The 113123-nt window shown below is 69.2% G+C and carries 100 protein-coding genes, 4 tRNA genes, 3 rRNA genes and 2 pseudogenes (2 of these 109 only partly in view); 44 read left to right on the top strand and 65 right to left on the bottom strand.

Annotated features, from left to right (window positions below):
- The 7 genes from JGR68_RS03725 to JGR68_RS03695 all read right to left on the bottom strand — a co-directional run.
- Positions 1 to 197, bottom strand: the 5' end (the start) of a protein-coding gene (locus JGR68_RS03725) for a DUF885 family protein (RefSeq protein WP_199360684.1). Its footprint begins 1636 nt before the window's first position; the window shows 197 of its 1833 coding nt (coding positions 1–197); it begins with the start codon at positions 195 to 197; the stop codon falls past the left edge of the window.
- Positions 198 to 339: 142 nt separating this feature from the next.
- Positions 340 to 1410: an ROK family protein gene (locus JGR68_RS03720; protein WP_199360682.1), complete on the bottom strand. Its 1071-nt coding sequence runs from the start codon at positions 1408 to 1410 to the stop codon at positions 340 to 342.
- A gap of 53 nt (positions 1411 to 1463) precedes the next feature.
- Complete coding sequence (gene pdeM, locus JGR68_RS03715; protein ID WP_199360680.1) at positions 1464 to 2129, bottom strand: ligase-associated DNA damage response endonuclease PdeM; 666 nt, start codon at positions 2127 to 2129, stop codon at positions 1464 to 1466.
- On the bottom strand, positions 2113 to 4587 hold the full coding sequence (locus JGR68_RS03710) for a ligase-associated DNA damage response DEXH box helicase (RefSeq protein ID WP_199360678.1): 2475 nt from the start codon (positions 4585 to 4587) through the stop codon (positions 2113 to 2115). The genes pdeM and JGR68_RS03710 overlap by 17 nt, the downstream gene beginning before the upstream one ends.
- A gap of 50 nt (positions 4588 to 4637) precedes the next feature.
- Complete coding sequence (locus JGR68_RS03705; protein ID WP_199360676.1) at positions 4638 to 6272, bottom strand: ATP-dependent DNA ligase; 1635 nt, start codon at positions 6270 to 6272, stop codon at positions 4638 to 4640.
- 40 nt (positions 6273 to 6312) lie between these two features.
- A complete protein-coding gene (locus JGR68_RS03700; RefSeq protein ID WP_199360673.1) occupies positions 6313 to 7308 on the bottom strand; it encodes a ligase-associated DNA damage response exonuclease in 996 nt (331 codons plus the stop codon).
- 9 nt (positions 7309 to 7317) lie between these two features.
- Positions 7318 to 7803 (bottom strand): pyridoxamine 5'-phosphate oxidase family protein, encoded by a 486-nt coding sequence (locus JGR68_RS03695; RefSeq protein WP_199360671.1) that lies wholly within the window; start codon positions 7801 to 7803, stop codon positions 7318 to 7320.
- Positions 7804 to 7940: 137 nt separating this feature from the next.
- On the opposite strand from JGR68_RS03695, the gene JGR68_RS03690 reads away from it, so the two are divergent.
- On the top strand, positions 7941 to 8213 hold the full coding sequence (locus JGR68_RS03690; protein WP_199360669.1) for a hypothetical protein: 273 nt from the start codon (positions 7941 to 7943) through the stop codon (positions 8211 to 8213).
- 549 nt (positions 8214 to 8762) lie between these two features.
- Here the strand turns inward: JGR68_RS03690 and rrf are convergent.
- The 7 genes from rrf to JGR68_RS03655 all read right to left on the bottom strand — a co-directional run bounded on the left by rrf (position 8763) and on the right by JGR68_RS03655 (position 17766).
- Positions 8763 to 8876 (bottom strand): 5S ribosomal RNA (gene rrf, locus JGR68_RS03685).
- Between the two features lie 175 nt (positions 8877 to 9051).
- A 23S ribosomal RNA gene (locus JGR68_RS03680) occupies positions 9052 to 11930 on the bottom strand.
- Positions 11931 to 12163: 233 nt separating this feature from the next.
- Positions 12164 to 12240: transfer RNA gene (locus JGR68_RS03675), tRNA-Ile, on the bottom strand.
- A gap of 16 nt (positions 12241 to 12256) precedes the next feature.
- Positions 12257 to 12332, bottom strand: a tRNA-Ala gene (locus tag JGR68_RS03670).
- 96 nt (positions 12333 to 12428) lie between these two features.
- Positions 12429 to 13971, bottom strand: a 16S ribosomal RNA gene (locus JGR68_RS03665).
- Together the 16S, 23S and 5S rRNA genes with 2 tRNA genes alongside form the textbook arrangement of a ribosomal RNA operon.
- A 265-nt stretch (positions 13972 to 14236) precedes the next feature.
- Complete coding sequence (locus JGR68_RS03660; protein ID WP_199360667.1) at positions 14237 to 15274, bottom strand: ribonuclease H-like domain-containing protein; 1038 nt, start codon at positions 15272 to 15274, stop codon at positions 14237 to 14239.
- Positions 15271 to 17766: a DEAD/DEAH box helicase gene (locus tag JGR68_RS03655; protein ID WP_199360665.1), complete on the bottom strand. Its 2496-nt coding sequence runs from the start codon at positions 17764 to 17766 to the stop codon at positions 15271 to 15273. Before JGR68_RS03655 ends, JGR68_RS03660 begins: the two co-directional genes overlap by 4 nt.
- Positions 17767 to 17958: 192 nt before the next feature.
- On the opposite strand from JGR68_RS03655, the gene JGR68_RS03650 reads away from it, so the two are divergent.
- Entirely contained in the window at positions 17959 to 18228 is a 270-nt protein-coding gene (locus tag JGR68_RS03650) for a hypothetical protein (RefSeq protein ID WP_199360663.1), read from the top strand.
- An 81-nt stretch (positions 18229 to 18309) separates the two neighbouring features.
- Entirely contained in the window at positions 18310 to 19689 is a 1380-nt protein-coding gene (gene dbpA, locus JGR68_RS03645; RefSeq protein WP_199360908.1) for an ATP-dependent RNA helicase DbpA, read from the top strand.
- On the opposite strand, the gene JGR68_RS03640 is transcribed toward dbpA, so the two are convergent.
- The 5 genes from JGR68_RS03640 to JGR68_RS14100 form a co-directional block, all read right to left on the bottom strand.
- Positions 19686 to 20663 (bottom strand): hypothetical protein, encoded by a 978-nt coding sequence (locus tag JGR68_RS03640; protein WP_199360660.1) that lies wholly within the window; start codon positions 20661 to 20663, stop codon positions 19686 to 19688. The genes dbpA and JGR68_RS03640 overlap by 4 nt on opposite strands.
- On the bottom strand, positions 20660 to 22177 hold the full coding sequence (locus tag JGR68_RS03635) for an amino acid permease (RefSeq protein ID WP_199360658.1): 1518 nt from the start codon (positions 22175 to 22177) through the stop codon (positions 20660 to 20662). Before JGR68_RS03635 ends, JGR68_RS03640 begins: the two co-directional genes overlap by 4 nt.
- A gap of 120 nt (positions 22178 to 22297) precedes the next feature.
- On the bottom strand, positions 22298 to 22522 hold the full coding sequence (locus JGR68_RS13990; RefSeq protein ID WP_234446581.1) for a helix-turn-helix transcriptional regulator: 225 nt from the start codon (positions 22520 to 22522) through the stop codon (positions 22298 to 22300).
- A 5-nt stretch (positions 22523 to 22527) separates the two neighbouring features.
- Positions 22528 to 23157 carry a hypothetical protein gene (locus JGR68_RS13985; protein WP_234446580.1) on the bottom strand — a complete coding sequence of 210 codons (630 nt, stop codon included), beginning with the start codon at positions 23155 to 23157 and terminating at the stop codon, positions 22528 to 22530.
- Between the two features lie 102 nt (positions 23158 to 23259).
- Positions 23260 to 23394 (bottom strand): hypothetical protein, encoded by a 135-nt coding sequence (locus JGR68_RS14100; RefSeq protein ID WP_255527406.1) that lies wholly within the window; start codon positions 23392 to 23394, stop codon positions 23260 to 23262.
- A 331-nt stretch (positions 23395 to 23725) separates the two neighbouring features.
- Here JGR68_RS14100 and JGR68_RS03625 point away from each other — a divergent pair, with 331 nt between their 5' ends.
- Positions 23726 to 24235, top strand: a complete 510-nt coding sequence (locus tag JGR68_RS03625) for a DnrO protein (protein WP_199360656.1) — start codon at positions 23726 to 23728, stop codon at positions 24233 to 24235.
- A 58-nt stretch (positions 24236 to 24293) separates the two neighbouring features.
- Here the strand turns inward: JGR68_RS03625 and JGR68_RS03620 are convergent, their stop codons facing one another.
- The 4 genes from JGR68_RS03620 to JGR68_RS03605 form a co-directional block, all read right to left on the bottom strand.
- On the bottom strand, positions 24294 to 24536 hold the full coding sequence (locus JGR68_RS03620) for a hypothetical protein (RefSeq protein ID WP_199360654.1): 243 nt from the start codon (positions 24534 to 24536) through the stop codon (positions 24294 to 24296).
- A 94-nt stretch (positions 24537 to 24630) separates the two neighbouring features.
- Positions 24631 to 26295, bottom strand: coding sequence for a urocanate hydratase (gene hutU, locus JGR68_RS03615; protein WP_199360652.1), 1665 nt, complete (start codon positions 26293 to 26295; stop codon positions 24631 to 24633).
- 150 nt (positions 26296 to 26445) lie between these two features.
- Complete coding sequence (locus JGR68_RS03610) at positions 26446 to 26757, bottom strand: hypothetical protein (protein WP_199360650.1); 312 nt, start codon at positions 26755 to 26757, stop codon at positions 26446 to 26448.
- A gap of 95 nt (positions 26758 to 26852) precedes the next feature.
- Positions 26853 to 28541 carry a type IV secretory system conjugative DNA transfer family protein gene (locus JGR68_RS03605; RefSeq protein ID WP_199360647.1) on the bottom strand — a complete coding sequence of 563 codons (1689 nt, stop codon included), beginning with the start codon at positions 28539 to 28541 and terminating at the stop codon, positions 26853 to 26855.
- A gap of 84 nt (positions 28542 to 28625) precedes the next feature.
- On the opposite strand from JGR68_RS03605, the gene JGR68_RS03600 reads away from it, so the two are divergent.
- Positions 28626 to 29147, top strand: a complete 522-nt coding sequence (locus JGR68_RS03600) for a hypothetical protein (RefSeq protein WP_199360645.1) — start codon at positions 28626 to 28628, stop codon at positions 29145 to 29147.
- A gap of 42 nt (positions 29148 to 29189) precedes the next feature.
- Here the strand turns inward: JGR68_RS03600 and JGR68_RS03595 are convergent, their stop codons facing one another.
- Together JGR68_RS03595 and JGR68_RS03590 are read right to left on the bottom strand one after the other, a co-directional pair.
- Positions 29190 to 30047 (bottom strand): PA4780 family RIO1-like protein kinase, encoded by an 858-nt coding sequence (locus JGR68_RS03595; protein ID WP_199360644.1) that lies wholly within the window; start codon positions 30045 to 30047, stop codon positions 29190 to 29192.
- 91 nt (positions 30048 to 30138) lie between these two features.
- Positions 30139 to 30312: a DUF1328 family protein gene (locus JGR68_RS03590; protein WP_199360642.1), complete on the bottom strand. Its 174-nt coding sequence runs from the start codon at positions 30310 to 30312 to the stop codon at positions 30139 to 30141.
- A gap of 142 nt (positions 30313 to 30454) precedes the next feature.
- On the opposite strand from JGR68_RS03590, the gene JGR68_RS03585 reads away from it, so the two are divergent.
- The 3 genes from JGR68_RS03585 to JGR68_RS03575 all read left to right on the top strand — a co-directional run bounded on the left by JGR68_RS03585 (position 30455) and on the right by JGR68_RS03575 (position 33734).
- Positions 30455 to 32464, top strand: coding sequence for an alpha/beta fold hydrolase (locus JGR68_RS03585; RefSeq protein WP_234446579.1), 2010 nt, complete (start codon positions 30455 to 30457; stop codon positions 32462 to 32464).
- Entirely contained in the window at positions 32461 to 33105 is a 645-nt protein-coding gene (locus JGR68_RS03580; protein ID WP_199360638.1) for a DNA-3-methyladenine glycosylase, read from the top strand. Before JGR68_RS03585 ends, JGR68_RS03580 begins: the two co-directional genes overlap by 4 nt.
- Before the next feature lie 164 nt (positions 33106 to 33269).
- Positions 33270 to 33734, top strand: a complete 465-nt coding sequence (locus JGR68_RS03575) for a hypothetical protein (RefSeq protein ID WP_199360636.1) — start codon at positions 33270 to 33272, stop codon at positions 33732 to 33734.
- Between the two features lie 95 nt (positions 33735 to 33829).
- On the opposite strand, the gene JGR68_RS03570 is transcribed toward JGR68_RS03575, so the two are convergent.
- Both JGR68_RS03570 and uvrB read right to left on the bottom strand, forming a co-directional pair.
- Positions 33830 to 33904 (bottom strand) — tRNA-Val (locus JGR68_RS03570).
- A 44-nt stretch (positions 33905 to 33948) separates the two neighbouring features.
- Positions 33949 to 35985: an excinuclease ABC subunit UvrB gene (gene uvrB, locus JGR68_RS03565; protein ID WP_199360634.1), complete on the bottom strand. Its 2037-nt coding sequence runs from the start codon at positions 35983 to 35985 to the stop codon at positions 33949 to 33951.
- 174 nt (positions 35986 to 36159) lie between these two features.
- Here uvrB and JGR68_RS03560 point away from each other — a divergent pair, with 174 nt between their 5' ends.
- From JGR68_RS03560 to JGR68_RS03540, 5 genes and pseudogenes are all read left to right on the top strand, one after another.
- Positions 36160 to 36699 carry a GspH/FimT family pseudopilin gene (locus tag JGR68_RS03560; protein ID WP_199360903.1) on the top strand — a complete coding sequence of 180 codons (540 nt, stop codon included), beginning with the start codon at positions 36160 to 36162 and terminating at the stop codon, positions 36697 to 36699.
- Positions 36700 to 36758: 59 nt separating this feature from the next.
- A tRNA-Asn gene (locus tag JGR68_RS03555) sits at positions 36759 to 36835 on the top strand.
- A 161-nt stretch (positions 36836 to 36996) separates the two neighbouring features.
- A pseudogene (locus JGR68_RS03550) lies at positions 36997 to 38346 on the top strand (trehalose-6-phosphate synthase); the annotation flags it as partial.
- 105 nt (positions 38347 to 38451) lie between these two features.
- Positions 38452 to 38871 carry a hypothetical protein gene (locus JGR68_RS03545; RefSeq protein WP_199360630.1) on the top strand — a complete coding sequence of 140 codons (420 nt, stop codon included), beginning with the start codon at positions 38452 to 38454 and terminating at the stop codon, positions 38869 to 38871.
- Positions 38872 to 39134: 263 nt separating this feature from the next.
- Positions 39135 to 39353: a hypothetical protein gene (locus JGR68_RS03540; RefSeq protein WP_199360628.1), complete on the top strand. Its 219-nt coding sequence runs from the start codon at positions 39135 to 39137 to the stop codon at positions 39351 to 39353.
- 196 nt (positions 39354 to 39549) lie between these two features.
- On the opposite strand, the gene JGR68_RS03535 is transcribed toward JGR68_RS03540, so the two are convergent.
- Positions 39550 to 40140, bottom strand: a complete 591-nt coding sequence (locus JGR68_RS03535; protein WP_200672720.1) for a hypothetical protein — start codon at positions 40138 to 40140, stop codon at positions 39550 to 39552.
- Between the two features lie 143 nt (positions 40141 to 40283).
- Here JGR68_RS03535 and JGR68_RS03530 point away from each other — a divergent pair, with 143 nt between their 5' ends.
- Complete coding sequence (locus tag JGR68_RS03530) at positions 40284 to 41975, top strand: AarF/UbiB family protein (RefSeq protein ID WP_199360623.1); 1692 nt, start codon at positions 40284 to 40286, stop codon at positions 41973 to 41975.
- A gap of 49 nt (positions 41976 to 42024) precedes the next feature.
- On the opposite strand, the gene JGR68_RS03525 is transcribed toward JGR68_RS03530, so the two are convergent.
- The 6 genes from JGR68_RS03525 to JGR68_RS03500 are packed head-to-tail and all read right to left on the bottom strand — an operon-like array spanning position 42025 to position 48549.
- The gene (locus tag JGR68_RS03525; protein WP_199360621.1) at positions 42025 to 42456 is read right to left on the bottom strand and encodes a type IV pilin protein; all 432 of its coding nucleotides are present in this window, start codon (positions 42454 to 42456) and stop codon (positions 42025 to 42027) included.
- A gap of 3 nt (positions 42457 to 42459) precedes the next feature.
- Positions 42460 to 45954: a PilC/PilY family type IV pilus protein gene (locus JGR68_RS03520; protein ID WP_199360619.1), complete on the bottom strand. Its 3495-nt coding sequence runs from the start codon at positions 45952 to 45954 to the stop codon at positions 42460 to 42462.
- Between the two features lie 22 nt (positions 45955 to 45976).
- Positions 45977 to 46516 carry a PilX N-terminal domain-containing pilus assembly protein gene (locus tag JGR68_RS03515; RefSeq protein WP_199360617.1) on the bottom strand — a complete coding sequence of 180 codons (540 nt, stop codon included), beginning with the start codon at positions 46514 to 46516 and terminating at the stop codon, positions 45977 to 45979.
- A 1-nt stretch (position 46517) separates the two neighbouring features.
- Positions 46518 to 47522, bottom strand: coding sequence for a PilW family protein (locus JGR68_RS03510; protein ID WP_199360615.1), 1005 nt, complete (start codon positions 47520 to 47522; stop codon positions 46518 to 46520).
- Complete coding sequence (gene pilV / locus JGR68_RS03505; protein ID WP_234446578.1) at positions 47519 to 48019, bottom strand: type IV pilus modification protein PilV; 501 nt, start codon at positions 48017 to 48019, stop codon at positions 47519 to 47521. Before pilV ends, JGR68_RS03510 begins: the two co-directional genes overlap by 4 nt.
- A complete protein-coding gene (locus JGR68_RS03500) occupies positions 48010 to 48549 on the bottom strand; it encodes a GspH/FimT family pseudopilin (protein ID WP_199360613.1) in 540 nt (179 codons plus the stop codon). Before JGR68_RS03500 ends, pilV begins: the two co-directional genes overlap by 10 nt.
- A gap of 138 nt (positions 48550 to 48687) precedes the next feature.
- Between JGR68_RS03500 and JGR68_RS03495 the strand changes: the two genes are divergently transcribed.
- Positions 48688 to 49725 carry a histidine kinase gene (locus JGR68_RS03495; RefSeq protein ID WP_199360611.1) on the top strand — a complete coding sequence of 346 codons (1038 nt, stop codon included), beginning with the start codon at positions 48688 to 48690 and terminating at the stop codon, positions 49723 to 49725.
- Here the strand turns inward: JGR68_RS03495 and ppnN are convergent, their stop codons facing one another.
- The 5 genes from ppnN to grxD all read right to left on the bottom strand — a co-directional run bounded on the left by ppnN (position 49726) and on the right by grxD (position 56275).
- A complete protein-coding gene (gene ppnN / locus JGR68_RS03490; RefSeq protein WP_199360609.1) occupies positions 49726 to 51114 on the bottom strand; it encodes a nucleotide 5'-monophosphate nucleosidase PpnN in 1389 nt (462 codons plus the stop codon).
- A 122-nt stretch (positions 51115 to 51236) separates the two neighbouring features.
- Positions 51237 to 54452: a carboxypeptidase regulatory-like domain-containing protein gene (locus JGR68_RS03485; protein ID WP_199360607.1), complete on the bottom strand. Its 3216-nt coding sequence runs from the start codon at positions 54450 to 54452 to the stop codon at positions 51237 to 51239.
- Between the two features lie 154 nt (positions 54453 to 54606).
- Positions 54607 to 55206 carry a YhgN family NAAT transporter gene (locus JGR68_RS03480; RefSeq protein WP_199360604.1) on the bottom strand — a complete coding sequence of 200 codons (600 nt, stop codon included), beginning with the start codon at positions 55204 to 55206 and terminating at the stop codon, positions 54607 to 54609.
- On the bottom strand, positions 55203 to 55952 hold the full coding sequence (locus tag JGR68_RS03475; RefSeq protein ID WP_234446576.1) for an SDR family NAD(P)-dependent oxidoreductase: 750 nt from the start codon (positions 55950 to 55952) through the stop codon (positions 55203 to 55205). The genes JGR68_RS03480 and JGR68_RS03475 overlap by 4 nt, the downstream gene beginning before the upstream one ends.
- Positions 55949 to 56275, bottom strand: a complete 327-nt coding sequence (gene grxD, locus JGR68_RS03470) for a Grx4 family monothiol glutaredoxin (RefSeq protein ID WP_199360602.1) — start codon at positions 56273 to 56275, stop codon at positions 55949 to 55951. The genes JGR68_RS03475 and grxD overlap by 4 nt, the downstream gene beginning before the upstream one ends.
- 73 nt (positions 56276 to 56348) lie before the next feature.
- On the opposite strand from grxD, the gene JGR68_RS03465 reads away from it, so the two are divergent.
- Complete coding sequence (locus JGR68_RS03465) at positions 56349 to 56936, top strand: Fe-Mn family superoxide dismutase (protein ID WP_199360600.1); 588 nt, start codon at positions 56349 to 56351, stop codon at positions 56934 to 56936.
- Between the two features lie 103 nt (positions 56937 to 57039).
- On the opposite strand, the gene JGR68_RS03460 is transcribed toward JGR68_RS03465, so the two are convergent.
- Positions 57040 to 58203 (bottom strand): 5-(carboxyamino)imidazole ribonucleotide synthase, encoded by a 1164-nt coding sequence (locus JGR68_RS03460; RefSeq protein WP_199360598.1) that lies wholly within the window; start codon positions 58201 to 58203, stop codon positions 57040 to 57042.
- Entirely contained in the window at positions 58200 to 58706 is a 507-nt protein-coding gene (purE, locus tag JGR68_RS03455; protein WP_199360596.1) for a 5-(carboxyamino)imidazole ribonucleotide mutase, read from the bottom strand. The genes JGR68_RS03460 and purE overlap by 4 nt, the downstream gene beginning before the upstream one ends.
- Before the next feature lie 58 nt (positions 58707 to 58764).
- On the opposite strand from purE, the gene JGR68_RS03450 reads away from it, so the two are divergent.
- Both JGR68_RS03450 and nadC read left to right on the top strand, forming a co-directional pair.
- Positions 58765 to 59034, top strand: a complete 270-nt coding sequence (locus JGR68_RS03450; protein WP_199360594.1) for a Trm112 family protein — start codon at positions 58765 to 58767, stop codon at positions 59032 to 59034.
- Positions 59031 to 59897 (top strand): carboxylating nicotinate-nucleotide diphosphorylase, encoded by an 867-nt coding sequence (gene nadC, locus JGR68_RS03445; RefSeq protein WP_199360592.1) that lies wholly within the window; start codon positions 59031 to 59033, stop codon positions 59895 to 59897. Before JGR68_RS03450 ends, nadC begins: the two co-directional genes overlap by 4 nt.
- On the opposite strand, the gene JGR68_RS03440 is transcribed toward nadC, so the two are convergent.
- Positions 59894 to 60400 (bottom strand): FHA domain-containing protein, encoded by a 507-nt coding sequence (locus JGR68_RS03440; RefSeq protein ID WP_200672718.1) that lies wholly within the window; start codon positions 60398 to 60400, stop codon positions 59894 to 59896. The genes nadC and JGR68_RS03440 overlap by 4 nt on opposite strands.
- An 81-nt stretch (positions 60401 to 60481) precedes the next feature.
- Here JGR68_RS03440 and JGR68_RS03435 point away from each other — a divergent pair, with 81 nt between their 5' ends.
- Complete coding sequence (locus JGR68_RS03435; protein ID WP_199360588.1) at positions 60482 to 60814, top strand: DUF3301 domain-containing protein; 333 nt, start codon at positions 60482 to 60484, stop codon at positions 60812 to 60814.
- A 9-nt stretch (positions 60815 to 60823) separates the two neighbouring features.
- On the opposite strand, the gene JGR68_RS03430 is transcribed toward JGR68_RS03435, so the two are convergent.
- The 6 genes from JGR68_RS03430 to JGR68_RS03405 form a co-directional block, all read right to left on the bottom strand.
- On the bottom strand, positions 60824 to 61351 hold the full coding sequence (locus JGR68_RS03430; RefSeq protein ID WP_199360586.1) for a ClpXP protease specificity-enhancing factor: 528 nt from the start codon (positions 61349 to 61351) through the stop codon (positions 60824 to 60826).
- A 28-nt stretch (positions 61352 to 61379) separates the two neighbouring features.
- Positions 61380 to 62015 carry a glutathione S-transferase N-terminal domain-containing protein gene (locus tag JGR68_RS03425; RefSeq protein WP_199360584.1) on the bottom strand — a complete coding sequence of 212 codons (636 nt, stop codon included), beginning with the start codon at positions 62013 to 62015 and terminating at the stop codon, positions 61380 to 61382.
- Positions 62016 to 62106: 91 nt separating this feature from the next.
- The gene (locus JGR68_RS03420; RefSeq protein WP_199360581.1) at positions 62107 to 62859 is read right to left on the bottom strand and encodes a cytochrome c1; all 753 of its coding nucleotides are present in this window, start codon (positions 62857 to 62859) and stop codon (positions 62107 to 62109) included.
- Positions 62852 to 64111, bottom strand: coding sequence for a cytochrome bc complex cytochrome b subunit (locus JGR68_RS03415; protein ID WP_199360579.1), 1260 nt, complete (start codon positions 64109 to 64111; stop codon positions 62852 to 62854). Before JGR68_RS03415 ends, JGR68_RS03420 begins: the two co-directional genes overlap by 8 nt.
- A gap of 3 nt (positions 64112 to 64114) precedes the next feature.
- Positions 64115 to 64750, bottom strand: coding sequence for a ubiquinol-cytochrome c reductase iron-sulfur subunit (petA, locus tag JGR68_RS03410; RefSeq protein ID WP_199360576.1), 636 nt, complete (start codon positions 64748 to 64750; stop codon positions 64115 to 64117).
- A gap of 140 nt (positions 64751 to 64890) precedes the next feature.
- Entirely contained in the window at positions 64891 to 65826 is a 936-nt protein-coding gene (locus tag JGR68_RS03405) for a lytic transglycosylase domain-containing protein (RefSeq protein ID WP_199360896.1), read from the bottom strand.
- Positions 65827 to 66106: 280 nt separating this feature from the next.
- Between JGR68_RS03405 and miaB the strand changes: the two are divergent.
- The 4 genes and pseudogenes from miaB to ybeY all read left to right on the top strand — a co-directional run.
- Positions 66107 to 67501 (top strand): annotated as a pseudogene (miaB, locus tag JGR68_RS03400) (tRNA (N6-isopentenyl adenosine(37)-C2)-methylthiotransferase MiaB); the annotation flags it as partial.
- 11 nt (positions 67502 to 67512) lie between these two features.
- Complete coding sequence (locus JGR68_RS03395) at positions 67513 to 67752, top strand: hypothetical protein (RefSeq protein WP_200672717.1); 240 nt, start codon at positions 67513 to 67515, stop codon at positions 67750 to 67752.
- Between the two features lie 66 nt (positions 67753 to 67818).
- Positions 67819 to 68835: a PhoH family protein gene (locus tag JGR68_RS03390; RefSeq protein WP_199360570.1), complete on the top strand. Its 1017-nt coding sequence runs from the start codon at positions 67819 to 67821 to the stop codon at positions 68833 to 68835.
- A 10-nt stretch (positions 68836 to 68845) separates the two neighbouring features.
- Positions 68846 to 69328 (top strand): rRNA maturation RNase YbeY, encoded by a 483-nt coding sequence (ybeY, locus tag JGR68_RS03385; protein WP_199360568.1) that lies wholly within the window; start codon positions 68846 to 68848, stop codon positions 69326 to 69328.
- A gap of 25 nt (positions 69329 to 69353) precedes the next feature.
- On the opposite strand, the gene JGR68_RS03380 is transcribed toward ybeY, so the two are convergent.
- Positions 69354 to 69866: a hypothetical protein gene (locus JGR68_RS03380; RefSeq protein WP_199360566.1), complete on the bottom strand. Its 513-nt coding sequence runs from the start codon at positions 69864 to 69866 to the stop codon at positions 69354 to 69356.
- Positions 69867 to 70106: 240 nt separating this feature from the next.
- Here JGR68_RS03380 and JGR68_RS03375 point away from each other — a divergent pair, with 240 nt between their 5' ends.
- The 5 genes from JGR68_RS03375 to JGR68_RS03355 all read left to right on the top strand — a co-directional run bounded on the left by JGR68_RS03375 (position 70107) and on the right by JGR68_RS03355 (position 75622).
- A complete protein-coding gene (locus JGR68_RS03375) occupies positions 70107 to 70973 on the top strand; it encodes a transporter associated domain-containing protein (protein WP_199360564.1) in 867 nt (288 codons plus the stop codon).
- A 21-nt stretch (positions 70974 to 70994) separates the two neighbouring features.
- On the top strand, positions 70995 to 72194 hold the full coding sequence (locus JGR68_RS03370) for a DUF4105 domain-containing protein (protein WP_234446575.1): 1200 nt from the start codon (positions 70995 to 70997) through the stop codon (positions 72192 to 72194).
- Positions 72195 to 72198: 4 nt separating this feature from the next.
- Positions 72199 to 73203 (top strand): magnesium and cobalt transport protein CorA, encoded by a 1005-nt coding sequence (locus JGR68_RS03365; RefSeq protein WP_199360562.1) that lies wholly within the window; start codon positions 72199 to 72201, stop codon positions 73201 to 73203.
- A gap of 119 nt (positions 73204 to 73322) precedes the next feature.
- Complete coding sequence (locus JGR68_RS03360) at positions 73323 to 75398, top strand: carbon starvation CstA family protein (protein ID WP_199360560.1); 2076 nt, start codon at positions 73323 to 73325, stop codon at positions 75396 to 75398.
- Positions 75398 to 75622: a CstA-like transporter-associated (seleno)protein gene (locus JGR68_RS03355; RefSeq protein ID WP_191730170.1), complete on the top strand. Its 225-nt coding sequence runs from the start codon at positions 75398 to 75400 to the stop codon at positions 75620 to 75622. The genes JGR68_RS03360 and JGR68_RS03355 overlap by 1 nt, the downstream gene beginning before the upstream one ends.
- A gap of 58 nt (positions 75623 to 75680) precedes the next feature.
- Here the strand turns inward: JGR68_RS03355 and JGR68_RS03350 are convergent, their stop codons facing one another.
- The 9 genes from JGR68_RS03350 to ssb form a co-directional block, all read right to left on the bottom strand.
- The gene (locus JGR68_RS03350; protein ID WP_199360558.1) at positions 75681 to 77000 is read right to left on the bottom strand and encodes a DUF819 family protein; all 1320 of its coding nucleotides are present in this window, start codon (positions 76998 to 77000) and stop codon (positions 75681 to 75683) included.
- A gap of 85 nt (positions 77001 to 77085) precedes the next feature.
- Positions 77086 to 79149 (bottom strand): S9 family peptidase, encoded by a 2064-nt coding sequence (locus JGR68_RS03345; protein ID WP_199360557.1) that lies wholly within the window; start codon positions 79147 to 79149, stop codon positions 77086 to 77088.
- Positions 79150 to 79232: 83 nt separating this feature from the next.
- Positions 79233 to 81200: an oligopeptide transporter, OPT family gene (locus JGR68_RS03340; protein WP_199360555.1), complete on the bottom strand. Its 1968-nt coding sequence runs from the start codon at positions 81198 to 81200 to the stop codon at positions 79233 to 79235.
- A gap of 94 nt (positions 81201 to 81294) precedes the next feature.
- On the bottom strand, positions 81295 to 83265 hold the full coding sequence (locus tag JGR68_RS03335) for a S9 family peptidase (protein WP_199360553.1): 1971 nt from the start codon (positions 83263 to 83265) through the stop codon (positions 81295 to 81297).
- A 96-nt stretch (positions 83266 to 83361) separates the two neighbouring features.
- The gene (rfbD, locus tag JGR68_RS03330) at positions 83362 to 84261 is read right to left on the bottom strand and encodes a dTDP-4-dehydrorhamnose reductase (protein ID WP_199360551.1); all 900 of its coding nucleotides are present in this window, start codon (positions 84259 to 84261) and stop codon (positions 83362 to 83364) included.
- A complete protein-coding gene (gene rfbC / locus JGR68_RS03325; RefSeq protein ID WP_199360548.1) occupies positions 84258 to 84815 on the bottom strand; it encodes a dTDP-4-dehydrorhamnose 3,5-epimerase in 558 nt (185 codons plus the stop codon). Before rfbC ends, rfbD begins: the two co-directional genes overlap by 4 nt.
- Positions 84812 to 85699 carry a glucose-1-phosphate thymidylyltransferase RfbA gene (gene rfbA, locus JGR68_RS03320; protein WP_199360545.1) on the bottom strand — a complete coding sequence of 296 codons (888 nt, stop codon included), beginning with the start codon at positions 85697 to 85699 and terminating at the stop codon, positions 84812 to 84814. The genes rfbC and rfbA overlap by 4 nt, the downstream gene beginning before the upstream one ends.
- Complete coding sequence (rfbB, locus tag JGR68_RS03315; protein WP_199360543.1) at positions 85696 to 86751, bottom strand: dTDP-glucose 4,6-dehydratase; 1056 nt, start codon at positions 86749 to 86751, stop codon at positions 85696 to 85698. Before rfbB ends, rfbA begins: the two co-directional genes overlap by 4 nt.
- A 38-nt stretch (positions 86752 to 86789) precedes the next feature.
- Entirely contained in the window at positions 86790 to 87362 is a 573-nt protein-coding gene (gene ssb, locus JGR68_RS03310; RefSeq protein WP_199360540.1) for a single-stranded DNA-binding protein, read from the bottom strand.
- Between the two features lie 170 nt (positions 87363 to 87532).
- Between ssb and JGR68_RS03305 the strand changes: the two genes are divergently transcribed.
- A complete protein-coding gene (locus JGR68_RS03305; RefSeq protein ID WP_199360538.1) occupies positions 87533 to 88540 on the top strand; it encodes a polyprenyl synthetase family protein in 1008 nt (335 codons plus the stop codon).
- Between the two features lie 144 nt (positions 88541 to 88684).
- Here the strand turns inward: JGR68_RS03305 and murD are convergent, their stop codons facing one another.
- Genes murD through JGR68_RS03290 form a run of 3 tightly spaced genes read right to left on the bottom strand, consistent with a single transcriptional unit; the run spans position 88685 to position 94120 of the window.
- Positions 88685 to 90172 (bottom strand): UDP-N-acetylmuramoyl-L-alanine--D-glutamate ligase, encoded by a 1488-nt coding sequence (murD, locus tag JGR68_RS03300; protein ID WP_199360536.1) that lies wholly within the window; start codon positions 90170 to 90172, stop codon positions 88685 to 88687.
- The gene (gene murL, locus JGR68_RS03295; protein ID WP_199360534.1) at positions 90153 to 91523 is read right to left on the bottom strand and encodes a UDP-N-acetyl-alpha-D-muramoyl-L-alanyl-L-glutamate epimerase; all 1371 of its coding nucleotides are present in this window, start codon (positions 91521 to 91523) and stop codon (positions 90153 to 90155) included. Before murL ends, murD begins: the two co-directional genes overlap by 20 nt.
- The gene (locus JGR68_RS03290) at positions 91520 to 94120 is read right to left on the bottom strand and encodes a bifunctional aspartate kinase/diaminopimelate decarboxylase (protein WP_199360892.1); all 2601 of its coding nucleotides are present in this window, start codon (positions 94118 to 94120) and stop codon (positions 91520 to 91522) included. Before JGR68_RS03290 ends, murL begins: the two co-directional genes overlap by 4 nt.
- A 110-nt stretch (positions 94121 to 94230) precedes the next feature.
- Between JGR68_RS03290 and JGR68_RS03285 the strand changes: the two genes are divergently transcribed.
- The gene (locus JGR68_RS03285) at positions 94231 to 95106 is read left to right on the top strand and encodes a PhzF family phenazine biosynthesis protein (RefSeq protein WP_199360532.1); all 876 of its coding nucleotides are present in this window, start codon (positions 94231 to 94233) and stop codon (positions 95104 to 95106) included.
- A 205-nt stretch (positions 95107 to 95311) separates the two neighbouring features.
- Here the strand turns inward: JGR68_RS03285 and JGR68_RS03280 are convergent, their stop codons facing one another.
- The 3 genes from JGR68_RS03280 to JGR68_RS03270 all read right to left on the bottom strand — a co-directional run bounded on the left by JGR68_RS03280 (position 95312) and on the right by JGR68_RS03270 (position 98350).
- Entirely contained in the window at positions 95312 to 97009 is a 1698-nt protein-coding gene (locus tag JGR68_RS03280; RefSeq protein ID WP_234446574.1) for an amidohydrolase family protein, read from the bottom strand.
- A gap of 87 nt (positions 97010 to 97096) precedes the next feature.
- A complete protein-coding gene (locus tag JGR68_RS03275; protein WP_199360530.1) occupies positions 97097 to 97789 on the bottom strand; it encodes a glycine zipper 2TM domain-containing protein in 693 nt (230 codons plus the stop codon).
- Between the two features lie 129 nt (positions 97790 to 97918).
- Positions 97919 to 98350, bottom strand: coding sequence for an OsmC family protein (locus JGR68_RS03270; protein ID WP_199360528.1), 432 nt, complete (start codon positions 98348 to 98350; stop codon positions 97919 to 97921).
- 215 nt (positions 98351 to 98565) lie between these two features.
- On the opposite strand from JGR68_RS03270, the gene fusA reads away from it, so the two are divergent.
- The 6 genes from fusA to JGR68_RS03240 all read left to right on the top strand — a co-directional run bounded on the left by fusA (position 98566) and on the right by JGR68_RS03240 (position 103875).
- On the top strand, positions 98566 to 100629 hold the full coding sequence (gene fusA, locus JGR68_RS03265; RefSeq protein WP_199360526.1) for an elongation factor G: 2064 nt from the start codon (positions 98566 to 98568) through the stop codon (positions 100627 to 100629).
- A gap of 142 nt (positions 100630 to 100771) precedes the next feature.
- Positions 100772 to 101167, top strand: a complete 396-nt coding sequence (locus JGR68_RS03260; RefSeq protein WP_199360523.1) for an HU family DNA-binding protein — start codon at positions 100772 to 100774, stop codon at positions 101165 to 101167.
- A gap of 150 nt (positions 101168 to 101317) precedes the next feature.
- Positions 101318 to 101962 carry a tellurite resistance TerB family protein gene (locus JGR68_RS03255; protein WP_199360521.1) on the top strand — a complete coding sequence of 215 codons (645 nt, stop codon included), beginning with the start codon at positions 101318 to 101320 and terminating at the stop codon, positions 101960 to 101962.
- Positions 101963 to 101964: 2 nt separating this feature from the next.
- A complete protein-coding gene (locus tag JGR68_RS03250; protein ID WP_199360519.1) occupies positions 101965 to 102540 on the top strand; it encodes a M23 family metallopeptidase in 576 nt (191 codons plus the stop codon).
- Between the two features lie 64 nt (positions 102541 to 102604).
- Entirely contained in the window at positions 102605 to 103036 is a 432-nt protein-coding gene (locus JGR68_RS03245; protein ID WP_199360516.1) for a hypothetical protein, read from the top strand.
- A 68-nt stretch (positions 103037 to 103104) separates the two neighbouring features.
- A complete protein-coding gene (locus JGR68_RS03240; protein ID WP_199360514.1) occupies positions 103105 to 103875 on the top strand; it encodes a hypothetical protein in 771 nt (256 codons plus the stop codon).
- 24 nt (positions 103876 to 103899) lie between these two features.
- Here the strand turns inward: JGR68_RS03240 and JGR68_RS03235 are convergent, their stop codons facing one another.
- On the bottom strand, positions 103900 to 104397 hold the full coding sequence (locus tag JGR68_RS03235) for an SET domain-containing protein (protein ID WP_199360512.1): 498 nt from the start codon (positions 104395 to 104397) through the stop codon (positions 103900 to 103902).
- 169 nt (positions 104398 to 104566) lie between these two features.
- On the opposite strand from JGR68_RS03235, the gene JGR68_RS03230 reads away from it, so the two are divergent.
- The 8 genes from JGR68_RS03230 to JGR68_RS03195 form a co-directional block, all read left to right on the top strand.
- Positions 104567 to 105031, top strand: coding sequence for an SUF system Fe-S cluster assembly regulator (locus JGR68_RS03230; protein WP_199360510.1), 465 nt, complete (start codon positions 104567 to 104569; stop codon positions 105029 to 105031).
- Positions 105032 to 105048: 17 nt separating this feature from the next.
- Positions 105049 to 106536, top strand: coding sequence for a Fe-S cluster assembly protein SufB (sufB, locus tag JGR68_RS03225; RefSeq protein ID WP_199360507.1), 1488 nt, complete (start codon positions 105049 to 105051; stop codon positions 106534 to 106536).
- A 97-nt stretch (positions 106537 to 106633) separates the two neighbouring features.
- Positions 106634 to 107404 carry a Fe-S cluster assembly ATPase SufC gene (gene sufC / locus JGR68_RS03220; protein ID WP_199360505.1) on the top strand — a complete coding sequence of 257 codons (771 nt, stop codon included), beginning with the start codon at positions 106634 to 106636 and terminating at the stop codon, positions 107402 to 107404.
- The gene (gene sufD / locus JGR68_RS03215; protein WP_199360503.1) at positions 107401 to 108672 is read left to right on the top strand and encodes a Fe-S cluster assembly protein SufD; all 1272 of its coding nucleotides are present in this window, start codon (positions 107401 to 107403) and stop codon (positions 108670 to 108672) included. The genes sufC and sufD overlap by 4 nt, the downstream gene beginning before the upstream one ends.
- Positions 108669 to 109922, top strand: a complete 1254-nt coding sequence (locus tag JGR68_RS03210) for a cysteine desulfurase (RefSeq protein ID WP_199360501.1) — start codon at positions 108669 to 108671, stop codon at positions 109920 to 109922. The genes sufD and JGR68_RS03210 overlap by 4 nt, the downstream gene beginning before the upstream one ends.
- A 28-nt stretch (positions 109923 to 109950) precedes the next feature.
- A complete protein-coding gene (locus tag JGR68_RS03205) occupies positions 109951 to 110475 on the top strand; it encodes a GNAT family N-acetyltransferase (RefSeq protein WP_199360499.1) in 525 nt (174 codons plus the stop codon).
- A complete protein-coding gene (locus JGR68_RS03200; RefSeq protein ID WP_199360496.1) occupies positions 110472 to 110804 on the top strand; it encodes a non-heme iron oxygenase ferredoxin subunit in 333 nt (110 codons plus the stop codon). The genes JGR68_RS03205 and JGR68_RS03200 overlap by 4 nt, the downstream gene beginning before the upstream one ends.
- A gap of 173 nt (positions 110805 to 110977) precedes the next feature.
- On the top strand, positions 110978 to 113123 hold the 5' portion of the coding sequence (locus tag JGR68_RS03195; protein ID WP_199360494.1) for a TonB-dependent receptor. It continues 239 nt past the right edge of the window; only the first 2146 of its 2385 coding nucleotides appear in the window; its start codon is at positions 110978 to 110980; the stop codon falls past the right edge of the window.

Genomic DNA, 113123 nt, shown 5'->3' with positions numbered 1-113123 from the left:
TCTTCGAACAGCGCATGCAGCCTTGCGGCGTCCCCGGCATCGGCATCCGCTGCGTTCGCTGCCGGGGACGCGGCCGGATCCACGACCCTGCCATCGACCACGGCCTGGGTGGCGAGAGCCGGGCTGCACAGGACACATGCCAACAACAGGCCCGGCAGCAGCGCCAATCGGCGTGGGGAAAGGCAGGCGGTCGGCATCTTCAGGGGCTCCTGGCAGGTTCGTTCGCGGCGCGGTATCCAGCGCCGGCGTCATGGCGTGTTCGTGGCCATCCGATCTTCGCCGAACCATGCGCGCCCGGCCACCTGCCGATGGTCAGGCGACGCGCCCGCCGACGTGGCCTCAGCCGATGTTCGAGTACGACGCGTTGCCCAGCCCGGTGCCGATGGTGAGCACGCCCCAGCGCCGCGCGTGGCGCATGCGCGGACGCTCGCTCAGCCCCTGCACCACGGCGTCGTTGTGCAGCAGTACGCGCGGCGCCCGCCCGCGGACCGGCTGCAGCCAGTCGCCCAGCGCTTCGGCCAGGAAGAAGTCCTCGGCGGCCCAGTCACCGGGCAGGTTCTGCACGCCATGCAGCAGGTGGCCGCGCGCATCCACTTCGCCCGGACAGGCGATGCCGACGAAGGGCGCGAGATCGATGCCGCGGGTGCGCGCCTGCGTTGCCAGGCCGTTGAGCATGGCGCCGAGGCGGCGCATCGCCCCGTCGCGCGTCGGCGCGTCGTCGGCGTGGCGCCACTGCGTGTGTTCGAGCACCCGCGCCTTGCCACCCGTCCGGTCCTCGCCCAGGCGCGGCTCCACGATGCCGCAGCGGATGTTGGTTCCGCCGATGTCCACCGCGAGGAAGGCCTCGCGACGCAGCGCGGCGGCGGGCGCCAGCTGCACCCATCCCAGCAGGCCGCCCTCGTCGCTGTCCTGGGCGAGCACGCGCAGGCGCACGCCGCTGCGCGCGAGCTTCAACAGGCGCGCGGCACGGCGGATGGCCAGCTGCCCGGTGGCATGGTCCGGGAATCCACCGCCCAGCACGATGTCGCGCACGCCTGCCCATTCGGGCTGGGCGATGAAGCTGCGCACCACCGCGACCAGCGCGCGCGCGTACTCCTCCACCGCCAGGTGCACGACATGGGCGGCATCGGGATCGCCCCCGACCAGCACCATGTCGATCGCGTCCTTGCCGAGCTCGCTGGTCGGCGTGCGTCCGAAGGGATCGCGCGCGCAGGTGCTGTGCGCGCGGCGCGCCTGGTCGAGGAGTTCGCGGAAGGCGGTCTGGCTGGCGCGGTCGCCGAGGAAGCCACCTTCGGGATGGCGCAGCGGCAGGTTCCAGCTGTCGATACGCACGCCGGTGCCGCGCCGTGAGGCGTGTCCGCTGCGGTGGGCGGGGCGCGCGGGGCCTGGGCGGGCTGGACGTCGGGTCATGCGGCACTCCTCGGATCTGTCTGTGGACACGCCAGCAGCGTGTGGTGCCCCGGTCAAGGCGCGTCGCGCCGCCAGGGCGCGTCTGCGTTGCCGGCCAGCTCGCCGTGGGCACAGGCAATCCAGGCCTGCGTGTGCCGCAGCAGGTACCCGCCGGTGAACGCGGAAAATGCCGGCAGGATCGTCTGCCCGGGTTCGAGCACCAGCGCGGGGTGGCGCCCCGGCAGGCCGGGCAGCCGCGCGACCGGGTGCAGGTGCCCGCATACGACATGGCCGCCGATACCGTCCGCGGTCTCCAGCGGGAGGTGGCGGAAGCGGAACGGGCCGTCGCGCACGTCGTCGGGAAGATGGACGATGCCGGCCGCGTCGGCCACCAGGGCGCGGTCGTGGTTCCCGGCCACGACGCTGGCTACGCAGCCGGGATGTGCGGCCAGCAGCGCGCGCCATTCGGCCTCGACGCGCGGGTGGCGGCGGCCGTGCAGGAAGTCGCCCAGCACCCACAGTTGGCGCGCACCGGTCTGCACGAGCAGCGCGTGCAGACGGTCGAGGTCGTGCCGGGTCCCGCCGCTGGGCACCGCGATTCCCGCCGCGCGCATGATGTCGCCCTTGCCCAGGTGCAGGTCGGCGATAAGCAGCCGCTCGCGCGCGGGCCAGTACAGGGCGCGGTCGGCGAGCAGGCGCATCGGCTCGCCGGCCAGCCGCAGCTCAGCCGCGTGCGACATGGCGTCCCTCCAGCTGTGCGGCGGCCCGCTTCACCCGGGTGCGCCAGTCCTCGGTGCTGAGCTGGCCGCGCATAGACTCCGCCCACAGCGGGAAGGCCAGCGGCGTCAGGCCGCGTGGCCTGCGCAGCACCAGGCTGCGGGCGCTGCAGCGTTCCAGCGCGGCGCGCAGGCGCGCGACTTCGAGCTGTTCCTCCAACACTTCGCGTTCGGCCTGCGCCAGCAGCACGTGGCCGGGGTCGTGCCGGCTGAGCACGTCGAACAGCAGGCTGCTCGAGGCCTGCAGCTGGCGCAGAGAGCGGATCGCCCGGCCCGGGAGCGAGGGCGGCAGCAGGCCGGCCACGCGCGCGATCTCGCGGAACTGGCGGCGCGCGAGCTCGGCCAGGTTGAGGCTCGCCCGCAGGTCGTCGACCACGCCGTGGACGCCAAGCATGCGGCCCAGCAGCGCTTCGTCCGGCCAGGCTTCGGCCTGCGCGCTCAGCACCAGGCCGTAGTCGTTGACCGACCAGGTAAAGGTGTTGGGCACGTCGCGCGCCCAGCGCAGCGCCAGCAGCGGCGCCAGGCCTTCGTGCACGGCACGCCCGGCGAAGGGAAACAGGAACAGGTGCCAGCCTTCGCGGGTCTTGACCGCTTCGGCCAGCAGGCTGTCGGGCGTGGGCAGGCTCGAGAGTCTCGCCTGCAGCGCCAGCAGCGGCGCCAGTGCGCGCATCTCCGGGCTGCGCGGCGGCTGCGCCAGCACCGCCTCGACTTCGGCCGCCAGCTCGCTCGACAGCGGCATGCGCCCGCCCTGCCAGCGCGGCACGCTGCCATCGTTCTTCTTCGCCAGGCGCACGAAGGCGGTCATGTCGCGCAGCTGCACCAGCTCGAGCGTGCGCCCGGCGAACTGGAACCGGTCGCGCGGCCGCAGGCGCGAGACGAAGGCTTCCTCCACCGCTCCCAGCCGCGCGCCCTTGGCGAAACGCACCTGCACGCTGCCGTCGCTGGTGATGGTGCCGATCGACAGGCGGTGGCGGAACGCGACCTTGCGATCGAGGACGCGCCATCGGCCGTCCTCGTCGCGCACCACGCGGCGGTAGTCGGGGTAGTGCTCGAGCGCGCTGCCGCCGCGGACGATGAAGTCGAGCACGGCCTGCCAGGCCCCGTCGGACAGATGCGCGAAGGCATGGGTTCCGCGCACCTCCGCGAGCAGCAGGTCGGCGTCGAAGCCGCCGCCCAGCGCGAGGGTGACGCAATGCTGCGCCAGCACGTCGAGCGACAGGCGCGGCGGCGGCCGCGCCTCGATGCGCCCGGCGTCGATCGCGATCCGCGCGGCCGCGTACTCGGCCAGCTCCAGCGCATGCGTGGGCACGCAGACGACGTGGCCGGCCTCGCCGGGACGATGCCGCGCGCGACCGCCGCGCTGCACCAGCCGCGCCATGCCCTTCGGGCTGCCGACCTGCAGCACCTGGTCGACCGCGGGAAAATCGACGCCCAGGTCGAGGCTGGAGGTTGCGACCACGCAGCGCACGCTGCCGTCGCGCAGTCCGGCTTCGGCCTCGGCGCGCAGCGCGGCGTCGAGCGAGCCATGGTGCAGCGCGAGGGTCGACGGATCATCCAGCCAGACCGACTGCAGCGCCCGATGCCACAGCTCGGCCTGCGAACGCGTGTTGGTGAACAGCAGGCTGCTGCGTGCGCGCTGCAGGACCGTGGCCACGCGTTCGAGCTGCGACAGGCCGAGGTGGCCTGCCCAGGGAAAGCGCTCGCCCTCCTCGGGGATGAGGGTTTCCAGCGTCAGCCGCCGCGGCCTGGGTGCAGCCAGGATGGGTGCGTCCGGCTGCTGCGGCAGCAGCACGTCGCGGGCCTCGGCGAGGTTGCCCAGCGTGGCCGAGAGCCCCCAGGTCCGCGCGGCCGGCGCGACGGCGCGCAGTCGCGCCAGGCACAGCTGCAGCAGCACGCCGCGCTTGTTGCCCAGGAGTTCGTGCCACTCGTCGACGACCACCGCGCGCACGCCGGCGAACAGCGCGTCCGCATCGGGATAGGACAGCGCCAGCGCGAACGATTCCGGCGTGGTGACCAGCACGTCGGCCTGGCCCTGCCGCGCCAGGCGCCGGTCGCGCGCGCTGGCGTCGCCGGTGCGCATCGCGACCGTCCACGGCACGTCGAGCGCGGCGATCGGTTCGCGGATCGCGCGCACGGTGTCGACGGCGAGCGCGCGCAGCGGCGTGATCCAGAGCAGCCGCAGGCGCGGCGCGGCCGCGGCACCGCGACGCTTCGCGGGAGGCGCGTCGCCCAGGCGCAGCGCTTCGAGCAGCGGACCACCAAGCGCCGCGAGCGTCTTGCCGCTGCCGGTGGGCGTGACCAGCAGGCCGGAGCCGCCGGCAAGGTAGTGGCGCCAGGCCTCGCGCTGGAACGGTGCGGGACGCCAGCCCTGGGCGCTGAACCATGCGCTCAGCGGTGCGTCGATGCGGCGACGGCTGCGCACGGCCGGAGGTGGCGGGACGTCAGGCGCGTCCGATGCGGCCGGTCGCACCGTCACCGCGCCAGCGCCCGCAGCGCGTCGAGCCGGTCGGCCTCGCGCGCGGGCTTGTCCTCGCGCCAGCGCAGGATGCGCGGGAAGCGCACGGCGATGCCGGACTTGTGCCGGGTCGACCGGTTGACGCCTTCGAAGCCGAGTTCGAACACGTGCACCGCCTCGACCGAGCGCACCGGTCCGAAGCGCTCCAGGGTGTGCCCCCGGATCCAGCGGTCCAGGCGCAGCATCTCGGCGTCATCCAGGCCCGAATAGGCCTTGGCGACCGGGACCAGCGCCTCGCCGTCCCAGAGGCCGAAGGTGTAATCGGTGAACAGCGTGCTGCGCCTGCCGCTGCCCGACTGTGCGTAGATCAGCACCGCATCGATGCTCAGCGGATCGACCTTCCACTTCCACCAGTCGCCGCGCTTGCGGCCGTGGCGATAGGGCGAGTCGCGGCGCTTGAGCATCAGGCCCTCGACGCCGAGCTCGCGCGACTGCTCGCGGATCGTGGCGGCGTGCGTCCAGTCGCTGGCCTCGACGGCGGGCGACGGCGCGATCCTCGCCGCGTCCGTTCCGGAGTCCGGGGCCAGCAGGTCCATGAGCAGCGCACGTCGGTCGTCGAGCGACCGGGCGCGCAGGTCCACCCCGTCAAGCTCGAGCAGGTCGTAGGCGATCACGCGCGCGGGCGCGGCGGCCAGCGCCCGGGGTCCCGGCTTGAGGCGCTGGATGCGCGTCTGCAGCGCGCTGAACGGCATCGGCCCGTCGGCGCCCGGCTCCCATGCCAGCAGTTCGCCATCGATCACGCAGTCCCGCGTCAGCCGGGCGGCGGCCGCTTCGATTTCCGGAAAGCGCCCGTCCATGCGCTCCTCGCCGCGCGACCACAGCGCGATTTCACCGGGGCGCCGGATCAGCTGCAGCCGGATGCCATCCCACTTCCATTCCAGCAGCCACTCCTCGAGCGGCCCGAGGGTCGCGGCGTCGACCTCCAGTGGCGAAGCGAGGAAGAACGGGTACGGCAGCGCCGCGTCACCGGGCTGTGGCTCCGGCGACAGCAGCGTTTCGAGAAATCCCGCGCCCGGTGTCCAGCGACCGAGCATGCGCTGCGCGATCATCGCGATGTCCACGCCCGACAGTTCCGCCAGTGCCTGCTGCACCAGCCCCTGCGAAACGCCGACGCGCAGCGCGCCGGTCAGCAGCTTGTTGAAGACCAGCCGCTCGCGGAACACGAGCTGGTGCCAGGCATCCACGATGACCGCGCGCCGCAGCTCGGGCTCGGCATTCGCGACCGGCGCCAGGCGGTGCTCGATCCAGTCGGCGAGGCTGGGTTCGTCACGTGCGTGGGTGGGCAGCGAGTCATCGACCGGCGGGTCGTCGAGCAGCAGCGCCAGCGTTTCGGCAAGGTCGCCCACCTGGTGATGGCAGGCTTCCACCAGCCAGTCGGGAGTGCCGGTTTCCTCGCCGATCCAGGTGCGCAGCTCGCCGGTGGCCGCGATCTTCGCGCGCGCGCCGCCGATCTTGCCGCCCGACAGCAGCCACAGTGCCCACGCGGCATCGCGCGGCGGCGCATCGCGGAAATACTCGACCAGGGCGCGGCGCTTGTCCGCGGTCCCCGTGCTGCGGTCGAGCCGCTCGTACAGCGCGGCGAAGCGGCGCATCAGGCGGCCCCGACGCGGCTGTGCGCGAAGACGCGGTGCATCAGTCGTCCTCGCCGTAGCCGGTCGCGAATACGCCGGTCTCGATGCCCTGCGCGTTGAGCACGCGGACCAGCGCATCGGTGTCGCCGTGTGTGGCGATCACCCGACGGGCACCGGTCTCGTGTGCGGTGCGCAACAGCGCCGGCCAGTCGGCGTGGTCGGACACCACGAAGCCGCGGTCGTAGTTGCGCCGGCGCCGGTTGCCGCGGATGCGCATCCAGCCCGAGGCGAAACCCTGCTGGGCGCGGCGGAAGCGGCGGATCCACGGGCTGCCCGCCGCGGATGGGGGTGCGAGCACCAGCTCGCCGGCGAAGTCGGCACCGCGCGCTTCGTCGGCCACGCGGCGGGTCTCGAGCATCGGAATCCCAAGCTCCCGATACACCTGCACGCCGGCGTCGATTGCCCCGTGCACATAGGCCGGCCTGTCGGTGTGTGCGGCAAGCTCGGCCAGCACCCGCTGGGCCTTGCCCAGCGCATAGCAGTACAGGATCGCGACCTCCCCGTTTGTCGCGCACTCGTCGCGCCAGTCCACGATCTCGCGCGCCACGGCCGATGTCGGCGGCCATCGGTAGATCGGAAGGCCGAACGTCGACTCGGTGATGAAGACGTCGCAGGGCACGACCTCGAAGGGCGCACACGTCGGGTCGTGGTCGCGCTTGTAGTCGCCGGAGGCCACCCAGACTTCGCCGCCGGCCTCGATGCGGACCTGGCTGGAGCCCAGCACGTGGCCGGCCGGATGGAAGGACAAGGTCGCACCGCCGAGGCGGAAGCGGTTACCGGCGTCGTGCACCTGGTAGTCCTGCTCGCCCAGCCGCCAGCGCAGGATCGGCAAACCCTCGGCAACCACGTGGTAGCTGCCCATTCCCACGCGCGCGTGGTCGCCATGCCCGTGCGTGATCACCGCGCGCGGCACCGGTCGCCAGGGATCGATATGGAAATCGCCGGCGGGGCAATACAGCCCCTCCGGCGTGGCCACCACCAGGTCGCGTTGCCCCATGCCGTGCCGTCAGCGCAGGTCGACTTCGCCGACCTTGTCCTTGTAATCCTTCTTCGGGTCGATGCCGAGCAGCATCTTGACGCCCGCGACCATGCTGTTGGCGTCCATCCAGACCTCGGCATCCTCCGCGTCCAGGCGCAGGAGGCGCAGCTTGGGATCATCCTTGCCCTCGTACCACGCGCCGACGAAGGGATTCCACAGCCGCTCGACCACGGCGCGGTCGGTGTCGACGCGCAGGTTGCCGCGGATGCTGGCAAACAGGTCGTGTCCCTTTGAAGCGAAGCCCGCCGAGGCGCGCGCACTGCCGCTGCCCAACTGCTTCACCAGCATGTTCTCGGACGAGGTGAAGAACCAGATCGGCGAGCGACGTTCTTCGGCCAGCCCCGTCATCGGGCGGGCGTGGCCGTCTTCCTGGCCATCCAGCCCGAGCATCACGGTGCGATCGCTTTCCAGCGCCTTCCAGAACTTCTCTTCCAGCTCACGGGAATCTGTCATCTCAGTGCTCCTGCACGTGGTAGTCCCCGGGATGAAATCACCCCCGCGGTGACAGCCACGTTGGCGTCACGGTTCACCTGGCGCGGACCTCCGCTGCCGCAACATCGCGCCCACCACCCACCGAAGGACCTCGCAGGATGAACCCCGATCTCATCGGCTGGGCGGCCTCGGCCATCCTGCTGGCCACGCTGGGCCGCCAGATCATCACGCAGTGGAAGGACAAGGATGCGAAGGGCGTTTCGCGCTGGCTGTTCCTCGGCCAGATGGCGGCCTCGGTCGGCTTCATCATCTACAGCTGGATGCTCGACAACTGGGTCTTCATCGTCACCAATTCGCTGATCCTGCTCACCGCGGTGATCGGCCAGATCGGACTGCTTATCCGCCGGGGGCAGGACAGCCCGGACGGATGACGACATGCGCATTTCCACCGCAAGGAAAGTTCTTCTCCGAAGTCCTGGAAGAAGCCGAAGTAGTCTCTCTAGCGAAACCCGGGGCGTCGTCTGGCGGGACGCTTGGCGCTGCTGCGATGCGATGCCTGCTGCCGCTCATGTCCCCCGGCGCCGGCCTCCGGCCGGCGCCTCCTCCTTGACTTCCCGTCAGCAGGCATCGCACCGCAGTCCGAATGGAATCGGCCGCTGACCGCTGACCGCTGAACCTCTGACCTCTGACCTCTGACCGCAGGGCGCGAGACGCGAGACGCCGCGCAGATGATCGGCGCGGGACCCGGCTTTGGCCCTTGTGCGGCGTACCGCCGACCCTGCATCGCCTTGGGTCTTCCGCAGATCGCCCGCAGCCCCGCATCGCTTTGGCGCGTGGCCTGCTGACGGGAAGTCAAGGAGGAGATGCCGGCCCAGAGGCCGGCATCGGGGGACATGAGCGGCAGCAGGCCATGCGTCGAAGCGCCGCGGCGCCCAAAAGAAAAACCCCGCAGCCGAGGCTGCGGGGTTTTGGGGTAAAAACCCTGGCGATGACCTACTCTCGCATGCTGAATGCACACTACCATCGGCGCGTTCACGTTTCACTTCCGAGTTCGGAATGGGATCGGGTGGTTCCATGAAGCTATTGTCACCAGGGAGAGGGTGGAGGGTCGCGGGCCGGTGGTGCTGGCTTGACGCGCACACGCTCTCGTCGGGTTGCCTCGGAACGGAGCCTGGAAACAGCTCCGCCGTTGGCGAATAAGGTAGGGACGTAGCGAACTTTTGGGTCGAACATCGACGCGTCGTCGAGTCCAAGGCCACTTGAGGTTATATGGTCAAGCCTCACGGATCATTAGTACTGGTTAGCTCAATACATTGCTGTACTTACACACCCAGCCTATCAACCACCTGGTCTTGATGGTTCCTTCAGGGGACTTGTGTCCCGGGAGATCTCATCTTGAGGCGCGCTTCCCGCTTAGATGCTTTCAGCGGTTATCGCTTCCGAACGTAGCTACCCAGCAATGCCTCTGGCGAGACAACTGGAACACCAGCGGTTCGTCCACTCCGGTCCTCTCGTACTAGGAGCAGCCCCTCTCAAATCTCCAACGCCCATGGCAGATAGGGACCGAACTGTCTCACGACGTTCTGAACCCAGCTCGCGTACCACTTTAAATGGCGAACAGCCATACCCTTGGGACCGACTACAGCCCCAGGATGTGATGAGCCGACATCGAGGTGCCAAACACCGCCGTCGATATGAACTCTTGGGCGGTATCAGCCTGTTATCCCCGGAGTACCTTTTATCCGTTGAGCGATGGCCCTTCCATACAGAACCACCGGATCACTAAGTCCTAGTTTCCTACCTGCTTGATCCGTCGATCTTGCAGTCAAGCACGCTTATGCCTTTGCACACAGTGCGCGATGTCCGACCGCGCTGAGCGTACCTTCGAGCTCCTCCGTTACTCTTTGGGAGGAGACCGCCCCAGTCAAACTACCCACCATACACGGTCCCCGATCCGGATCACGGACCTAGGTTAGAACGTCAAGCACGACAGGGTGGTATTTCAAGGTTGGCTCCACCCCAGCTAGCGCCAGGGTTTCACAGCCTCCCACCTATCCTACACAGACGAACTCAACGTTCAGTGTAAAGCTATAGTAAAGGTTCACGGGGTCTTTCCGTCTTGCCACGGAACGCTGCATCTTCACAGCGATTTCAATTTCACTGAGTCTCGGGTGGAGACAGTGCCGCCATCGTTACGCCATTCGTGCAGGTCGGAACTTACCCGACAAGGAATTTCGCTACCTTAGGACCGTTATAGTTACGGCCGCCGTTTACCGGGGCTTCGATCAAGAGCTTCGCCTTGCGGCTGACCCCATCAATTAACCTTCCGGCACCGGGCAGGCGTCAGACCCTATACGTCCACTTTCGTGTTTGCAGAGTCCTGTGTTTTTGATAAACAGTCGCAGCGGCCTGGTATCTGCGGCCCTCGCTCGCTCAGCTGCGCATGCAGCCACGAACAAGGGCGTACCTTCTCCCGAAGTTACGGTACCATTTTGCCTAGTTCCTTCACCCGAGTTCTCTCAAGCGCCTGAGAATTCTCATCCTACCCACCTGTGTCGGTTTACGGTACGGTCTGCACAAGCTGAAGCTTAGGAGCTTTTCCTGGAAGCGTGGTATCAGTCACTTCGCTCTAATGAGCTCGTCTCGGTGCTCGGTCTTGAAGGGTCCCGGATTTGCCAAAGACCCAAACCTACCGCCTTTCCCCAGGACAACCAACGCCTGGTAGACCTAACCTTCTCCGTCCCTCCATCGCACTTGTGCGAGGTGCTGGAATATTAACCAGCTTCCCATCGACTACGCATTTCTGCCTCGCCTTAGGGGCCGACTCACCCTGCGTCGATTAACGTTGCGCAAGGAAACCTTGGGCTTTCGGCGTGGGGGCTTTTCACCCCCATTATCGTTACTCATGTCAGCATTCGCACTTCCGATACCTCCAGCAGACTTCTCAATCCACCTTCACCGGCTTACGGAACGCTCCTCTACCGCGCATCACGAAGTGATGCACCCCAAGCTTCGGTTCCATGCTTAGCCCCGTTAAATCTTCCCCGCAGACCGACTCGACCAGTGAGCTATTACGCTTTCTTTAAAGGATGGCTGCTTCTAAGCCAACCTCCTGGCTGTCTGTGCCTTTCCACATGGTTTTCCACTCAGCATGGAATTTGGGACCTTAGCTGTGGGTCTGGGTTGTTTCCCTTTTCACGACGAACGTTAGCACCCGCCGTGTGTTCCCGCATAGTCTGTCTTGGTATTCGGAGTTTGCAATGGTTTGGTAAGTCGCAATGACCCCCTAGCCATAACAGTGCTCTACCCCCAAGAAGATTCGTGCGAGGCGCTACCTAAATAGCTTTCGAGGAGAACCAGCTATCTCCGGGTTCGATTAGCTTTTCACTCCTAATCACACCTCATCCCCTACCTTTGCAACGGGAGTGGGTTCGGGCCTCCAGTACCTGTTACGGTACCTTCACCCTGGGCATGACTAGATCACCCGGTTTCGGGTCTACTGCCCGCGACTATGCGCCCTTATCAGACTCGGTTTCCCTTCGCCTCCCCTATACGGTTAAGCTCGCCACGAACAGTAAGTCGCTGACCCATTATACAAAAGGTACGCAGTCACCCCGAAGGGCTCCTACTGCTTGTACGCACACGGTTTCAGGGTCTATTTCACTCCCCTCACCGGGGTTCTTTTCGCCTTTCCCTCACGGTACTGGTTCACTATCGGTCGGTCAGGAGTATTTAGCCTTGGAGGATGGTCCCCCCATGTTCAGACAGGGTTTCTCGTGCCCCGCCCTACTCACTTTTCATCATTCCGGCCCTTTCGCATACAGGGCTGTCACCTTCTATGGCCAGTCTTTCCAGACTGTTTTGCTAGAACCGGAACAACTTTTGGGCTGCTCCCCGTTCGCTCGTCGCTACTGGGGGAATCTCGGTTGATTTCTTTTCCTCCGGGTACTTAGATATTTCAGTTCCCCGGGTTCGCCTTGCATGGCTATGTATTCACCATGCAATACTCCTTGCGGAGTGGGTTTCCCCATTCGGACATTGCCGGATCAAAGCTTGTTGCCAGCTCCCCGACACTTTTCGCAGGCTGCCACGTCCTTCATCGCCTCTGACCGCCAAGGCATCCACCGTGTGCGCTTATTCGCTTGACCATATAACCCCAAGTCGCCTCGGAGCCATATGACGTGCCACCAGGGGTACAAATCCCGGCAGCGCGAAACATACACTCAATCTCTAGGGCCTCAAGGGCCCCGCCTTAGCCTCTACGACACGTCTGGATATTCGTCTCAAACGCTCGCTACGTCCCTGGTTTTCAAAGAACACGGGCCGGCCACAATGCCGCCCCGCTTCAAATCTTGATGTGTGTGCGCAGATCATCCAGGAATGGTGGGTCTGGGAGGACTCGAACCACCGGCCTCACCCTTATCAGGGGTGCGCTCTAACCACCTGAGCTACAGACCCAATGTCTTCCCCAGCGTGGTGGAGCCTGTCGGGATCGAACCGACGACCCCCTGCTTGCAAAGCAGGTGCTCTCCCAGCTGAGCTAAGGCCCCAAAAACGGGGTCGGTCCCCCGGCTTGCGCCGTGGAACTCCTGGATGCAGGTCACTTGTGCGGACGCCTGACAGGCAATTAGCTGTCTTTAGTCTCTAAAGGAGGTGATCCAGCCGCACCTTCCGATACGGCTACCTTGTTACGACTTCACCCCAGTCATCGGCCACACCGTGGCAAGCGCCCTCCCGAAGGTTAAGCTACCTGCTTCTGGTGCAACAGACTCCCATGGTGTGACGGGCGGTGTGTACAAGGCCCGGGAACGTATTCACCGCAGCAATGCTGATCTGCGATTACTAGCGATTCCGACTTCACGGAGTCGAGTTGCAGACTCCGATCCGGACTGAGAGAAGGTTTCTGGGATTGGCTTGCCCTCGCGGGTTCGCAGCCCTCTGTCCTTCCCATTGTAGTACGTGTGTAGCCCTGGCCGTAAGGGCCATGATGACTTGACGTCATCCCCACCTTCCTCCGGTTTGTCACCGGCGGTCTCCTTAGAGTTCCCACCATTACGTGCTGGCAACTAAGGACAAGGGTTGCGCTCGTTGCGGGACTTAACCCAACATCTCACGACACGAGCTGACGACAGCCATGCAGCACCTGTGTTCGCGTTCCCGAAGGCACCAATCCATCTCTGGAAAGTTCGCGACATGTCAAGGCCAGGTAAGGTTCTTCGCGTTGCATCGAATTAAACCACATACTCCACCGCTTGTGCGGGCCCCCGTCAATTCCTTTGAGTTTCAGTCTTGCGACCGTACTCCCCAGGCGGCGAACTTAACGCGTTAGCTTCGATACTGAAGACTCAATTGTCCCCAACATCCAGTTCGCATCGTTTAGGGCGTGGACTACCAGGGTATCTAATCCTGTTTGCTCCCCACGCTTTCGTGCCTCAGTGTCAGTGCTGGTCCAGATGGCCGCCTTCGCCACGGATGTTCCTCCTGATATCTACGCATTTCACTGCTACACCAGGAATTCCGCCATCCTCTCCCGCACTCTAGCTCGCCAGTATCCAGTGCAATTCCCAGGTTGAGCCCAGGGCTTTCACATCAGACTTAACAAACCACCTACGCACGCTTTACGCCCAGTAATTCCGAGTAACGCTTGCACCCTTCGTATTACCGCGGCTGCTGGCACGAAGTTAGCCGGTGCTTATTCTTTGGGTACCGTCAGAACAACCGGGTATTAACCAGCTGCTTTTCTTTCCCAACAAAAGAGCTTTACAACCCGAAGGCCTTCTTCACTCACGCGGCATGGCTGGATCAGGCTTTCGCCCATTGTCCAATATTCCCCACTGCTGCCTCCCGTAGGAGTCTGGACCGTGTCTCAGTTCCAGTGTGGCTGATCATCCTCTCAGACCAGCTACGGATCGTCGCCTTGGTGGGCCTTTACCCCGCCAACTAGCTAATCCGACATCGGCTCATCTATCTGCGCCAGGCCCGAAGGTCCCCGGCTTTCACCCGTAGGTCGTATGCGGTATTAGTCCCGGTTTCCCGAGGTTATCCCCCACAAATAGGCAGATTCCGATGTGTTCCACCCGTCCGCCACTCGCCACCCAGAGAGCAAGCTCTCCTGTGCTGCCGTTCGACTTGCATGTGTTAGGCCTGCCGCCAGCGTTCACTCTGAGCCAGGATCAAACTCTTCACTTAAAATTGCATGGACCGAAGTCCAAACTCTTGAGTGCAGTCGTCGTCCCGAGCTCCAATTACCCGCTTGCATTTGCATGCATTTGAATCGTTGTTGCTCTTGGTACGAACGTCTGCAAGATGGACAACCATCCACCGGCCAGACGCCCGCACAAGTCACCTGCGCACACTGTCAAAGATCTTCGGAAGTGGCCTCAGCGCCTCCTTCCTTCAACCCCGCCGTTTCCGCCGGGGTGAGCCGCACATTGTAGCGCGACTTTCGCGTCCGTCAACACCCTGTGGGTGGAAACTTCCGCCTCCCCTGCCGCCGCGCCGTGTTGGCCGTGTCCGCCGGGGAGCCGCACATATTAGCGTCGGATCCGCGTACGTCAACACCTTCCGTTGACGCGATTTCTGATCGATGGCTTCCGTACAGCTGGAGGCCTTCAACCGCCTTGTCCTGCAGGGCTTCGAGCAGGCCGCACAGGCTGCGCAGGTCCTGCGCGTTGTGCAGCCCGACGCGGCGCAGCTTCGATGCGCTGCCGCCACGCAGATAGGCCAGCCAGGCCCCTGGTGCCTCCGCCCCCGGCAGGTCGTCCTCGCGCAGCACGCCGAGCAATTCACGCTCGGCGGTAGCGAGGCGGCAGTTGGGCCACACGCTGCGGTAGCGGCGGCGCATCGGGTGCAGCAGATCCACGTGGCGCAGCGCCGGGAGCGGATCGGCCATGCGCGCGAGCCGGTAACGCGTCGACAGCAGCGGACGGTCGTAGCTCTTGCCGTTGTAGCTGAGCAGGACCGTGTCCGGCTGAAGCCAGCCGGCGAAGGCGTCCAGCATGGCTTCCTCGGCGGCGAGCCGGGTGATGCACAGCTGGCGGATCCGCAGGCCGCCGCCGCGCCAGTCGGCGGCGCCGATCATGAACGCGCGCGTGCCGGTGCCGCCGGCAAGGCCGGTCGTCTCGGTGTCGAAGGCCAGGACATGCTCGCGCGCCACCTGCGCCTGGCCGATGCCGTCCAGGGGCAGCGTGTCGCCCGCGGCGGCCCAGGGCACCCATTGCTCGTGATAGCGCAGGCCGTGCGCGATCTCGTCGCCCGGCAGCGCACGATCGATGCTGCGCGGCGCGGCCGGAATGGACGGCGCGCGGATCTTCAGCAGCGTGCGCAGCTGCGCGATGGTCGCCTCCCGCGACATCCCCGCGGGCACAGCGGGTCCAACCGCCCGCGGACCCACGACGGCCCTCGGCGCCTCCACGCGCGGCTGCGCCGCTGCTTCGCCCACCGCACCGGCCTGCCGTCGCAGCCCCGCCAGCTTGCTGGCCAGCGCAGTCATGCCGCGTCCAGCAGGTCGAGCACCCGCAGGGCCAGCGCGCGTGGCGTGGCCGACGCGCGTTCATCCGCCTCGAGGATCGGCCCCACGCAGGCCGGGCAGCCACCGCGGCAGTCGCAGCCCGCCACCACCGCCCGCGCGCTCGCGACCAGTTCCGCGCGCCGCTCGTACAGCGGCGACGACAGGCCCACGCCGCCCGGGTAGTTGTCATAGAGGTAGAGCGTGGGCGTGAAGCGTCCGGGGCCCGCCAGCAGCATCGCGTTCGCGTCCCCGGGCACCGGCGTTCCGCCCTCCCCTGCATGGGCATCGTCGTGGGCGAAGGCCGCTTCGCCAGGGCCGCGGAGCTGGCCGCGACCGCGCGCGTCACGGCCCGCGAACCAGGCGCCGTCGCCGCTGCCGACCGCCTTCAGCAGGTCGCGCGACTCGGCCATCACCGCCACCTGCGCCACCAGGTGCAGCGCATGCGCCGCGCCCAGGAAGCCGTCCAGCGCCTCGTGTCGCCGTTCGAACGCATCCTCGAGCACGCACTGCGGCAGTTGCCACCACACCGCGCTGGTATGCATCTCCTGGTCGGGCAGGGTCACCGGACCGTAGCCGATGTTCTCGTGCGTGTGGAAACGGATCTTCTTGTAGCCGGAGACACGCCGCACCACGTGCACTTCGCCCATGTGCGCCTCCCCCTGCCCCGCCGGCGCCTGCTCGGCGTCATCGAGCACCTTGAGCTTCGTGTAGTCGATGGCGTCGGTGTAGTAGTCGACCCGGGTGCGGCGCACATAGGCCTTGCGGCCTTCCCAGTCGAGACGCTCGACCTGGAACGGCTCGGACTGGACCATGTGGATCGCGCCCTCGTACAGCGTGAGCGCGGCGGCCGAATAGTCGACCTCGGCGATGATCTGCTGGCGACCGTCGGTGCGGTCGACGACCACGAAATTGCCGTCGGCCACCGAGCGCAGGTTCACCGCCTGCGCGGGGTAGCTGTCGGCGATCCATTCCCAGCGCTCGCCTTCGTGGTGCAGCACGCCGCTTTCGGCCAGCACCTCCAGCCACGGACCGGGTTCGACCGGGCCGAAGCCGTCGCCATCGCGGAACGGCAGTTCGAACGCCGCGCAGCGGATGTGGTCGAGGAGGATCAGCGGCTGGTCGGGCTCGATGCGCGCGTGCTCCGGGCTGGCCGCGGCAAAGAACTCCGGATGCCGCACGACGTACTGGTCCAGCGCCTCGGAACTCGCCACCAGCACGCCCAGAGAGGGCTGCTGCCGCCGTCCGGCGCGGCCGAAGCGCTGCCAGGTGGCGGAGATGCTGCCCGGATAACCGTTGAGCACCACCACGTCGAGGCTGCCGATGTCGACGCCAAGCTCCAGCGCTGAAGTGCTGACGATGCCGTCGATGCGTCCGGCGCGCATGTCCTGCTCCACCGCGCGGCGCTCGGTGGGCAGGTAGCCGCCCCGGTAGGCGCGGATGCGGCGCGGCTTGCGCGGGTCGTGGTCGAAGACCTCCTTCAGGTACTTCGTCAGCACTTCCACCATTGAACGCGACTGGCAGAACACCAGCGTCTTCAGCCCGGCGCGGATCGCCAGCCGGGCGATGCGGTTGGACTGCGAGCGGGCCGATGCGCGGATGCCCAGGTCGGGGTTCACCACCGGCGGATTCCACAGCAGCACGTGGCGGTCGCCGCGCGGCGCGCCGCTGTGGTCGATCACGTCGACCTCGCCTTGCGCGGCCTCGATCAGGGCGCGCCCGTGTTCGCCGGCGTTGCCGATGGTCGCCGAGCACAGGATGAAGGTCGGCGACGCGCCATAGAACGCGCATACCCGCTTCAGGCGGCGGATGACGTTGGCGACGTGGCTGCCGAACACCCCGCGGTAGGTGTGCACCTCGTCGATCACCACGTAGCGCAGGTTCTCGAAGAACTGCGCCCACTTGGTGTGGTGGGGCAGGATCCCCTGGTGGAGCATGTCCGGATTGCTGACCACGATGTCCGCGCTGACCCGGATCGCGCGCCGCGCATCGCCGGGGGTGTCGCCGTCGAAGGTCGCCGCGCGCAGGCCGAGCCCGCCGGCGGCGTTGAGCTCGAGCAGCTCGCTCACCTGGTCCTGGGCCAGGGCCTTGGTCGGGAACAGGTACAGGGCCTTGCCGCGTTCGCGCAGCGCGCTGGCGACCACCGGCAGCGTGTAGCACAGCGACTTGCCCGATGCGGTCGGCGTGGCGACGACCAGGTGGCGCCCGGCCCGCGTGGCCTCCCAGGCCCGGGCCTGGTGGCTGTACAGGCGGTCGATCCCGCGCGCGCGCAGGGCCGCCGCGAGCGCTTCGGGCAGGTCGTCCGGGAACGGGGCGTACTCGCCGCCCTGCCCGGGCACCACGAGGCTGCCGGTCACGCGTCCGGGATACTTGGCCTCCAGCTTCGCGGCCAGCGTGCTGCCGCCCTGCGGATCATTGGCGGCGGCGGTGCGCCCGGGAAGGACGAGGGCGCTGGCGGGACTGGGACTGGCGTTCAAGGCGGGCTCCGGCTGGGCGGAGGGCGATGCTCGGCCAGCGGCGTCTCACTGAGTGCGACCCGGGCCGCATCCGGCACCGATACGCTTGCGGACCCCGTCGCCGTCCCGACGGCGCAGCGGCCCGCCATCTCCCTTGCCGTCCTGTTGACGCCCGCGGGCACAGAGTGGGCACCCCCGTGACGGAGCATCCCGATGGCCAAGTCCAATTCCACCCGACCTGCCGCACCCAGCGACGAGTCCAGCCTGGATGACGGCACCGACCTGCCGGAGACCCGCGGCCCCGCGCTCAAGGACCCCCGCGCCACGTCGGCGATGGACAACATCGGCGTGGACAACGGCGCCGACCTGTTGGACATCGCGCTCGACGACCAGCCCGGCGACGTCGACCAGGACGGCCGCTCCTTCGCCGACGACGTGCGCAGCGACACGATCAGCGACGACGAGGCGCGCGAGCGCCGCTGACCGCGGTCGCTTTCCGCCGGCGATCAAGGACGATCCATACGCCGCCGGCGCGTAGCTGCGATCATGTGCGGCATGGATCCCATGACGCCGCCCGCCTTCACCACCCTCCCGCTCACCGACGCCCTGCTCAAGGGCGTCGACGCGCTCGGTTATACCGCGATGACGCCGGTGCAGGCCCAGGCCCTGCCGCCGATCCTCGAGGGCCGCGACCTGATCGCCCAGGCGCCCACCGGCAGTGGGAAGACCGCCGCCTTCGGCCTCGGCCTGCTGCACCGGCTGGATGCGTCAGCCGTGCAGACCCAGGCCCTGGTGCTGTGTCCCACGCGCGAACTCGCCGACCAGGTCGGCGGACAACTGCGCAGGCTGGCGACGGGCGTGCCCAACGTGAAGCTGAGCGTGCTCTGCGGCGGCATCCCGCTGGCCCCGCAGCTGGCATCGCTGGCCCACGCGCCGCACATGGTCGTGGGCACGCCCGGGCGCATCCTCGAACTGCTCGCGCAGGGCGCGCTCGACCTGCGGGGCGTACGCGGCTTCGTGCTCGACGAGGCCGACCGCATGCTCGACATGGGCTTCGAGGACCAGATCCGCGACATCGCGCGCCATGTGCCGCGCGACTGCCAGCGCCTGCTGTTCTCGGCGACCTTCCCCGACGCGATCCGCGCCCTCGGCAAGGCGATGCTGCGCGATCCGGCCGAAGTGAGCGTCCAGGGTGCCGTCCACGCGCCCGCGATCGAGCAGCGCATCATCGACGCCGATCCCGCGCGCAAGGCACCGCTCCTGGCGGCGCTGCTGCTCGAGCACCGCCCGGAATCCTGCGTGGTGTTCTGCAACATGCGCCGGGACGTCGACGAGGTGGCCGGCTCGCTGGCGCACTACGGGTTCGACGCGCTGGCGCTGCATGGCGATATGGAGCAACGCGACCGGGCCGAGACCCTGCTGCGCTTCGCCAACCGCAGCTGCAACGTGCTGGTCGCCAGCGACGTCGCGGCGCGCGGCCTGGACATCGACGACCTGGCCGCGGTGGTGAACTACGACGTGCCCTCGGATCCCGACACCTACATGCACCGCATCGGCCGCACCGGGCGCGCCGGCAAGAGCGGCCTCGCGCTGACCCTGTGCACGCCGGACGAACTGCGCCGCATGGAAGCGATCGAGGACCACCAGTTCCGCACCCTGCCGCGGGAACGCGGGCAGCCGGTGGACGGACGGCCCAAGGGCGTGCCGAAGGCGGCGATGGCGACGCTGCGCATCGACGCCGGCAAGGGCGACAAGCTGCGGCCCGGCGACATCCTCGGCGCGCTGACCGGCGACGCGGGCCTGTCGGCCAAGGCCATCGGCAAGATCGACGTGCAGGCCACGCGGTCCTACGTCGCCATCGCCCGCGCCCAGGCGCCGCAGGCGCTCACCCGCCTGCGCGAGGGCAGGATCAAGGGCCGCCGCTTCCGCGTGGCTGCGCTCTAGGGCGCGGAGGCCGCTCCCAAGGCTCCCACGGCGCCCGCTGCGGCGCGCGGCGCCGGCAAGGCCTCCAGCCTGTCGCGCAGCGCCTGCGCGAACAGCGCGCCACGCCCCGGATCGACGCCGAGATAGAAATCAGGCTCGATCAGCTCCGCCTCCATCAGCAGCCAGCGCCCGTCCGCATCCGGAACCATGTCGATGCGCGCGTACAGCAGCGGCTCGTCGATCGCGGCCAGGACCTGCTCCGCCAGCGCGAGCGCGCCGGCTGGCGGCTGCGCGAGTGCGGTGTAGTGGCCACCGAAGGTCTCCTGCACGCGGAAATCGCCGGGCGTCGGGCGCTTGTTCACCGCGTGCGACAGCCGGCCACCGAAATACAGCAGCGAGGTCTCGCCCTGCTGCAGGATCGTCGGCAGGAACGGCTGCAGCAGGATTTCCGCAACCCCGGCACGACCGGCATCGTCATCCGCGTCGCTTCCCGCCTGTGCCAGCACCGCGTCGATGCCGTCGCGACCGACGCGCCAGGTCTTCCAGGCACCTCCTGAAACAGCGGGCTTGGCGATGAGTTCGTCCGCGCCGGTCGCATCGAACACCTGTTCCAGCAAGGTCCGTGTCAAGCGGCGGGTCCACGCCGTGTGCGGGATCGCGACACCGGCCGCGGCCAGCCGGTCCAGATAGCGCTTGTCCGAGTTCCAGGCCAGCACCGACGGCGGGTTCGCCATCGGCAGGCCCGCCTGCGCCCAGGTGCGGCAGGCGCGCAGCCAGCGTGCGTGGTCGACGTGGTAGTTCCAGACCAGGAGTGGCAGCACCTGCGCGTAGCCCTGCAGCGCGGAGGCGTCGTCGACGTGCGCGCTCCATGGCGTCGGGACGGCGCGGATGCCCTGCGCCGCCAGCGCCGACTGCAGGCGCGCGAGCACCGGCGGCCAGACCTCGGCGTGATCGCCCGTGGCCGGGTCCGGCGTGAGGATCGCGACCGCGCTCATGTCCGTTCGCCCGTGGCCAGCCCGACGCGCGCGTGACGCCGGCCGTAGGCGAAATAGATCGCCGCGCCGATGGCCAGCCAGACCGCGAAACGCACCCAGGTGAGCGTGGTCAGGTTGAGCATCAGGTAGAAGCACAGCACCGCCGAGACGATCGGCAGCAGCGGCGACCACGGCACCCGGAACGCCCGCGGCAGGTCCGGCCGCGTGCGCCGCAGCACCACCACCGCGAGGCTCACCAGCACGAAGGCCGACAGCGTGCCGATGTTGATCATCTCCTCCAGGATTTCGACCTGGGTGAAGCCGGCCAGGAGCGCCACCGCGGCGCCGCTGACCAGCTGCAGGCGCACGGGGGTCTTGCGGGTCTCCGACGTGACGCTGAGCCAGCGCGGCAGCAGCCCATCGCGGCTGATCGCCAGCAGTACCCGCGACAGGCCCATCAGCAGCACCATGATCACCGTGGTCAGACCGGCGAGGATCCCCACCGAGATCACCTGGGCGGCCCAGTCCGCGCCAACCGCGACGAAGGCCGTGGCCAGCGACGGGTTGTCCGCCGCCGCCAGCACCGTGTACGGCACCATGCCGGTCAGTGCCACCGCCACGCCGAGATACAGCAGGGTCACCAGCGCCAGGCCGCCGAAGATGCCCAGCGGCAGCGTGCGCTGGGGATCCTTGACCTCTTCGGCCGAGGTCGCGACCACGTCGAAGCCGATGAAGGCGAAGAAGACCAGCGCCGCGCCCGACAGCACCCCGGCCACGCCGTAGCGCGCCGGCTCGGCGCCTGTCATCCAGGACAGCAGCGACTGCGACCAGGCCTCGGCGTCGCCGCCGACGGCGGGCTCCGGCGGTGGTACGAACGGCGTGAGGTTGGCGGCATCGAAATAGGTCAGCCCGACCACGATCACGAACACCACGATGCCCACCTTGATCAGGGTGAACACGTTGTTGACCCGCGCCGACATTTTGGTGCCCAGGATCAGCAGGCAGGTGAACACGCCGACGATCAGGATCGGCCCCCAGTCGACGCTGATGCCGAGCACCGCGATCGTCGTCGGGATGTGCACGTCGAACAGCTCGAACACCATCGCGAGGTAGATGCCCCAGTACTTCGCGATCACCGCACCCGCGGTGAGCAGCTCGAGGATCAGGTCCCAGCCGATGATCCAGGCGATGAACTCGCCCAGCGTGGCGTAGGTATAGGTATAGGCGCTGCCGGCGACCGGGATGCTGGAGGCGAACTCGGCGTAGCACATGATCGCGAGCGCGCAGGCCAGCGCGGCGAGCAGGAAGGACATGGTGACGGCAGGACCGGCGAAGCTGCCCGCCGCACGCGCGCCCACCGAGAAGATGCCGGCCCCGACCGCCACCGCCACGCCGAGGATCATCAGGTCCCAGGCGCTGAGCGTGCGCTTGAGCTGGCGCCCCGGTTCGGCGGCGTCGGCGATGGTCTGCTCGATGGACTTGGTGCGGAACAGGCTGCGCGACGGGCGGCTTGATGCGGTGTGCGACGGGTTCATCGGTGGCGTGGCTCGCGGTGCGGGGGGATCCCGCGCGCGGGCGGGCCGATCGCGGAACGATCAGGCCAGACTACGCCGGCCTCCGGAGCCGCGACAATGCCGAAAGGTCCTGGCCCCGGCTCATCCCGGTGGCGTGGCGTCCCACTCGAATACCTCGTCCAGCGGCGTGCCCAGCGCATGCGCGATGCGGAAGGCCAGTTCCAGCGAGGGGGCATAGCGGCCGGCCTCGAGCGCGATGATGGTCTGCCGGGTGACCCTGCAGGCCTGCGCGAGTGCCTCCTGGGTCATGCCGGTGCGCTCCTGGCGCAGGCGGCGGATGTGGTTGGTGACCGCGGTGCGCGCCACGCGGCTCAGCGCCGGTCCAGCCAGTGGCGCACCGCGCTGGCGCCGTTGTCGACGAGGCAGCCGAGCATGAGCACCAGCACCAGCAGGTTGGCGATCATCGGGAGGGTGGCCCACTGCAGGCGGTCCGCCGGCGACAGGCCCAGCAGGATTGCGAGGAACACGATCATCGCGCTGACCGCGCTGCGCGCCCAGCCCGCGGCTTCGCGTTCGATCTCGCGGTCGCGCTCGTCCTCCTGCACGCGGTCCTTCCAGCGCCTGCCGATGGTGGACGACAGCACCGTCCATGCCACGAGCAGCAGCACGAGGTTGCGGCCCACCTGCCGGGCTTCCGGGCTGTCGGCGAGGCTCGGGGTCTGGAACACGTGCATGCGGGCGACGAAGTACAGCACCGCCACCGCCATGAACGCCGTTCCGATCCAGGCCTTCCATTCGGCGGGTGACACCTGCAGCTCGCTTTCGGTGAGTGACAGCTGCCAGACACCGTAGAGCGCGCTCCACGCCGCCAGCACCAGCACGGCGAAGCCGACGGCGCCGGTATCGAGTCCGAACAGCGATTCCACGCCTGCGAGCAGCAGCCAGAGACCCAGGCCCGCCGCGGCGAGCAGCATCGGCAATGCGAAACGACGGGCGATCATCGGGGGCTCCAGGCAGTGGATGTAAAACAAAACGTACATCCGGCCCGGACGCGATGTCAAAGGGTTTTTACATCGCGCCGCGCAGGCCATGCGCCACGGCCGCTAGCCGATGCGGAAGATTGGCTGGCGCCGGCGCACGTCGTGGCGCGTATGGGAGAGGTAGCTGCCGCGCGTGTAGGTCGGGAACTGGCGGACGCTGCGGCGCTGACCGCCGGCATGGGCAGCGTTGGCGACCACCAGGGCGGCATGCGGAAAGCCGGCCTGGATGCGGGTGATGCTCGTGGCCGGAGCGGTCCGGCGGCGCGGCGCGGTGACGCGCGAGGTCTGGGCGGGGAACAGCGACAGGATGGTGTTTTTCAGGTGACTGGTAATTTTGATCCTCCATAAATCTAATGATTACAGCAACTTACGGAGCAATTATAGCACGCCTGGACATTTATGAATAGGCCGCGTCGTCGGCCTCCCAAGCGGCCAGGACACGCGTGCCCCCCTGCTTGACCCTTGTCATGGCCCGCCCCGAGGCGATGGCCGAAGATGGAGCGACACGCAAAGCAACCAGGAGTCCTCCATGCAGCCCCTTCCCATCCTGCTGGCCCTGTCACTGGCGATCGTCCCGGGCCTGGCCCACGCCCAGCACGACCATGGCGCGCACGCCGCGCATGCCCGACAGGCCGGGACGACTCCCGCGGCGCATGCACACCATGCCGCGGACACGCCGGCCGCGGCCATTCCGGCCGGTCACGTGCGATGGACGCCGGACGCCCCTCTGGTCGAAGGCATGGGCCAGGTCCGCAAGGCGGTGGCGACACTCGCCCACCTCGAGATGGGCCACCTCGGCGAAGGCAACGTGCTGACAGTGGCGGGCGATGTCGATGCCGCGATCGAGTACATGTTCGGCAACTGCGAGCTCGACCCGGAACCCGACGTCGCGCTGCACGGGATCCTCGCGCGGCTGATGGCGGGCTCGCAGGCGCTTCGGGCTGCGCCGGCGGATCCGGCGCCGGTCGCCGGCATGCGCGGTGCGCTGGCGGACTACGGTCGGCTGTTCGACGACCCGGCGGCCGCGGCGGTGCGCTGAATCCGGGCGTGAGCGGTCTTCCGCCGGGCACGCGACCGGCGGCCGGCGCTCATCGCGGTCAGCGCGTCACCGGTGCGCGGTACATGGCCGCGCTGATGCAGGAGAACAGGCTCACCACGAACCAGCCGAACGGCAGCAGGGTCAGGGTCAGCAGCCAGGTCACCGCGCCGGCGATGCAGCCCGCCGTGAACCAGAGGATCGCCGAGACCACCCGCCCCTGCACCAGCTGGCCGAGGCCGGGAATGAAGAGACTGCAGATCGCGGCAATCACGTTGCCGGTGGTGCCCTGTCCGTTGCCCATCGAAGATTCCTGCATGGAAGTGTCTGCCGCCGATTATGGCGGCCGGGTGCGCGCCGCGCGGTGAATCCGCCGGCCGCATGGTTGCACGCGCGGCTCAGGCCATCGGCAGCTTGAGACCCTGCTCCCGCGCGCACTGCCTGGCGATGTCGTAGCCGGCGTCCGCATGGCGCATGACACCGGTGCCGGGATCGTTCCAGAGCACGCGCGCGAGGCGCCGGTCCGCATCCTCGCTGCCGTCGCAGACGATCACCACGCCGCTGTGCTGGCTGTAGCCCATCCCCACGCCGCCCCCGTGATGCAGGCTGACCCAGGTCGCGCCGCTGGCGACGTTGAGCATGGCATTGAGCAGCGGCCAGTCGCTCACTGCATCGCTGCCGTCGGCCATCGCTTCGGTCTCGCGATTGGGCGAGGCCACCGAGCCGCTGTCGAGATGGTCGCGGCCGATCACCACCGGCGCCTTCAGCTCCCCGTTGCGGACCATCTCGTTGAACGCCAGCCCGAGGCGATGGCGCTGGCCCAGGCCGACCCAGCAGATCCGCGCCGGCAGGCCCTGGAAGCTGATGCGCTCGCGCGCCATGTCCAGCCACCGGTGCAGGTGCGGGTCGTCGGGAATCAGCTCCTTGACCTTGGCATCGGTGCGATGGATGTCCTCGGGATCGCCGGACAGCGCCACCCAGCGGAACGGCCCGATGCCGCGGCAGAACAGCGGCCGCACGTACGCGGGCACGAACCCCGGGAAATCAAAGGCGTTGCTGCAGCCGGCGTCCTTTGCCATCTGCCGGATGTTGTTGCCGTAGTCGACGGTGGGGATGCCGCGGGCGTGGAAGGCCAGCATGGCCTCGACGTGCACGCGCATGGACTGCTTGGCTGCGTCGCGGACCCTGGCGGGCTCCGAGGCCTGCGCGTCCAGCCACTGCTCGACCGTCCAGCCGATCGGCAGGTAGCCGTGCACCGGGTCGTGCGCGCTGGTCTGGTCGGTGACGCAGTCCGGGCGCACGCCGCGCTTGACCAGCTCGGGCAGGATTTCCGCGGCGTTGCCCAGCAGCGCGATCGACTTCGCCTCGCCCGCGGCGACGTATTTCGCGATCCGCGCCAGGGCGTCGTCGAGGTCGGTTGCCTGCTCGTCGACGTAGCGCGTGCGCAGGCGGAAGTCGATGCTCGCCTGGCGGCATTCGATGGTCAGCGAGGACGCGCCGGCCAGCGATGCCGCCAGTGGCTGCGCACCGCCCATGCCACCCAAACCGGCGGTCAGGATCCAGCGGCCCTGGAGGCTGCCGCCGTAGTGCTGGCGCCCCATCTCGACGAAGGTCTCGTAGGTGCCCTGGACGATGCCCTGGCTGCCGATGTAGATCCACGAGCCCGCGGTCATCTGCCCGTACATCATCAGGCCCTTGCGGTCGAGTTCGTCGAAGTGCTCCCAGTTGGCCCAGGCCGGCACCAGGTTGGAGTTCGCGATCAGCACGCGCGGCGCGTCGGCATGCGTCGGGAAGATGCCGACCGGCTTGCCCGACTGCACCAGCAGGGTCTCGTCGTCGCCCAGCGTGCGCAGTGATTCGAGGATCGCGTCATAGCTCGCCCAGTCGCGCGCCGCGCGGCCGATGCCACCGTAGACCACGAGGTCCTCGGGCCGCTCGGCGACCTCGGGGTCGAGGTTGTTCTGCAGCATCCGGTACGGCGCCTCGGTCAGCCAGGAGCGGCAGCTCAGGGTGCTGCCGCGGGGCGCGCGGACGCTGCGGGACGGGTCGTGGCGGTTGGACATGGGCGACGGTTCAGCGGCGGAGTGGACGCCGGATTATCGCATCGCCGAAAAGAAGACACCCGGCACATGGCCGGGCGTCGTGGGGCCAACGCTGGGCCACCGAAGCGTGGACGCCCCGCGTGACCGGGTGCCCGTGGGTTGTCGCGGGACTCAGCGGATCGAGGGATCGAGCTTGCGCAAGGCGTCGTGCAGGTCGGTCGAGCCGCTGCGCTCGATGTCCTCGCGCGTGTACACACGCCCGCCCGCCGCCACGCAGTCCTTCTGGTCGCCGCGCGAACGGGCGTTGCGCGCCGCGGTGATGCGCGAACCGGTCTGCTCGATGCAGAAGCGGTCGTCGGCCTTGCGCGCGTCCTTGGCGCGGCTGCGCGCGGCTTCCTCGGGCTCGTCCTGCGCGTGTGCGGCGACGGGCGCCGCGGCGAACGCCAGCGCGGCCAGGGCCGCAGCGATGAAGACAGGCTTCATGGGGGGTCACCTCGTGATACGTGCGGAGCAGTCTCGCACGATACGCCGCGTGGTCCCGGCGCGCAGCGCGGGACGCGCCTGCGTTCACCGCGTCCTCAGGTTGTCGGCAGCGGCGGGATCGCGACCGGCGGCAGCAGGCGGGAGCGATAGCGGCGGTCGGCGTAGTAGCGGATCTTGGCGCAGCGCACCGGGTGCGCCAGCCCCTCGCAGAACACGATCTCGCGCTTCGGATCCATCGACTTGAGCTCCTGCGGCAGCATCAGCGCGCGCCGCTCTTCGCTCTCGCTGCGGCTGACCTCGCGCCGGCTGCGGCCGCGCGTCAGGTTGCGACGGCGCAGCGAGGTATAGCCCAGCATCTCGGAATAGTCGTTGGCGTCCTGCTGCTCCCGCGGCGCGAACACCACCTGCATGGCGTGGTTGGTGGCGATCGCGCGCGCCACGTCCTTGCCATAGACGGCGTCGAGCTGGGCCATGCTCTGGATCACCGGCAGCAGGCGCAGGTTGTAGCCGGCCATGTAGGCCATCGCGGTGGCGATGATGTCGATCCGTCCCAGCGCGGTGAACTCGTCCATCAGCAGCAGGCACGGGTGGCGCAGCGCCGGATCGTCACCGGGCAGCACGCGGGTGTTCAGGTTGATGAGCTGGCTGAAGAACAGGTTGAGCAGCGGTCGTGCCTCCGCCAGGCGGTGCGGCGGTACGCCCACGTAGACCGTCATCGGGCGTCGCCGCAGGTCGTCGAGCAGGAAGTCGTTGCCGCTGGTGGCCGCGTCCAGCAGCGGGTCGATCCACGGGTTCAGCGGCTCGCGGAAGCTGCCGAGGATGGACGCGAAGGTCTCCTCGGCCTGTGACAGCAGGTTGCCGAAGGCGCGGCGCGCGTGTTCGCCAAGGAATGGCCGCGACGCCAGGTCCTGCAGGTGCTGGCGCGCCGTGGCGCCCTCGGCCGACGAGAGCCGGAAGACGCGACCCAGGGTCGGGAACAGGTGGAATTCCACGGGCATGCCGTCGCGGCACTGGGCCTCGTAGTGGTCGTACAGGTACAGCGCGAAGGCCAGGAAGGCGTTGCGCGCCTGGCTGGTCCAGAACTTCTGCTCCGGTCCTGCATCCGGATACAGCAGGTTGGCGATGCCCTGCAGGTCGGAGACGCGCTGCAGCGGCTCGGTCGAGACATAGGACAGCGGATTCCAGCGCTGCGTGCGCCGGTCTTCCGCAAAGGGATTGAACAGATGCACCGCCTGGCCCTGCGCGCGGCGCCAGCCGCTGGTCAGGGCGAAGTTCTCCTGCTTGATGTCGAGCACCACCACCGAGCCGAGGTAGTCGAGCAGGTTGGGCACGACCACGCCCACCCCCTTGCCCGATCGCGTGGGCGCGGCGAGCAGCACCGACTGCTGGCCGTCGAAGCGCAGCAGGCGCCCGAACCAGCGCCCGACCACGATGGCCTGGCCGGAACGGGTGAACAGCCCGCGGCGCGCGAGTTCGACGGCATTGGCGAAGCGGGCACGGCCGTGCAGCGAGCGCCGGCGCGGCCGCAGCAGGAGGAATGCCGGAACGCCCGCTGCCAGCAGCGGAAGTCCGAGGCCGATCGCGCCGGCCAGGCGGATGCGGCCGGCATGTGGCGCCACGTCGGGATGCCCGAGCACGCGCAGGTAGTCGAGCCAGGTGGTCCAGCCGGCTTCCGCCCCGGCGATCCCGAGCAGGCGCAGCGTGAGCGCGCCCGAGAGCCACAGTCCCGCCACGCACGCCGCGCACAGGCACGCGAATGCCAGCGTCATCCTGATCCTGTCCATGTCACCTTCCCTGGTGTGCCGGTGCCCGGCCTGGCGGAGCTTAGCGTAAGCTCGGGCGCGAGTCCCCGGGGAGGAGGCATGCCGATGCGCTGGCCTGGTTTCCGCGACGACAGCGCGCTGATCCTGCCGCTCGATCCCGCGATGCTGCTGCCTCCGGGCGCGCCGATGCGGCTGCGGCTGGACGGCCATGTCCTCGAGCGCAAGCACGAACTGCACATGACCCTGCTCGGCCGCGAAGCCGGACGGGCGCTGCGCGACGGGATCGGCGATGCGCGCATCCGCGCCCTGTTCGACGCCTTCGACTGGCAGCCCCGCGGGACCGCGCGCTACGCGCTGATGCACAAGGCCAAGCCGCAGTGGGACGGCCCGCTGATGGCCTGGTCACTGATCGAGCACCTGCAGGCACCGGCCTTCGCGGGCTTCCGCCACGCGCTGGCCCAGGCCAGCGGACTGCCGCTCGACTGCGGCGTGCCGCACGCCACGCTCTATGTCGCCGGAGACCCCTACGGCATCGGCCTGGGCGATATCGAAACCTACCGCCGCTGCTTCGTCCGCGAGGTGGCTGCGTCCGAACTCGCCCCGGATGCGCGCGTGGCGGCCCGCTGAGAACCACGGCACCGCGCAGCGCCTGCCACGCCCCGGCGCCGCTCAGTCCTGCTCTTCGGCCGCCTCGCGCCCCTGCTGGCGGATCAGGGCCTCTTCGCGCGCGTCATTGATCGCGGCGCGCACGCCGTCGATGTCGGGCATCGACTCGTCATGCACGAAATGCCCGCTCAGCTCGCTGTCCGGGCGCAGCTCGCCCGCCTCGAACAGCGCCCACATCTCCTCGCCGTACCAGGTCTCGAGCAGGTCGGGCGCCCAGAAGCCCAGGCTGGCGGTGAGGTTGTTGACGTCGCGCAGCAGCATGGCGCGCGCGGCGTTGTTGCCCGATGCGCTGACCACCTGCGGGAAGTCGATCACCACCGGGCCGTCCGGCGCCACCAGCACGTTGTACTCCGAAAGGTCGCCGTGGATCAGGCCGGCGCAGAGCATCCGCACCACCTGCCGCACCAGCACGCGGTGGAAGCCGCGTGCCTGTTCGGGCGACAGTTCCACCTCGGCCAGGCGCGGCGCCGAGTGGCCATCGGCATCGACCACCAGCTCCATCACCAGCACGCCGTGGAAGTAGCCATGGGGCTCGGGCACGCGCACGCCCGCGTCGCGCAGCTGGTACAGCGCCTCGACCTCGGTGTTCTTCCACTCGGCTTCCTGCTGCTTCCTGCCGTACTTCGTGGCCTTGCCGATCGCGCGCGCCTCGCGGCTGCCCCGCACCTTGCGGCCTTCCTGGTACTGCACGCGCTGCTGGAAGCTGCGCTGCGCCATGTCCTTGTAGACCTTGGCGCAGCGGATCGCGCCGCCGGCGCGGACCACGTAGACCGCGGCCTCCTTGCCGCTCTTGAGCGGGCGCATGACTTCGTCGATCACGCCGTCGTCGATCAGCGGCTGGAGGCCGCTCGGGGTCTTCATGGAATGGGGCGCCTGGCCTGCGACAAGGGCCGGCAGTCAAGCACGCGGCCCGCCGCGGCGCCAGTCCTGCCTGCTGCCGATCCGGCTGCGCTCAGGTCACCTTCTTGTAGATCGTCACGCCAAGCACGAACAGCACCACCGCGATGATGATCGCGGCGAAGAACAGGAACTTTGCGATGCCCATCGCCGCACCCGCGGCGCCGGTGAAGCCCAGGGCCCCGGCGATGAGGCCGATGACGGCGAAAATGATGGCCCACTTGATCATTGCCTGACTCCTTGCCACGGATGCGATGCAGCCGACGGTATGCTGCCGGCGGTGGGGTTTTCGTGAATGCGGGAGTCCATGGGCCTCGCGCGTCGCACGACGTCCGCCCGTTTCCCCGCCCCCTGCAAACGGAACCCGCGCCTTGAACCGACGCCCATCGCCGCTGCGCCTGCTGCTCCTCGGCCTTGGGCTGCTGGTGCTCAACGGATGCGCGATCCTCCGTGAATTCGGCCCGCAGGTGGAGGCCGAGCCGATGGGTCCCGGCGAGTACATCGCCATGAAGCGCGGCGACATCCTCACGACAGATCGGCTGGGCACGGCCACGCAGGAAACCCTGCGCGTGGTCGGGCTCGACGAGAACGCCTGCGCCACGCTGCCGGCACCGGGATGCATGCAGGCGCTGGCGGCGGTCGCGGGCATCGCCGAGGAGCGCCGCCTGGCGGCACTGGCCGAACTCTGGATCCAGCAGGCGATCGCCCTGACACCGGCCGACTCCCCGCCGGCAGAAGATGTCCAGATCGACGCCTGGCTGGAAGCGGCGCGCCACGCCTACGCCTATCTGTTCTTCAGCGAACGCGCGCCCGGCGAACGGGCATTCGAGGATCGCCAGACCCAGGTCCGCGATTACTACAACTACGCCGTGCAGCGGGCCGCCAGCGGCATGTTCGAACGCTGGCAGCGCGCGCAGCGAATGACCGGAGGCGCGTCGGCCAGGGTCACCGGCGGGGACGACGCCAGCCTGCAGATCGCCGGCTGGACCGTCCACAGCGACCTGTCCGGGATCCGCATGCCCGAGGGCGTCGACCTGCCGCAGGAGCTGGTGCCCGCGTCGGCGCTGAACTTCGCCGGCCTGCGCAGCATCTACCGGCGCGACGGCTTCGGCGCCGAAGTGGTGGCGGTGATGGGAGACGACCCGGTGACCGGCGTCCCCGCCGGTACGGCACGGCAGGCCGACGGCGACCCCGACGTTGCGTCGCAGCCGCGACCGCCACGTCCGCGCGCCTACAGCGAGATGCCCTCCCCGGCGCTCACCCTGCTGATCCGCTTTCCGGGCGACGATCTCGCCACCATCCTGGCCACGCGGGAGCTGACCATCAGCGCGCACGATCCCTATCGCGAAGACGCGATCGGGCTGCACGGCCTGCGCGTGCCCCTGGCGGCGAACTACACCGCCGGCTACGGCCTGTGGCTGGCGCGCTCGGGCTTCGCGCGGCAGTCCCTGCAGACGCTGCTGGGGCGGGAGAACGGCATCACCCGGCCGCACCTGTACATGATGCAGCCCTACGACCCGGATCGCCGGATCCTGCTGATGATCCATGGACTGGCGAGCAGCCCGGAAGCCTGGGTGAACGTCGCCAACGAGGTTATGGGTGACGAGACCCTGCGCCGGGAGTTCCAGATCTGGCAGGTCTATTACCCGACCAACATGCCGCTGGTGCTGAACCAGGCCGCGATCCGGCGCATCGTCACCGAGACCCTGCACCGCTTCGATCCGCAGGGAACGGCTCAGGCCTCCCGCAACGCGGTGCTGATCGGGCACAGCATGGGGGGCGTGCTGTCGCGGCTGCTGGTGTCATCGGCGGACGACCAGCTCTGGAACTGGATGCAGGCGAACTACGGACTCGATGACGGTCGCCTGGAGCGCGCCGGCCCGCGGCTGGAACGCATGCTGCGCTTCGAGCCGCTGCCCGGCGTCGACCGGGTGGTCTTCATCGCCGCCCCGCACCGCGGCACGGCGGCGGCCGGCTCGCGCCTGGGGCGGCTCATCGGCAAGGTGGTGCGGCTGCCGCTGACCGTGCTGGAGGAGGTCGCCGAGCTCGTCACCGGCGGGGACGAACCGGTGCCCGGCGACTTCGCGATCCCCAACAGCATCGCCAACCTGAGCCAGGACGATCCCTTCGTGCGCGCCGCGGCCGACCTTCCGATGTCGCCGCGCGTGCGCTACCACAGCATCATCGCGCGCGCCGATCCCGACCTGCCGCTGGAGCAGTCCGACGACGGCCTGGTGCCGTATCGCAGCGCCCACCTGCCAGGTGCGCTCTCGGAGAAGGTGATCACGTCCGGCCACAGCGTGCAGGAGACCGCCGCCGCGATCCTCGAGATCCGGCGGATCCTGCACCGCGACATCGGCGAGCGCGGTGGCAGGCCATGAGCGCATCCGCCACCGGGGCGTGGCCGCCGCTGCCACGCGCGTTCTACCTGCGCCACCCGGTGGACGTGGCGCCGGACCTGCTCAACAAGCTGCTGGTGCGCGCCGACGGGCGGGTCGGGCGCATCGTCGAGGTCGAGGCCTACGCCGGCAGGGACGATCCCGCGGCCCACTCCTATCGCGGACGCACCGCGCGCAACGCGACCATGTTTGGCCCCGGCGGGCACCTATATGTCTACTTCACCTATGGCATGCACTGGTGCGGCAACGCCGTGTGCGGCTCGCCCGGGGAAGGCTGGGGCGTGCTGCTGCGGGCGATGGAGCCGGTACATGGGCTGGACGCCATGCGCGAGGCACGAGGAATGCCGCCGAAGAAAGACCGCGACCTCGCCTCCGGGCCGGGCCGCCTCGGACAGGCGATGGGACTGGACCGCGACCTTGACGGCGCGGATCTCGTGCTGCCCGATCGCGGGATCTGGATCGGGTCCGACGGCACCCCGCCTCCGGAGGAACCCGCCGTCGGGCCCCGCGTGGGGATCCGCCATGCCATCGAACTGCCTTGGCGCTGGCATGTCCCGGGGCACGGACACGTGTCGCGGACCCGCGCCGGCGTGCCGCCTCCACGCAAGTCGGGGAGAGCATGACGTGCCTGGGACCCTTGAATCGAATCTGCGCTGGCGGACATCAGGGCACGGCGCTCGCCTACGACGCCACGCCGGCCAGCGTTGCCCTTCCCCGGTCAGCCGATATCCTGCCCCCCAGGGTGCAGGCCAGCCATTGCCGGTGCCACCCACGGAAGGAGTCATGAATGCATCTTGGTGACCCCACCGCTCCGATCCCCGAATCGGCGATGAGGATCCTCCGGCCCATCGGCCTGGCGATCGCCGCGCTTTTCATTGGCGTCAATGCCGCGTGGCTCCTGCTGATCCCGGTGGAAATGTTGGGTGGGCCGCCCGCCCGCGCGTGGGCGCAACCCGCGATGTACGGCCTGAGTGCCATCACCTTCGTGCTGCTGCTCCGCCGCAGCCGGCGCAAGCGCATGCAGGTGGCGCAACGGGTGGCCGAGGGCGTCGCGCCGCCGTCGCGAACCGGAAGCATCATGGTGGCAGGCGTGCTGGCCCTGATCTTCGGTGGTGCCGCGCTATGGATCGCGCTCGCCTCCGATGCAAAGGACCCGCGCGACGTCGAGGTGGGTCTTTTCATGCTCCTGGCGGGCGTCACCACGATCGCCGCCGTCGTGCGGCGCAGGCGCCAGCGCCGGGGTGCAGGCTGAGGTCGGTCCGGAAAACGAAAACCCCTGACAGGGCCAGGGGTTCCACGGTCACCTTCGGTGCGCCAGTGCTGGCGCAGGGTCCACGCCAATTGGCGTGGTGGGCGGTACAGGGTTCGAACCTGTGACCCCTACCATGTCAAGGTAGTGCTCTACCGCTGAGCTAACCGCCCCGAAGGGACGCGAATTCTAGCCGGTGGTTCGCCGGGCGGCAAGCCTAGCGGACCGCCAGCATCGCCTCCTTCAGCGTCTGGATGCGGTCGCGCACCGCCGCGGCCTCCTCGAACTCGAGATCCCGGGCGTGCTGGTACATCTGCTGCTCCAGCTCGCGGAGCGTGGCCGCGGCCCGGGCGGGGTCCATGCGCGCGTAGTCCTCGCCGCGCTCGGCCACCTTCCGCGCGCCCTTCCCGCGGCCGGCCTTGGCTTCCGCGGCGTCGCTGCGGGCGCCCTCCATGATGTCCATGATCGGCCGCGCCACCGAGCGCGGGGTGATGCCGTGCTCGAGGTTGTACTCGACCTGCTTGGCGCGGCGCCGGTCGGTCTCCTCGATGGCGCGCTTCATCGAATCGGTCATGCGGTCGGCGTAGAGGATCGCCTTGCCACGCAGGTTGCGCGCGGCGCGGCCGATGGTCTGGATCAGCGAGCCGCTCGAGCGCAGGAAGCCCTCCTTGTCGGCGTCGAGGATCGCGACCAGCGAGACCTCGGGCATGTCCAGGCCCTCGCGCAGCAGGTTGATGCCCACCAGCACGTCGAACTTGCCCAGGCGCAGGTCGCGGATGATCTCCACCCGCTCCACGGTGTCGATGTCGGAGTGCAGGTAGCGCACGCGCACGTCGTGCTCGCCGAGGTATTCGGTGAGGTTCTCGGCCATGCGCTTGGTGAGGGTGGTGATCAGCACACGGTCGCCCATGGCGACGCGCAGGTTGATCTCGCCCAGCACGTCGTCGACCTGGGTCGCCACCGGACGGATCTCCACCTCCGGATCGATCAGGCCGGTCGGTCGCACCACCAGTTCGACCACCTCGTCGCCGGAATGCTCCAGCTCGTACTTGCTGGGCGTGGCCGAGACGAAGATCTTGCGCGGCGCGCGCTCCTCCCATTCCTCGAAGCGCAGCGGCCGGTTGTCGAGCGCCGAGGGCAGGCGGAAGCCGAACTCGACCAGCGTCTCCTTGCGCGCGCGGTCGCCGCGGTACATGCCGCCGATCTGCGGCACGGTCACGTGCGATTCGTCCACCACCAGCAGCGCATCGGGTGGCAGGTAGTCGAACAGCGTCGGCGGCGGCGCATCGGGGGGGCGGCGCGTCATGTGCCGGGAATAGTTCTCGATGCCGTTGCAGAAGCCGACCTCGGCCATCATCTCGATGTCGAACTGGGTGCGCTGCTGCAGCCGCTGCGCCTCCACCAGCTTGTTGTTGGCGTAGAGGAACTCGAGCCGGTCCTTCAGCTCGACCTTGATGGTCTCGATGGCGTTGAGCACGCTTTCCCGCGTGCTGGCGTAGTGCGTCTTGGGATAGACGGTGAAACGCGGGACCTTGCGCTGCACCTCGCCGGTCAGCGGGTCGAACAGCGCCAAATTCTCGACCTCGCCGTCGAACAGCTCGATGCGCAGCGCCTCGGCCTCCGACTCCGCCGGGTGCACGTCGATGACCTCGCCGCGCACGCGGTAGGTGCCGCGGCGCAGCTCGGTGTCGTTGCGCGTGTACTGCAGCTCGGTGAGGTGGCGGATCAGCTGCCGCTGCTCGATCGGCTCGCCACGGGCGAGGATCAGGCGCAGCTTGAGGTAGTCCTCGGGATCGCCCAGGCCGTAGATCGCCGACACCGTCGCCACGATCAGCGCATCGGGCCGCGACAGCAGCGCCTTGGTCGCCGACAGCCGCATCTGCTCGATGTGCTCGTTCATCGAACTGTCCTTCTCGATGAAGGTGTCCGACGAGGGCACGTAGGCCTCGGGCTGGTAGTAGTCGTAGTAGCTGACGAAGTACTCGACCGCGTTGTGCGGGAAGAAGGACTTGAACTCGCCGTACAGCTGCGCCGCGAGGGTCTTGTTCGGCGCCATGACAATGGTCGGCTTCTGCACCGCCTGCACCACGTTGGCGATGGTGTAGGTCTTGCCCGAACCGGTGACGCCGAGCAGGGTCTGGTGCGCCAGCCCGGCCTCGAAGCCATCGACCAGGCGCGCGATGGCCTGCGGCTGGTCGCCGGCGGGCTGGTAGGGGGAGACGAGCTGGAAGCGCGAGTGGCCCGGAGTGTTCATCGGGGCATTGTAGGCAGGCCGATGACAACGTCCGGCGAATGCGGACCGGCCCGCGCGGACATCCCGGTGGCGCGCCGGGGTCGAAATCCCACCGCCGCATGCCGACTGTGCCGATGGCGTGGCCTGCAGCGCCTGCGCACCATCGACTCCCCGCAACCCGCGAAAGAGGCTGGCATGGAAGCCGCCGTTACCCGCGCGCCGCACCGCGGCTTCACACTGATCGAGGCCATGGTCGTCGTGGCGGTCATGGCCATCGGACTGGGGCTCGGGGTCCCCGCCCTGGCGGCGGTGGTCGAACACCAGCGCCTGGCCACCAGCCTGCACCTGGTCTCGGCGGACATGGCGATGGCCCGGAGCAGCGCGATCATGCGCCGCGAAGCCGTCGTGGTCTGCCCGGGGCGGCCGGACACCGGCTGCAGCGGCGACCGCGACTGGAGCCGCGGCTGGCTGGTTTTCAGCGACGCCGACGGCAACCGCCAGCCGGACGCCGCCGCCGACCTGCTCCGCGCCAGCGACGCGCCCGCTGCCGGCAGCGGGACGCTCCGTCTCAGCGGGACCCGATCGCTGCTTCGCTACCAGCCGAGCGGATTGGCGGCGCACAGCAACCTGACGGTGAACGCCTGCATCGGCGACCAGCTGCGCGGAAAGGTGGTGGTGAACCGCCTGGGGCGGGTGCGCACCGAACGGCCCGGGCGCGGCACGCCCTGCCCCTGACGCCCGGGACGCACATCCGTCTTGACCCCAGCGGCGCAGGCACTAGAATGTGCGTCCCCGCCCGAATAGCTCAGCCGGTTAGAGCACTTGACTGTTAATCAGGGGGTCGTTGGTTCGAGTCCAACTTCGGGCGCCAAAGAATTCAAGGGCTTGCGGAGCGATCCGCAGGCCCTTTTTCTTGGCCGGATCCGCCCGCGCCCAGCCGCCCGGCGCAGCAGCCAGGCAGCCGGGGCCCATCACGCGGCCTAACCGGCGCGGCGCTAGCGTCCATGGTCCCACCATTCCAGGGACCCACGGATGTCGCGCCTGGTCATCGTTTCCAACCGCGTTGCCATCCCCCAGCAGGCGCGCTCGGGGGGCCTGGTGGTTGCCCTGGACGCGGCGCTGCGGGAGCCCGGCGGCGTCTGGTTCGGATGGAGCGGCAAGGCGACCCGCGACGGCACGCGCGAACTGCATCGCACCCAGGCCGGGGACGTCGAATACGTCACGAGCGACCTCACCGAGGCCGACATCGCCGGGTATTACGACGGCTTCTCCAACCGGACGCTCTGGCCGGCACTGCATTACCGCCTGGACCTGGTCGAATACAGCCGCGAGACGCACGTCGCCTATCGCCAGGTCAACGCGCGCTTCGCCGAGCAACTCGCCACGCTGCTGAAGCCCGGCGACCGTGTCTGGATCCAGGACTACCACCTGCTGCCGTTGGCCAGCGAGCTGCGCGCGCGCGGCGTCGACAATCCGCTGGCGCTGTTCCTGCACGTGCCCTTCCCGCCGCCCGACCTCGCGCGCGCCCTGCCCCACCACGCCAGCGTGTTCGGGGCGATGTCGGCCTACGACCTGGTCGGCTTCCAGACCAATCGCGACCGCGAGAATTTCGACGCCTACCTGCGCGACGCGTCCGAGAAGGGCGAACTGTCGCTGGGCGGCCACCGCCCACCGCCGCTGACCCGGGCCTTCCCGATCAGCATCGACGCCGGCGAGTTCGCCGACGCGGCGCGCAAGGCACGAAACTCCGCAACGGTGCGCGGGCTGCGTGAAAGCCTGGGCCAGGGTGCTTTGGCCATCGGCGTCGACCGGCTCGACTACTCCAAGGGACTGGTGGAAAAGTTCAACGCCTTCGGCGAATTCCTGCGCCGGCACCCGGACAAGGCGAGACAGCTGACCCTGCTGCAGGTGGCGCCGGTCTCCCGTGGCGGCGTGCGCAGCTACCGCGAGCTGCGCCACGAGCTTGAACGCATCTCGGGCCACCTCAATGGCCAGTACTCCGACCCGCAATGGATGCCGATCCGCTATGTGAACCGGAATCTCGGTCGGCAGACCCTCGCCGGCTTCCACGCGGCTGCCCGCATGGCCCTGGTGACCCCGCTGCGCGACGGGATGAACCTGGTGGCGAAGGAATTCGTCGCGGCGCAGGACCCGGATGATCCGGGCGTGCTGCTGCTGTCGCGGTTTGCCGGGGCCGCCGAACAGCTGTCCGGCGCGGTGCTGGTCAACCCCTATGACATCGGCGGCGTGGCCGACTCCATCGGCATGGCCATGCGGATGGAGTCGGGCGAGCGTCGGGAGCGCCACTCACAGTCCCTGCGATCGCTGCAGGAGCAGGATGTGCACTGGTGGACCTCCAGCTTCCTGCAGGCGCTGGATGATCGCGTCGCCGCGCAGGAGGCCGAGGCGATCGCGGACGATGCAACCGATACCCGTGGGCAGGCCTCGGCCTGAGCACGCTTCGACACTTCGACTCAGGAGAACGACATGAACCAGGGCGACAAGCACAGCGGCGACGACGCCCCTGCAGGCGGCGTGGAGCGCGACAAGGTCGACGGTGCGAAGCGCCTGGAGTCCGATGCAGCTGCCGGCGCAAAGGGCGCGGCCGATCGCGCGGGTGGCGTGCGTCGGCAGGACGGTCCGGAGCCCTACGACGATGTCGAGCCTTCGGCCGGCAGACGCGATCCCGTCGACGACATGCCAGGCGTGCCGGGACAAAGCGGTTACGAGGAAAACGGGCCGGGTCGTGGCGATTACCCGGGGCGCGGTCGCGGCGAGAGCACGCAGCCGCGGCGCGTCGAGGACGGGGAGCTGGATGCGCGAAGCCGGTGGCGCGATGCCGACCGTGACGAGCGCAGCGATCGCTGGAAGGACGATCCTGACCAAGGGGGCGACGCTTCGCCTTGAGGGCACACGGCGCAGCACCGAGCTCATGCTGGCCGCCATCCAAGCCAGAGGCCGCCGCCGTTGGGAGTCGTCACGGACGCAGTGGAACCGGCCACCTGCAACGGATTAGCGGCACCGGGCTCGCCCATCTCCCCCTGTAGGAGCGGCTACAGCCGCGATCACCTTCTTGCCGCAGCAGACACCCACTTCACGCCCTCAAGCGGCCCTTCCGCGCATGCTTGCACTCCTCATCCGGAGCGCTGTCCGTGCAAACCAGGGAGCTGATGAATCGCCTGCATGAGCTGGACGCGGCACTCGCGTCCTGCCAGCGTCGCGCGATCGACGTGGGTGAGCTCCGGCAGGTGTGGGAGCAGCACTGCGCGGGCTTCCAGGACCTCGCGCCGACCGAGCACGAGTGGGTGGACGTGCTGCTGCAGAAGGTTGCGACGCGGCACGGAATCGCGGGCCTGGTCGACCAGACTCAGTCGGATGCGGGGCGCTGAAGAACAGCGTCCGCACCCGGATCGCTTTGAGCGACTCCTCCCGCCCACAGTGCCGTTGAGGCCCAAGACCTCTGCCGCGACGGCGATCGTCACGGCTACTCGTTCTGGATCGTGGTAGCTGAATTTGCGTCGCGACCGCATATCGCTCGAGCCCACACGAGCCTCTGTTCTCGCCTGCAGTTGCGACGGGGGAAAGCTAGTCGCCCGGCGCCGCCGGGTCCGCGAGCGGCTGCCCGTCGAGACCGACAAGGGACCACTTGCCCCACTGGTCCTGTACCCCGGCGCCAGCGGTGCGCCCGGCGCCCGCATCCGCGGCATACCGATAGAGCGGCTGGCCGCCGTAGGTGACATGCGTCCGTCCGTTGCGTTCCAGCGTGCCGATCCTGCTTGCTTCAACGCCTGTTCCCGCCCCGGCCTGGGCCTCATGGGCCAGCACCGGCGGCCAGGCTTCCTGGCAGGCCGCGTCGCACTTGCTGCCGTCGGCATTGCCCGCCAGTACGTACACCGCGCTTCCTGCGCCATCCACCAGGTGGGACGCCGGCGTGCCCGACATCGCGAGCGTGGTCTGTCCGCCATCGCGTGGCTCAACGCGCGAACCCACCGTCATGCCGGACGGGTCGGATGGCTGCCGCGAAGTCCCTGTCTGTTCCGCTCCGCCCGGGGACTGCGCAGCAACCTGCCCCGCCTCGGCCTGGTCGCGCGCCTCGCCGGCATCGGTGCGTCTGTCGCTGTGATCGCAGCCCGCCAGCATGGTCGCGATGCCACAGCCAAGCGCCAGCAGGGTCATGGAGAGCTTCATGGCCGTCGTCCCGTGCGGAGAAAGTCCGACCCTAAGGCCGACCCGGTGGGAGATACGTGACGGACTCGAACTCCTGGCCCTCAGCCCGCCTTGACACCCGCAGGGCTACCTTGCGCTGAACAGGAGGGCCCATGGCCGGAAACAGCAGCATGGCGCGCAGCGCCCAGATCCTGCGGTTCGTACTCAAGCACCGCGCATCAGGGGTATTCGCCGACCCCGGCAGCGACACCGTCGTGGTCGCAGAGGTCGTGGAATCCCCACAGGAGGCCGACGATCTCGGACCCGTGGCGTTCGTCCGCGACCTGGAGGCCCTGGGGCCTACCTTCATCAAGCTCGGCCAGTCACTGTCCACGCGGACCGACATGGTTCCCCCCGCCTATCTGGCAGCCCTCGAGCGGATGCAGGACGACGTGCTGCCCGTCCCCGCCGCCGAGATCCGCGAGATCGTCGAAGCCGAACTCGGCGTGCGGCTCGGCAAGCTGTTCAAGGAGTTCGAAGACGTCCCGCTGGGTTCGGCCTCCCTGGCCCAGGTGCATCGCGCCGTGCTGAACGACGGGCGCGAGGTCGCGGTCAAGGTCCAGCGTCCGGGCGTCGACAACGAAGCGATGATCGACCTCGACACCCTTGCCGGCCTGGCGCGCCGCGCGGACAGCGCCACCGGCATCGGGCGCCGCGTGCGGTTCTCGGAATGGGTGCAGGAGTTCCGGAAGTCGCTGATGGCGGAACTCGACTATCGCCTGGAGGCCGACAACCTCGAACGATTCGGCGAGCGCCTGGCGGACTACCCCGAACTCCAGGTCCCCGCGCCGCTGCGCGACCTGTGCACCCGGCGCGTGCTCACCATGGAGCTCGTGCGCGGGACCAAGGTCACTTCGCTCGGCGGCCTGCGGCGTACCGAGAACGACTACGAGCTGCTGGCATCGGCGCTGATGCGCGGCTACCTCGACCAGGTCTTCGTCCACGGCGAGATCCACGCCGATCCCCACCCGGGCAACATGCTGGTGACCGAAGAAGGGCGACTGGCGATCTTCGACCTGGGAATGGTGGCGCACGTCCCGCCGCGCCAACGCGAGCACCTCCTCAAGCTCCTGCTCGCCTCCGTCGACGGGCGCGGCGAAGAGGTGGCCGGCGAGACCATCGCCATGTCCATCCAGCTCGAGGATTTCGACGAGGTCCGCTACGTGCGCGAGGTCAGCCACCTCGTGGCGCGCTATGCCGCGCATGGCGGCTCGCAGGCCCTGTCCGAAGGCCGCCTGATGCTGGAACTCGCCCGCCTCGGACTGACCTGCGGACTGCGCTCCCCGCCCGAGATGCAGATGCTCGGCAAGACCCTGCTGAACCTCGAAGGCGTCAGTCGCGCGCTGGAGCCCGAGCTCGACGTCAAGCGCGTGGTCGACGGCCACCTGCAGTCGCTGATGCGCCAGCGGATGCGCCAGGCGTTCTCGCCAAGCCGCCTCGCCGGCGACGCCATGGAGCTGCAGGCCCTGCTGCAGGAGGCGCCGCGCAGACTCTCGACGATCCTGTCCCTGGTGTCGGAGAACAAACTGCGGGTCAACATCGGCGGCCTGCAGGAATCGCGGCTGACCGAGAACCTGCAGAAGATCGCCAACCGGGTCGCCGCCGGCGTCATCGTCGCCGCCCTGATCATGGCGAGCGCGATGCTGATGCGCGGCGATGTCGCGGGGCCGAAGCTGTTCGGCTATCCCGCGGTCGCGATGGTGATGTTCCTGCTGGCTTCGGCGCTGGGGTTCGGGATCGTGCTGAGCGTGCTGGTCAGTGATCGGCGGCCGAAGGTGCGGGAGGAGAGGAGTCCGAGGGCGTGAACCAGGCCGCCCCGTACACCCCGGGGCGGCCATGGGGACTTTTAGAGGACTACCAGCATCTCTCCACTGGCTTGGTTCCCGTCACTCCACGTACACCCTGCGCATTGAGGGTCAGTGTCCGGCAGCCCACGTCCTTTGCGGCCTGGATACCCTGTGGCACCGCCTGCAGGATGTAGGTCTTCGCCCCCAGCGAACCGGCCCGCATGCCCACCTGGTAGAACGGCGTGATCTCGGCGCCACACTGGGCGATGACAGGCGGGGTCGCAACCCGGTTGTAAGTGAGATAGGTCGAGTAGTAGCGCTCCATGAACTGCGCGCGCTCCTGCAAGCACGTCGCGGCGGCGGCCCGCCTGCTGTTGACCATGAAGGAGTCATAGCTGGCGTAGGCAATCGAACTGAGGATCGCAACGATGGCGACCGTGATCATCACCTCCAACAGCGTGAAGCCGAGCTCTGACGACCGGGAATACCTCTGATCCATGTCTTATCTCCCCAGGACTTCGCGCCAGGAAACGCGGCCCGTATTCCGAAGGTCGTCGATGTCGATGCAGCCAGCTTCGCCGGTAGAACCTGATGCGCAGGCCTCACCATTTCCACCTCCACCGCCCCCACCGCCACCACCAAAGAGTGTGGGCTGCGTCACCATGCCGAGTCCGGGGTCGACGGAGCCAATGGGAACCAGGATCGTATTACCGTCCTCATCAACCGCCTCCACCATCTCGTCGGTGAAATCGCCGTCGCCATCGGTATCGAAAAATGGCGAACTCGTGCTTGTCCCAGTGAACGCATCCAAGGCATTGATATACCCGCGCCCGTCCGACTCGCACGCGTCGGATAGCGGAATGATGCTGCTGACCACCAGCGCACTGCCGCTCATCTGGGGTGCCGTCACGATCCGCTCCCCGATGGGTGTCCCGGGTGCCGGGGGTTCCAGCAAGTCGACGTACCAGCCCCGTGAACCGGGCGGGAGGGCGTCATTGGCCTGGAAGCCGCGGATGCGCCTCCCATCCGCCGTCGTTGCCACGATGACACGGCGACGCGTGAGTTGGCTGGCCTTGTTTGTAATCGGTGTACCAAAGTCTGCAATTCCGTACAGCCCCTGCACATCCTGGTTGGAGGGATCGCTGACTGTCATGAATCGGCCAGTGCCGAAAAACACCCATGGACGATAACTGGTGGGATGGATGCCAACCGCAACACCTCCCATGATCGGCTGTCGCTCCCCGCTCGGGCCGCGCGCCGTGAACAGCGGGTCGCCCGAGAATGCCACGCCCCACCCGGCGGGCAGGCTTGCCGACAGATCGAACTTCCATACGTTGCCCAACATGTCACCGGCATAAACCACGTCAAGCGTCCCGTTCGCGTCTTGGTCGAGACCGACCGGCGCCATGAGGCCGTTCGAATCAGGATTGTTCGCAGCGGGAGAGCCGACCAGGGTATCGATCTCGCGCAACAACACCCCCGTCCGCAGGTTGTAGACAAGGAGAACTGCGCGTCCCGTCGTGCTGTTGATGCCGTTAGGCACGATCAAGCCCGTCTCGCCGTTGTTCAACCGCCCGATGATCGGCTTCCCCAGCACCAGACCCATGTTGTTGCCTGGTGTCTCGTACTTTTCCCACTTGAAGCTCGACGCGTTGAAACTTGCCGGAGTGGTTACGTCGAGCGCGAATATCCCCTTTCCGCCCCTGCCAAGGCTACCCACGAGAATATTCTCGCCAGGAGTCTGTGTGCGACTTGAGACCACCACTGGGCCATCGACGAAGTAACGGTGGCCGTAATCCGGCCTGCTCAGGCTGCCGAAATTACCCCAGTGGATTCCATCAGGAATGAACGCGAACGCTTCCTTGCCGTCTTCAGAATCTATGGCATGCAGCATGCCGTCATTCGCGCCGACATACAGCGTCTTGGTATCCGCGACATATGCCGGCGACGAGTTCACAATGTCACCCAGAAGATGATTCCGGTTCCTGAGATTACCGCCGTTGCGGAGTTCGAGTTCGCGCGCACCAGTCAGGTACGCCGCGTTGTTCTCTCCAGTAACAGGATAGTCTCCTGCAGCGGTCCTCCTCAATGCGCTCAACTGTCCTGCGGTGGCGCTCGCCGGGAACGCTCCCGCCTTCGTGAACACGCGACGATTTACAGTCGGAATCTGCTCGGACGCCTTCCATTCGGGCGTCGTTTCAAATGCCGTCCCTGCAGCGTTGCGAGCGAAGGACAGAATGTCGCCCGTCCACACGCCGGATACATAGTTGGCCTGGAAGAGCTGGGTCTGGGCATTCAGCGTGGAAGAGTTCGCTGCGACATTGGAGAAAGAGCCGGTGCGTTCCACAATGGCGGCCAGCGCTCCCTTCAGACCTTCCTGGAACTCCTCCGGGTTGGAAGCAGACAGGAACGTACCTCGTGAATTGACAGCAGCATGCAGAAGATCGTCAATGCGGTCGGCGTCCTCGCCGTCCGTAGGATCAGGCCACGACGCATAGTTGCTAGGAACATCACCTACGCTTCGCATGCCAGTGCTTCCCTGCAGGCCGATCGAGATGCCGAAGGTAACCATGTGTTGCCAGAACGCGGGATTGGCAGCCGTTGTCGGTACGATGTTCCGGAGATCCGAGCGCAGATCGCGGTTCCAGTAACGCATCGCGACGTCCGCGAGGGTTCCACTAGCTCCGCCATGGCCATCCTTGTAGGGCGCGGACGGGGAATACTGGTAGCTCTGGCCGGATGGAGACGTGATCTGGGAACCAGCGGTGTTGTCGACGTTGCCGACGTTGCTGTAATTGCTGTAATCGTTCCAGTAGCCGTCTGTGGTCAGAATCGCAAAATTCTGTCGGCAGGAAAGTTGTTCCTCAGTAGATTCGGGCCCGTACGCGCCGCTCGCGCTATCGCCGCTGAAATAGTCGCCGGCTGCTTGGAGGGCCCCGTGCAGCGGCGTACCGTTGTATCCGATCGAGCTCTGCAGCCTGCTGTACCACCTCGACCTGTTGTTGTACAGGACACCACCAATGGTCACGTCTGAAAAGAGTCCATTGTTGTAATTCACCGGTATCGGGTTGCTTTGCGTAGGCCAGTTGCCATTCGTCTGGCTACCGTTGCGCCTCCAGATCGTGCGAAAGCCGACGCGGACGTCGTCACTGAGATCACTGAACGCTTCACTCGCACCCGCCTTTGCAGCTTTCATCCGGGTGCGATGATACGAAAACCAGATCGCGTAGTTGTTTCGCTCGGCCTCCTCGCTACGACCGGTAACCCCCGGAGCAGCGGTCGCGAAAGTACAGTTGCGCCAGGCATTGCCAGTGCCACTACCACTGCTGCAATCGCGATTGTCGAGACCCCTGTTGAAGTCGGGGGCGCTGCCTGTTCGTGGACCATACTCGCTGCGAACGACCCTCCCGTCGGTATGGATCTGGTATCGCCAGTAGTTCCTCCCGTCAGACAGGTAGGCTTGTGACGTCATTGCCGGGTTTTTAGGCACGTAGTAGGTCTGGGTGCCACCACATACCTGCGTGCCGCCCGACATCTCGCCGGAGGTGGCGTTGTCGTTCTGGTTGAATGACCGGCAGCTGGAAGAACTGGAGAGATTGATCGTATTTCCGCCGGCATTGTTGAAGTCCCCGTAGACCCCATCGTAGCCAGTGCCGCCGGTCATGAGGGCACCGCCGGCGGTGACCCAGGGCCGATACGTCACAGCGGGGTTGTAATAAATGGTGTTGGTCGCGTACGAGCGCGCTCGGATTCCGGAGACAGACGACACCGAACTCACGACAGGGTTGTACATTTCTGTGAACGACATCGACCCTGAATCGTCGAGAATGAAAAGAACATTGGGCGCGACGCGCGCGCCCGTCGTCAACGGCTCATTGGGCATGGAGATGCTTGCAGCTCCGGGGGCTGAAAGCATAGTCGCGAGGAAACCGACGGCCATCGCCAGCGAACGTGACTGGCGCGCGTCTGCAGACTTCCTGTTAAAACGAATATCCATGGTGCTGCTCCGCTATACGCAGTTACTGGGCAATGAAATTCGACTGGAGGATGACCGAGGCGCGGTCCGCTGCCTGGCTGCGCGCCGTGATGCGATAACGCGGCCGCATGCAGAGCGGTGACATGTTCGCTTCGTCGACAAGGTCGCATCCGGGCCATGTCGGCGCATCCCCCATGTACTCCACGAAGAATTGCGGGGTCGCGGCCAAGGCGCTCACGTCAGTGCCCGCGCTGACCCAGCCAGCAAATGCGCTGTCCAGCCAGCGATCCGGCTGGCTGGCATCGGGTGTGGGACACAGCCCCCCTACGCAGGGCTCGCCCGGATCGGGGACGTTCGCGCGGGTCGCTGGCAGCGCGGCCAGCGCCTCGCCTTCGCGCAGGGCGGTCTCGGCCGCCTGGAAGGCCAGGCTCCGGTCGAACATGTTCGCGCTCATCCGCTCCTCGAGCATGGTGCTGCGCAGGATGGTCAGCCCCAGCACGGTCATGACCAGGAGGAGGATCAGCACCACGAGCAACGATGCGCCGCGGCTGTAGCGGGACGGGGAGGCAAGGTTCTTGGACATTTCAGGAGTTCCGATTGCGGAGCGTCGTGACCTGGACCAGTTGACGGTCAAGCCGACCTCCATCCACGCCCACGTTCTCGGGACTTTCCAACGTCAACTCCACACGGGTCGCGATCACGTCGCCCCAGGCGCCGGCTACGGTGGCGGCGTCCACGTACACGGTGCCACCACGCAGCAGATAGGTGATCTCCATGTCGGCCACGCCCTCGACGACTTCCTCGTTGGCAATTGCGCCTCCCGTCGTTCTCGACTGGTAGAGCGATCGTCTCCCGCGCGCGTTATTGGCGATGTACCACCTCGTGGCATGCATGCGCACCAGCACGGAGTTCGGAGCTGCATACGTGAAGACCGGGCGGCCCGAGCACGCGGCACCTTCGGCGACGAGACCGAGGTTGCCCGAGCAATTGCCAGGCGATCCTCCCGCCGCATGCATGACCTGGGTTCCGCCCGCGCTGCTGGCCTGGAACAGCGACGCCTGTCGGGAATTGCAGGCAAGCATGAGGTCGCCCGCGCTGAAGCCCAGGCTGCCCACGTCAGTGTTGAGGGTGAACTGGGTGGCACCGGGGTTGTGGGCGCTGATGGTCACCACCTGGTCTTCTCCCGAAAGCAGCTGGATGGCATCGGTACCGGCAAGGCGCTGCGCCGTGGCAGTCCCGAATCCAGCGTCCGGAAAGGCCTCCGCGTTCCCATAGCCCCGGACGGCCGTTCCCCACTGCTGAAGGTCGGTCCACCAGCGATCCGCCGGCGAGTTGATGACGTTGGCAATCGGAAGGTTGTTCACGCAGGGATTTCCACCGGCTTCGCGGATGTCCCTGGCCATCAGCTCGAACGCGGTACGCGCGCTCTCTTGCACTTGGCTGATGTTCTCGGTCGCTCGAAAGGCCTGCCGGTTTGAAAGGAAGATTCCGATCGCGGCACCCATCACAAGCAGACCAATGAGCAGGGAGACCATCAGCTCGATCAGGCTGAAGCCACGCATTCTGCGGAGAGGCGTGTTCGGATTCATAGCAATGCCATCGTGGTGATGCTGCGGTTTCCCGCGGCCTGTCCGGTGATGCCGCCGTCGGTGGCGCGGATGTCATTCCAGCGAACCGTGACCTGGCAAGGGCTGTTCGCGGGACATGTCACCTGTCCGCAGGCGTCGGTGCCGAGGGTGTCGTGGATCGACTGCATCCACGCATTCACGTCGTTCTGGGCCAACGTGCCGACCGCGGCAGGAACCGCGCAAGTCAAGGCGCCCATGTTGTACGCGCCTGCCAGTGCCTGGTCCCGGTTGGCACGCATTGCGTCCAGGATGGCGTAGGTCTGGATGACCGCCTGGCTGCGTTCCAGGGCACTCTGGTTGTTGCGAAGCGCCGCGGTCTGCATGGCGGCGATGCCCAGGAGGCCTATGGCCATGATGAGTACTGCCACGAGCACTTCGATCAGGCTGGCCCCGCGTTCAACCCTCGCGGTCGAGACAGTGCGCCGCCGATGCCGACTGATGTTCCGGATCATGGACATGCCCCCGCTCCGCTGCGGCTTTCAGTGGAAATGCGGCTGCCGCTGCGGATGCTGACAACACGCTGGTTGTCAACGGGCTTCTCCGTGGGCAGGCAGGCGACGGCATCGGCCGTGAGAAGGCCGCCGGCGGCAGCGCGCGCCAGGCCATCGCCGCGAAACGTCACCGCATCGAAATCGGAGGTCATCTGCACCGGCCCGTCCAGCACCCTGCTTCTCAGCACCTCGCCAGTCGCGTCGACGACCGTGATCCATCCCCCCCACGTTCCTGCAGCCGTCGAGCACGTCGCACCGTCGGTGGACTTGCAGACGCTCACGGGCGCATTGAATTTCACGGCTTCGCTCCGCGCATGCTGCAGTGCGGCTACGAGTTCATTGGACTGTGCGGTCAACCTGTTGTTGTTGACCACTACCGTCATGCTGGGTATTGCGATGGCCATGATCACGGCCAGGACGGCCACAGTGACCATGACCTCGGTCAGGGTGAAGCCCCCCTCGGCGCAAACCGGCCTCCCCGTAAGAGCTTTCCCCATCGGTACGTCCCCATCTAACCCGACGGAAGGCTATTACAGGGAGGTGGTCGCGCGCCATCCAGCCCCGACAGGCGTACCGAAGGGGAGCTTGAACGGCTTAGAATCGGCATTGGCCCGCCTCCTGCCGGACGTCTGCTGATGCGCTTGGCAATCCATTCCCCACTGGAGACGCTGGCCCAGCCCCGGACGGTGGTGGCCACCCTCATTGCGGGCGAGGGCCTCGCGTTGGTTCTCGCCCTCGCCTCCAATGCCGGGGAGGACCGGTGGCTTTACTTCGGACTTGCCTCGTTACTGATCCAATGGGTCGCCCTCCTGACTCTGGCGCTGATGTACGCCCTGAGGAGCGCCCTGGGACGGCTGCACGCTGTCTACCTCGCCTGGACCGCGCTGGGACTTCTGGTTGCAAACGCATGGCTTGTCGGCACGCTCACCTGGGTGACGCTCAGGGATGCATGGCCGATGGAGGAAACCTGGGCGGGCTTCTTTGTGCGGTTGACGGGAATCGCGCTGATCCTGGGCCTGATGGCGCTTGCGACATTCCGGATCACGTGGAGTTCGCGGCAACTTGCGCTGCGGACCAAGCAGGCAGAGCTCGAATCCCTGCAGGCGCGCACTCATCCGCATTTCCTTTTCAACACACTCAACACCGCTGCTGCGCTGGTCCACGCGCGCCCGGATGCCGCGGAAACGTTGCTGCTGGATCTCAGCGACCTGTTCCGGGCAGCACTCACGGGTCCAAGCTATATACCGCTCGAGCAAGAGGTGGACCTCACCAAGCGCTACTTGTCGATCGAACACCTGCGCCTCGGAAAGCGGCTTGACGTCCGGTGGGAACTCCCGGTTCCGCTGCCCGCCGTGAGCCTCCCCTCGTTATCACTCCAGCCGCTGGTTGAGAACGCCGTACGACACGGCATAGAACGCAGGGAAGGTGGCGGCAGCATCGACATCCTCGTGACTTCGGATGCACAACACCTGATCCTATCGGTGCGCAACGATCTTCCAGCCGGGGTGACACCGGACGACGGAAGGGGGCACGGCGTAGGACTGGCGTCCGTCAGCCAGCGAATCGACGACATGACGGGCGGCGAAGGCGGGGTAGACACGCATACCTCTGCCGGCCGACACGTCGCCACGATTCGTATCCCCTGGGCTTCCGCCTTACGACGTGCCCTTTGATCAGGTCACCACCTCATAACAAGGCCGATACTCCCCCGAGATCTTCATTCGCCTCTGCTCCACGAACGCCCGCAACAGCGCATCCAGCGACTCCATCATGTCCTGATCCCCATGGATCTGGAACGGACCGAATGCCTCGATCCTCCGCATCCCGTCCTCCTTCACGTTGCCGGCCACGATCCCCGAGAACGCGCGGCGCAGGTCCGCCGCCAGTTCATGCGGCTTCCTTCCATGATGCAGGTCCAGCCCGGCCATCGCCTCGTGCGTCGGCACGAACGGCTGCTGGAACGGCAGCGGGATGTCCAGGCCCCAGTTGAAGTAGAACGAGTCCTTGTTGTGGATCCGTGCCTCGCGGACGCGCTTGACGCCCGTGGCCATGGCGCGGGCGACCGCCTGCGGGTCGCCGACGATGATCTGGTAGCGCGCGGCGGCGGCGTCGCCCAGGGTCAGGCGGATGAAGCGGTCGATCTGTTCGAAGTACGGCGCGGACGACACCGGTCCGGTCAGGATCAGCGGGAACGGCAGCGCGGCGTTTTCTTCGCGCAGCAGCAGGCCCAGCAGGTAGAGGATCTCCTCCGCGGTACCGACGCCGCCCGGGAACACGATGATGCCGTGGCCCACGCGGACGAAGGCCTCGAGGCGCTTCTCGATGTCCGGCATGATCACCAGCTGGTTGACGATCGGGTTCGGCGACTCGGCCGCGATGATCCCCGGCTCGGTGATGCCGATGTAGCGCGGGCGGCGCTGGCGCTGCTTGGCATGGGCGATGTTGGCGCCCTTCATCGGGCCCTTCATCGCGCCCGGGCCGCAGCCGGTGCAGATGTCCAGGCCGCGCAGGCCCAGTTCGTATCCGACCAGCTTGGTGTACTCGTACTCGACGCGGCTGATGGAGTGGCCGCCCCAGCAGACGACCAGGTTCGGTTCGCTCGGCTGCAGCAGGCGGGCGTTGCGCAGCTGGCCGAACACGGCATTGGTGATGCCGGCCGACGACTCCAGGTCGCTCGCGTGCTCGGGCCCGAGCTCGATCGCCATGTAGGCCAGGTCGCGCACGGTGGCGAACAGCAGTTCGGCGACGCCGCGGATGATCTCGCCGTCGACGAAGGCCATCGCCGGGGCGGCCTTGAGCTCGATCCGCAGGCCGCGGTCCTGCTGCAGGACCTGGATGTCGAAATCGGGGTACATCTCCTGGGCGGCGCGTGGGTCGTCGTTGGCGCTGCCGCTGGTCAGCACCGCGAGCGCGCAGCGGCGCAGCAGGTCGTGCAGGCCACCGGAGGATGCGTCCTTGAGGCGCGCCACTTCGTCTCGCGAGAGGATGTCCAGGCCGCCGCGCGGGTAGATGCGGGCGTCGACGGTGGGAAGGGTGGCCTCGGGCCGGGAGGAAAGGGTCATCTGCGCTCTCTTCTTCTTGTTCTATGTCGTGTTTTCGGCCAGCGACTCTAGCGCAACGGGCCCCGGAAACGGAAACGGCCGGGGCAAGCCCCGGCCGTCCGATCACACCTGTCTGCTACCGGTCAGAACTTGTACTTCAGGCTCAGCATGACCGACCAGCGCGACACGGCGGTATTGATGCCGTCGCCGTTGGTCTCCTGGATGCCCGAGTTGTCGGTCGAACCGGAGAAGTTGTAGACGTACTTGCCGGTCGCCGGATCGATACCTGCGTAGTTGGCCACGCGGCGGGTTGCGAAGAAGCCGTAGTCGTCGATCAGGCCCCAGTCCTTATTGATCAGGTTGCCGACGTTCATGATGTCCAAGGCGATCTCCGCCTTGTGACCTTCGAAGAACATCGGGATTTCCTGACTCACTCGGACGTCGAAGCTGTTGGTCCAGCCCGCGCGGAAGGCGTTGGCCGGGGCCACCTGGCCGCGGTAGGCCTGCAGCTCGGGAGCTTCGGCGGCCATCCAGTCGAAGAACGCCTGCTCCATCGCGGCGCCACCCACCCACTGGACGTCACCGGGGCCGGCAGGCACGTAGAACAGGTCGTTCGTGCCGGCGCTGTCGCCGTTGAAGTCGTTGTAGTAGATGTAGCTGAACGGACGGCCGGAGCGGCCTTCGTAGAACAGGCCAGCGGTGGTCATGTTGTCGCCGAAGAACGCCTTCTGCCAGGTCAGGGCCGCGGTGAAGCGGTCCTTGATGGCGTAACGCGAGTTGTAGCCGACCGGATCGTTGGCGTTGAGCACCAGCGTGTTGTTCCAGTTCGACGAGTTCTGCGAGCTCGTCGCCGGGCTGAACTCCGTGGCGTCGGTGTAGGTGTAGCCCAGGGTCCAGGCCCACTGGTCGACCATCGGCTTGGACAGCGCCAGGGTGAGCTGGCGGGCCGAACCCTTGTCGGTGTTGCGGATCACGATGGCCTGGTCGACCTGCGGGTTGCGGTTGGCGCGGTTGGACGCGCCGCGGCGGCCGTTGGTGATGCCGTTGCCGTCGCGGTTGGCCGGGTTGTAGCCGGCGGCGTTCCAGAACATCTCGCGGCCGTCCTGGCCGTAGCGGGTCGGGTTGCCGATGTCGATGCGGTCGAACCACAGCGCGTTCTTGTTCTTGGTCACCAGCAACTCGGCCGACGCGACCAGGCCGTACCACGGCAGCTCATGGTCGAACGCCAGGTTGGCCTTCCAGATCGACGGCAGAGCCAGGCCCGGCTCCATGATGTCGGCGGTGATGCGCGGCGCGGTGGCCGCCCCACCGGTCGGCACGTCCGGCGGCACGCTGGGGTCGAACGCCGGGACGTTGCCGCCGGTCAGCGCGTAGGTGTCGAAGTTCAGGCCGGTGTTCTGGAACGGACCGGCCAGCCACACGTTCGGGTTGCCGCCCTGGAACAGGCCGACGCCGCCGCGCAGCTGGGTCGGGCGCTCGCTGTCGAAGGTGTAGTTGAAGCCGAAGCGCGGCTGCCACAGCTTCTTGTCGACGGTGACCGTGTTGTCGAGGCCGTAGATCTCCTCGATGCGCGGGTTGTAGATCGGCGAGTCACCGAAGTCCGGGATGTCGACGCGCACGCCGAACATCAGGCTCAGGTTGTAGTTGACCGCCCAGGTGTCCTGCACGAACAGGCCGAGGTTCTCGAAGGTGTAGGCCGCCGGGATGTCCGAACGGCTGCCGCCGGCACGCGGCGCGCGCAGGTCATAGCGCAGCACGCGCCCCGCCTCGTAGTCCTCGAGGCTGTTGAAGGTCCAGACGCCGTTGAGGTCGCGACCGTAGAAGTTGACGATGTCGTTGTCTTCGTAGTCGAAGCCGAACTTCAGCGTGTGGTCGCCCACGTACCAGGTGCCGGCGCCGAAGAACGTGGTCTGCTTGGTGTCGACGACGTTGACGTGGCGGTTGCGCTCGGTGCCGAGGTTGATGGTGTCCTGGCCGGTGCCGACGTTGTTGATGATGATGGTCGGCAGGTCGGCATAGGTCGAAGCCACCGACGCGTAGTCGCGCTGCGAGACCTTGAACTCGGTCGAGAAGTTGTCGCTCCAGTCGCTGAACAGCTCGGCGACGGTGCTCTCGAAGGTCTTGTTCTGGTCATACCAGTAGCTCGACAGCGAGACGCTGCTGCCGCCGAAGCCGACCAGCTTGGGCACCACTTCCTCGGTCTTGCTGTAGCGCAGGGCCGCACGGTGGTTGTCGTTGATGTTCCAGTCGAGCTTGACCGCGTATTCCTCGATGTCGGTCTCGGAGATGCTCGGCGGGTTGAAGCTGCCCGGGTCGAAGCCGAAGGCGTTCGACGCGGCGATCACGCGCTGGATGTCGCCGTCGGTGATGTCGCCGTCGCCGTACGGGGTGCCCGAGAGGCTGGTGCCCGGGCGCTCGCGCTTGAACTGCTCGTAGTTCGCGAAGAAGAACAGGCGATCCTTGATGATCGGGCCACCGAAGGTGAAGCCGTAGGTCTCTTCCTTGTCGAAGCCGTTGAAGTCGATGCCGCGCAGCTCGTCACGCACCCAGTCGCCGTCGCGGACGGTGTAGTAGGCGCTGCCGTGGAACTCGTTGGTGCCCGACTTGGTCACGGCGTTGATCACCGCGCCGGTGCCACCGGAGATGGTGGTGTCGTAGTTGGCCAGGTCGATCTGGATTTCCTCGATCGCGTCCATGGAGACCGGCTGGCGCTCGGTCGGCATGTTGTTGGCTTCGAGGCCGAACGGGTCGGAGTTGCTGACGCCGTCGATGCGGATCACGTTGTAGCGCGAGTTCTGGCCACCGGCCGAGATCGAGCCATCGGCCTTGCTGACCTGCGAGATGCGCGGGTCGAGGCGGATATAGTCCTGGATGTTGCGCGACGCGGAGGGCAGCGCCTCGATGGCATCGTTGTTGAGGCTGGTGCCGGTGCCCATCTTCGTGGCGCTGAAGATCTCGGAGCCGCCGGCCACGCCGACCGCGGTCACGGTGGCCAGGGTCGTCACGTCGCCGGTGAGCTGGGCGTTGACGGTATTGGCGGCGTTGAGGCCGAGGAACACGTTGTCCTCGGTCTTGGTGCCGGCGCCGGCCTTGGTGATGGTGATCTCGTACGGGCCACCCACGCGCAGGCCGCGGGCGCTGTAGCGGCCGCTGGCATCGGTGGTGACGCGGCTGGTGGTGCCCGACTCGACGTGGACGATGGTGACTTCGGCATTGGTCACCGGCTGCCCGTCGTTTCCGATGACGACGCCGCCCACGCCTGCGGACGTGGCGCTCTGGGCGAAGACGGGTGCGGCGGCAAGCGCGGCGATCAGGCCGAGCGAAAGTTTCGACACACGGAAGGCGTTGCGACGGGTCATGGCTGGACTCTTGGCAAGGAAACGGGCCGCGCGGACAGGCGCGGAGGGACGAGATCTTCGGGTTGGGTTCCCACTCACGCCGCGACCGCCTGGCGGCAGCGGTTAACAACAGATTAACACGGTAGCCGGCCCGTATGACAGCCGGATGACGGTTTCACGCGGCGGGCAGGGACCCCAGGTAGCCGGCCAGGCCGTCGAGCAGCATCTGGACCGAGATGGCGACCAGCAGCATGCCCATGAGGCGCTCGACGGCGGTCAGCGCGCGGGCGCCCAGGAGGCGATAGAGGTAGGGCGCACAGAACAGGATGGCCGCCGTCGCGCCCCACGCGACCCCGAGGGCAAGGCTCCATTCCCAGAGCCGGTCCGGCTCGCGGGTGCCCATCAGCATGACCGCGGCCATGCCCGAGGGGCCGGCCACCAGGGGCACGGCCAGCGGCACGATGAAGGGTTCCCCGCCCGGCAGCTCGCCCATCAGCCCCTCCGGCGGCGGGAAGATCATCCGGATGCCGATCAGGAACAGGACGATGCCGCCGGCGATCGACACCGACTCCTGGCGCAGGTGCATGACCTCGAGCGCGTACTTGCCCACCCACAGGAACAGCATCAGCACGCCGAGTGCGATCAGCAGCTCGCGCGCCAGCACGATCCGCTGCCGCTTCGGCGGCAGGTGGCGGAGGATGCTGAGGAACACCGGGATGTTCCCCAGCGGGTCCAGGATCAGGAACAGCAGCAGGGCCGCGGATGCGATGGTCACGGCGCGGGATCCAGGACCAGGCCGCGGTGCGCGGCACCGGCCGACGAGAGCAGCACGACGCAGGCCTCGGCGGCCACGGCCGGGTCGCGGGCGCGACGGTCGTCGTCGGAGACGTGCGCCCGCGCCCGCAGCGGCGTGCGCATCGGCCCCGGGCGCAGGCCCTGGAAGCGCACGGTCCCCGATGCGTGTTCCGCATGCAGGGTGTCCAGCAGCGCGCGCTGGCCGTGCTGTGCGATCCCGTAGGCCCCGCGGTACGCGGCCGGGACGTCGTCGTCGAGCACGAACACCACCGCCGCGTCCGGCGAGCCGCGCAGCAGCGGCAGGCAGGCCTGGGTCAACCACCAGCGGGCGGTCAGGTCGACGTGCAGCGCGCGCGCGAAGTGGCCGGGGTCGGTGTGCTCCAGTGGAGTCAGCCCGGGAAACTCCGCCGCGCAGTGCAGGATGCCGTCCAGGCGGCCCAGCTGTGCGCCGATGCGTCCGGCCAGCTCCATGTAATCGCCGTATTCCGCGCCCGACAGGTCGAACGGATAGTTGACCGGCTCCGGCAGCCCGGACGGGTCGCGCACGATCGCGTCGTAGACGCGGTTGAGCTTGGGGATCTTGCGGCCGAGCAGCACGACCGTCGCGCCTGCGCTTGCGCAGGCATGGGCGGCCGCCGCGCCAAGGCCGCCGTGGGCACCGGTGACCATGACCACGCGCCCGTCCAGCGCATGCCCCGGCGCTGCAGCTGCCGCCGACCCGCTCACGCCTGCTGCGTCTCCGCGATCATGCGCGCGAGCTCACCGGATTCGAACAGCTCCATGGTGATGTCGCAGCCGCCGATCAGCTCGCCGTTGATGAAGAGCTGCGGGAAGGTCGGCCAGTTGGACACGCGCGGCAGGTTGGCGCGGACCTCGGGATCCTCGAGCACGTTGACGCTGTGCAGCGTGGCCATCTCCGCGCCGGCCTCGCGCAGTGCGCCGACCGTCCGGCTGGAAAAGCCGCACATGGGGAACTGGGGCGTGCCCTTCATGAAGAGGACGATGGGATGGCCGGAGATCTCGGCCTGGATGCGATCGATGATGGGCATGCTGGCTCCAGCGTGGCGGGCCGCGCGACCAGGGCGCGCGGCGTGTGATGGTGATCGCGCTATTGTAGCGTCCATGCCCATCGAACTCGCCGCCCTGCCCTGGGATCGCACCGCCCTCGAACCGCATCTTTCGGGCGACACGCTCGACCTGCAGCACGGCCGCCACCAGCGCGCCCACCTCGACGCGGTCAATGCGCTGGCGCCGGCAGCCGGCCTGGGTGAGACGGCCCTCGAGGATCTCGTGCGCACCGCGCAGGGCACCCTCCAGGGCCACGCGGCGCAGGCCTGGAACCTGGCGTTCCAGTGGCGCTGCCTGAAGCCCGCAGCCGCGGGCGGCGGTGGTGAACCGCAAGGTGCGCTGGCGGACGCCATCGTGCGCCGCTTCGGGGACGCCACGCGGTTTCGCCAGCGTTTCGCGACGGTCGCCCTGGCCCTGCAGGGATCCGGCTGGGCATGGCTGCTGCAGCGCCCCGACGGGACGGTCAGCGTCGCCGTCACCTGCAATACCGCGTCGCCGATCACCGGCGACGACCGGCCACTGTTCGGCCTGAACCTGTGGGAGCACGCCTACGTGCTGGATTATCGCGAGGCGCGCGGCCGGTACGTGGAGGCGGTCTGGAACGTGGTGGATTGGGCGGCGGTGGCTTCGCACATGCGTTGACGCCGGGACTGCGGCGACACGGGGTCGCTGTTGCGCGGCCGCGTCCGCAGGTGCGGGGCGGAGATGCGCGGGTCTGGCGGGGGGATCGCGGCTGTAGCCGCTCCTACAGGAGGGGCTCGCGGTCCGGCTCGCGGAGGCGGGCGATGACGGGCGCGGTCTGGGCGTCGCGGCCCAGCGCGGATCCCACACGCTCCAGCGCATCGGCCAGCGCCGCGTCGCTGTCGGCCCGCAGCGTGGCATGGCCCACCTTGCGGCCCTCGCGCGGCGTCTTGCCATAGTCGTGCCAATGCCCGCCGGCCTCGGCGAGGACGGGAGGGTGCGCCGGCATCTCGCCGATCCAGTTCAGCATGCAGCTGCGGCCCAGCGGACGGACCGCGCCCAGCGGCAGGCCCAGCACCGCGCGCAGGTGGTTGGCGAACTGCGAAGTCTCGGCGCCTTCGATCGTCCAGTGTCCGGAGTTGTGCACGCGCGGCGCCAGCTCGTTGGCCAGCAGCTCGCCGCCGCGGCAGAACAGCTCGAGCGCGAACACCCCGACATAGTCCAGCGCTTCGGCCAGCGCGCGTGCGTATCCGAACGCCCGCGCTTCCAGTGCCACGTCCACGCGCGCCGGCGCGAGGCTGGCGGAGAGCACGCCGTCGACGTGCCAGTTCTCGGTCAACGGCCAGGTGCGGAACTCGCCGTCGCGGCCGCGCACGGCCACCACGCTCAGCTCGCGGTCGAACGCCACGAACGCTTCCAGGATCAGCCCGCCGTTCGCGGCCTGCCCGCCCAGCGCTTCCCACGCCGCAGCGGCGTCGCCGGCGGCGCGGATGCGGAACTGGCCCTTGCCGTCGTAGCCAAGCCGCCGCGTCTTGAGGATGCAGGGCACGCCGAGCTCCGCGATCGCGGCATCGAGTTCGTCGCGCGTGTCGACCGGCACATGGCCCGGAACCGGGATGCCCAGCGCGCCGAACAGCGTCTTCTCGGCCAAGCGGTCCTGGCTGGTGCCGAGCGCGCGCGGGTTCGGGAACATCGGGACGCGCTCGCTCAGCCACTGCGCCGATGCCGCGGGCACGTTCTCGAAGTCGAAGGTGGCGATGTCGATGCCGGACGCGAACTCGGCCAGCGCCGCCCCGTCACGGTAGTCGCCGACCACCAGCGGGGCGAACTGACCCGCGCAGGCCTCGGCACTGGTGTCCATCACCGAGAAGCGCAGGCCCAGCGGCGCGCCGGCCAGGGCCATCATGCGCGCCAGCTGGCCGCCGCCAAGGATGCCGACGGTGGTCACAGGCGCGGGTCGTCGTTGCCGGCGACCTCCTCGGTCTGGCGCTTGCGGAACGCGTCGAGCGCGGCGGCCACGCGGGTGTCGCCGGCCGCCGCGAGCTGCGCGGCCGCGAACAGCGCCGCGTTGGCCGCGCCCGCATTGCCGATCGCGAACGTCGCCACCGGAACGCCGGCCGGCATCTGCACGATCGACAGCAGCGAGTCCATCCCGTTGAGTGCCTTCGACTGCACCGGAACGCCCAGCACCGGCACCGGCGTCTTCGAAGCCAGCATGCCAGGCAGGTGGGCGGCACCGCCGGCGCCGGCGATGATCGCCTTCAGGCCGCGGTCGCGCGCGGTGGCGGCGTACTCGAACAGGACGTCGGGCGTGCGGTGCGCGGACACCACGCGGACCTCGTGCGCGACGCCGAGTTCTTCGAGCTTGCGCACCGCATGCTGCATCGTCTCCCAGTCGGAGCGCGAACCCATCACGATGCCGACGACCGGCGGGCTGGTGGTGGCGGTCATGGCCGTCCCCTGTGGCAAAGACGTATTCTAGCGATCCCTCGCGCCGACCGTACCCGCCATGGACCGCAAGCTGCTCGACATCCTCGTCTGCCCCTCCAGCCGCCAGTCCCTGGCCCTGCTGGAACCTGCCGGGCTGGAGGCGCTGAACCGGGCCATCGCCACCGGCGGAGTCAGGCGCGGCGACGACGCGACCCAGGCCGAACCGCTGCGCGAGGCCCTGGTCACCCGTGACCGGCGCACGGTGTACCGCGTGGATGACGGCATCCCGGTCCTGCTGGCCGAAGAGGCGCTCGCCACCTCCCAGGTCGAGGGGTTCCCCGCAGCATGAGCGCGGCCGCGGGCGCGATCATCGCCGCTCCGGCCGCGGAGCTCGTGGCCACGGACGTCGAACGCGCCCTGGCCGAGGATCTCGGCGCCGGCGACGTCACCGCCGCCCTGCTGCCCGACGCACCGGAATCCGCCTACCTGCTGTGCAAGGAGGGCGCCGTTGTCTGCGGCCGCCCCTGGTTCGATGCCTGCCACCGGGCGCTGGATCCGGACGTCCGGATCGAATGGCGCGTCTCCGAGGGCGAGCGCGTACCGGCGGGCACCGTCCTGGCGACCCTGCAAGGCCGCACCCGCGCCCTGGTCAGCGCCGAGCGCACGTCGCTGAACTTCATGCAGACCCTGTCGGGCACCGCGACCGCGACCGCGGCCCACGTCGACGCCGTGCGCGGCACGCCCGCACGCATCCTCGATACGCGCAAGACGCTGCCCGGCCTGCGCATCGCGCAGAAGTACGCCGTGCGCGTGGGCGGCGGCGACAACCATCGGCTCGGTCTGTACGACGCGGTGATGCTGAAGGAGAACCACGTGCGCGCGGCCGGCTCGATCGGCGCCGCCATCGCCGCCGCGCGTGCCAGCCAGCCCGGCCTGCCGTTGATCGTGGAAGTCGAGACCCTGGCCGAACTGCGCGCGGCGCTCGAGGCCGGCTGCGACCGCATCCTGGTCGACGATTTCGATGCCGCCGACCGCCGCGAGGCCGTGCGCATCGCCGGCGGCCGGATCCCGCTCGAAGTCTCGGGCGGCGTCGATCTTCCATCGCTGCGCGCGATCGCCGAAGACGGCGTCGACTGCATTTCCATCGGCGGCCTGACCAAGCACGTCCGCGCGATCGACCTCTCGCTGAAGCTCGGCCCGCCGCCCGCCTAGCGCAGCAGCAGTACCGCGACGGTGCCCAGCACCGCGAGCGCGGCCAGCCACCACCGGTTCGACACGCCGGCCGTCCGCGCGGGTGCCGTGCCCGCCTGCGGGGTCGGCACCGGCGCAAGCCCGGGGGCGACGACGCGGAAGCGCAGCACGTCGATGCCGATCTCGTCGCCATGGCGGGCCCAGCCACGCTGCTGCGGCACTTCGTTGAGCAGCCAGCCATTGGTCGAACCGAGGTCCTCGACCAGCAGGCCCTCGGCCGTCGGCGTCAGCCGCAGGTGCTCGCGCGAGATGCCCGGATGGTCGAGGTGGATGGCGCACTCGGGCGCGCGTCCCAGCACCGTGGGGCCGACCAGCGGGAACGTGCGGCCGAAGCCGGCGCCGCTGACGCCGCGCAGGACGAAGCGCGGCAGTGCGGGCCGGACCACGGTGGAGGCAACGACGCCACGCGCTTCACGCACGGCGGATGGACTGGGGGCCGGGTCGACACGGAGTTGGCTGTTCATGCGGGGAGAAAGTGCGACGTCCTGCGTGAAGCCCACGCAAAGGCTTGCCCAAACCGCGGGTTGGCCCCAGATTGCCCAGCCATGCCCAGTCTGATCCTGCTCATGATAGCCGGCGCCTTCGCCTACGCGTGGTGGAACGCCGCGCGTGCCGCCAGCGAACACGCCATCGAGATCGGCCGCTCGGCCTGCCGCGCAGCCGGCGTCCAGCTGCTCGACCAGACGGTGCACGCGGTGGGCCTGCGCCTGCGCCGCCGGGACGACGGCCGGATGGGCCTGGAGCGCAGCTTCCGCTTCGAGTATTCGCACGACGGCATGGACCGGCAGCGCGGGCGCATGGTCTTCCATGGCACGCGCCTGGTGTCGTTCACGGGTCCCGCGACGGCGGTGGCGTCGAGCCTCCTCGGCGGGGACTGAGCGCGCGGGCTATTTCACCACGCGCAGGTGGGCGCCACGCTTCGGCGCCGGGCCACCATCGTCGTCCCCGCCGTCGTCGTCCGCGACGGGCGCGTCGTCGTCGCCGATTCCACCGGGCACCACGCCCAGCACGACCTCGCTGCCGGCCGCAGGTTCGTTTCCGCCCTCGAGCCCGGCGTCTTCGGCGTCCCCGGACGCGGCCGGCATGCCCTGGTCATCGGGCAGCGCCATGCCCTGCCCGGTCTCCCGCGCATAGATCGCCAGCACCGCGGCGATGGGGACCAGCACCGGATGGCTCACGCCGCCGAAGCGCGCGGTGAAACCGACCGCCTCGTTGTCCATGGACAGGCGGGTGACCGCGCGCTCGGCGACGTTCAGCACCACGCGGCCCTCCTTGACGGTATGCGCGGGCACGCGCACGCCCGGACGGGTCGCGTCCACCAGGAGGTGGGGCGTCATTCCGTTGTCGACGATCCACTCGTACAGCGCCCGCAGCAGGTAGGGGCGATGGCTGGTCATCCGGGAAGCATCGTTCATGCCCGGATTCTAGCGCGGGACGACGACGTCAGGCCGGCAGCTCGCGCAGGTGGCGTTCCTGCGCGGTCAGGCTGCGCGTGAACCCCGGATTGCGGAAGATGCGGTTGCCATAGTCCTCGATCGCCTTGCCATCCTTGGGCAGCGGCACGCCCAACGCCTCGAGGCGCCAGATGATCGGCGCCATGGCGCAGTCGGCCAGGCTCATCTCGGAGTTGAGGAAGAACTTGTAGGCCTTGAACAGCGGCACCGAGGTGGCCACCAGCTCCTTCAACCGCTTGCGCGCGGCGTCGGCGGTGGCCTTGGTCCCGGTCTGGATGGTGCGGACCTCGGGAACCCAGTCATGCTCCAGGCGCAGCATCGCCAGGCGCAGGCGGGCCCGCGACAGCGGGTCGACCGGCATCAGCGGCGGGTGCGGATAGCGCTCGTCCAGGTACTCGGTGACGACGCTCGCGGCGTACAGCACCAGGTCGCGCTCGACCAGCGTCGGGACCGAGTGGTACGGGTTGAGGTCGATCAGGTCTTCGGGCGGGTCCTTCGGGTCGACCGTGATCAGGTCGTAGGTGACGCCCTTTGCCGCGAGCACGAGTCGCACCCGGTGGCAGAGGACATCGTCGGCCGAGGAAAAGAGCGTGAGTGCATTACGCATGCGCGGACTCGCTGCCATCATCGAACAACTCTCCCGCGGCCGGAATCCGCCAGCCGCATTGGCGCCGCCCGCCCCTCGCGGACGGCTGCCCGGTTCCCTGCCGTCGCCGTCAGTGGACGTCCTTCCAGTATTCCTTCTTCAGCAGCCAGGCGAGGAAGGTGAAGAACGCCAGGAACAGCATCACCCACACGCCCAGCGCCTCGCGCTTGGTCGCGATCGGCTCGCCGGCGTATTCCAGGAAGGCGGTGATGTCGCGCACGGCCTGGTCGAACTGCGCGCCGTCCATGCTGCCCGCGTGCGCGATCTCGAGGCGGTCGATGCTCGGCTCGGTGGTGGCCGGGTCGATCGCACCGTAGACGGGACGCTGCACGCCCTGCATTTCCCACAGCACGTTCGGCATCGAGGCGTTGGGGAACACGGTGTTGTTCCAGCCCAGCGGCCGCTCTTCGTCGATGTAGAACGACTTCAGGTAGCTGTAGATCCAGTCGCCCCCGCGCACGCGCGAGGTCAGGCTGAGGTCGGGCGGCACGGTGCCGAACCACTGGGCGGCGCCCTCGGCGGGCATCGCGGTGAGGATCTGCTCGCCGAAGGCGGCACCGGTGAAGTTGAGGTTGTCCATCACCTCCTGCTCGGTCAGCCCCAGGTCGTCGGCCATGCGCGAGTAGCGCAGGTACTTGAGCGAGTGGCAGGACGAGCAGTAGTTCATGTACAGCTGGGCACCGCGCTGCAGCGAGGCGGTGTCGCCCAGGTCGGTGCCGGCGTGCTGCAGCGGCCCGCCCGCGGCGGCCAGTGCGGAGAACGAGAGCAGCATGGCAGCCGCGAAGGCCGTGGCGCGGGTGATCAGGGTCATGGGCTTAGTCATGCGTCGTCACCCGCTCCGGGACCGGCTTGGTGGAGTCGATCTTGGTCCACAGCGGCATGGTGATGAAGAAGGCGAAGTAGAAGAAGGTCAGGACGCGGCCGACGATGGTCTCGACCGGGTCGGTACCCGGGCCGGCGCCGATCTTGCCGAGCCAGATGAAGCTGATCGCGAACAGGCCCAGCAGCAGCTTCGACATCCAGCCGCGGTAGCGGTAGGAGCGCACCTTCGCGCGATCCAGCCACGGCACCAGGAACAGGATCGCGATCGCGCCGAACATCACCAGCACGCCGCCGAGCTTGTCCGGCACCACGCGCAACATCGCGTAGTACGGCGTGTAGTACCAGACCGGCTTGATGTGCTCCGGCGTCACCAGGCGGTTGGCCTCGGTGAAGTTGTCATGTTCCAGGAACCAGCCACCGAAAGCCGGTGCGAAGAAGATGATGAAGGCCGCGATCATCAGGAAGAAGCCCACGCCCACCAGGTCCTTGACCGTGTAGTAGGGATGGAACGGAATGCCGTCGGCCGGCTTGTTCGCGTCCCAGCGGTTGCCCTTCGGACCCTTCTTGATGTCGACGCCGTCGGGGTTGTTCGACCCGACCTCGTGCAGCGCGCCCAGGTGCAGCACGACCAGCAGCAGCAGCACCAGCGGCAGCGCGATCACGTGCAGGGCGAAGAAGCGGTTGAGCGTGGCGTCGGACGGCAGGTAGTCGCCCATGATCCACTCGACCAGGCCGCCGCCGATCACCGGGATCGCGCCGAACAGCGAGATGATCACCTTGGCGCCCCAGAACGACATCTGGCCCCAGGGCAGCACGTAGCCCAGGAAGGCCTCGGCCATCAGCACCAGGTAGATCAGCATGCCCAGGATCCACACCAGCTCGCGCGGCTTCTGGTAGCTGCCGTACATCAGCCCGCGGAACATGTGCAGGTAGACGACGATGAAGAACAGCGAGGCGCCGGTGGAGTGCATGTAGCGGATCAGCCAGCCCCACTCCACGTCGCGCATGATGTACTCGACCGAGGAGAAGGCCTCGGCCGCGCTCGGCTTGTAGTGCATCGTCAGGAAGATGCCGGTGACGATCTGGTTGACCAGCACCAGCATGGCCAGCGAGCCCATGTAGTACCAGAAGTTGAAGTTCTTCGGCGCGTAGTACTCGGTCATGTGCTTGCGGTACATCGGCATCATGCCGGGCGCACGCTCGTTGACCCAGTCCATCACGTTGTTGGCGGTACGCGTGATCACGTTCGACATGGCTTACGCGGCCCCCTGCGGATCGACGCCGATGACGATGGTGTTGTCGTCGACGAAATGGTGCGGCGGCACCACGAGGTTGGTCGGCGCCGGGACGCCCTGGTAGACGCGGCCGGCCATGTCGAACTTCGACTTGTGGCAGGGGCAGAAGTAGCCGCCCTTCCAGTTGGCGTCGAACGGGGCCGGGCGGATCTCGGCGACCATTTCCGGCGAGCAGCCGAGATGGGTGCACAGGCCGACCAGCACCGAGATCTCGGGCTTCAGCGAGCGCAGCTCCGGGTTGGCCTCGCGGACGTACTCCGGCTGCTGCTCGGGATTCTCCGACTTCGGGTCGCGCAGCTGGTCGTCCAGCGTCGGCAGCGCCTGCAGGATGGCCCGCGAGCGCTTCACGATCCAGATCGGCTGGCCGCGCCACTCGAGCATCAGGCGCTCGCCTTCGGCGAGTGCGCTGATGTCGGCGGTCACCGGCGCGCCGGCAAGCTGGGCGCGCTGGCTGGGGAACCAGCTCTTGATGAACGGAACCGCGGCCACGCCGACGCCTGCTGCGCCGACCACCGCCGTCGTGGCTGTCAGGAAGCGGCGGCGACCGTGGTCGACCGTACCCCCCTCGACAGGATCCATAACCCCTTCGTTGCCCATCGCCACTCCGAAAAAACCTACGGTCGCTTGTGTGTACTGGCTGCCGCGCACGCGGCCCCCGTTGCCGGAGGGCGTCGCAAAGACAATGAAGTGTAGCGGAACGCCGATTCAGGGGACAACGTCGGTTGCCCCGCGAAGGCTCAGTTCGCCGCCAGATTGGCCCGATAACGGTCGGCCAGGACGCCCACGCGCTCGACATAGCGCCGGGTTTCGTTGTACGGGGGCACGCCCTTGTGGCGGTCCACGGCACCCTCGCCCGCGTTGTAGCCGGCCGCGGCCAGCGTCAGGTCGCCGTTGAAGCGCTTGAGCAGCCAGGCCAGGTAGCGGACGCCGCCGCGGATGTTCTGCGCCGGGTCGAAGGCGTTGACCACGCCGAAACGGTCGGCGGTCGCCGGCATCAGCTGCATCAGGCCCTGGGCACCGACGCGGGACAGGGCGTTGGGGTTGAACGCGGACTCGGCGTGCATGATCGCGCGGATGATCGCTTCCTCGACCCCGAACTCCTGCGACGCGGCCTTGACCTCGGCGTCGTAGGCCGCGGTGTTGAGCCGGACGTTGGAGAAGTTCAGGCCGGGCGAGCCGCAGGCATAGCAGGTCTCGAAGAAGCTGTAGCGGATGGTGCGGACCGCGCCGGCACCGCCGCCGCCCGCCGGCTTGCGGCTGGTGTAGTGGCGCACGCCATCCTTGACATAGGAGTACACCTGCCCCTGGACCAGCCGGCGCGAACCGGCGTTGGACGACGGGGCCGACGGCACCTGGGTGGTCGAGACCCCGCCCGTGGACGCCGCCGGAGCCGCGCCGCCCGCGCCCATGAAGGTGGCAGGCGCGTTGGTGTTGATTGAAGCCGGCGAGCCGGCGACGGCCGTCGATGCCGTCGCGCCGCCGACCGCGCCCGGCGTGGTCGAGGGCTGGCTCGGGCGCGAGGGTCGGCTGGGACGGTAGGTGGTGGCGACCGCGCAGGTCGCGCCGCTGATGCGCCGGCTGACATAGCTGGTCACGCCGTCGCCGGTTTCGCAGCGGTAGATGGTGCCGGCCACGGCGGGGCCGGCCGCAGCCGCGCAGGCCAGGCCGATCATCGCCGTCCAGGCGAGACCCAGTATCCCGTAGCGTGTCATCCCCGCCCCTCCATTCGCGCGCAGTCTCCTATCTTGGGGCGGCCTTGCCAAGGCCCGGAACCGTGACCACGCCCAAGGAAACGCCGGCCCGTCCCCTCCGCGGCCAGCGCCGGGCCCCGGGTTTACACTGCTCGGCCATCCCCACCCCTCCGGCCCGGACTCACCGCCGTGCCCCGGAACCGCCATGACCGACGACACCATCCTCGCGCGCCCGGCGCCCGACGCCGCCGCCCCGACGCGCCGCGGCAAGCTGTTCATCCAGACCCACGGCTGCCAGATGAACGAGTACGACTCGGCGCGGATGGCCGATGTCCTGGCCGAGTCGGATGGACTGGAGCTGACGACGAAAGTCGAAGAAGCCGACGTGATCCTGGTCAATACCTGCTCGATCCGCGAAAAAGCCCAGGAAAAGGTCTTCAGCCAGCTCGGTCGCTGGAAGGCCCTGAAGCAGGGCGGGCGCCCGGTGCTGATCGGCGTCGGCGGATGCGTGGCCAGCCAGGAGGGCCAAGCGATCGTGAAGCGCGCGCCCTACGTGGACCTGGTCTTCGGGCCGCAGACCCTGCACCGGCTGCCCGAGCTCCTGCGGGGCCGGCGCGAGACCGGGCGGCCCCAGGTCGACATCAGCTTCCCCGAGATCGAGAAGTTCGACCGGCTTCCGGAGCCGCGCGCGGAAGGGCCGAGCGCCTTCGTCTCGATCATGGAAGGCTGCAGCAAGTACTGCTCGTTCTGCGTGGTGCCCTACACCCGCGGCGAGGAGGTCAGCCGCCCGTTCGAGGACGTCCTTGTGGAGGTGATGCAGCTCGCCGCCCAGGGCGTGCGCGAGGTGAACCTGCTGGGGCAGAACGTCAACGCCTACCGCGGGCCGATGCCCGCTGCCGGGGCTGGCGAAGACGGCCGGGAAGGCGACGGAGCGACGGACGGCGGGCTGCCGTTCGCCGACCTCGGCCTGCTGATCCGCACCATCGCCGAGATCGACGGCATCGACCGCATCCGCTTCACCACCTCGCATCCGCTGGAGTTCTCGGACTCGCTGGTCGAGGCCTACCGCGACGTGCCGCAGCTGGCCAACTACCTGCACCTGCCGGTGCAGTCGGGCTCGGACCGCATCCTGTCGGCGATGAAGCGCGGCTACACGGCGCTGGAGTTCAAGCAGAAGATCCGCAAGCTGCGCGCGGTGCGTCCCGACATCTCGATCTCCTCGGACTTCATCGTCGGCTTCCCCGGCGAGACCGACGCCGACTTCGAGAAGACGATGAAGCTGATCGAGGACGTGGGCTTCGACCAGTCGTTCTCCTTCATCTACTCGCGCCGACCGGGCACCCCGGCCGCCGACCTCGAGGACAGCGTGTCCAGCGAGGCCAAGCATGCCCGGCTGGCGCGGCTGCAGGCGCAGATCAACGCCCACGCCGCGGGGATTTCGCAGGCGATGGTCGGCAGCGTGCAGAAGGTGCTGGTGACCGGACCCTCGCGCAGGGATCCCGCCGAACTCACGGGCAAGACCGAGAACATGCGGTCGGTGAATTTCGCCGGGTCGCCAGGCCTGGTCGGCCAGTTCGTGGACGTGCTGGTCACCGGCGCGCTCAGCAACTCGCTGCGCGGACGCCTGGCGACGACCGACGCGCCCGTCACCGGCTGAGTACGGGCGGCATGGCCCAGGACCCGCCCCCTTCCGCCATGCGCGCCAGGCGCCGCTTAGACCCGCTCGGCCTCTGGCTCTGTGGCCTCGCGGCCCTGGGCCTGGCCCGCGCCTGGCTCTACCTGGTGCGCGACGCCGGCAGCGCAGGCGCCGTTGGCTGGATCTGGTTCGGGGGCGCGCTGTTGCTTGGCGCCACGGGGCTCGCGCTGCTGATGCGCGGGCTGCGCGCAGGCCACCGCAGACAGGACTGACGAACGCCGTGGCCGGCGTCGAGGCCACGTGCACGCGCATCGCCGTGGGCGCGCTACCCTTGCCGCATGCCCAATTCCCACCAGCGTGATTTCACCCTCGAACCCGCGGACACCGAGCGGCTCGCCAACCTCGGCGGGCCCTTCGACGCCCATCTGCGCCAGATCGAACTGGCGCTCGGCGTCGAGATCGCCAACCGCGGCAACATCTTCCGCGTCAGTGGCGACGACGGCGATCGCGTCGACGAAGCGGAGCGCCTGCTCCGCGACCTCTACGAGGAGTCCGCCAGCGAAACATTCGACGCGCATGCGATCAACCTGCGGGTGAATGCTTCGCGGGTCGTGCAGTCCGACACTGCCGACGGAGCGGCCGCGGGCCGCGACGACGCCGACTTCGTGCCGCAGACGGTCGCGATCCGCGTCAAGCGCGGCACCATCCGCGGCCGCGGCCCGAACCAGCAGAAGTACCTGCACGCGATCGCGACCCACGACATCAACTTCGGCATCGGCCCGGCCGGTACCGGCAAGACCTTCCTGGCGGTGGCCAGCGCCGTGGAGGCCCTGAACGAGTCGCGCGTACAGCGCCTGGTGCTGGTGCGCCCGGCGGTCGAGGCCGGCGAGAAACTCGGGTTCCTGCCGGGCGACCTGTCGCAGAAGGTCGATCCCTATCTGCGTCCGCTCTACGACGCGCTGTACGAGATGCTCGGCGTGGAGAAGGTGCTGAAGCTGCTGGAGAAGAACGTCATCGAGATCGCGCCGCTGGCCTACATGCGCGGACGCACGCTCAACGACGCCTACGTGATCCTCGACGAGGCGCAGAACACCACCATCGAACAGATGAAGATGTTTCTGACCCGCCTGGGCTTCGGCAGCACGGCGGTCGTCACTGGCGACCTCACCCAGATCGACCTGCCGAAGTCGATGAAGTCCGGCCTGCGCGACGCGCTCGAGGTGCTGCGCGACGTCGACGGCGTGAGCTTCACCTTCTTCGAATCGCGCGACGTGGTGCGCCACCCGCTGGTGGCCAGGATCGTCAACGCCTACGACCGCCGCGACGCGGAGGACGCTTCGACAGGTCCGGCGTAGACTGGGAGGCATGACCCAGGGTCCCGTCCGTCTCGACGTCTCCGTCGGCTATGCGCTGCCGCGCGCCGGAATCCCGGCCGCGGTCAGCTTCCGCAAATGGGTGGCCGCGGCGCTGTCCGGACGGATCCGCGAGGCGGACCTCGCGATCCGCCTGGTCGACGAAAAGGAAGGCCGCGCGCTCAACCGGCACTACCGCGGCCGCGACTACGCCACCAATGTCCTGAGCTTTCCCGCCGACCTGCCGGAAGGACTGCCCGAGGGCGTCCGCCTGCCGCTCCTGGGCGACCTGGTGCTCTGCGCGCCGGTGGTCGCCCGCGAGGCGCAGGAGCAGGCGAAGCCGCTCGCGGCCCACTATGCCCACCTCACCGTCCACGGCACCCTGCACCTGCTCGGTTGGGACCACGGCAACGACATCGAGGCCGAAGCCATGGAGCAGCTGGAGCGGGAGATCCTGGCCGGGCTCGGCATCGGCGATCCCTACCGCGAAGGCTGAGGCTTCCCGCTCCGGCATGTGCCGGTCAGAGGCAGTCGACCAGGCCGTCGTAAAGCGTCAGCGCCGTCCCGGGGAGCGCGGCATACAGCGGCTCCTCGCCCTGCAGCGCGTCGAGCAGGGCTTCGATCGTGGTCCCGGGCGCCAGCGGCGAGCGGCAGAGCCAGGCCGGCGCATCCAGGCCGATGCGTCCGCGCGCCGGATCCACGGACTCCTCGCTGGCTGCGAAGCTCCAGGCGCACTCTCCGACGCGGCCGGTGAGGCGCTGCACCGAGCAGACGAAGCGCAGGGCCTGGATGTTGGTGTAATCGCCCTCGCAGAAGGTGTCTCCGCAGATGGCGTCGAAATTCAGCCGCAACTGGCGGCGCAGGGTGAACCAGGCTTCGAAATCCACCTCGTCCTGCAGGTAGGAGGACGCGTCGACATAGGTTGCCCGGCGCGGAGCGGCCTCGGCGCCGGCGGGCCCCAGCCCCGCGCCCAGCAGCAGCACGGGCAGGAGCAGGGTGGGGAACGGGTTGTGATTGCGGGGCTTGCGGGGCATCGGGATTCCTCCTGGATGTGCGCGGCGGATGCCGCGGAGCCGCGTCCTGCGACCGGTTCCCAGCCTGCCGCCGCGCCGGGAACCGCGCGACCGGCCTGCGGCGCGCCTCGGCCACGGGCGGACACCCGCCCGCGGGTCGGGAAATCCCAGCGATCGCGTCGGGCGCGCCTTCGCAGCGGGGTAGCCGGCCGCGGGGTAAACTTCCCCGGTCGCCCCACGCGGGGCGCTGACCAGACCGCAATGCCCGAAGACGACAGTAGTCACAGCGCCGCGCCGGACGCTCCGGAACGCCGGCGCAGCTGGCTCGAACGCCTGAGCTCGGCGATCACCGGCGAGCCCAGCACCCGCGATGACCTGGTGGAGCTGCTGCGCGACGCCCAGGCCGACGACCTGATCGGGGCCGACACCCTGCGGATGATGGAGGGCGCGATTGCGGTCTCCGACATGACCGTGGGCGATGTCATGGTGCCGCGCTCGCAGATGGTCTCGCTGCCCGTGGAGGCGCGCTTCATCGACCTCATGAAGCAGGTGGTCGAGTCCGGCCACTCGCGCTTCCCGGTGCACGGCGAGGACAAGGACGAGATCCTCGGCATCCTGCTGGCCAAGGACCTGCTGCGCGGCGTGGTGGCCGACAACGGCCCCGGCACGGTGCGCGAGCTGCTGCGCCCGGCGGTGCTGATCCCGGAATCGAAGAAGCTCAACGTGCTGCTGCGCGAGTTCCGGCAGTCGCGCAACCACATGGCGATCGTGATCGACGAGTACGGCGGCGTGGCCGGGGTGATCACGATCGAGGACGTGCTGGAGGAGATCGTCGGCGAGATCGACGACGAGCACGACGAGGCGCTGAACCCCGAAGCGCTGATCGCGGCGCAGGCGGACGGCCAGTACGTCGTCGACGCCCTGACCCCGATCGACGACTTCAACGAGCGCTTCGGCGCCGATTTCGACGACGACGAGTACGACACCATCGGCGGACTGATCACGGCCGCGATCGGGCACCTGCCCGAAGCCGGCGAGGAGCTGACGCTGGGTCGCTTCAGCTTCCGCGTCGCCAGCGCCGACGCGCGCCGCCTGCACGCGCTGCACCTGTCGATCCATGGCGACTGAGCGCCGCGCGCGGTGACCGGCGTGCGCGCGCCTGGCAGACGCATCGCCCGCCGGATCGCCGCCCTGGTGCTGCTGCTCCTCGTCGTGGCCTGCCTGCCCGCCGTTGCCGCTCCGCGCATCGGCGTGGCCACCATGCAGCCGGGCGAGATCTTCTTCGAGCGTTTCGGCCACAACGCGATCGTGGTCGACGACCCCGCCGCCGGCCCGCCGCTGTCGTACAACTTCGGCTTCTTCGATCCCGCCGAGCCCGACTTCCACCTGCGCTTCCTGCGCGGCGAGATGCGCTATCGCCTGGCCGTCCTGCCGTTCGCGGAAGACCTCGCGTACTACGACAGCGTCGGTCGCGGCGTCTCGATCCAGTGGCTCGACCTGGACGCCGCCGCCGCCACCGCCCTCGCCGGTCGGCTGGCCTGGAACGCGCGGCCTGAAAACGCCACCTACACCTACGATTACTTCACCGACAACTGCTCGACCCGGGTGCGCGACGCCATCGACGCCACCCTGGACGGCGCCCTCGCCCGCCGCCTGCAGGGCCGCTCGCAGGGCAACACCTTCCGCAGCGAGGCGGTGCGCCTGGCACGCCCCGACCGGCTGATGGCGCTGGGCTTCGACGTCGGCCTGGGGCCGGCGTCCGACCGCCCGAACGCGCTCTGGGACGACGCGTTCGTGCCGATGCGCCTGGCGCAGTCGCTGCGCGAGATGCAGCTCGCCGATGGCCGGCCGCTGGTGGTCGCCGAGGAGGTCCTGCTGCCGCACCGCCTGGCCGCCGAACCGGAGCCGCGGCGCGTGGCCTGGTGGCCGTGGCTGCTCGCCGGCCTGCTCCTTGGGGCCCTCGCCTGGACGCAGCGCGCGCGGCCCCGCATGGTGGCCGCCGCGGCGGTCCCGGCATGGTTCGCGTGCGCGCTGGTCGGCGCGGTGATGCTCTACATCTGGCTCGCCACCGCGCACCGCTTCGGCTGGGCCAACCACAACCTGCTGCTGCTCAACCCGCTGTGCCTGCTTCTCCTCCCGGGCGCATGGCGCATCGCCCGCGGCCGTCCGGGTGGACGGGTGTTCGGCGTGGTGCTGGTCGCCGTGGCGGCCATGGCCGTGCTGGCTCCGTTCCTGCTCTGGATGCCGCTGCAGTCGCAACGCAACGCGCACTGGGTGGCGCTCCTGCTGCCCCTGCAGCTGGCCCTGGCCGCGGCACTTCACCCGCGGGCACGCCCGGCCGCAGGATGAGGGCATGAACGACGACGTCGCGGCGCGGATGCCCTCCAGCGTCATCAACTGCGCGGCCTATGACCGCGCGGGGCATCGCCGCGACATCGACCTCGACGCGATCAGCGACGTCCTCGCCGTCGACGACGGCAGCTTCGTGTGGATCGGCCTGTACGAACCCGGCGAAGGCGTGCTCGAGAAGCTGCAGGAGGAGTTCGGGCTCCACGACCTCGCGATCGAGGACGCGCACCACGCGCACCAGCGACCCAAGCTCGAGGGCTATGGCGACTCGCTGTTCCTGGTCGCGAAGACCGCGCAGGTGGTCGACGAACGCATCATCCGTTACGGCGAGACCCATGCCTTCCTCGGCGCCCGCTACCTCGTCACCGTGCGCCACGGGCATTCGCTGACCTATGCGCCGGCGCGCAGCCGGCTGGAACGCGATCCGGAGCTGATGGCGCTGGGCCCGGCCTTCGCCCTGTACGCGGTGCTCGACACCATCGTCGACAACTACCTGCCGATCGTCGACGAGTTCCGCTCGACGCTGGAAGCGCTGGAACAGGACGTCTTCAGCGAGACCTACCGCCGCGGCACCATCCGCCGCCTCTACGAACTCAAGCGCGAGCTGACCTACATGCGGGTGGCGGTGACCTCGATGCAGGACGTGCTGTCGCAGCTGGTGCGCACCGGCGGCCCGCTGGTGTCGGAGGACGTGCGGCTGTACCTGCGCGACGTGCTCGACCACTCGGTCCGCGCCAACGACGCCGTGGACGTGCTGCGCGACATGCTCGGCACGGCGCTGGGCGTCAACCAGGCGCTGGTGACGCTGGCGCAGGGTGAAGTGGTCAAGCGCCTGGCCGGCTGGGCCGCCCTGCTGGCGGCGCCGACCCTCATCGCCAGCTGGTACGGCATGAACTTCGTGCACATGCCCGAGCTCCATGGACGCTGGAGCTACCCGGTGCTGATCGGCGTCGTGGTGCTGGTGGTGGGGCTGCTCTATCGCTACCTGCGCAAGGTGCGCTGGCTCTGACAGCGCTGCGCGGCCTGCGACCAAAGTCGTAGGCCAGTTCCCGCCGCAGCGCAGCATTGGCGATTGACCACGATCGGAGTAGAAGCGACCCTGATCCCAACAATCCAACGGGGCGTGCCATGAAGGGTGGACTCGGCAAGATCGCGTGGGCGGCGCTCGCGGTGCTGGGCGCGTTCTGCCTTGGCACAATCGCGCTCAGGCGCGGCGAATCGATCAATGCGCTGTGGATCGTGGTCGCCGCGGTCTCGATCTACCTGGTCGCCTACCGCTTCTATGCGCGCTTCATCGCCGACCGGGTGTTCAACCTCGATGCCACCCGCGCCACGCCGGCGATGATCCACAACGATGGCCTGGACTACGTGCCCACCAACAAGCACGTGCTGTTCGGCCACCACTTCGCCGCGATCGCCGGCGCGGGGCCGCTGGTCGGCCCGGTGCTGGCGGCGCAGATGGGCTACCTGCCCGGAACCCTGTGGCTGATCGTGGGCGTGGTGCTGGCGGGCGCAGTGCAGGACTTCATGGTGCTGGTGGTCTCGAGCCGCCGCGACGCGCGCTCGCTCGGCGACCTGGTGCGCGAGGAGATGGGGCGGATCCCCGGCACCATCGCCCTGTTCGGCGCCTTCCTGATCATGATCATCATCCTCGCCGTGCTGGCGATGATCGTGGTGAAGGCGCTGGCGGAAAGCCCCTGGGGCATGTTCACGGTGATCGCGACGATGCCGATCGCGATCTTCATGGGCATCTACATGCGCTATCTCAGGCCCGGGAAGATCGGCGAGATCTCGGTCATCGGGCTGGTGCTGCTGATGGCCGCGATCTGGTTCGGCGGCAGCGTGGCCGCGCACCCGACCTGGGGCCCGGCGTTCACCTTCACCGGCACCCAGATCACCTGGATGCTGATCGGCTACGGCTTCGTCGCCGCGGTGCTGCCGGTCTGGCTGCTGCTGGCGCCGCGCGACTACCTGTCCACCTTCCTCAAGATCGGCGTGATCATCGGCCTGGCCATCGGCATCCTGATCACGATGCCGATGCTGCAGATGCCCGCGCTGACCCAGTTCACCGACGGCACCGGGCCGGTGTGGAAGGGCTCGATGTTCCCCTTCCTGTTCATCACCATCGCCTGCGGCGCGGTGTCGGGCTTCCACGCGCTGATCGCCTCGGGCACCACGCCCAAGCTCATGGCCAACGAACGCCACGCACCCTACCTCGGCTACGGCGGCATGCTGATGGAATCGTTCGTGGCGATCATGGCCATGGTGGCCGCCTCGATCATCGATCCGGGCGTGTACTTCGCCATGAACAGCCCCGCCGCGATCATCGGCACCGACCCGGCCGCGGTGGCGCAGGTGGTGTCGAGCTGGGGCTTCACGGTCACGCCCGAGGTGCTGGTCCAGACCGCCGAGGATGTCGGCGAAGCCTCGATCATCTCCCGCGCCGGCGGCGCGCCGACGCTGGCGGTGGGCATCGCGCAGATCTTCCACGCGGTGATCCCGGGCGAAGGGATGATGGCCTTCTGGTACCACTTCGCGATCCTCTTCGAGGCGCTGTTCATCCTGACCGCGGTCGATGCCGGCACCCGCGCCGGGCGCTTCATGCTGCAGGACCTGCTGGGCAACTTCGTCCCGGCGATGCGCCGGACCGAGTCCTGGGGCGCGAACCTGATCGCCACCGGCGGCTGCGTCGCGCTGTGGGGCTACTTCCTCTACCAGGGCGTCACCGATCCGCTGGGCGGCATCAACATGCTGTGGCCGCTGTTCGGCATCGCCAACCAGATGCTGGCCGGCATCGCGCTGATGCTGTGCACGGTGGTCCTGTTCAAGATGAAGAAGGACCGCTACGCGTGGGTGCCGATCGTGCCGGCCGTGTGGCTGCTGGCCTGCACGCTCAGCGCCGGCTGGATCAAGATCTTCGATGCCAACCCGGGCGTGGGTTTCCTGGCGCAGGCGAACAAGTACCGCGCGGCGATCAACGCCGGCGAACTGATCGCGCCCTCGAAGGACTTCGGCGGCATGCAGCAGATCATGATCAACAACTACGTCAACGCCGGACTCACCGCGCTCTTCATGTTCGTGGTCGTGGCGGTGCTGGTGTATTCGGTCGGCGCGGTGCGCAAGGCGCGTGCGAACCCGGCGCGCAGCGACCGCGAGACGGCCTACGTCGCGCTGACCGAAGAGCAGCGGAAGGTCTGGCTCTGATGGCCGGCGCGCTGGTCCCGCTCGACCATTTCGCCACCCACAAGCGCGTGTGGCGTCGGGTCCTGCAGACCGCGCGGCTGTGCTGCGGCATCCCCGACTACGACAACTACGTGCGCCACGTGCTGGAGAAGCACCCGGACCGGGAGCCCATGGACTACCCGACCTTCTTCCGCGAGCGCCAGGAAGCCCGCTACGGCGGGCGCGGCGGGTTCCGCTGCTGCTGAGAGCCCCGACCGGGGCCGGGCAGCCCTGGGACGGGCCGCCGGGCCGGGGTTGCCGGCGTCAGGCCCCCGCCATCATCCGCAGGATCTGCCCCAGTCCGTAGGCGATCACCGTACCGCTGGCATAGCCGACCGTTCCAAGCAGCACGCCCACCGGGGCCAGCGTCGGATGGAAGGCGGCGGCGATGACCGGCGCCGAGGCGGCCGCACCCACGTTGCCCATCGAGCCGACGCCGAAGTAGAACAGCGGCGCCTTCACCAGGCGCGCCGCGTACCAGATCACCGCCACGTGGATCGACATCCACATGAAGCCGATCACCACCAGTTCCGGGCGGTTGGCCAGCTTGAGGAAGTCCATCTGCATGCCGATGCAGGCGATCAGGAAATACAGAAACACGGTGCCGACGCGCGACGCACCCGCGTCCTCCAGGCGGCGGACGCGGGTGAAGCTCAGCACCAGTCCGCCGAGCGTCGACAGCACCACGATCCAGACGAAGGGCGCATCCAGGCTGAACTGCGACGACCAGGGCGCATTGGCCTTGAACCACGCCGAGGCCGGCTCGGAGATCGCATGCGCAAGGCCGACGATGCCGAAGGCCCAGCCGACGATCATCATCAGGTCGGCGAGCGACGGGATGCGCGCGTTCGCGGCCTCGTAGGCGGCGATGCGTTCCTTCATGTCGTCCAGCGCGCGGGTGTCGGCGCCGCTGCGCAGGTCGATCGGTCCGGCGCGATTGGCGAGGAACAGCAGGGTGGCCATCAGCAGGCTGGCGATCGCCACGTCGACCACGGCGAACTGCCCGAACAGGGTGGCGTCGACCTCGTAGATCTCGCGGATCGCAACCATGTTGGCGCCGCCGCCGATCCAGCTTCCCGACAGCGCGGCCATGCCCTTCCAGGTGTCGCCCGCCACCGCGGCCGGCCAGAACCATTCCATCGTCTGGAAGGTGATGATCGCGCCCAGCACGATGCCCAGGGTGCCGGCGCAGAACACGAACAGCAGCTTGGGCCCGAGCTTCAGGATGCCCTTGAGGTCGATCGACAGCGTCAGCAGGACCAGCGCGGCCGGCAGCAGGACCCGGCTGGCCAGGTGGTAGAGCGCGCTGCCCTCGCCATCGATGAGGTTGACCGTGTTGTAGAACGCGGGCACGAAGTAGCACAGCAGCAGCGCCGGGATCCAGGCGAAGAACTTCTTCCAGAACGGCGTCGGACCCGACGCCAGCCAGAAGATCGTGCCGAGCGTGGCCGCGATCAGACCGAAGACCACGATGTCGTTGCCGAGCAGCGGCGCCGACGCCTCGACCGCGGCCGCCGCACCCACGGGATCCAGGGCATCGATGGCGGCGGCTTCGGCTTGGGGCGTGGCGGGAGTGGGTGCCATCGGCAGTGTCCTGTTGTGCTGGGTGGGGAGACGCGTACGGGAACGCGCGGCCGACCCATTCCGGGCCGGCCGCGACGCGGGGCGGTCAGGGACCGATGTGCTGCTTCAGCCAGGCATTGACGGTGTCATGCCAGAGGACGCTGTTCTGCGGCTTGAGCACCCAGTGGTTCTCGTCGGGGAAGTACAGCAGCTTCGAGTCGATGCCCTGGCGCTGCAGCGCGGTGAAGGTCGACAGGCTCTGGTCGATCGGAACACGGAAATCGTTCTGGCCGGCGACCACCAGCATCGGCACGCGCCACTTCTCGATGTGACGCGCCGGGTTGTGGCGCTCGTAGGCCTCGGGATTGTCGAACACGGTGCCGCCGTTCTCCCACTCGGTGAACCACAGCTCTTCGGTCACCAGGCCCATCGAACGGGTGTCGAACACGCCGTTGTGGTTGACCAGGCACTTCCACGGCCCGTTCCAGTTGCCCGCGATCCAGTTGACCATGTAGCCGCCGTAGCTGGCGCCGAGCGCGCAGGCGTTGTCGCCGTCGAGGAAGGCGTACTTCTGCTGCGCGGCGGCCCAGCCCTTCTGCAGGTCCTCGAGCGGCGCGCCGCCCCAGTCGCCGCTGATCGCGTCGGTGTAGGCCTGGCCGTAGCCGGTCGAGCCATGGAAGTCGATCATCACCACCGCGTAGCCCTGGCCGGCATAGGTCTGCGGGTTCCAGCGGTAGCTCCAGCCGTTGCCGAAGCTGCCCTGCGGACCGCCGTGGATCAGGAAGGCGACCGGATACTCGCGGCCCTCCTCGAAGTTCGACGGCTTGACCACGTAGCCATGGACGGTCGCGCCCTTGGCGCCCTTGAAGCTGAACTGCTCGAACGCCCCGAAATCGACGCCCGGCAGGCGCTCGGCGGCGGTCGGCGTGATGGCGCGCTCGCCCTGCCCGTCCAGCGAGGCCACGTGGATGACGTCGCCGGTGTCGATCGCGTTGCGGCTGTAGACCAGGGTCTCGCCGGCGACTTCGAACGCCGAGACGCTGCCGCCGCCGACCAGCCGGGTGACCTCGCCGGTCGCGACATCGACGCGGAACAGCGGGTACTCCCCGGTGTCCTGCGCGGCCACGTACAGGGCGCGGCCGTCGGCCGAGGGCTGCAGGCTGCTGGGCGAGCGGTCCCACCCGGGCGCGATCTCGCGGCGCTCGCCGCTGGCCAGGTCCAGCGCCATCAGCGCGTAGCGGTCGGCCTCGAAGCCCGGGCGCTTCATGGCACGGTAGAACAGCGTGCCGCCGTCGGCGCTGAACACCGGGCCCGCGTCCCAGGCGGCGTTGTCAGCGGTGAGGTTGACTGGTGCGGCGCCACCGCCGGCGTCGAGGCGGTAGAGATCGAAATTGGTCGACCACGGCTCTTCGCGGCCGGCGACCTTCACGCTGGCGACGAGGCTGCGGCCGTCGGGCGCCCAGGTGTAGTCTTCGGCGCCGCCGAACGGCCGGCCCGGAATGTCGCCGTCGAGCGCCGCGCTGACCGCGGTGGCCGAGCTGGCCGGCTTGGCACCCTGCGCGGGCAGGTCGGCCACGAACAGCCGGTTGCGGGTGCCGTCGGCCCAGGTGTCCCAGTGGCGCACGAACAGCTGGTCGTAGACCACGCCGGAGACCTTGGAGTCCTTGCGGGCATCCATGCGCTGCTTCGTGCAGGCGAAGTCGGCGCCGCAGTCGCCGAAGACGCTGGCGCTGAACGCGACGCGGTTGCCGTCGGGCGAGACGTGGTAGGTGCCCACGTCGGTCGCGAAGCCGGTCAGCTGCCGCGGCGTGCCGCCGGCCAGCGGGATCGCGTAGAGCTGCTGCGCGCCATTCTTCGCGCTGAGGAAGTACACCGTGCCGCCGTCCGGCGAGAACGCCGGCGAATTCACGTTCCAGCCATCGGGCGTCAGTCGCTTCGGCGGCGCGAGGTCGCGCGTCACCAGGTTGCGGACGTAGAGCGCGGACGTGCCGGAGTTGGCGTCGAAATCGATGCTGCGCTGGGCGAAGACCAGGTGCCGGCCGTCAGGCGACAGCGTCGGCGAGGACACGCGCTCCAGCGCCACCAGGTCGCGGGCCTCGAGGCCTCGGGCATCGGCGGCCACCGGCAGCGCGGCGAGCAGGCACAGGGTCAACAGGGCGGTGCGCGGCATGGATCGGGACTCCCGGACGGAAAGGCCCGATGGTAGGCGGCGGGGCTGCCCTGCGCAAAGGCAGGAAGTCCCACCACCACGGCTCAGCGCGGACCCGGCTCCACCGGCGCCGCGGGCGCTTCCTGCCTGGCCGAGCTGCGGTAGAGCAGCCAGGCCACCACGGCCAGCACCGCCAGCCCGACCCACTGGTTGAAGTGCAGCGATTCGGCCACGGCCAGCACGTCGGAGCGCTCGGTGATGACGATCGGCACCGCGATCGCGATGCCCATCAGGGCCTCGCCGGTGATCAGGCCAGCCGCGAACAGCGTGCCCGGACGGTGCACGCGGTCGCGGGCCGCCTCGTCGTGGCCGTCGACGCCGTGCCGCCGCTCCACCATCCACGCGAGCACGCCGCCGAGGAAGATCGGCACCATCAGCTCGATCGGCAGGTAGATGCCAATCGCCGCCGCCAGCACCGGCACGCGGAAGGTGGAGGCGCGGGCCTTGAGCCATTCGTCCAGCGCGATGATCGCCGCGCCGACGCCGGCGCCGATCGCGATCATGTCCCAGGGCAGCTTGCCGCCGAACATGCCCTGCGCCACCGAGGCCATGAGCGTCGCCTGCGGCGCGGCCAGCGACTGCGGCTGCTCGGGCGTCGGCGCACCGATGCCGTAGGCCTGGGCCAGCAGGTTGAGCACCGGGGCCATGATCAGCGCGCAGGAGAACGCACCGATCGCCAGCATCAGCTGCTGCTTCCACGGCGTGGCGCCGACGATGTAGCCGGCCTTGAGGTCCTGCAGGTTGTCGCCGCCCACCGCCGCCGCGCAGCACACCACCGCACCGATCATGATCGCGGCCACCGCGCCCACCGGCGAATCGCGGCCCAGCAGCAGCACCAGCACCGCCGCCGCGAACAGGATGGTCGCGATGGTGATGCCCGACACCGGGTTGTTCGACGAGCCCACCAGGCCTGCCAGGTAGGCCGAGACCGAGACGAACAGGAAGCCCGCGACGATCATGATGATCGTCATCGGCACGCTGACGAACCAGTTGCCGACGATCGCCTGGTACAGCACCAGCAGCGGAATCACGAACAGCAGCAGCGCGATCAGCATCCATTTCATCGGCAGGTCGCGGTCGGTCTCGGCCACGACCTCGTCGCCGCCCTTGCGCGCCGCGGCGATGCCGCTCCTCACGCCCGACAGCAGTGACTTGCGCAGCGAGAACAGGGTCCAGATGCCACCGATCAGCATCGCGCCGACGCCGAGGTAACGGATCTTCGCCGACCAGATCGCCCCCGCGGCATCGGCGGCCGGCACGCCCGCCAGCTGCGCCGCCAGCACCGGATCGGTGTCCAGGAAGAGCGCGTGGTACAGCGGGATGGCGATGTTCCAGGACAGGATCGCCCCCGACAGCACCACGATGCCGATGTTCAGCCCGACGATGTAACCGACGCCCAGCAGGGCCGGCGACAGGTTGGTGCCCATGTAGCCGAGGTAGCGGCCGACGAAGCCCGACACCACCGCGTTGTCGGGGATCATCCGCATCCCGCTCTCGGCGGCGACCTTGACCACGGCGCCAACCGTGGCCGCCAGCGCGAGGATCCTGAGGCCCGGCCCCGGGTTCTCGCCGGCCTTGAGCACTTCGGCCGCGGCCTTGCCCTCGGGGAACGGAAGCGGGTTCTCGACGATCATCGTGCGCCGCAGCGGCACCGAGAACAGCACCCCGAGCAGGCCGCCCAGGCCGGCGATCGCCAGCACCCAGGAATAGCGGAAGTCGTCCCAGTACCCGAGGATCACCAGGGCGGGGATGGTGAAGATGACGCCCGCCGCGATCGACGAACCGGCCGAAGCGCCGGTCTGCACGATGTTGTTCTCGAGGATCGTGCCGCCGCCAAGCAGGCGCAGCACGCCCATCGACACCACCGCGGCCGGGATCGCGGTGGCGATGGTCAGGCCCGCGAACAGGCCGAGGTAGGCGTTGGCCGCGGACAGGATCACCGCCAGCACGATCGCCAGCAGCACCGCGCGGAGGGTCAGCTGCGGAACGGCACCGCGCTCATGGTCTGTCATCGGATCGCACCCCCGGAGGAAGCGGCAACGCTAGCGCTCCGGGGGCTGCGCGTCCAGATCCCGCGTCGCGCGACGCGACGCGGGTGGCCGCCGCCTAGTTGGCGGCCGTGGCCTTGCCGCCCAGGTGCCGGCCCAGGAAGGCCAGCAGCCGCGTGTAGTACTCGCGGCGGTTGGCATCGTCGTAGTAGCCGTGCCCTTCGGTGGGGAAGTAGGCGGTTTCCACCGGTACGCCAGCCGACGCCAGCGCGCGCTCCATCATCCGGGTGTGCTCGATCGGCGCGCGTTCGTCCTTGCCGCCGGCGGCCAGGAACACCGGGATCCTGATCCGGTCGGCCATGCGCGTCGGCGACACCGCGCCGAGCGCGTCGCGCTCGCCGATCCACTCGCGCAGGTAGGTCGTGCCCGAGCCGCGCTGCTGGATGTCACCGTGCGTGTGCATGGTCGGAAGGTCGTAGACGCCCACGTTGCCGGCGGCGCAGCGGTACAGCGCAGGCTCGCGCGCCGCGCCCATCAGCGCGGCATAGCCGCCATAGCTGCTGCCGTAGATGCAGATCCGGCCGGCATCGGCGATGCCCTGCGCGATCGCCCAGCGGGTGGCGTCGGTGACGTCGTCCTGCATCCGGCCGCCCCACTCGCGCGCGCCGGCATGCTCGAAGGCGCGGCCGCGGCTGCCCGAGCCGCGGAAGTTCACCTGCAGCACCGCATAGCCGGCGGACGCCAGCATCTGCGACTCGGTATCGAACTGCCAGGTGTCGAAGATGCCGAAGGGACCGCCGTGCGGCAGCACCACCATCGGCAGGTTGCGCCCATTGGAGCCGGCGGGAAGGGTGACGAAGCCCTGCAGCTCCAGGCCGTCGCGCGCCTGGAGGCTGACCGGACGCCGCTCGGCCATCTGCGCCGGGTCGAACCACTGGCGCCGGGCGACGACGTGGGCGGCCTTCTTGTCGACGGTGTCGTAGATGTAGAAGTCGCCCGGGTTGCGGTCGCTCCAGGTCTGCAGCAGCACCTTGCGCCCGTCGGACGTGCTCGAGGTGATGTAGACCGCGTGGCCATCGAACGCGGCCTCGAGGCTGCGGTACAGGCGCGCATCCGAGGACTGCGGATCGAAGAAGGCGGTCCGCGGCTTGCCGTCCAGGAACAGCGCGCCGACCGGCACCTGGGTGCCCGGGGCGTGGAGGATCACCGCCGGATCGCCGGTCTCGTCCGCGAGCACGGTGGTGCGTTCGCCGCTGGCGATGTCATACGCGACGATCCGGCTGGGCCCGCTGGCCTGCTCGACGGTCAGGTACGCCGTGCGGTTGTCGGCGGAGAAGCCCACCGGCCATTCCGCGTGGCCACTGGCCGACTCGTCGTTGAGCAGCACCCACTCGGCGCCATCGCCCGCGCGGTAATACAGCTTGTTGACGATGTCGTGGCCCGCGCCGTGCGCGAAGCGCACCACGCCGGTGTTGTCGGTGGTGAAGCGGGCGTTGCGGATCGGAGCGATCGCGGCCACCACGCGCCGGCCGGTATAGATGTCCAGGCGCTCGGCGCGGGTGAACGGATCCAGCGCGAAGCGCTCGGTGGACACCAGCGAGTAGCGCGGGTCCTCCAGCAGCGGATCGATCAGGAAGGCGGCGACGCGGTCGGCCCGCTGCGTCTGGATGCGGGTGCCCGTTCCGGCACCGGCGACGCGCTGGCCGATCAGCAGCTGCTTGTCGCTGCCATCGGCATCGAGCGCGTACAGCTCTCCGGTGAGCTGGGGCGCGTCCATCATCCCGAACTTCTCGGCCACGCTGAGCACGACCCGCTCGTCGCTGACCCAGTCGAAGTCGGCGAAGTGCGTGTTCTTGCCCAGCCGCAGCGCGGTCGACATCTGGGCGTCCGCCACCCGGATGATGGCCAGGCCCATCTGGTCCTCCAGGGGCACGGTCGCGGCGTAGTACTCGCCGGTGGGCGAGAGCTTGATGTCGACGAAGGTGTCCTTCTTGACGAAGGCATCGAGATCGATGCCCGGTGCCGCCACGGCCGGAACGCACACGAACGCCAGCATCGCAGCCAGCGCGACTTGATATCCCCGCTTCATCCTGATCCCCGAAAGTCCAGCCAGCCCCTCGCTGGCGCGCGCCCATTATGACCGGCGAACGGGATGCTTGGCATCCCTGCGCCGCGTCGGCGCGCGTCAGGCGCGCGCGAGGCCGTCGAGGACGCGATCCAGGTCGCTGGCCCAGTCCGGGAGTTCGACCGGCCACTGTGCACGCAGCGCCGAGGTGTCGAGCCTGGAGTAGGCCGGGCGTCGCGCGGGCGTCGGGTACTCGCTGCCCGGCACCGGCAGGACGCGCGGGCGTCGTGGCAGCAGGCCGCGGGCATGCGCGCCGTCGATGATCGCGCTGGCGAACCCGTGCCAGGTGGTCCCGCCCGACGCGGTGAGGTGCCACAGTCCCGATGCGGATCCCGCCGTGGCCAGCGCCTCGGCCGTGACCGAGGCGATGCGCGCCGCGGCGGTCGGCGTCCCGTGCTGGTCGTCGACCACGCGCAACTCGTCGCGCTCGGCCGCCAGGCGCAGCATGGTGCGCATGAAGTTGTGGCCGTGCGCGCCGTAGACCCAGGCGGTGCGGAAGACCATGTGGCGCGCGCCGCTCGACCGGACGGCGGCTTCGCCCGCCAGCTTGCTCGCGCCGTAGACGCCAAGCGGCGCGGTGGCATCGTCCTCGCGCCAGGGCCGGCTGGAGTTGCCGTCGAAGACGTAGTCGGTCGAGTAGTGCACCAGCAGCGCGCCGCGGCGGGCGCAGGCGTCGGCGAGCGCGCCGGGCGCCTCCGCATTCGCGCGGAACGCCGCGTCGCGCTCCTGCTCCGCGCGATCGACGGCGGTATAGGCCGCGGCATTGACCACCACGTCCGGCGCGATGCGATCGACCAGGGTGGCCAGCGTGCCCGGCTGGTCGAAGTCGGCCACTTCGCAGGTGCCGCCGTCGGGCAGCAAGCCGCTGCGCGTGGTGCAGACGACCTCGCCCAGGGCCGCCAGTTCGGGTCGCAGCGCGTGGCCGACCTGTCCGTTGGCGCCGAGCAGCAGCAGCCTCACGGCACGTAGACCGGCAGGCGCTCTTGGGGAATGTCGGCCAGGAAGGGCGCGCGTGCATCCTTGTCCGACAGCGACGGATCGGCCACCGGCCAGTCGACGGCCAGGCTGGCGTCGTTCCAGCGGATGCCGGCGTCGGCCTCGCGGTCGTAGGTGGCGGTGCACAGGTAGGTGAACACCGCGCGCTCGCTCAGGGTCACGAAGCCGTGCGCAAAGCCTTCCGGGATCCAGAAATGGCGCTTGTTCTCCGCGCTCAGCACCACCGCGGTCCACTTGCCGAAGGTCGGCGAGCCGCGGCGGATGTCCACCGCGACGTCCCAGACCTCGCCCTCGACCACGGAGACATACTTGCCCTGCGGCTTCGGCCACTGGTAGTGCAGCCCGCGCATGACCCCGCGCGAGGACGCGGACACGTTGCCCTGGACGAAGCTCGGCGCCAGGCCATGCGCGGCCAGCTTGTCGGCGTTGAAGGATTCGAAGAAGAAGCCGCGGTCGTCGCCGAACACCTGCGGCTCGAACACCAGGCAGCCCGGCAGGCCGGTTTCCACCACCTTCATCGCACCACTCCGCGCTTGGCCAGCGACAGCAGGTACTGGCCGTAGCCGTTCTTGGCCAGCGGCGCGGCCAGCTGCTCGAGGTCGGCGTCGGTGATCCAGCCGTTCGACCAGGCGATCTCCTCCGGACAGCACACGCGCAGCCCCTGGCGCGCCTCGACCGTCTCGATGAAGTTCGAGGCTTCGATCAGCGACTGGTGGGTGCCGGTGTCGAGCCAGGCGTAGCCGCGACCCAGCTGCTCCAGGTGCAGGCTGCCCTCGTCGAGGTAGCAGCGGTTGAGGTCGGTGATCTCGAGCTCGCCGCGCGGCGAAGGCTTGAGCGAGGCGGCGAAGTCGCTGGCGCGCCCGTCGTAGAAGTACAGGCCGGTGACGGCGTAGTTGGAACGCGGGTTCACCGGCTTCTCTTCCAGCCCGACGACCTTGCCGTCGGCGTCGAAGTCGGCCACGCCGTAGCGCTCCGGATCGCCGACCCAGTAGCCGAACACCGTGGCGCCGTCCTGGCGCGCATCGGCGCGCTTGAGGATCTCGGTGAAGCCGTGGCCGTGGAAGATGTTGTCGCCCAGCACCAGGCAGCTCGGCTTGCCGTCGACGAAGTCGCGGCCGATCAGGTACGCCTGGGCCAGCCCGTCCGGGCTCGGCTGCACCGCGTACTGGATGTCCATGCCCCACTTCGAGCCGTCGCCCAGCAGCTGCTGGAACAGCGCCTGCTCGTGCGGGGTGTTGATGATCAGCACCTCGCGGATGCCCGCGAGCATCAGCGCGCTCAGCGGGTAATAGATCATCGGCTTGTCGTACACCGGCAGCAGCTGCTTGCTGATCGCCTGGGTGATCGGATACAGCCGGGTGCCGGAGCCGCCGGCGAGGATGATGCCGCGGCGCGAGGTCATGCCTCCACCCCGATCCGCTCCAGGCGATAGCTGCCGTCGAGCACGCGCTGCACCCAGGGCTGGTTGTCCAGGTACCAGTCGACCGTCTCGGCGATGCCGCGCTCGAAGGTGTACGCAGGTGTCCAGCCCAGTTCGTCGCGCAGCTTCGAGGCGTCGATCGCATAGCGGCGGTCATGGCCCGGGCGGTCGGCGACGTAGGCGATCTGCGATTCGCGCGGCTGGCCATCCTCGCGCGGACGGCGCTGGTCGAGCAGCGCGCAGATGGTCTTCACCACCTGGATGTTCTGCATCTCGGCATTGCCGCCGACGTTGTAGGTCTCGCCCACCCGGCCCTTGGCCAGCACGGTGCGGATCGCCTCGCAGTGGTCGGTCACGAACAGCCAGTCGCGCACCTGCTTGCCGTCGCCGTAGACCGGCAATGGCTCGCCGGCCAGGGCCTTGGCGATCACCAGCGGGATGAGCTTTTCCGGGAAGTGGTACGGGCCGTAGTTGTTCGAGCAGTTGGTGGTCACCACCGGCAGCCCGTAGGTGTGGTGGAAGGCGCGCACCAGGTGGTCGGACGCGGCCTTCGACGCCGAGTACGGCGAGTTGGGCGCGTAGGGCGTGGTCTCGGTGAAGAGGCCGGTCTCGCCCAGCGTGCCGTAGACCTCGTCGGTCGACACGTGCAGGAAACGGAACGCGGCCTTCGCCTCGCCCTCGAGCGCCTTCCAGTAGTCGCGCACGGCCTCCAGCAGGGCCAGGGTGCCGACCACGTTGGTCTGCACGAAGGCGGCCGGGCCGTCGATCGAGCGGTCGACGTGGCTCTCGGCGGCGAAGTTCACCACCGCGTCGGGGCGGTGCTCGGCCAGCAGGCGCTCGACCAGCGGCCGGTCACCGATGTCCCCGTGCACGAAGACGTGGTCCGGGTTGCCCTCGAGCGAGGCCAGCGTGTCGAGGTTGCCGGCATAGGTGAGCGCATCGAGATTGACGACGCGGACGCCCGCGGCCACGGCCTCGAGCACGAAATTGCCGCCGATGAAACCGGCTCCGCCGGTGACCAGCCAGGTAGGCATGCGGGTGGATCTCCTGAAAGTGTTGCCGTGTGGCCTGCTCAGAACGGAATGTCGTCGTCCGAGAAGCCGCCGTCGTCGAACTGCGAACCACCCGCGGCCGGAGGCGCCTGTCGCGCCGGAGCCGAGGACTCACGCGGGCCGCGCGGGTAGTCACCGCCGCCGCGGGCCTCGCCGCCACCGCCACCGCCACCGCCACCGCCACCGCCACCGCCACCACGCTGGTAGCCGCCGCCGGCGCCCTGGGCGTCACCGCCGCCGCGCGAGCCACCCTCGCCACCGCCGCCGAGCATCTGCATCTCGTTGGCGATGATGTCGGTGGTATAGCGCTCGACGCCGTCCTTGCCGGTGTACTTGTCGGTGCGCAGCGAGCCTTCGATGTAGACCTGGCGGCCCTTCTTCAGGTACTCGCCGGCGATTTCCGCCAGGCGCCCGAAGAACTTGACCCGGTGCCACTCGGTGCGCTCCTGCTGCTGGCCGGTCTGCTTGTCCTTCCACTGCTCGGAGGTGGCCACGCTGATCGTGGTGATCGCGCTGCCGCCCTGCGAATACTTCACGTCGGGGTCGTTGCCGAGGTTGCCGACGATGATGACCTTGTTGATTCCGCGGGCCATGGACCTGTCTTCCTGATCGCTCTCCGCCGGGATTGGCGGAGTAAAAGAGTGAGTATACCTGCCGCCCCCGGGCCATCCGGAGGGACCGCGCGCGCGGGTGGGACAACGCCGCCCGGGGCCGAAGGCCCACCCGGCGCCTATAATGGGCGCCCCCCGAACCACGCCCGCGCATGGACCCCGACTCCCAGGCCGCTCCGCCCCGCCCCGCCCTGCCGCTGTCCGAGGTCCAGGCCCATGTCGCCGCCGACATGGCCGCGGTCGACGCCCTGATCCGCCGCCGCCTGGCGTCCGACGTGGTCCTGGTCAACCAGGTGGCCGAGCACATCGTCGCCGGCGGCGGCAAGCGCCTGCGCCCGATGCTGCTGCTGCTGGCCGCGCGCGCCCTGGGCCACCAGGGGCCCGACGCCCACCAGCTGGCCGCAGTGGTGGAGTTCATCCACACCTCGACCCTGCTGCACGACGACGTGGTCGACGAATCCGACCTGCGCCGCGGCCGCAGCACTGCCAATGCGGTGTTCGGCAATGCCGCCAGCGTGCTGGTCGGCGACTTCCTGTACTCGCGCAGCTTCCAGCTCATGGTCGAGCTGGGCTCGATGCCGATCCAGGAGATCCTGGCCGACACCACCAACCGCATCGCCGAGGGCGAGGTGCTGCAGCTGCTGCACGTGCGCAATCCGGACGTGGACGAGGCCGCCTACCTGCGGGTGATCGAGCGCAAGACCGCGATCCTGTTCGCCGCCGCCACCCGCCTGGGCGCGTTGCTGTCCGGCGCAAGCGACGAGGTGCAGCAGCGCCTGCACGATTACGGGCTCAACCTCGGCATCGCCTTCCAGATCGCCGACGACGTGCTCGACTACAGCGCCGACGAGGCCGCGCTCGGCAAGCACCTGGGCGACGACCTGGCCGAAGGCAAGATGACCCTGCCGCTGATCCACGCCATGGCCCGCGCCGACGACGCCCTGCGGGCGCGCCTGCGCACGATCGTGGAAGCGGGGGACGTGGACGCGCTGGAGGAGGCGGTGGCCGCGATCCACGCGAGCGGCGGCCTCGACTACAGCATCGCCCGCGCCCGCGAATACGCCGCGCTGGCCGAGGCCGCGCTCGACGGCCTGGACGACGGCCCCTCCGTGGCCGCCCTGCGCGGCCTGGTCCGGCACGCCGTCGACCGCGGCGCCTGAGGCGCCTCGAACGCCTGCTCGAACACCTGTAGGAGCGGCTACAGCCGCGACCAGACCTCGCCAGCGCCGGTCGCGGCTGTAGCCGCTCCCACAGGAATGGGTGATCGGAGTTGGCCGGTACCGCGATCGCGGCTGTGGCCGCTCCTACAGGATGGGTGATCGTAAATCCGGATTCGACGCAGAAATGCCGAGCCCCGGAATCGCGGCAATCGCCTCCGGATCGAAGCCGCCCAGGCGCGCGAAGTCGCGGCCGCGCTCGACGTAGTCGCGGTAGGCGCCGAAGCTCGGCGCGCCCGGCGAGAGCAGCATGACCTCGCCCGCGGCCGCGTCGCCGTCGCCGCCATCGCTACCGCCGCCGCCGCCGCGGGTCGCCAGCGCATGGCGTGCCGCCTCCACCGCGCTGGCCAGGTCGCCGGCCGCGCGCAGCGCGAAGCCGCCGGCCTCCGCCATCTCCGCCAGCAACGCATGGATGCGCGGCCCGTTGTGGCCCATGGTCACGATCACCGAGGGCGCCTGGCGGCGCATTTCCGCGGCGAAGCCCGACCAGTCCAGCCCGCGATCGTGTCCGCCCACCAGCAGTGCGACGCGGCGGTCGCGATACACGTCGAGCGCGGCGAGCGTGGCGTGCGGGGTGGTGCTGATCGAATCGTTCACCCAGGCGATGCCGTCGCGCTCGCCGAGCGGCTGCAGGCGGTGTGGCAGCGGGCGGAAGCCGCGCGCCGCCGGCGCCAGCGCCGCCGCGTCATGCCCCAGCGCCTCGATCGCCGCCAGCGCGGCGCAGAGGTTGCCGCGGTTGTGGCGCCCGGGCAGCGGCACGCCGCGGGTATCGAACAGGGCGGTATCGCCGCGATGGAGCACGTCGCCGCGCAGGTGCCAGCCGTCCTCGCGGCCGTACCAGCGCAGCGTGGTCGCCGGATCCAGCCCGGCGGCGAGTCGCGCCAGCCGGGGGTCCGTGGCGTTCAGCACCGCCACGCGCGGCCTGGCCCGCGTCACCAGCGCCAGCTTGTCCTCGACGTAACGGTCCTCGCTGCCATGCCAGTCGAGGTGCTCGGGGAAGATGTTGGTCACCACCGCCACGTCCGGGCGAACGCCGCCCGCGGCGACGTCGCCGGTCTGGTAGCTCGACAGCTCCACCGCCCAGGCATCGGCCCGGTCGTCCAGCACCTCGAGCAGCGGCAGGCCGATGTTGCCCGCCAGCGCCGTGCGCACGCCGCCGGCGCGCAGCAGGTGCGCGAGCAGCGCGGTCGTGGTGCTCTTGCCCTTGGTCCCGGTCACGCACACGACGCCGCGGGCCACCTCGCCGTCGGCCACGCGCTCGCCGAACCACAGCGCCGTGCCGCCGATGAAGGCCGTGCCGGCGTGCGCCGCGACCAGCGCCTCCGGCCGATAGGGGCTGATGCCCGGCGACTTCACCACCACCTCGAATCCCGACAGGGCGCCGGCGCTGGCATCCGTCTCGACCGCCAGCAGGCCGTCGCCCAGAGCGTCCGCGGCCACGGCCTCCTCGACGCTGCAGAACAGCGTCAGCGGCTGCGCCGGCAGCCGCGCGCGCAGCGCCTGGTAGGCGGCGCGTCCCTCGCGTCCCCAGCCCCAGAGCGCGACCCGCCGGCCCTCAAGCTGCGAAATACGCATGCAGGCGGCTCCAGACGACCTCGGGGATGCCGTGCTCGGGATCGGGCACCAGCAGCGGCGCGATCGCCAGGTCCTCGCCGCCGAGCTGCGGCAGGATCACCTCGCGGAAGCGCACGACCACCGCGTCCTCGCGCCACTCCGGGCGCGCCGCCAGGGCGGCCATCGCCGCGCGAGATTCGCGCGCCTCGCCCACGCACTCGAAGGGCTTGTGGTCGCGGTACTCCATCAGCGCGTCGTAGCCCGGCACCTGCGCCTCGTCGTCGAGCAGGTTGCGCCCGAAGATGCCCACCAGCCTGGGCTTGGGCATGAACGGCGCCAGCGCCAGGAAGACGAAGTGGCACTTCGGGCAGACGCCGCACCAGCGGCTGGTCGGACGTTCGCCGAGCAGGTGGAAGTTGCGGTTGCAGCTGGAGAACCAGGCGTCGTAGCGGTCGATCTTCGCGAACTGGCGGGCCACCGCCAGCTCCGACAGCGGCCGCAGCAGCGAGTAGTAGCGCAGGTCGGCGGCGACCTCGCGCTGGAGGTAGCCCGCCAGCGCCTGTTCGAACGCCCAGCCCTTCGACCACTGGTGGTTCACCTCGCCGGTGCCCTCGATCAGGCTGCCGTAGCTGGCCGAGCGCTCGTTGGAGAACACCACCTGGTCCGCGTCGAGCACGATGGCGGCGAAGGCGAGGATCGCCGAGTTGATCGCGGTCACCGGGATATGGCCGTTGTACGCGCCCTGGCGGTTGTACTCGAACAGCTCCGGCGCCAGCTGGCGCTGGATATTGAGCGTAGGCAGCCCGGTGCGCGCGGCGCAGGCGGCGATCAGCTGCGAGCCGCCAATCCAGGCCACGGTCTGCGCGATGCCGGCGGCGCGCAGCGCCTCGATCGAGACCAGCGAGTCCTTGCCGCCGCCGATGGCGACCAGGGCGTGCCGGCGCAGGCCGAGCGGCTTGGCCCCGGCAGCGGATGCGGTGTCCGCAGCGTCCGTGCGCGGGAAGCGGATCCGGCCGTGCAGCTCCAGCCCGTTGCGGTAGGCGAACTCGCCCAGCCCCTGCAGGTACACGTCCTCCAGCAGCGCCGCGGTCGCCCCGTCGATGCCATAGCCGTCGATGCGGATGTCGCGCGGCACGGCCGCCTTGTAGTAGCTGACGCCGGCGACCAGGTGCAGCAGGCGCAGCGCCTGCATCGCCGCGCGCGCGCGCGCGGCGTCGAGCGCGAACGGCGCGCCCGGCAGGGTCACGGTTTCCACCAGGTCGGGGCCGTCGTCGAAGGCATAGGCCAGGCGCGCGACGCCGGTGTCGGCATCGAAGCCGCAGTCGACGAAGCGGAAGGTCCGGATCGCCTCGCGATCGAACACGTTGTTCATTGCTCGGTCTCCACGAGCACGCTTTCTGCAGGCAGCGCGCGCAGGTTGTAGGTGTTCGCCATGGCCATGCCGTAGGCGCCGGCGTCGGCGACCAGCAGCACGTCGCCGGGGGCGGTGTCGGAAGGCAGCGGCCGGTGCTGGCCGAGCACGTCGCCGGATTCGCAGATCGGACCCACCACGTCGAAGGCCACAGGCTCGCCGCCGTCGCCGCGCGACAGGTTGTGGATGTCGTGCCAGGCGTCGTAAAGCGTCGGCCGCATCAGCGCGTTCATGCCCGCGTCGGCGCCGACGCGGCGGATTCCGCCCTTCTCCACCACCTGGGTCGCGGTGAGCAGCAGCACGCCGGATTCGGCCACGAGGAAGCGGCCGGGCTCGATCGCCAGCCGGTAGCCCGGATAGGCCGCCTTGACCTCGGCCAGGCCCGCGGCCCAGCCGTCGAGGTCGAAGGGTTCGTCGTCCTCGCGGTAGGGAATCGGCAGGCCGCCGCCGATGTCGATGGTGTCGATGCTGCCGATGCGACCGGCGATCCCGCCGAGCTCGTCGCAGACCGCGCGCCAGTGGTCGGGGGTATCGACGCCGCTGCCCAGGTGCGCGTGCAGGCCGGTCACGCGCACGTCCAGCACGCGCGCGGCTTCGAGGAAGGCTTCGACACGGTCCACCTGCAGGCCGAACTTCGACGCCAGGCCGCCGGTGACCACCTTCGCGTGGTGGCCGTCGCCGCGGCCCAGGTCGACCCGCAGCCACAGCGCGCGGCCGCGGAACACGTGCGGCCAGCGCTGCAGCGCCTCGACGTTGTCCAGGGTGACGTTGACGCCGCGCGCGAAGGCGTCGGCGTACTCGTCGACCGGCGCGAAGCTCGGCGTGAACAGCACGCGCGCCGGATCGAGGCCCGGCAGCGCCGAGAACACGTGCGCCAGCTCGCCGGCCGAGACGCACTCCAGGCCGAAGCCCTCCTCCACCAGCACCCGCAGGATGTCCGGGTGCGGATTGGCCTTGATCGCGAAGAAGCGCCGGTCCACCGCCTGCACCGCGCGGAGCTGGCGCGCGCGGGCGCGCACCGTGCCGAGGTCGTACGCATAGCGCGGCGTGCCCCCGGCGGCCAGCGCCAGCAGCTCGGCGCGCCGGCCTTGCCACCAGGGTGCCGGGCGGCGGCGCAGCCGGCCCTCGAGCTCGCGCCAGCGCGGGCCGAAGACCTCGGCCTCGCGCACCGGCATGGCGCCGCTGGCGATCAGCCCGTCGTGCAGCTCCTGCATCAGGCCATCGGCGTCGGCCTCGTCGATCACGAAGGTCAGGTTGAGGTCGTTGGACGACTGCGAAATCAGGTGCACGCGCTCGCGGTCAAAGGTCGCCCAGACGCCGGACAACCGGTGCAGCAGCGAGCGCATGCCGCGTCCGACCAGGGTGATCGCGCTGCAGGGCGCGATCACCTTCAGCCGGCAGCTGCGGGCGAGGTCCTCGGAGAGCCGCGCGATCACGTCGGTGCTGACCAGGTTCTCGTTCGGGTCCAGCGACACGGTCACGTTGGTTTCCGAGGAACCGATCAGGTCGACCGAGAGCCCGTGGCGGCGGAAGCATTCGAAGACGTCGGCGAGGAACCCGACCTGCTGCCACATGCCCATGGTTTCCATCGACACCAGCACCACACCGTCGCGGCGGCAGATGGCCTTGACCCCGGGCACGGTGTCCGGGCCGCCGTCGATGCGGGTTCCGGGCAGGTCCGGGCGCGCGGTGTCGAGGATCGCGATCGGCACGCCGGCCTCGCGGCAGGGCTTGATCGCGCGCGGATGCAGCACCTTGGCCCCGGTGGTGCAGATCTCCTGCGCCTCGGCATAGTCCAGGCGCGTGAGCAGGCGCGCGTCGGGCACCTCGCGCGGGTTGGCGCTGAACATGCCGGGCACGTCGGTCCAGATCTCGACGCGCTCCGCGCCCAGCAGCGCGCCGAAGCAGGCGGCCGAGGTGTCGGAGCCGCCGCGACCGAGGATGGCGCTGCCGCCGTCCTCGTGCCGCGCGATGAAGCCCTGGGTCAGCAGCATCGGCGCCGGCTGCGCGGCGAAGCGCGCGCGCCAGTCGGCATCGGCCTCGCGCCGGCAGGCCACCGACAGCCGCCGCGCCCAGTCGTTCTGGTTGGGCAGGGCCACGGCGTGCAGCCAGTCGCGCGCGTCGCACCAGCCGAAGGCCAGGCCACGGGCGCGCAGGTAGGCGGCGCCGAGCGTCGACGACAGCAGTTCGCCCTGGGCCAGCACCTCCCCCTGCCAGTCCAGCGGACGGCGCGTGGCGCGCGGCTCGGCCACCAGGGTGCGCAGCACGTCCAGGCGTTCGTCGATCACCGCGGGGTCGAGGTCCAGCGCCGCCGCGAAGGCGCGGTGCCGCTCGACCAGGGCATCGACCTGCGCCCGCGCGTCGCCCGCGCCCTCGCTGATCGCGGTGAGCGCATTGGTCACGCCCGACAGCGCCGAGACCACCACCAGCACGCGACGGCCCTCGGCCGCGCGCCCGGCGGCCAGGCGGCCGATGGTGTCCCAGCGTTCGCGCGAGGAGACCGAGGTGCCGCCGAACTTGAGCACGATCCAGGGTTCGGGTCGGGAATTGGCGTGCATGGGAATCCGCGTGGCCCGGGGATCGGGCAAGGCCTGCGATTCTAGCGCCGCGCGGCCGGCCGGCCAGCGCCGTCGCGGCTACACTGGCGCGCCCCGCGATGGACCCCGAGATGCCCGCCTGTCCCTACGTCCAGCTCGACGTCTTCGGCGACCGCCCCGGCGCCGGCAATCCGCTCGCCGTCGTGCCCGACGCCCGCGGCCTCAACGATGCCGACATGCAGGCGATCGCGCGCTGGACGCGGCTGCCGGAAACGACCTTCGTCTTCCCCTCCCCCACGCCGACCGCCGACTACGCGGTGCGCATCTTCAGCCCGCGCCGCGAGGTGCCGTTCGCCGGCCACCCCAGCGTCGGCACCGCACACGTGCTGCTCGATCGCGGCCTGGTGGCCGCGCGCGACGGCGTGCTGGTGCAGTCCTGTGCCGTCGGCGAACTGCCACTGCGCGTGGATGGCGAGGGCCGCAAGCGGACCGTGGCCGTGCGCACGCCGCGGGCCAGCGTGGTGGAAGTGGCCGAGGCCGCCGACCCGCGCCTGCGCGACGCGCTGTCGGGTCTCGCCACCGGCCGGCTGCCACCGGTACTGATGGATGGCGGCCGCCGCTGGTGGCTGGCCGAGCTGCGCGACGAGGCCGAGCTGCGATCGGCGGTGCCCGACTGGGCGGCGATCAGCGCGCTGGCCGAGGCCAGCGGCAGCATGGGCCTGTGCGTGTTCGCGCGCAGCGAGGACCCGGTCTATTACCTGGCGGTGCGCGCCTGGGTCGGCGCCACCGGCACGTTCGAGGACGTGGCCTCGGGCGCCGCCAACGCGACCCTGGCGGCGTGGCTCGCCGAGCGCGACGCGCTCCCCGGCGACGGCGGCTTCTACCGCATCAGCCAGGGCCGCGAGGTCGGACACGACGCGATCATCGAGCTGCGCGTGGACGAAGCCGGCGAAGTCTGGTCCGGCGGTCGCGCGCGCACGGTGGTGAACGGCACGCTGGACTGGTGACGCACGCCGGGGCGACGTCCCGCCTGTAGGAGCGGCCATGGCCGCGATCGGCGCTTGCGAAAGACTCCGGCCAGGGCGATCGCGGCTGTAGCCGCTCCTACAGCCGCTCCTGCAAGGGTGGCTTGGCTTCCCTGTAGGAGCGGCCATGGCCGCGATTGGCGCTTGCGGAAGGCTCCGGCCGGGGCGATCGCGGCTTTAGCCGCTCCTACAGCCGCGCTTGCAGGGGTGTCTTTGCTTCGTAGACGGGCTTGCCGTCGACCCAGGTCGAGCGCACCTGCAGCGCATCGAGCTCGCCCGACGGCACCGCCAGTGGATCGCGGTCGAGGATCACGAAGTCCGCGCGCAGCCCCGGCGCCAGCCGGCCGACCCGGTCCTCGTCGAACGCCGCCCAGGCCGCGCCCGCGGTGAAGCCATGCAGCGCTTCGGCTGCGGTCAGCGCCTGTCCCGGCAGCCAGCCGCCAGGCGGCTGCCCATGCACGTCCTGGCGCGTCACCGCGGCGAGCAGGCCCAGCCGTGGATCGGCGAACTCCACCGGGAAATCCGAGCCCAGCGCCAGCGGCACGCCGGCCTCGACAAAGCTGCGCCAGGCGTAGGCGCCGGCCAGCCGCGCCTCGCCCAGGCGGTCGCCGGCCCAGCCCATGTCGGACGTCGCGTGGGTCGGCTGCATCGACGCCACCAGGCGCAGCCCGGCGAAGCGCCCGATGTCGCCCGGCGCCATCACCTGCGCATGTTCGACGCGCCAGCGATGGTCGATGCCGGCGCGCTCGCCCAACACGCGCGCATAGGTGTCGAGCACGATGCGGTTGCCGCGATCGCCGATGGCATGCGTCGCCACCTGCAGGCCGCAGTTCTGCGCGCTGCGCACCGCGGCCTCGAAGCCGGCCTCGTCCTGCACCAGCAGGCCGCGGTTGCCGGGGTCGTCGCTGTAGTCCTCGATCAGCGCGGCGCCGCGGCTGCCAAGCGCGCCGTCGATCATCAGCTTGACGCCGCGCATATCCAGTCGCCCCGAGGGATGGCGATAGGCCCCGTCGCGGCAAACCGCCGCGATTGCCCCGGCGCCGCGGCTGGCATAGGCCTGCACGCGCACGCTCAGCGCGCCGCGGTCGGCAAACCGGCGCATCAGCGAGAAGCCGTCGTCGCTGCTGCCCATGTCGTGCACGCCGGTCAGGCCGAGGCTCGCCACGTGTTCCAGCGCGCGCGCGAAGGCCTGCTCCTGCCACTGCGCGTCAGGCTCGGGCGCGGCGGCGTAGACCAGGTTGGCGGCCATGTCGACGAAGACGCCGGTCGGCTTGCCGTCCTTGCGCAGCACCAGGCCGCCATCGGGCTGCCAGTCGCCCGCGAGGTCGCGTTCGATCGCACGCATCGCCGCGCTGTTGGCCCAGGTGGCGTGGCCATCGATGCGCTCCAGCACCACGGGGCGGTCCGGGAAGGCGGCGTCGAGCACGGCCGCCGTCGGGAAGGCGGTCTCGGGCCACAGGTTCTGGTCCCAGCCGCGACCCATCAGCCAGGCCTCGGCCGGCAGGTCCCGCGCAAACGCCTGCAGCCGCTCGACGACTTCACCCGTGCTGCGCGCGCCGACGAGATCGGCCTGCATCAGCGCATGCCCGAGTCCGACCAGGTGCGCATGGGCGTCGATCAACCCCGGGATCACCGTGGCATCGCCGGCGTCGATGCGTTCCGCCCCGGGATGCCGCGCGGCCAGCGCCGCGGCGTCGCCAACGGCCACGAGGCGACCCTCCGCATCCCAGACGATCGCCGTGGCGACCGGCGTCGTCGCGTCGGACGTGTGGATGCGCGCGGCGGTCAGCAGCCGCTCGCCATCGGCCGCGACGGCAGGTGCGGACAGCGCCAGGAGGATGCCCATGGAGACGGGCGCGAGGACGACGGGATGGATGCGGCGCATGCGGCGGACTCCATGGAGGATCCGCCGACTATGTCCACGAACGTCGTGCAGGGCAATGCCGAACCCGCGTGCGACCGACCCGCGCGCCTACTCCGGGCGCACGTCCACCCGCACGCGGATGGTGTCGCCGGGGTGGTATCCGGTGCGCGTGCGGTACTGGCGGCCGCCGTACTCGTAGGTCACGTCGTAGGCCTCGACGCCGCCGTAGCGCTCGCCGGCCGCATCGCCCACCGGCACCGGATCGCAGACCGTGACCTGCCCCGTGCGCGCGTAGCGGTCGCGACGGGCCGCATCGTAGATCTCGCGTCCGGCCATGCCGCCGACCATCGTGCCCAGGGCGGACGTGGCGTAGCGGCCGGAGCCGCCACCCACCTTGCTGCCCAGCACGGCGCCGACCACGCCGCCGACAACGGTCGCGACCATGCGACCGTTCGCGTCGCGCCGGTCGCTGCCGTAGCGGTCATACGCATCGCCATCGCGACCGTAGCGGTCAGCGCCATAGGGGTCGCGATAGCCGCCGCGCCCATCGTCCTCCACGTAGGAGTCCTGGCGGGTCCGGCAGCGCGGGTCGGACGTGGCCACGCGGCCGTCGTCGAACACCGGGTCCACGCGCAGCACGCGCGCGTCGTCGTAGTAGCCGTCCTGCCCGGCGCCATCGCGGTCGTATTGCCCATGGCGGTCATACCGCGGAACGCCGGAGTCGAAGCCCAGCGCCTGCGCCGGGGCAGGACCGGCGACAAGCGCAAGGCCGAGGGCGAGGACGGACGCGACTGGACGCATGGCAGGACTCCCCGCGCCAACAGGGCGCAGCGCAGCCACGCTAGGTCCTGGGCGCTAACGCGAGGCTGAACCGGACGGCCCGGGCTCCGGCATCAGGCCCCTTCATTCATCCTGCGGCGCATCAGAACGTCAAAGCAGTTCCGCCTCCAGCGTGATCGGCACCGCCGACAGCGCCTTGGACACCGGACAGTTGGTCTTCGCCTCGTCGGCCACCGCGCGGAACCTGGCCTCGTCGATCCCCGGCACCCTGGCCTTCGTGTAGAGCCGGATCGCGCTCATCGTCGGCCCGCCCTCCATCGACAGGTCGACTTCCGCGCGCGAGTCGAGCGACTCGGCCGGATGGCCGGCCTCGGCCAGCGCATTGGCCAGCGCCATGGTGAAGCAGCCGGCGTGCGCGGCGGCGATCAGCTCTTCGGGGTTGGTGCCCTTTTCGTCGCCGAAGCGGCTGTTGAAGCCGTAGCGCGTGTCCTGCATCAGTCCGCTGGCGGGGGTACTGATCGTGCCGCGGCCGGACTTGAGGTCGCCCTCCCAGTGCGCCGTGGCCTTGCGTGAGATTCCCATGTGTCTGCTCCTCTTCGCGTCGGCCTGCCACCGTAGGGCCGCCGTCGTTACGCGGGTGTCTGCCGCCGCGGATGCTGCGTCGCAACGCGACGCCCGCGCGGCGGCCGCGCTACTGTGCGGTGCCGCCATGACCGCCCGCCGCTCGCAGGCCCGGTCGCAGCATGCGACGGACAGCCATGACGTCCTTTCCATCCCAGCCAGGGAGAAACGGACCCATGTCCCATGCAACGGAAACCCTCCGCAACGTGGCCCTTGCAGGCCATCCCGGCGCCGGCAAGACCACCCTGTTCGAAGCCCTGCTGCATGCCGGCGGCACCCTCCAGGCGGCAGGCAGCATCGAACGCGGCAGCACCGTGTCCGACTTCGATCCCCAGGAGCGCACGCGCGGCCACTCGATCGACGCGGCGATCGCGGCCGTCGAGCACGCCGCACCCGATGGCACGCGCGTCCACCTCAACCTGCTCGACACGCCCGGCTATCCGGATTTCCGCGGCGCGGCGCTGTCGGCGCTGTCGGCGGCGGACACGGTGGCGGTGGTGGTCGATGCGGCCGCCGGCATCGGCCACGGCACGCGGCGGATCATGGACCACGCCGCGCGACGTGGACTGTGCCGCGCGGTCGTGGTCAACCGCATCGACGCCGAGGGCGCCGACTGCGCACGCCTGCTCGACGAACTGCGCGCGGAATTCGGCCCCGTCGTGCTGCCGGTCAACCTGCCCGCAGGCGGCGGCACCCGCGTGGTCGACTGCTTCGCCGGCGAGGGCGGCGACAGCGACCTCGGACCGGTGGCCGACTGGCACCGGCGCATCCTCGACCAGGTGGTCGAGGTCGACGAATCGGTGATGGAGCACTACCTCGACGGCGGCGAGGGCGCGCTGGGCCGCCAGGAACTGCATGACGCCTTCGAACAGTGCCTGCGCGAGGGCCACCTGGTGCCGGTGTGCTTCGCGTCGGCACGGACCGGGACGGGCGTGGCCGAACTGCTCGACGCCATCGCCAGCCTGTTCCCGCATCCGGGCGAGGCCAACCCGCCGCCGTTCCGCCGCGGGGTGGGCGACGCGACCGAAGCGGTCGCATCGCGACCCGATCCGTCGGCGCACGTGATCGCGGACATCTTCAAGATCGTCAACGACCCCTTCGTCGGCAAGCTGGGCATCTTCCGCGTGCACCAGGGCACGGTCAGGCGCGACCAGCCGCTGTACGTCGACGACGGCCGCAAGCCTTTCAAGGTCGCGCACCTGTACCGCATCCACGGCCGCGAGCACATCGAGATCGAGCAGGCGGTGCCCGGCGACATCGCCGCGGTGGCCAAGGTGGACGAGTTGCACTTCGACGCCGTGCTGCACGACAGCCACGACGAGGACCACATCCACCTGGCGCCGATGGAATACCCGCGGCCGATGTTCGGGCTGGCGGTCGAGGCCGGGAGCCGCGGCCAGGAACAGAAGCTGGCCACCGCGCTGCACAAACTCTCCGAGGAGGATCCCTGCTTCCAGGTCGAGCAGGACCCCGACACCCACGAGACGGTGGTGCGCGGGCTGTCCGAACTGCATCTGCGCATCCAGCTCGACCGCCTGCGCGAGCGCCACGGCGTCGAGGTGCAGTCGCGCCCGCCACGCATCGCCTATCGCGAAACCATCGGTGGCACCGCCGAAGGCCACCACCGGCACAAGAAGCAGACCGGCGGCGCCGGCCAGTTCGGCGAGGTGATGCTGCGCGTCGAACCGCTTCCCCGCGGTGCCGGCTTCGAGTTCGTCGATGCGGTGAAGGGCGGCACCATCCCCGGGCAGTTCATTCCCGCGGTGGAAAAGGGCGTGCGCCAGGCACTCGCCAGCGGCGCCGTCGCCGGGCACCCGATCCAGGACGTGCGCGTCGTCGTGCACGACGGCAAGCACCACCCGGTCGACAGCAAGGAGGTCGCGTTCGCCACGGCCGGCCGCAAGGCCTTCCTGGACGCGGTGGCCAAGGCATCGCCGAAGGTGCTCGAACCGATCGTCGACCTGGTGGTGACCGCGCCCGACGTGCACATGGGCGACATCAGCGGCGGGCTTGCAAGCCGCCGCGCACGCATCGTCGGCACCGATGCCGCGCGCGGCGGCGACATCGTGGTCAAGGCCCAGGTGCCGCTGTCGGAACTCGATGGCTACCCCGCCGAGCTGCAGTCGGTGACCGCGGGACGCGGGCGTTATTCCCTTGATTTCAGCCATTACGAGCCGGTCCCGGCGCCGCTGCAGCAGAAGCTCGCCGAGGCCTGGCACCCTGGCCACGAGGACGATTGACACGGCCCCAGGATGCCAACGCCTGCGAAACCCTAGGTTTTCTGCGCTTTCCCACTTGGCGCAGCCCCGGGCATGCCCTACATTGCATTTGCCGACGGGGTCGGCCGACATCCCATCTACCGATAAACGGAATCACACTCACATGGCGAAGAAAGCAACCAAGGCGGTGAAGAAAGCCGCCCCGAAGAAGGCCGCCGCCGCTGCCAAGCCGGCCGCCGCTCCGAAGGCGATCAAGGAAGCCCTGACCAAGTCGGGCCTGGTGTCCCACATCGCCGAGTCCACCGGCGTCGCCGCGAAGGACGTCCGCGCGGTGATGTCCGCGCTGGAAGGCGCGGTGCATGGTTCGATCAGCAAGAAGGGCGTCGGCAGCTTCACCCTGCCCGGCCTGCTGAAGATCACGTCGGTCAAGGTGCCCGCCAAGGCGAAGCGCAAGGGCATCAACCCCTTCACCAAGGAAGAGCAGTGGTTCGCCGCCAAGCCGGCCTCGGTCAAGGTGAAGGTGCGCCCGCTGAAGAAGCTCAAGGACGCCGCCGTCTGATCGCGACGCGCCACCGCTTCGAACTGCTCGGGACGGCATTGCCGTCCCGAGTCGTTTCCGGGGTCCGCAACGCGGCCCAGACGCCGCCTCGTGCATGCTTGGCGCGTCCCGGCAGCACGCCGGCCCCGCAAACCATGTCCTGGAACGCGAATGAACCTGCAAGGCTTTCTTGACCATCTCCTGAAGTCCCAGTCCTCTCCCGCCGGCAGCGGCGGGCAGTCGCCGGCCGGCGGCCTGCTCAACGCCGACTTCGGCAAGGGCGCGATCAGCGGTGGCGCGCTCGGCCTCCTGCTCGGCAAGAACAAGACCACGCGCAAGCTGGCCACCTATGGCGGGCTTGCCGCGATCGGGGTGATGGCCTACCGCGCCTACGGCGACTACCAGGCGCAGCAGGGTGCGACGGGCGTCCAGCCGCAGACGGTCGACCGCCTGCCGCCGCCGCAGGCCGCCCTGCACAGCGAGGCGATCCTGCGTGCACTGGTGGGCGCGGCGAAGGCCGACGGCCACATCGACGAACGCGAGCGCGGCGTCATCGAGGGCGAATTCGCCCGCCTCAACCCCGACCGCGACGTGCAGCAGTGGCTGCACGTCGAACTGGCCAAGCCGCTGGATCCCGCGGACGTCGCACGCGCCGCGGCCACGCCCGAGATCGCCTCGGAGATGTACCTCGCCAGCCTCATGGCCGCGGACGAGCTGAACTTCATGGAGCGCGCCTACCTCGACGAGCTCGCGCGCCAGCTCGGGATCGACGACGCGCTGCGCCGGCGCCTCGAGCACGAGCTCCAGCGCGCCTGAGGATGCGCGGCCTCCTGCGCCTGGCCATCTGGCTGCTGGTGCTGGCCGCGCTGGCGGTCATCGCCGACTGGGCCTGGCGACAGCCCTTCATGGCCAGGCCGCGGACGCTGTGGGAGCTGTCGCGGATGCCGCCGCCCGCGGCGGTGGCCATGCCGGTCGACGGCGTCGAGGCCCGCCGGGTGGCCGATACCTTCGGTGCCCCGCGCGGGCGCGACCGCACGCACCAGGGCGTGGACATCTTCGCCGCGCGCGGGACCGACGTGCTCAGCGCGACGCGCGGCATCGTGTCGTCGGTGCGCGAGGGCGGCCTCGGCGGGCGCCAGGTCTGGGTGCTCGGCCCGGCGGGCCAGCGCCACTACTACGCGCATCTCGACGACTGGGCGCCGGGCCTGGCGGAAGGTGACGTCGTCGCCGAAGGCAGCGTGCTCGGCAGCGTCGGCGACACCGGCAACGCGCGCGGCACGCCACCGCACCTGCACTACGGGATCTACGCCAGCGACGGCGCCATCGACCCGCTGCCGCTGCTGCGCGCCGCGACCGGAACCGCGGACGCGGCCGCGTCGGCACCCGCACCGTGATCGACGCCGCCTGCCCTTGGCGCTAGGCTTCGACAGTCGCGCAGGCATGCACGGGGGACGATGGATGGACAAGCGCTTCTGGATCTGCGGGATCGTCGTGGCCGCCGCCGCGCTGATCCTCGGCATGCTCGTCCACGGCGTGCTGCTGCGCGCGGACTACCAGGCGATGGCGGCGCTTTACCGCAGCCAGGAACAGGCCAACGCCCATGCGGCCTGGGTGCTGCCGGCCTACCTGCTGCTGGGCCTCGCGATGACGTGGCTGTACCGGCGCATGCCCGCCAGCGACGGCATCGACCTCGCGCGCGGCGCGCGCTTTGGCCTGGCGATCGCGCTGGTCTCGTTCGTGCCCTGGCACATCCTGGCCTTCGTCGCCCAGCCGCTGCCGCTGTCGCTGATGCTGCGCCAGGTGGCGCTCGACCTGGCGGCCATGGTGCTGCTGGGACTGCTGCTGGCCTGGCTGCAGCCGCATCGCCGGGTCCTCATGCCGCTGCCCTGAGCAGCGCTGACGATGCGTTCATCGCGCGCGGGTATGGTTTGCCCCTGCATCCGCCGCCCGGTCCCGCCATGAGTCCTGCAAGCCCTCTCGTTCCCGTCCTGCTGTGCCTGGCCCTGGCGGCCTGTGGCGGCAAGCAGGAGGTTGCGCCGGGCGCGGCGGCGGGCGGCGACGCACTCGAGGCGCTGCCGGCCCCGCAGGCCATCGGCTCGGTCACCGGCATGCCGGATGGTCCGGGCCCTGGCGACGTGCCACTTGGCGGTTCGCAGGCCGCGGCAACGACGGCGGACGGCGTGGCGATGGTGGTGCCGATTCCCGGAGTCGCGTCACTCGACGGCCTGCCGCCGCTGGAAGACGAACCGGAAGCCGGACTGGTTGCCGGCGACCCGCCGCTGGTGCTGGTGGGCGAGCCGCCGGCCCCGCTGGCCGATGCGTCGCCTGCGCTGCCCGCCGCGGTCGACGCCGCGGAGCCGGCGGCCGGCGAGGCCGTCGCCGTGGTCCGCGCCTACTACGCCGCGATCGCCGCCGGCCAGTACGCGCAGGCCTATGCGCTGTGGTCGGACGGCGGCCGCAGCAGCGGCCAGACGCCGCAGCAGTTCGCCGCCGGCTTCGCCGACACGCGTGCCGTCAGCGTGCAGCCGGGTGAGCCGGGTCGCGTGGAAGGCACGGCCGGGTCGCGCCATGTCGAAGTGCCGGTCTCGGTCACCACCACCCGCGCCGATGGCCGCGAACAGCGCTACGTGGGCGCCTACGTCCTGCGCCGGGCGACGGCCGACGGCGCCAGTGCCGGGCAGCGCGCATGGCGCATCGCCTCGGCCGAGCTGCGCGAATACCAGCCCTGAGCCGGCCTACAGCCCGATGCGCGATCAGCGCTTCGGCTGCAGCATCGTCCCGGTGCACTTCGCGGAGCCGCAGCGGCAGCCCCACAGCTTCTTCAGCTTGGGCGTGTGCCGCTCGTCGAGCACGATGCCGTAGTTGTAGGTCAGCTCTTCGCCCGGCTTGATCCGCCGCAGGGCCTCGATGAACACCTTGTCCTTGTGCCGCCGGTCGCGATCGTCCTCTTCGACCACCGCCTCGCAGTTGGGCGAGCAGCTGTGGTTGATCCAGCGCGCGACGCCGCTGTCGAGGTTGCCGTCGATGACGTAGTCGTCGTTGAGGGTGAACAGGAACGTATGGCCGTTCTCGTCGAGCTCGCCGTATTCCTCGTCGACCTCGTCATGGGTCCGCAGCCGCCCCTTGTAGCGGACGATGCGCTCGCCCTTCTCGATGACCTCGGTGGCGAAGACGCCGTTGCCGTGGATCTCCGAGCGGCGGGCGACGATCTTCTTGCTCTTCGTCCTGTCGGACGTGTCCTTGCTGGCCATCGGCGACTTCGTCTCGCAGTGGAAAGCACCATTGTGGCCGTGGCGCTGCCGGTGCGCCACCGAGCGCGTGCGACAGCCCGGGCCGCCGCGCAAACCTGTCGTTCAGCGATCCGCTTGGACGCGCGCGGGCAAAAGCGTACAATTTCGGTCCTGATTGAAGGAATCCCGGATGCTGCGCGTCACCCGACTCACCGACTACGCCACCGTGGTGCTGACCGTGCTCGCCACGGAGCCCGATCGCGTGCTCAGCGCGGTGGAACTGGCGGAGCGATCGGGGCTGGAACCACCGACCGTGAGCAAGGTGCTCAAGCCGCTGGCGCAGGCCGGCCTGCTCGAAGCCTTCCGCGGCGCGCATGGCGGCTACCGCCTGTCGCGGCCGGCCTCGGAGATCAGCCTGATCGCGATCGTCGAGGCCATGGAGGGTCCGCTGGCGATGACCGAGTGCAGCCTGGAGGACGTCAGCTGCGGCATCGCCGGGCAGTGTGGCGCGCGCGCCAACTGGCGGCGCATCAACGACATCGTGGCCGACGCCCTGCGTGGCGTCAGCCTGGCGCAGATGTTCGAAGCGCCATCCCAACCCGAATCCGAGGCCGGAGCGCCGCGTCGCATCCCCGCCCGCCTCGCCACCGTTTGAATACCAGGCAGCCCGCAATGGCCACCCAGATCGAAGCACCCACCGAAGACCCCGTCATCGACCGTCCGCTCCAGAACGAGGCGATCCACGAGCAGCTTGGCCGCAAGTACGAGGCCGGGTTCGTCACCGACATCGAGTCGGACTCGCTCCCTCCCGGCCTGGACGAAGACACCGTCCGCGCCCTGTCCGCGATCAAGGAAGAGCCCGAGTGGATGACCGAATGGCGCCTGGCGGCCTACCGCCACTGGCTGACCATGCCGGTGCCGCACTGGGCGAAGCTGTCGATCGCGCCGATCGACTTCCAGGCGATCAGCTACTACTCCGCGCCCAAGGGACCGAAGTACGCGTCGCTCGACGAGGTGCCGCAGGAACTGCTCGACACCTACGACAAGCTCGGCGTGCCGCTGCACGAGCGCGCGAAGCTCGCCGGCGTGGCCGTGGACGCGGTCTTCGACTCGGTTTCGGTCGGCACCACCTTCCGCAAGGAACTTGCGGAGAAGGGCGTGATCTTCTGCTCGATGTCCGAAGCGATCCGGGAGTACCCGGACCTGGTGCGCAAGTACCTCGGCACCGTGGTGCCGGTAGGTGACAACTACTTCGCGGCGCTGAACTCGGCGGTGTTCTCGGACGGCTCGTTCGTGTTCATCCCCAAGGGCGTGCGCTGCCCGATGGAGCTCAGCACCTATTTCCGCATCAACGCCGGCCACACCGGCCAGTTCGAGCGCACGCTGATCATCGCGGAGGAGCGCTCGCACGTGTCCTACCTCGAGGGCTGCACCGCGCCGATGCGCGACGAGAACCAGCTGCACGCGGCAGTGGTGGAGCTGGTCACGCTCGATGACGCCGAGATCAAGTATTCGACGGTGCAGAACTGGTATCCCGGTGACGAGAACGGCGTCGGCGGCATCTACAACTTCGTCACCAAGCGCGCCGAGTGCCGTGGTGCGCGCAGCAAGGTGATCTGGACCCAGGTCGAGACCGGTTCGGCGATCACCTGGAAGTATCCGAGCTGCGTGCTGCTGGGCGACGACTCGTCTGGCGAGTTCCATTCCGTGGCCCTCACCCACCACCGCCAGCAGGCCGATACCGGCACCAAGATGATCCACCTCGGCAAGCGCACCAAGTCGAAGATCATCAGCAAGGGCATCAGCGCAGGCCACGGCCAGAACACCTACCGCGGCCTGGTGAAGGTCGGTTCCGGCGCCGAGGGTGCGCGCAACTACACCCAGTGCGACAGCCTGCTGATCGGCAAGACCTGCGGCGCGCACACCTTCCCCTACATCGAGGTGAAGAACCCGAGCGCCACCGTCGAGCACGAAGCCACGACGTCGAAGATCAGCGACGACCAGATGTTCTATTGCCGCAGCCGCGGGCTGGGCGAAGAGGATGCGGTCAGCCTGATCGTCGACGGCTTCTGCAAGCAGGTCTTCCGCGAGCTGCCGATGGAGTTCGCGGTGGAGGCGAAGAAGCTGCTCGAGGTGAGCCTGGAAGGGTCGGTGGGCTGAGGCCATCGCCTCGCGACCGGGAAGGCGATCGCGGCCGTGGCCGCTCCTACACAAACACACCACATCAGGGTCCCGCGGGATCCAGAAGGGATTTGAAATGCTCAAGATCAGCAACCTCCACGCCACCGTCGGCGACGGCCGCGAAATCCTCAAGGGCCTCGAGCTCGAGGTGAAGCCGGGCGAAGTCCACGCCATCATGGGTCCGAACGGCGCCGGCAAGTCGACGCTGGGCAACATCATCGCCGGACGCGACGGCTACGAGGTCACCGCCGGCGGCGTCGAATTCGAGGGCGCCGACCTGCTGGCGCTGGAGCCCGAGGAGCGCGCCGCAGCCGGCGTGTTCCTGGCCTTCCAGTACCCGGTCGAGATCCCGGGCGTGAACAACACCTACTTCCTGCGCAGCGCGCTCAACGCGCAGCGCAAGGCGCGCGGCGAAGAGGAACTGGATTCGATGCAATTCCTGAAAGTGGTGCGCGAGAAGCTCGGCGTGCTGCACCTCGATGACCGCCTGCTGCACCGCGGCGTCAACGAAGGCTTCAGCGGCGGCGAGAAGAAGCGCAACGAGATCTTCCAGATGGCGGTGCTGCAGCCGAAGCTGGCGATCCTGGACGAGACCGACTCCGGACTCGACATCGACGCCCTGCGCCAGGTCGCCGACGGCGTCAACGCGCTGCGCTCGCCCGACCGCGCCTTCCTGGTGATCACGCACTACCAGCGCCTGCTCGAGTACATCAGGCCCGATCATGTGCACGTGCTGGCCGACGGCCGCATCGTCGAGTCCGGCGGCCCGGAGCTGGCCCTGCAGCTCGAGGCCCAGGGCTACGAATGGCTGCGCGGACGCAAGGTGCCGGAGGCGCTGGCGTCATGACCGCACTGCTCGACTCGCTCTCCACCGGCTTCAGCGGGCAAGGCACGCGCCGCGCCGCGCTCGATGCCGCGCTGCGCGACGGCCTGCCGCACGCGCGCAGCGAAGCCTGGAAGTACACCTCGCTGCGCGCGCTGGAGCGACGCGGCTTCTCCCCTGCGTCACTGCCGCACGCACCGGTGAATGCCGCGCTGCTCGCCGACATCCCCGCGCCGCGGCTGGTGTTCGCCAACGGCCGCTACGACGCCGCGCTCTCCGACCCGTCCGGGCTTCCGGAGGGCGCGCGCCTGCTGACGATGGCCGAGGCGATCGCAGACCCCGACCCGCGCGAAAGCAACGTGCTTGCCCGCAGCTATGACCGCGCCGACGAGGTCTTCGCCCGCCTCAACGCCGCGCTGGCCGACGACGGTGCCGTGCTGCGCGTCGCCGAAGGCGTGGCGGTGGCGCCGCCGGTGCACCTGGTCTTCATCGGCCTGCCGGCCGAGGGCGATCTTGCCTGGCATTCCCGCCACCTGCTGGAGCTGCGTCGCAACGCCTCCGCCACGGTGATCGAGCATCACGTCGCCGCCGGGGAACACGCCCACCTCGGCAATGCCATCGCCCACGTGCACGTCGCCGCCGGCGCCACGCTGCGCCACGCGCGCGTGCAGGACGAATCGGCACGCGCCACGCTGTTCACCCGCACCGACGCCGTGCTGGCGCGCGAGTCCAGCTACCGCCGCCTCGACCTCGAGCTGGGCGGCGCACTGTCGCGCCACGAGCTCAACGTGCGCCTGGAAGGCGACCGCGCCGAGCTGGTCGCCAACGGCGTCCTGCTGGCCTCCGGCCGCCGCCACCTGGACACGCGGCTGGGCATCGAACACATCGCCCGCGACACGCGCTGCGAACTGGGCTGGCGGGGCATGGCCGCGGGCCGCGGTCGCGCGGTGTTCCACGGCGGCATCGAGATCCGCGAAGGCGCGGACGGCACCGATGCACGCCTGTCGAACAAGAACCTGCTGCTGTCGGATACCGCGGAGATCGACACCCAGCCGGTGCTGGTGATCCACGCCGACGAAGTCACCGCGGCGCACGGCGCCACCGTGGGCGAACTCGATGCCGACGCGATGTTCTACCTGCGCACGCGCGGACTGCCGGAACCCGAAGCCCGCGCGTTGCTGACCGCCGCCTTCGTCCGCGAGCCGCTGCTGTCGGTGGTGGAAGCGCCCGCGGTGCGCGACATGCTGGAAGGCTGGCTGGACCGGGCCATCGCCGCGCAGGCGCTGGGATGAGCGTGCCTGGCGGGCAGGTCACGCCGGGTTCCAGCGTCGACTGGGCGGCCGTCAGGGCCGACTTCCCGCTGCTGCAGCGCGAGGTCCACGGCAAACCCCTGGTCTACTTCGATTCCGCCAACACCGGGCAGAAGCCGGCGGCGGTGATCGCGGCGGTGAACGATTTCTACAGCCGACACAACGCCAACGTCAGCCGCGCCGTGCACCAGCTCGGCGCCGAAGCGACCGAGGCCTACGAGGGCGCGCGGGTGAAGCTGGCCCGCTTCATCAACGTCCGCCCCGACGACCTCGTCCTCACCAGCGGCACCACCTTCGCGATCAACCTGGTCGCGTACGCGTGGGCGCTGCCGCGGCTGGAGGCCGGTGACACGATCCTGCTCACGCGCATGGAGCACCACGCCAACATCGTGCCCTGGCAGCTGGTGGCGCAGCGTACCGGCGCGCGGATCGAAGTCGTCGACCTGCTGCCGGACGGCAGCCTCGACCTCGCCATGCTGCGCGCAAGGATGACGGCCGACGTGAAGCTGCTCGCCGTCGCCCACGTCAGCAACGTGCTGGGCACGGTCAATCCGGTCGCCGACATCAGCCGCGAGGCCCGCAGGCGCGGCATCGTGACCGTGGTCGACGGTTCGCAGGCGCTGCCGCACCGCGCGGTCGACGTCGCCGCCATCGGCTGCGACTTCTACGCGTTCACCGGCCACAAGATGTGCGCGCCCACCGGCACCGGCGCGCTCTGGGCACGGCGCGAGCACCTCGCCGCCATGCCGCCCTTCATCGGCGGCGGCGAGATGATCAAGGAAGTACGCCTGGACGGCGGCACCGTGTTCAACGATCCGCCACGCAAGTTCGAGGCCGGCACGCCCAACATCGCCGGCTTCGTCGGCCTGGGCGCGTCGGTCGACTATCTTTCCGGCATCGGCATGGCGGAGGTCGAAGCGCGCGAGCAGGCGCTGCTGGCGCACCTCGACGAGGAATTCGCCAGGGTCGACGGCCTGCGCGTCTTCGGCACCGCGCCGGGCAAGGCCGCGGTGGTGTCCTTCGCCATCGACGGCGTGCATTCGCACGACCTCGCGACGCTGCTCGACCTCGAGGGCATGGCGGTGCGCTCCGGCCAGCACTGCGCGCACCCGCTGCTGGAGTGGCTGGGCGTCACCGCCACCTGCCGCGCATCGCTGGCCTTCTACAACACCCACGACGAGATCGAGGCGTTCATCGTGGCGCTGCGCAAGGTGCGCCGCCTGCTGGCGTGACGCCATCGGCGGGCGGCACAATTGCGGGATGACCACGCTGCAGTTCCGCGCCGCCACCGGATCCGACATCGACGCCATCGTGCAGCTGGTGACCCGCGCCTACCGCGGCGACGCCAGCCGCGCCGGCTGGACCACCGAGGCCGACCTGCTCGACGGCGAACGCATCGATGCCGGGGTGCTGGCCGCGGACATCGCCCGCCCCGGCAGCCGCGTCGTACTGGGCCTCCAGGGGCCTGTCCTGCTGGCCTGCGCCCACGTCGCCGATCTCGGCGGGCGCGGCTACTTCGGCATGTTCGCGGTCGAACCGACCTGCCAGGGCGCCGGTCTCGGCCGGGCGACCCTGGGCGAGTGCGAACGCATCGTCCGCGACGACTGGCGGTTGCCGGCGATGCAGATGACCGTGATCGACGTGCGCGACGAGCTGATCGCCTGGTACGGGCGCCTGGGCTACCGGCGCACCGGCGTGTACCACCCCTTCCCGTATGGCGACGTCCGCTTCGGCATCCCGAAGCGCGACGACCTGCGCTTCGAAGTCCTGGAGAAAGCCCTGTGAGCGACACCTGGACCTTCGTCTGCGCGAGCGCGGAGCTGCTGCCCGGCGAGATGCGCGGGACCTTCGACGAGGTCACCGGGGCGCCGATCCTCGTGCTCAACCTCGACGGCGAGCTCTATGCGCTCGAGGACACCTGCAGCCACGAGGATTTCGAGCTGTCGGCGGGCAGCTTCGATGCCGTCACCGGGACGATCGAATGCGTGCTGCACGGGGCGAAATTCGACGTCCGCGATGGCCGCGCACTGTGCGCCCCGGCCTACGAGCCGGTGGCCAGGTTCCCGGTGAAGCGCGAACACGACGGCGTCTGGGCCCGCGACGACCGCGACTAGGTCCGCGCTGGAGGCCGGGCCGGCTGACAATCGCTTGCAGCTGTGAATGGTTCTCATTAACATGCTCCCGGTCACGCCGGACCCTATCGGGAAGCCGGCCAACGCCTCGACCCGTCCAGCAGCCGCCAGTGACGTCAGGCATCCGCCATACCGCCTCGGAGCCAGAAACGTCCATGTCCACCCACGCTGCCCGCCTGCACGGGCGCCGCGCGCTCGCGCCCACCGTCCTGTCCGCCTCGATCGCAGCCCTGCTCCCGCTGTCCGCGGCGCTGGCGCAGGACACCCTGCCGGTGGGTGCCGTCGCCACCACGGACTTCGACACCATCGTGGTCACCGCCGCCGGCTTCGAGCAGAAGCTCACCGACGCACCGGCGAGCATCAGCGTGGTGACCCGCGAGGAGCTGGTCACCCGTCCCTACATCACCCTGATCGACGCGGTGCGCGACCTGGAAGGCGTGGACGTGGGCGAGACCTCGGACAAGACCGGGCAGAAGACCATCAGCATGCGCGGCATGGGGCCCGACTACACCCTGATCCTGGTCGACGGACGGCGCCAGAACAACCACGGCGACATCTATCCCAACAGTTTCGGCGGCAACCAGTTCAACCACATCCCGCCGCTGGACATGATCGAGCGCATCGAGGTGATCCGCGGGCCGGCCTCGACCCTGTATGGCGCCGATGCGCTTGGCGGCGTCGTCAACATCATCACCCGCAAGGTCGGCGAGCACTGGCGCGGTTCGGCCACGGTGTCGCGCAATGTCCAGGAGAACGACGACTTCGGGACCGACAGCACCTTCGACTTCGCGCTGAGTGGCCCACTGGTCCGCGACCGGCTCGGCCTGGGCGTGCGCGGCTCCTGGTACGAGCGTGATGCCTCGACGCCCGACTACGAGGTGATCAGCGCGCCCGATGGCACCCAGGTGGAACGTTCGCTGGGCTTCGGCGGCGGCGGCAAGACCGTGGACAACACCAACCGTTCGGCTGGCCTCACCCTCAGCTGGACGCCCAGCGAATACCAGAGCCTGGTCTTCGACTACGACACGTCGAAGCAGGAATACGACAACACGCCCTACATCAACAACCTCGGCACCGAGACCTATCCGCTGGGCACGGTCGACGGCATCGAAGGCCTGTGGCGCGCGGCGCCGCGCGTGGGCTACGCCTCCGACCAGGAGTTCACCCGCGACCAGTGGGCCCTCACTTGGCAGGGCCAGTGGGACTGGGGCAACAGCTTCGTGTCGCTGGCCCACATCGACACCGCCAACCATGGCCGCACCCTGCCCTTCACCGTCGCCGAGCGGCTGCTGCACCAGGACATGTACTGCAACAACGCGGCCACCTGCGGCACCGGGCCCTACGCCGGGCTGACCCGCGCGCAGCGCCGCCAGCTGGTGGCCGACACCTTCCTGCCGCGGCCCGGCCGCACGATGGACAGCAGCCAGTACACGCTCGACGCCAAGTTCGACTTCGCCGTCGGCGAGCGCCACCACCTCGTGGTTGGCGGCCAGCTCATCGACGGCGAGCTCGAGGACGGCGTGTTCGGCATGGAAGACGGCGGCGACGGTGGCGGCACGGTCCAGGAGCACCGGATGTGGTCGCTGTTCGCCGAGGACAACTGGAACCCGGTCGACGCGCTGACCATCACCCTGGGCCTGCGCCACGACGACCACAACGTCTTCGGCAGCCACCTCAGCCCGCGCGCCTATGCGGTCTGGGACGTGTCCCCGGCCTGGACCCTGAAGGGCGGCATCAGCACCGGCTACAAGACGCCCAAGACCACCGATCTCTACGACGGCGTCACCGGCTTCGGCGGCCAGGGCACCTCGCCCTTCGTCGGCAACCCGGACCTGGAGCCCGAGACCAGCGTCAACAGCGAGGTCGCGCTGTACTGGACCTCGCCCGACAGCCGCCACAACTTCAACGTGACCGTCTTCCGCAACGATTTCGACGACAAGATCGCCCGCGGCGAGACCAGCCTGAGCTGCGCGCAGACCGGCGGCGTGCGCCCCTGCGCCAACCTCGGCGACTACGGCCTGCTCGGCTACACCACCTACGCGCAGAACATCAACATCGACGAGGTGCGCGTGCAGGGCGCCGAGCTGGCCGGGCGCTGGGGCATCACCGAGGCCGTGTCGCTGCGCGCGAACTACACGTATACCGACAGCGAGCAGCTGAGCGGCCCGCAGCAGGGCCTGCCGCTGACCGACACGGCGAAGCACATGGCCAACGCCACCCTCGGCTGGCAGGCCAGCGAGCGCTTCAGCATGCAGCTGGTCTCGGAAATCCGCTCCGCGCGCTACCGCGACGTGTTCGACG

This window comes from Luteimonas sp. MC1750 (genome assembly GCF_016615955.1).
Lineage (GTDB): Bacteria > Pseudomonadota > Gammaproteobacteria > Xanthomonadales > Xanthomonadaceae > Luteimonas.
This window is presented reverse-complemented; position numbering and strand designations above follow the sequence as displayed.

Coding starts and splice junctions, on each gene's coding strand:
- JGR68_RS03720 (WP_199360682.1), bottom strand. CDS start 1,410: ATGACCCGACGTCCAGCCCGCCCAGGCCCCGCGCGCCCCGCCCACCGC.
- pdeM (WP_199360680.1), bottom strand. CDS start 2,129: ATGTCGCACGCGGCTGAGCTGCGGCTGGCCGGCGAGCCGATGCGCCTG.
- JGR68_RS03705 (WP_199360676.1), bottom strand. CDS start 6,272: ATGCGCCGCTTCGCCGCGCTGTACGAGCGGCTCGACCGCAGCACGGGG.
- JGR68_RS03700 (WP_199360673.1), bottom strand. CDS start 7,308: ATGGGGCAACGCGACCTGGTGGTGGCCACGCCGGAGGGGCTGTATTGC.
- JGR68_RS03695 (WP_199360671.1), bottom strand. CDS start 7,803: ATGACAGATTCCCGTGAGCTGGAAGAGAAGTTCTGGAAGGCGCTGGAA.
- JGR68_RS03690 (WP_199360669.1), top strand. CDS start 7,941: ATGAACCCCGATCTCATCGGCTGGGCGGCCTCGGCCATCCTGCTGGCC.
- JGR68_RS03660 (WP_199360667.1), bottom strand. CDS start 15,274: ATGACTGCGCTGGCCAGCAAGCTGGCGGGGCTGCGACGGCAGGCCGGT.
- JGR68_RS03650 (WP_199360663.1), top strand. CDS start 17,959: ATGGCCAAGTCCAATTCCACCCGACCTGCCGCACCCAGCGACGAGTCC.
- dbpA (WP_199360908.1), top strand. CDS start 18,310: ATGACGCCGCCCGCCTTCACCACCCTCCCGCTCACCGACGCCCTGCTC.
- JGR68_RS03640 (WP_199360660.1), bottom strand. CDS start 20,663: ATGAGCGCGGTCGCGATCCTCACGCCGGACCCGGCCACGGGCGATCAC.
- JGR68_RS03635 (WP_199360658.1), bottom strand. CDS start 22,177: ATGAACCCGTCGCACACCGCATCAAGCCGCCCGTCGCGCAGCCTGTTC.
- JGR68_RS13985 (WP_234446580.1), bottom strand. CDS start 23,157: ATGATCGCCCGTCGTTTCGCATTGCCGATGCTGCTCGCCGCGGCGGGC.
- JGR68_RS03625 (WP_199360656.1), top strand. CDS start 23,726: ATGCAGCCCCTTCCCATCCTGCTGGCCCTGTCACTGGCGATCGTCCCG.
- JGR68_RS03620 (WP_199360654.1), bottom strand. CDS start 24,536: ATGGGCAACGGACAGGGCACCACCGGCAACGTGATTGCCGCGATCTGC.
- hutU (WP_199360652.1), bottom strand. CDS start 26,295: ATGTCCAACCGCCACGACCCGTCCCGCAGCGTCCGCGCGCCCCGCGGC.
- JGR68_RS03610 (WP_199360650.1), bottom strand. CDS start 26,757: ATGAAGCCTGTCTTCATCGCTGCGGCCCTGGCCGCGCTGGCGTTCGCC.
- JGR68_RS03605 (WP_199360647.1), bottom strand. CDS start 28,541: ATGGACAGGATCAGGATGACGCTGGCATTCGCGTGCCTGTGCGCGGCG.
- JGR68_RS03600 (WP_199360645.1), top strand. CDS start 28,626: ATGCGCTGGCCTGGTTTCCGCGACGACAGCGCGCTGATCCTGCCGCTC.
- JGR68_RS03595 (WP_199360644.1), bottom strand. CDS start 30,047: ATGAAGACCCCGAGCGGCCTCCAGCCGCTGATCGACGACGGCGTGATC.
- JGR68_RS03590 (WP_199360642.1), bottom strand. CDS start 30,312: ATGATCAAGTGGGCCATCATTTTCGCCGTCATCGGCCTCATCGCCGGG.
- JGR68_RS03580 (WP_199360638.1), top strand. CDS start 32,461: ATGAGCGCATCCGCCACCGGGGCGTGGCCGCCGCTGCCACGCGCGTTC.
- JGR68_RS03575 (WP_199360636.1), top strand. CDS start 33,270: ATGCATCTTGGTGACCCCACCGCTCCGATCCCCGAATCGGCGATGAGG.
- uvrB (WP_199360634.1), bottom strand. CDS start 35,985: ATGAACACTCCGGGCCACTCGCGCTTCCAGCTCGTCTCCCCCTACCAG.
- JGR68_RS03560 (WP_199360903.1), top strand. CDS start 36,160: ATGGAAGCCGCCGTTACCCGCGCGCCGCACCGCGGCTTCACACTGATC.
- JGR68_RS03545 (WP_199360630.1), top strand. CDS start 38,452: ATGAACCAGGGCGACAAGCACAGCGGCGACGACGCCCCTGCAGGCGGC.
- JGR68_RS03540 (WP_199360628.1), top strand. CDS start 39,135: ATGAATCGCCTGCATGAGCTGGACGCGGCACTCGCGTCCTGCCAGCGT.
- JGR68_RS03535 (WP_200672720.1), bottom strand. CDS start 40,140: ATGACCCTGCTGGCGCTTGGCTGTGGCATCGCGACCATGCTGGCGGGC.
- JGR68_RS03530 (WP_199360623.1), top strand. CDS start 40,284: ATGGCCGGAAACAGCAGCATGGCGCGCAGCGCCCAGATCCTGCGGTTC.
- JGR68_RS03525 (WP_199360621.1), bottom strand. CDS start 42,456: ATGGATCAGAGGTATTCCCGGTCGTCAGAGCTCGGCTTCACGCTGTTG.
- JGR68_RS03520 (WP_199360619.1), bottom strand. CDS start 45,954: ATGGATATTCGTTTTAACAGGAAGTCTGCAGACGCGCGCCAGTCACGT.
- JGR68_RS03515 (WP_199360617.1), bottom strand. CDS start 46,516: ATGTCCAAGAACCTTGCCTCCCCGTCCCGCTACAGCCGCGGCGCATCG.
- JGR68_RS03510 (WP_199360615.1), bottom strand. CDS start 47,522: ATGAATCCGAACACGCCTCTCCGCAGAATGCGTGGCTTCAGCCTGATC.
- pilV (WP_234446578.1), bottom strand. CDS start 48,019: ATGTCCATGATCCGGAACATCAGTCGGCATCGGCGGCGCACTGTCTCG.
- JGR68_RS03500 (WP_199360613.1), bottom strand. CDS start 48,549: ATGGGGAAAGCTCTTACGGGGAGGCCGGTTTGCGCCGAGGGGGGCTTC.
- JGR68_RS03495 (WP_199360611.1), top strand. CDS start 48,688: ATGCGCTTGGCAATCCATTCCCCACTGGAGACGCTGGCCCAGCCCCGG.
- ppnN (WP_199360609.1), bottom strand. CDS start 51,114: ATGACCCTTTCCTCCCGGCCCGAGGCCACCCTTCCCACCGTCGACGCC.
- JGR68_RS03485 (WP_199360607.1), bottom strand. CDS start 54,452: ATGACCCGTCGCAACGCCTTCCGTGTGTCGAAACTTTCGCTCGGCCTG.
- grxD (WP_199360602.1), bottom strand. CDS start 56,275: ATGCCCATCATCGATCGCATCCAGGCCGAGATCTCCGGCCATCCCATC.
- JGR68_RS03465 (WP_199360600.1), top strand. CDS start 56,349: ATGCCCATCGAACTCGCCGCCCTGCCCTGGGATCGCACCGCCCTCGAA.
- purE (WP_199360596.1), bottom strand. CDS start 58,706: ATGACCGCCACCACCAGCCCGCCGGTCGTCGGCATCGTGATGGGTTCG.
- JGR68_RS03450 (WP_199360594.1), top strand. CDS start 58,765: ATGGACCGCAAGCTGCTCGACATCCTCGTCTGCCCCTCCAGCCGCCAG.
- nadC (WP_199360592.1), top strand. CDS start 59,031: ATGAGCGCGGCCGCGGGCGCGATCATCGCCGCTCCGGCCGCGGAGCTC.
- JGR68_RS03440 (WP_200672718.1), bottom strand. CDS start 60,400: ATGAACAGCCAACTCCGTGTCGACCCGGCCCCCAGTCCATCCGCCGTG.
- JGR68_RS03435 (WP_199360588.1), top strand. CDS start 60,482: ATGCCCAGTCTGATCCTGCTCATGATAGCCGGCGCCTTCGCCTACGCG.
- JGR68_RS03430 (WP_199360586.1), bottom strand. CDS start 61,351: ATGAACGATGCTTCCCGGATGACCAGCCATCGCCCCTACCTGCTGCGG.
- JGR68_RS03425 (WP_199360584.1), bottom strand. CDS start 62,015: ATGGCAGCGAGTCCGCGCATGCGTAATGCACTCACGCTCTTTTCCTCG.
- JGR68_RS03420 (WP_199360581.1), bottom strand. CDS start 62,859: ATGACTAAGCCCATGACCCTGATCACCCGCGCCACGGCCTTCGCGGCT.
- JGR68_RS03415 (WP_199360579.1), bottom strand. CDS start 64,111: ATGTCGAACGTGATCACGCGTACCGCCAACAACGTGATGGACTGGGTC.
- petA (WP_199360576.1), bottom strand. CDS start 64,750: ATGGGCAACGAAGGGGTTATGGATCCTGTCGAGGGGGGTACGGTCGAC.
- JGR68_RS03405 (WP_199360896.1), bottom strand. CDS start 65,826: ATGATCGGCCTGGCCTGCGCGGCTGCGGCCGGCCCCGCCGTGGCCGGC.
- JGR68_RS03395 (WP_200672717.1), top strand. CDS start 67,513: ATGGCCCAGGACCCGCCCCCTTCCGCCATGCGCGCCAGGCGCCGCTTA.
- JGR68_RS03390 (WP_199360570.1), top strand. CDS start 67,819: ATGCCCAATTCCCACCAGCGTGATTTCACCCTCGAACCCGCGGACACC.
- ybeY (WP_199360568.1), top strand. CDS start 68,846: ATGACCCAGGGTCCCGTCCGTCTCGACGTCTCCGTCGGCTATGCGCTG.
- JGR68_RS03380 (WP_199360566.1), bottom strand. CDS start 69,866: ATGCCCCGCAAGCCCCGCAATCACAACCCGTTCCCCACCCTGCTCCTG.
- JGR68_RS03375 (WP_199360564.1), top strand. CDS start 70,107: ATGCCCGAAGACGACAGTAGTCACAGCGCCGCGCCGGACGCTCCGGAA.
- JGR68_RS03365 (WP_199360562.1), top strand. CDS start 72,199: ATGAACGACGACGTCGCGGCGCGGATGCCCTCCAGCGTCATCAACTGC.
- JGR68_RS03360 (WP_199360560.1), top strand. CDS start 73,323: ATGAAGGGTGGACTCGGCAAGATCGCGTGGGCGGCGCTCGCGGTGCTG.
- JGR68_RS03355 (WP_191730170.1), top strand. CDS start 75,398: ATGGCCGGCGCGCTGGTCCCGCTCGACCATTTCGCCACCCACAAGCGC.
- JGR68_RS03350 (WP_199360558.1), bottom strand. CDS start 77,000: ATGGCACCCACTCCCGCCACGCCCCAAGCCGAAGCCGCCGCCATCGAT.
- JGR68_RS03345 (WP_199360557.1), bottom strand. CDS start 79,149: ATGCCGCGCACCGCCCTGTTGACCCTGTGCCTGCTCGCCGCGCTGCCG.
- JGR68_RS03340 (WP_199360555.1), bottom strand. CDS start 81,200: ATGACAGACCATGAGCGCGGTGCCGTTCCGCAGCTGACCCTCCGCGCG.
- JGR68_RS03335 (WP_199360553.1), bottom strand. CDS start 83,265: ATGAAGCGGGGATATCAAGTCGCGCTGGCTGCGATGCTGGCGTTCGTG.
- rfbC (WP_199360548.1), bottom strand. CDS start 84,815: ATGAAGGTGGTGGAAACCGGCCTGCCGGGCTGCCTGGTGTTCGAGCCG.
- rfbA (WP_199360545.1), bottom strand. CDS start 85,699: ATGACCTCGCGCCGCGGCATCATCCTCGCCGGCGGCTCCGGCACCCGG.
- rfbB (WP_199360543.1), bottom strand. CDS start 86,751: ATGCCTACCTGGCTGGTCACCGGCGGAGCCGGTTTCATCGGCGGCAAT.
- ssb (WP_199360540.1), bottom strand. CDS start 87,362: ATGGCCCGCGGAATCAACAAGGTCATCATCGTCGGCAACCTCGGCAAC.
- JGR68_RS03305 (WP_199360538.1), top strand. CDS start 87,533: ATGGACCCCGACTCCCAGGCCGCTCCGCCCCGCCCCGCCCTGCCGCTG.
- murD (WP_199360536.1), bottom strand. CDS start 90,172: ATGCGTATTTCGCAGCTTGAGGGCCGGCGGGTCGCGCTCTGGGGCTGG.
- murL (WP_199360534.1), bottom strand. CDS start 91,523: ATGAACAACGTGTTCGATCGCGAGGCGATCCGGACCTTCCGCTTCGTC.
- JGR68_RS03290 (WP_199360892.1), bottom strand. CDS start 94,120: ATGCACGCCAATTCCCGACCCGAACCCTGGATCGTGCTCAAGTTCGGC.
- JGR68_RS03285 (WP_199360532.1), top strand. CDS start 94,231: ATGCCCGCCTGTCCCTACGTCCAGCTCGACGTCTTCGGCGACCGCCCC.
- JGR68_RS03280 (WP_234446574.1), bottom strand. CDS start 97,009: ATGCGCCGCATCCATCCCGTCGTCCTCGCGCCCGTCTCCATGGGCATC.
- JGR68_RS03275 (WP_199360530.1), bottom strand. CDS start 97,789: ATGCGTCCAGTCGCGTCCGTCCTCGCCCTCGGCCTTGCGCTTGTCGCC.
- JGR68_RS03270 (WP_199360528.1), bottom strand. CDS start 98,350: ATGGGAATCTCACGCAAGGCCACGGCGCACTGGGAGGGCGACCTCAAG.
- fusA (WP_199360526.1), top strand. CDS start 98,566: ATGTCCCATGCAACGGAAACCCTCCGCAACGTGGCCCTTGCAGGCCAT.
- JGR68_RS03260 (WP_199360523.1), top strand. CDS start 100,772: ATGGCGAAGAAAGCAACCAAGGCGGTGAAGAAAGCCGCCCCGAAGAAG.
- JGR68_RS03255 (WP_199360521.1), top strand. CDS start 101,318: ATGAACCTGCAAGGCTTTCTTGACCATCTCCTGAAGTCCCAGTCCTCT.
- JGR68_RS03250 (WP_199360519.1), top strand. CDS start 101,965: ATGCGCGGCCTCCTGCGCCTGGCCATCTGGCTGCTGGTGCTGGCCGCG.
- JGR68_RS03245 (WP_199360516.1), top strand. CDS start 102,605: ATGGACAAGCGCTTCTGGATCTGCGGGATCGTCGTGGCCGCCGCCGCG.
- JGR68_RS03240 (WP_199360514.1), top strand. CDS start 103,105: ATGAGTCCTGCAAGCCCTCTCGTTCCCGTCCTGCTGTGCCTGGCCCTG.
- JGR68_RS03235 (WP_199360512.1), bottom strand. CDS start 104,397: ATGGCCAGCAAGGACACGTCCGACAGGACGAAGAGCAAGAAGATCGTC.
- JGR68_RS03230 (WP_199360510.1), top strand. CDS start 104,567: ATGCTGCGCGTCACCCGACTCACCGACTACGCCACCGTGGTGCTGACC.
- sufB (WP_199360507.1), top strand. CDS start 105,049: ATGGCCACCCAGATCGAAGCACCCACCGAAGACCCCGTCATCGACCGT.
- sufC (WP_199360505.1), top strand. CDS start 106,634: ATGCTCAAGATCAGCAACCTCCACGCCACCGTCGGCGACGGCCGCGAA.
- sufD (WP_199360503.1), top strand. CDS start 107,401: ATGACCGCACTGCTCGACTCGCTCTCCACCGGCTTCAGCGGGCAAGGC.
- JGR68_RS03210 (WP_199360501.1), top strand. CDS start 108,669: ATGAGCGTGCCTGGCGGGCAGGTCACGCCGGGTTCCAGCGTCGACTGG.
- JGR68_RS03205 (WP_199360499.1), top strand. CDS start 109,951: ATGACCACGCTGCAGTTCCGCGCCGCCACCGGATCCGACATCGACGCC.